Annotated in this window: 91 protein-coding genes, 2 tRNA genes and 1 pseudogene (2 of these 94 only partly in view); 67 read left to right on the plus strand and 27 right to left on the minus strand. The window is 55.9% G+C overall.

Going from position 1 to position 115,343, the window contains the following annotated elements:
• The 4 genes from THINI_RS18190 to THINI_RS23735 form a co-directional block, all read left to right on the plus strand.
• Positions 1-1,306 carry the 3' portion of an electron transfer flavoprotein-ubiquinone oxidoreductase gene (locus tag THINI_RS18190; RefSeq protein ID WP_002709992.1) on the plus strand. The gene continues 353 nt to the left of window position 1, outside the view, so only the last 1,306 of its 1,659 coding nucleotides appear in the window; its start codon lies off the left edge, out of view; it ends in the stop codon at positions 1,304-1,306.
• Between the two features lie 133 nt (positions 1,307-1,439).
• Complete coding sequence (bktB, locus tag THINI_RS18195) at positions 1,440-2,624, plus strand: beta-ketothiolase BktB (RefSeq protein WP_002709993.1); 1,185 nt, start codon at positions 1,440-1,442, stop codon at positions 2,622-2,624.
• A 25-nt stretch (positions 2,625-2,649) separates the two neighbouring features.
• Positions 2,650-4,776 carry a fatty acid oxidation complex subunit alpha FadB gene (gene fadB, locus THINI_RS18200; protein ID WP_002709994.1) on the plus strand — a complete coding sequence of 709 codons (2,127 nt, stop codon included), beginning with the start codon at positions 2,650-2,652 and terminating at the stop codon, positions 4,774-4,776.
• Between the two features lie 61 nt (positions 4,777-4,837).
• Complete coding sequence (locus tag THINI_RS23735) at positions 4,838-5,854, plus strand: AraC family transcriptional regulator (protein ID WP_002709995.1); 1,017 nt, start codon at positions 4,838-4,840, stop codon at positions 5,852-5,854.
• 49 nt (positions 5,855-5,903) lie between these two features.
• On the opposite strand, the gene THINI_RS18210 is transcribed toward THINI_RS23735, so the two are convergent.
• Positions 5,904-7,100 (minus strand): DcaP family trimeric outer membrane transporter, encoded by a 1,197-nt coding sequence (locus THINI_RS18210; protein WP_002709996.1) that lies wholly within the window; start codon positions 7,098-7,100, stop codon positions 5,904-5,906.
• Between the two features lie 325 nt (positions 7,101-7,425).
• On the opposite strand from THINI_RS18210, the gene THINI_RS18215 reads away from it, so the two are divergent.
• Together THINI_RS18215 and THINI_RS18220 are read left to right on the plus strand one after the other, a co-directional pair.
• Positions 7,426-9,072, plus strand: coding sequence for a long-chain-fatty-acid--CoA ligase (locus THINI_RS18215; RefSeq protein ID WP_002709997.1), 1,647 nt, complete (start codon positions 7,426-7,428; stop codon positions 9,070-9,072).
• Entirely contained in the window at positions 9,072-9,482 is a 411-nt protein-coding gene (locus THINI_RS18220; protein ID WP_002709998.1) for a MaoC family dehydratase, read from the plus strand. The genes THINI_RS18215 and THINI_RS18220 overlap by 1 nt, the downstream gene beginning before the upstream one ends.
• Before the next feature lie 70 nt (positions 9,483-9,552).
• On the opposite strand, the gene THINI_RS18225 is transcribed toward THINI_RS18220, so the two are convergent.
• The 3 genes from THINI_RS18225 to THINI_RS18235 form a co-directional block, all read right to left on the minus strand.
• On the minus strand, positions 9,553-11,355 hold the full coding sequence (locus tag THINI_RS18225; RefSeq protein ID WP_002709999.1) for a PHA/PHB synthase family protein: 1,803 nt from the start codon (positions 11,353-11,355) through the stop codon (positions 9,553-9,555).
• A 128-nt stretch (positions 11,356-11,483) separates the two neighbouring features.
• The gene (locus THINI_RS18230; RefSeq protein ID WP_002710000.1) at positions 11,484-11,858 is read right to left on the minus strand and encodes a PGPGW domain-containing protein; all 375 of its coding nucleotides are present in this window, start codon (positions 11,856-11,858) and stop codon (positions 11,484-11,486) included.
• A 110-nt stretch (positions 11,859-11,968) separates the two neighbouring features.
• On the minus strand, positions 11,969-13,165 hold the full coding sequence (locus tag THINI_RS18235; protein ID WP_002710001.1) for an ammonium transporter: 1,197 nt from the start codon (positions 13,163-13,165) through the stop codon (positions 11,969-11,971).
• Between the two features lie 299 nt (positions 13,166-13,464).
• On the opposite strand from THINI_RS18235, the gene THINI_RS18240 reads away from it, so the two are divergent.
• Positions 13,465-13,923, plus strand: a complete 459-nt coding sequence (locus THINI_RS18240; RefSeq protein WP_002710002.1) for a hypothetical protein — start codon at positions 13,465-13,467, stop codon at positions 13,921-13,923.
• Here the strand turns inward: THINI_RS18240 and THINI_RS18245 are convergent.
• Together THINI_RS18245 and THINI_RS18250 are read right to left on the minus strand one after the other, a co-directional pair.
• A complete protein-coding gene (locus tag THINI_RS18245; RefSeq protein ID WP_002710003.1) occupies positions 13,920-14,543 on the minus strand; it encodes a DUF302 domain-containing protein in 624 nt (207 codons plus the stop codon). The genes THINI_RS18240 and THINI_RS18245 overlap by 4 nt on opposite strands.
• Positions 14,544-14,631: 88 nt before the next feature.
• A complete protein-coding gene (locus THINI_RS18250) occupies positions 14,632-15,036 on the minus strand; it encodes an SCP2 sterol-binding domain-containing protein (RefSeq protein WP_002710004.1) in 405 nt (134 codons plus the stop codon).
• Between the two features lie 112 nt (positions 15,037-15,148).
• Here THINI_RS18250 and THINI_RS23740 point away from each other — a divergent pair, with 112 nt between their 5' ends.
• Together THINI_RS23740 and THINI_RS18260 are read left to right on the plus strand one after the other, a co-directional pair.
• On the plus strand, positions 15,149-16,192 hold the full coding sequence (locus THINI_RS23740; protein ID WP_002710005.1) for an efflux RND transporter periplasmic adaptor subunit: 1,044 nt from the start codon (positions 15,149-15,151) through the stop codon (positions 16,190-16,192).
• Positions 16,189-19,335: an efflux RND transporter permease subunit gene (locus THINI_RS18260; RefSeq protein WP_002710006.1), complete on the plus strand. Its 3,147-nt coding sequence runs from the start codon at positions 16,189-16,191 to the stop codon at positions 19,333-19,335. The genes THINI_RS23740 and THINI_RS18260 overlap by 4 nt, the downstream gene beginning before the upstream one ends.
• 100 nt (positions 19,336-19,435) lie before the next feature.
• Here THINI_RS18260 and THINI_RS18265 read toward each other — a convergent pair whose 3' ends face one another.
• The 5 genes from THINI_RS18265 to hrpB all read right to left on the minus strand — a co-directional run bounded on the left by THINI_RS18265 (position 19,436) and on the right by hrpB (position 24,761).
• Positions 19,436-19,993 carry a hypothetical protein gene (locus THINI_RS18265; RefSeq protein ID WP_002710007.1) on the minus strand — a complete coding sequence of 186 codons (558 nt, stop codon included), beginning with the start codon at positions 19,991-19,993 and terminating at the stop codon, positions 19,436-19,438.
• A gap of 166 nt (positions 19,994-20,159) precedes the next feature.
• Entirely contained in the window at positions 20,160-20,654 is a 495-nt protein-coding gene (gene tpx, locus THINI_RS18270; protein ID WP_002710008.1) for a thiol peroxidase, read from the minus strand.
• 60 nt (positions 20,655-20,714) lie between these two features.
• On the minus strand, positions 20,715-21,203 hold the full coding sequence (locus THINI_RS18275) for an FKBP-type peptidyl-prolyl cis-trans isomerase (protein ID WP_002710009.1): 489 nt from the start codon (positions 21,201-21,203) through the stop codon (positions 20,715-20,717).
• Complete coding sequence (lpxL, locus tag THINI_RS18280; protein ID WP_002710010.1) at positions 21,170-22,123, minus strand: LpxL/LpxP family Kdo(2)-lipid IV(A) lauroyl/palmitoleoyl acyltransferase; 954 nt, start codon at positions 22,121-22,123, stop codon at positions 21,170-21,172. Before lpxL ends, THINI_RS18275 begins: the two co-directional genes overlap by 34 nt.
• Before the next feature lie 49 nt (positions 22,124-22,172).
• The gene (gene hrpB, locus THINI_RS18285) at positions 22,173-24,761 is read right to left on the minus strand and encodes an ATP-dependent helicase HrpB (RefSeq protein WP_002710011.1); all 2,589 of its coding nucleotides are present in this window, start codon (positions 24,759-24,761) and stop codon (positions 22,173-22,175) included.
• 147 nt (positions 24,762-24,908) lie between these two features.
• Between hrpB and THINI_RS18290 the strand changes: the two genes are divergently transcribed.
• The 4 genes from THINI_RS18290 to soxA all read left to right on the plus strand — a co-directional run bounded on the left by THINI_RS18290 (position 24,909) and on the right by soxA (position 27,340).
• Entirely contained in the window at positions 24,909-25,325 is a 417-nt protein-coding gene (locus THINI_RS18290; protein ID WP_002710012.1) for a hypothetical protein, read from the plus strand.
• An 85-nt stretch (positions 25,326-25,410) separates the two neighbouring features.
• Complete coding sequence (locus THINI_RS18295) at positions 25,411-26,019, plus strand: 2OG-Fe(II) oxygenase family protein (protein ID WP_002710013.1); 609 nt, start codon at positions 25,411-25,413, stop codon at positions 26,017-26,019.
• A gap of 77 nt (positions 26,020-26,096) precedes the next feature.
• Positions 26,097-26,567, plus strand: coding sequence for a sulfur oxidation c-type cytochrome SoxX (soxX, locus tag THINI_RS18300; RefSeq protein ID WP_002710014.1), 471 nt, complete (start codon positions 26,097-26,099; stop codon positions 26,565-26,567).
• The gene (gene soxA, locus THINI_RS18305) at positions 26,564-27,340 is read left to right on the plus strand and encodes a sulfur oxidation c-type cytochrome SoxA (RefSeq protein ID WP_002710015.1); all 777 of its coding nucleotides are present in this window, start codon (positions 26,564-26,566) and stop codon (positions 27,338-27,340) included. Before soxX ends, soxA begins: the two co-directional genes overlap by 4 nt.
• Here soxA and THINI_RS18310 read toward each other — a convergent pair.
• Positions 27,337-27,654, minus strand: a complete 318-nt coding sequence (locus THINI_RS18310; protein WP_002710016.1) for a hypothetical protein — start codon at positions 27,652-27,654, stop codon at positions 27,337-27,339. The genes soxA and THINI_RS18310 overlap by 4 nt on opposite strands.
• A gap of 167 nt (positions 27,655-27,821) precedes the next feature.
• Between THINI_RS18310 and aceK the strand changes: the two genes are divergently transcribed.
• From aceK to THINI_RS18325, 3 genes are read left to right on the plus strand one after another with little or no spacing between them, the layout of a single operon-like run.
• Complete coding sequence (gene aceK / locus THINI_RS18315; RefSeq protein WP_002710017.1) at positions 27,822-29,570, plus strand: bifunctional isocitrate dehydrogenase kinase/phosphatase; 1,749 nt, start codon at positions 27,822-27,824, stop codon at positions 29,568-29,570.
• 26 nt (positions 29,571-29,596) lie between these two features.
• Positions 29,597-31,753, plus strand: a complete 2,157-nt coding sequence (gene recG / locus THINI_RS18320) for an ATP-dependent DNA helicase RecG (protein ID WP_002710018.1) — start codon at positions 29,597-29,599, stop codon at positions 31,751-31,753.
• Between the two features lie 50 nt (positions 31,754-31,803).
• Positions 31,804-32,427, plus strand: coding sequence for a Uma2 family endonuclease (locus THINI_RS18325; protein WP_002710019.1), 624 nt, complete (start codon positions 31,804-31,806; stop codon positions 32,425-32,427).
• 30 nt (positions 32,428-32,457) lie between these two features.
• Here THINI_RS18325 and sdhD read toward each other — a convergent pair whose 3' ends face one another.
• Both sdhD and THINI_RS25795 read right to left on the minus strand, forming a co-directional pair.
• Positions 32,458-32,835, minus strand: coding sequence for a succinate dehydrogenase, hydrophobic membrane anchor protein (gene sdhD / locus THINI_RS18330; RefSeq protein ID WP_002710020.1), 378 nt, complete (start codon positions 32,833-32,835; stop codon positions 32,458-32,460).
• 342 nt (positions 32,836-33,177) lie between these two features.
• On the minus strand, positions 33,178-33,627 hold the full coding sequence (locus THINI_RS25795) for a hypothetical protein (protein ID WP_002710021.1): 450 nt from the start codon (positions 33,625-33,627) through the stop codon (positions 33,178-33,180).
• 16 nt (positions 33,628-33,643) lie between these two features.
• On the opposite strand from THINI_RS25795, the gene THINI_RS25800 reads away from it, so the two are divergent.
• The 8 genes from THINI_RS25800 (at position 33,644) to THINI_RS18375 (ending at position 40,536) form a co-directional block, all read left to right on the plus strand.
• On the plus strand, positions 33,644-34,270 hold the full coding sequence (locus tag THINI_RS25800; RefSeq protein WP_050988086.1) for an SGNH/GDSL hydrolase family protein: 627 nt from the start codon (positions 33,644-33,646) through the stop codon (positions 34,268-34,270).
• A gap of 106 nt (positions 34,271-34,376) precedes the next feature.
• Positions 34,377-35,420 (plus strand): recombinase RecA, encoded by a 1,044-nt coding sequence (gene recA, locus THINI_RS18345; protein WP_002710023.1) that lies wholly within the window; start codon positions 34,377-34,379, stop codon positions 35,418-35,420.
• Positions 35,420-35,875, plus strand: a complete 456-nt coding sequence (locus tag THINI_RS18350; RefSeq protein ID WP_002710024.1) for a regulatory protein RecX — start codon at positions 35,420-35,422, stop codon at positions 35,873-35,875. The genes recA and THINI_RS18350 overlap by 1 nt, the downstream gene beginning before the upstream one ends.
• A gap of 18 nt (positions 35,876-35,893) precedes the next feature.
• The gene (gene alaS / locus THINI_RS18355) at positions 35,894-38,506 is read left to right on the plus strand and encodes an alanine--tRNA ligase (RefSeq protein ID WP_002710025.1); all 2,613 of its coding nucleotides are present in this window, start codon (positions 35,894-35,896) and stop codon (positions 38,504-38,506) included.
• Positions 38,507-38,529: 23 nt separating this feature from the next.
• Complete coding sequence (locus THINI_RS18360) at positions 38,530-39,762, plus strand: aspartate kinase (RefSeq protein ID WP_002710026.1); 1,233 nt, start codon at positions 38,530-38,532, stop codon at positions 39,760-39,762.
• A gap of 269 nt (positions 39,763-40,031) precedes the next feature.
• Positions 40,032-40,232, plus strand: coding sequence for a carbon storage regulator CsrA (csrA, locus tag THINI_RS18365; RefSeq protein ID WP_002710027.1), 201 nt, complete (start codon positions 40,032-40,034; stop codon positions 40,230-40,232).
• 57 nt (positions 40,233-40,289) lie between these two features.
• Positions 40,290-40,380: transfer RNA gene (locus tag THINI_RS18370), tRNA-Ser, on the plus strand.
• Positions 40,381-40,459: 79 nt separating this feature from the next.
• A tRNA-Arg gene (locus tag THINI_RS18375) sits at positions 40,460-40,536 on the plus strand.
• An 82-nt stretch (positions 40,537-40,618) separates the two neighbouring features.
• Here the strand turns inward: THINI_RS18375 and THINI_RS18380 are convergent.
• On the minus strand, positions 40,619-41,497 hold the full coding sequence (locus THINI_RS18380; protein WP_002710028.1) for a LysR family transcriptional regulator: 879 nt from the start codon (positions 41,495-41,497) through the stop codon (positions 40,619-40,621).
• Positions 41,498-41,908: 411 nt separating this feature from the next.
• On the opposite strand from THINI_RS18380, the gene THINI_RS18385 reads away from it, so the two are divergent.
• The gene (locus THINI_RS18385) at positions 41,909-45,307 is read left to right on the plus strand and encodes a choice-of-anchor A family protein (protein WP_245536703.1); all 3,399 of its coding nucleotides are present in this window, start codon (positions 41,909-41,911) and stop codon (positions 45,305-45,307) included.
• 13 nt (positions 45,308-45,320) lie between these two features.
• On the opposite strand, the gene THINI_RS18390 is transcribed toward THINI_RS18385, so the two are convergent.
• Together THINI_RS18390 and THINI_RS18395 are read right to left on the minus strand one after the other, a co-directional pair.
• Positions 45,321-46,922, minus strand: coding sequence for an AAA family ATPase (locus THINI_RS18390; protein WP_002710030.1), 1,602 nt, complete (start codon positions 46,920-46,922; stop codon positions 45,321-45,323).
• Between the two features lie 199 nt (positions 46,923-47,121).
• Entirely contained in the window at positions 47,122-48,165 is a 1,044-nt protein-coding gene (locus tag THINI_RS18395; RefSeq protein WP_081485941.1) for an IS701 family transposase, read from the minus strand.
• A gap of 86 nt (positions 48,166-48,251) precedes the next feature.
• Between THINI_RS18395 and THINI_RS18400 the strand changes: the two genes are divergently transcribed.
• Positions 48,252-50,924 carry an SdrD B-like domain-containing protein gene (locus THINI_RS18400; RefSeq protein ID WP_002710031.1) on the plus strand — a complete coding sequence of 891 codons (2,673 nt, stop codon included), beginning with the start codon at positions 48,252-48,254 and terminating at the stop codon, positions 50,922-50,924.
• A 13-nt stretch (positions 50,925-50,937) separates the two neighbouring features.
• Here the strand turns inward: THINI_RS18400 and THINI_RS18405 are convergent, their stop codons facing one another.
• Complete coding sequence (locus tag THINI_RS18405; RefSeq protein WP_002710032.1) at positions 50,938-52,539, minus strand: AAA family ATPase; 1,602 nt, start codon at positions 52,537-52,539, stop codon at positions 50,938-50,940.
• Between the two features lie 106 nt (positions 52,540-52,645).
• A complete protein-coding gene (locus THINI_RS18410) occupies positions 52,646-52,849 on the minus strand; it encodes a hypothetical protein (protein WP_040839594.1) in 204 nt (67 codons plus the stop codon).
• Positions 52,850-53,126: 277 nt separating this feature from the next.
• Here THINI_RS18410 and THINI_RS18415 point away from each other — a divergent pair, with 277 nt between their 5' ends.
• From THINI_RS18415 to dapD, 12 genes are all read left to right on the plus strand, one after another.
• Positions 53,127-55,631: an SdrD B-like domain-containing protein gene (locus THINI_RS18415; RefSeq protein ID WP_002710033.1), complete on the plus strand. Its 2,505-nt coding sequence runs from the start codon at positions 53,127-53,129 to the stop codon at positions 55,629-55,631.
• Between the two features lie 187 nt (positions 55,632-55,818).
• A complete protein-coding gene (gene leuC / locus THINI_RS18420) occupies positions 55,819-57,222 on the plus strand; it encodes a 3-isopropylmalate dehydratase large subunit (protein WP_002710034.1) in 1,404 nt (467 codons plus the stop codon).
• A 13-nt stretch (positions 57,223-57,235) separates the two neighbouring features.
• On the plus strand, positions 57,236-57,364 hold the full coding sequence (locus THINI_RS18425; protein ID WP_002710035.1) for an entericidin A/B family lipoprotein: 129 nt from the start codon (positions 57,236-57,238) through the stop codon (positions 57,362-57,364).
• A 5-nt stretch (positions 57,365-57,369) separates the two neighbouring features.
• Positions 57,370-58,005 carry a 3-isopropylmalate dehydratase small subunit gene (leuD, locus tag THINI_RS18430; RefSeq protein ID WP_002710036.1) on the plus strand — a complete coding sequence of 212 codons (636 nt, stop codon included), beginning with the start codon at positions 57,370-57,372 and terminating at the stop codon, positions 58,003-58,005.
• An 18-nt stretch (positions 58,006-58,023) separates the two neighbouring features.
• A complete protein-coding gene (leuB, locus tag THINI_RS18435) occupies positions 58,024-59,103 on the plus strand; it encodes a 3-isopropylmalate dehydrogenase (RefSeq protein ID WP_002710037.1) in 1,080 nt (359 codons plus the stop codon).
• 3 nt (positions 59,104-59,106) lie between these two features.
• Positions 59,107-60,129 (plus strand): aspartate-semialdehyde dehydrogenase, encoded by a 1,023-nt coding sequence (locus tag THINI_RS18440; RefSeq protein WP_002710038.1) that lies wholly within the window; start codon positions 59,107-59,109, stop codon positions 60,127-60,129.
• Between the two features lie 255 nt (positions 60,130-60,384).
• Positions 60,385-63,666, plus strand: a complete 3,282-nt coding sequence (locus tag THINI_RS18445) for a motility hub landmark protein FimV (protein WP_002710039.1) — start codon at positions 60,385-60,387, stop codon at positions 63,664-63,666.
• 110 nt (positions 63,667-63,776) lie between these two features.
• Positions 63,777-64,559: a tRNA pseudouridine(38-40) synthase TruA gene (truA, locus tag THINI_RS18450; RefSeq protein ID WP_002710040.1), complete on the plus strand. Its 783-nt coding sequence runs from the start codon at positions 63,777-63,779 to the stop codon at positions 64,557-64,559.
• 13 nt (positions 64,560-64,572) lie between these two features.
• On the plus strand, positions 64,573-66,033 hold the full coding sequence (locus tag THINI_RS18455; RefSeq protein WP_002710041.1) for an NAD-dependent succinate-semialdehyde dehydrogenase: 1,461 nt from the start codon (positions 64,573-64,575) through the stop codon (positions 66,031-66,033).
• Between the two features lie 97 nt (positions 66,034-66,130).
• The gene (locus THINI_RS18460; protein WP_002710042.1) at positions 66,131-66,439 is read left to right on the plus strand and encodes an RDD family protein; all 309 of its coding nucleotides are present in this window, start codon (positions 66,131-66,133) and stop codon (positions 66,437-66,439) included.
• A 147-nt stretch (positions 66,440-66,586) separates the two neighbouring features.
• Positions 66,587-67,780, plus strand: coding sequence for a succinyldiaminopimelate transaminase (gene dapC, locus THINI_RS18465; RefSeq protein ID WP_002710043.1), 1,194 nt, complete (start codon positions 66,587-66,589; stop codon positions 67,778-67,780).
• Positions 67,781-67,793: 13 nt separating this feature from the next.
• A complete protein-coding gene (gene dapD, locus THINI_RS18470) occupies positions 67,794-68,627 on the plus strand; it encodes a 2,3,4,5-tetrahydropyridine-2,6-dicarboxylate N-succinyltransferase (RefSeq protein WP_002710044.1) in 834 nt (277 codons plus the stop codon).
• Positions 68,628-68,726: 99 nt separating this feature from the next.
• Here the strand turns inward: dapD and THINI_RS18475 are convergent, their stop codons facing one another.
• Positions 68,727-68,975 carry a hypothetical protein gene (locus tag THINI_RS18475; RefSeq protein ID WP_002710045.1) on the minus strand — a complete coding sequence of 83 codons (249 nt, stop codon included), beginning with the start codon at positions 68,973-68,975 and terminating at the stop codon, positions 68,727-68,729.
• A gap of 85 nt (positions 68,976-69,060) precedes the next feature.
• Here THINI_RS18475 and THINI_RS18480 point away from each other — a divergent pair, with 85 nt between their 5' ends.
• Genes THINI_RS18480 through lolD form a run of 3 tightly spaced genes read left to right on the plus strand, consistent with a single transcriptional unit; the run spans position 69,061 to position 72,254 of the window.
• On the plus strand, positions 69,061-70,308 hold the full coding sequence (locus tag THINI_RS18480; protein ID WP_002710046.1) for a lipoprotein-releasing ABC transporter permease subunit: 1,248 nt from the start codon (positions 69,061-69,063) through the stop codon (positions 70,306-70,308).
• Entirely contained in the window at positions 70,301-71,566 is a 1,266-nt protein-coding gene (locus THINI_RS18485) for a lipoprotein-releasing ABC transporter permease subunit (protein ID WP_002710047.1), read from the plus strand. The genes THINI_RS18480 and THINI_RS18485 overlap by 8 nt, the downstream gene beginning before the upstream one ends.
• The gene (lolD, locus tag THINI_RS18490) at positions 71,559-72,254 is read left to right on the plus strand and encodes a lipoprotein-releasing ABC transporter ATP-binding protein LolD (protein ID WP_002710048.1); all 696 of its coding nucleotides are present in this window, start codon (positions 71,559-71,561) and stop codon (positions 72,252-72,254) included. The genes THINI_RS18485 and lolD overlap by 8 nt, the downstream gene beginning before the upstream one ends.
• 4 nt (positions 72,255-72,258) lie before the next feature.
• Here lolD and THINI_RS18495 read toward each other — a convergent pair whose 3' ends face one another.
• A complete protein-coding gene (locus THINI_RS18495; RefSeq protein ID WP_002710049.1) occupies positions 72,259-72,849 on the minus strand; it encodes a DUF2062 domain-containing protein in 591 nt (196 codons plus the stop codon).
• Positions 72,850-73,049: 200 nt separating this feature from the next.
• Between THINI_RS18495 and THINI_RS18500 the strand changes: the two genes are divergently transcribed.
• The 7 genes from THINI_RS18500 (at position 73,050) to THINI_RS18530 (ending at position 87,264) form a co-directional block, all read left to right on the plus strand.
• The gene (locus tag THINI_RS18500) at positions 73,050-73,454 is read left to right on the plus strand and encodes a hypothetical protein (protein ID WP_002710050.1); all 405 of its coding nucleotides are present in this window, start codon (positions 73,050-73,052) and stop codon (positions 73,452-73,454) included.
• Between the two features lie 30 nt (positions 73,455-73,484).
• The gene (locus THINI_RS23750) at positions 73,485-77,936 is read left to right on the plus strand and encodes a DUF1800 domain-containing protein (RefSeq protein WP_002710051.1); all 4,452 of its coding nucleotides are present in this window, start codon (positions 73,485-73,487) and stop codon (positions 77,934-77,936) included.
• A 14-nt stretch (positions 77,937-77,950) separates the two neighbouring features.
• Positions 77,951-79,183, plus strand: a complete 1,233-nt coding sequence (locus THINI_RS18510) for a DUF1501 domain-containing protein (RefSeq protein ID WP_002710052.1) — start codon at positions 77,951-77,953, stop codon at positions 79,181-79,183.
• A 28-nt stretch (positions 79,184-79,211) separates the two neighbouring features.
• Positions 79,212-81,533, plus strand: a complete 2,322-nt coding sequence (locus THINI_RS18515) for a DNA internalization-related competence protein ComEC/Rec2 (protein ID WP_002710053.1) — start codon at positions 79,212-79,214, stop codon at positions 81,531-81,533.
• Positions 81,534-81,644: 111 nt separating this feature from the next.
• The gene (locus tag THINI_RS18520) at positions 81,645-83,969 is read left to right on the plus strand and encodes a coiled-coil domain-containing protein (protein WP_002710054.1); all 2,325 of its coding nucleotides are present in this window, start codon (positions 81,645-81,647) and stop codon (positions 83,967-83,969) included.
• Between the two features lie 88 nt (positions 83,970-84,057).
• Complete coding sequence (locus THINI_RS18525; RefSeq protein WP_002710055.1) at positions 84,058-85,731, plus strand: thiamine pyrophosphate-binding protein; 1,674 nt, start codon at positions 84,058-84,060, stop codon at positions 85,729-85,731.
• Positions 85,732-85,740: 9 nt separating this feature from the next.
• The gene (locus THINI_RS18530; protein WP_002710056.1) at positions 85,741-87,264 is read left to right on the plus strand and encodes a hypothetical protein; all 1,524 of its coding nucleotides are present in this window, start codon (positions 85,741-85,743) and stop codon (positions 87,262-87,264) included.
• Here the strand turns inward: THINI_RS18530 and THINI_RS18535 are convergent.
• Entirely contained in the window at positions 87,249-87,986 is a 738-nt protein-coding gene (locus THINI_RS18535; RefSeq protein ID WP_002710057.1) for a sulfotransferase family protein, read from the minus strand. The two genes, THINI_RS18530 and THINI_RS18535, sit on opposite strands and share 16 nt — an antisense overlap.
• 71 nt (positions 87,987-88,057) lie before the next feature.
• Between THINI_RS18535 and THINI_RS18540 the strand changes: the two genes are divergently transcribed.
• The 10 genes and pseudogenes from THINI_RS18540 to THINI_RS18585 all read left to right on the plus strand — a co-directional run bounded on the left by THINI_RS18540 (position 88,058) and on the right by THINI_RS18585 (position 99,441).
• Positions 88,058-88,957: a DMT family transporter gene (locus tag THINI_RS18540; protein WP_002710058.1), complete on the plus strand. Its 900-nt coding sequence runs from the start codon at positions 88,058-88,060 to the stop codon at positions 88,955-88,957.
• 783 nt (positions 88,958-89,740) lie between these two features.
• Positions 89,741-89,836, plus strand: a pseudogene (locus THINI_RS26745) (SEC-C metal-binding domain-containing protein); the annotation flags it as partial.
• A gap of 41 nt (positions 89,837-89,877) precedes the next feature.
• On the plus strand, positions 89,878-90,114 hold the full coding sequence (locus THINI_RS18550) for a hypothetical protein (RefSeq protein WP_002710060.1): 237 nt from the start codon (positions 89,878-89,880) through the stop codon (positions 90,112-90,114).
• Complete coding sequence (locus THINI_RS18555) at positions 90,101-90,538, plus strand: PIN domain-containing protein (RefSeq protein WP_002710061.1); 438 nt, start codon at positions 90,101-90,103, stop codon at positions 90,536-90,538. The genes THINI_RS18550 and THINI_RS18555 overlap by 14 nt, the downstream gene beginning before the upstream one ends.
• A complete protein-coding gene (locus tag THINI_RS18560) occupies positions 90,535-91,365 on the plus strand; it encodes a hypothetical protein (protein ID WP_002710062.1) in 831 nt (276 codons plus the stop codon). The genes THINI_RS18555 and THINI_RS18560 overlap by 4 nt, the downstream gene beginning before the upstream one ends.
• Positions 91,365-92,933, plus strand: coding sequence for a site-specific DNA-methyltransferase (locus tag THINI_RS18565; protein ID WP_002710063.1), 1,569 nt, complete (start codon positions 91,365-91,367; stop codon positions 92,931-92,933). Before THINI_RS18560 ends, THINI_RS18565 begins: the two co-directional genes overlap by 1 nt.
• Before the next feature lie 31 nt (positions 92,934-92,964).
• Positions 92,965-93,255, plus strand: a complete 291-nt coding sequence (locus THINI_RS18570) for a nucleotidyltransferase family protein (RefSeq protein ID WP_002710064.1) — start codon at positions 92,965-92,967, stop codon at positions 93,253-93,255.
• Entirely contained in the window at positions 93,252-93,614 is a 363-nt protein-coding gene (locus THINI_RS18575; RefSeq protein WP_002710065.1) for a HepT-like ribonuclease domain-containing protein, read from the plus strand. The genes THINI_RS18570 and THINI_RS18575 overlap by 4 nt, the downstream gene beginning before the upstream one ends.
• Positions 93,614-96,208 carry a DEAD/DEAH box helicase gene (locus tag THINI_RS18580; protein ID WP_002710066.1) on the plus strand — a complete coding sequence of 865 codons (2,595 nt, stop codon included), beginning with the start codon at positions 93,614-93,616 and terminating at the stop codon, positions 96,206-96,208. The genes THINI_RS18575 and THINI_RS18580 overlap by 1 nt, the downstream gene beginning before the upstream one ends.
• 86 nt (positions 96,209-96,294) lie before the next feature.
• Positions 96,295-99,441, plus strand: a complete 3,147-nt coding sequence (locus tag THINI_RS18585; RefSeq protein WP_002710067.1) for an SdrD B-like domain-containing protein — start codon at positions 96,295-96,297, stop codon at positions 99,439-99,441.
• 4 nt (positions 99,442-99,445) lie between these two features.
• Here THINI_RS18585 and THINI_RS18590 read toward each other — a convergent pair whose 3' ends face one another.
• Positions 99,446-101,053 (minus strand): hypothetical protein, encoded by a 1,608-nt coding sequence (locus THINI_RS18590; RefSeq protein ID WP_002710068.1) that lies wholly within the window; start codon positions 101,051-101,053, stop codon positions 99,446-99,448.
• A gap of 205 nt (positions 101,054-101,258) precedes the next feature.
• On the opposite strand from THINI_RS18590, the gene THINI_RS23755 reads away from it, so the two are divergent.
• A complete protein-coding gene (locus THINI_RS23755) occupies positions 101,259-101,903 on the plus strand; it encodes a lytic transglycosylase domain-containing protein (protein WP_002710069.1) in 645 nt (214 codons plus the stop codon).
• A 107-nt stretch (positions 101,904-102,010) separates the two neighbouring features.
• Here the strand turns inward: THINI_RS23755 and THINI_RS18600 are convergent, their stop codons facing one another.
• The 3 genes from THINI_RS18600 to ppk1 form a co-directional block, all read right to left on the minus strand.
• Positions 102,011-103,765, minus strand: a complete 1,755-nt coding sequence (locus THINI_RS18600; RefSeq protein WP_002710070.1) for an AAA family ATPase — start codon at positions 103,763-103,765, stop codon at positions 102,011-102,013.
• Between the two features lie 431 nt (positions 103,766-104,196).
• Positions 104,197-105,291: an AAA family ATPase gene (locus THINI_RS18605; protein ID WP_002710071.1), complete on the minus strand. Its 1,095-nt coding sequence runs from the start codon at positions 105,289-105,291 to the stop codon at positions 104,197-104,199.
• A 133-nt stretch (positions 105,292-105,424) separates the two neighbouring features.
• On the minus strand, positions 105,425-107,533 hold the full coding sequence (gene ppk1, locus THINI_RS18610; protein ID WP_425358300.1) for a polyphosphate kinase 1: 2,109 nt from the start codon (positions 107,531-107,533) through the stop codon (positions 105,425-105,427).
• A gap of 281 nt (positions 107,534-107,814) precedes the next feature.
• Between ppk1 and THINI_RS18615 the strand changes: the two genes are divergently transcribed.
• The 8 genes from THINI_RS18615 to THINI_RS18650 all read left to right on the plus strand — a co-directional run bounded on the left by THINI_RS18615 (position 107,815) and on the right by THINI_RS18650 (position 114,721).
• Positions 107,815-108,507, plus strand: coding sequence for a MotA/TolQ/ExbB proton channel family protein (locus tag THINI_RS18615; protein ID WP_245536644.1), 693 nt, complete (start codon positions 107,815-107,817; stop codon positions 108,505-108,507).
• On the plus strand, positions 108,504-108,938 hold the full coding sequence (locus THINI_RS18620) for an ExbD/TolR family protein (protein WP_002710074.1): 435 nt from the start codon (positions 108,504-108,506) through the stop codon (positions 108,936-108,938). The genes THINI_RS18615 and THINI_RS18620 overlap by 4 nt, the downstream gene beginning before the upstream one ends.
• Position 108,939: 1 nt before the next feature.
• A complete protein-coding gene (gene msbA, locus THINI_RS18625; protein WP_002710075.1) occupies positions 108,940-110,700 on the plus strand; it encodes a lipid A export permease/ATP-binding protein MsbA in 1,761 nt (586 codons plus the stop codon).
• Positions 110,684-111,616, plus strand: a complete 933-nt coding sequence (gene lpxK / locus THINI_RS18630; protein WP_002710076.1) for a tetraacyldisaccharide 4'-kinase — start codon at positions 110,684-110,686, stop codon at positions 111,614-111,616. Before msbA ends, lpxK begins: the two co-directional genes overlap by 17 nt.
• The gene (locus tag THINI_RS18635; RefSeq protein WP_002710077.1) at positions 111,609-111,800 is read left to right on the plus strand and encodes a Trm112 family protein; all 192 of its coding nucleotides are present in this window, start codon (positions 111,609-111,611) and stop codon (positions 111,798-111,800) included. Before lpxK ends, THINI_RS18635 begins: the two co-directional genes overlap by 8 nt.
• Positions 111,797-112,540 (plus strand): 3-deoxy-manno-octulosonate cytidylyltransferase, encoded by a 744-nt coding sequence (gene kdsB, locus THINI_RS18640; RefSeq protein WP_002710078.1) that lies wholly within the window; start codon positions 111,797-111,799, stop codon positions 112,538-112,540. The genes THINI_RS18635 and kdsB overlap by 4 nt, the downstream gene beginning before the upstream one ends.
• Before the next feature lie 149 nt (positions 112,541-112,689).
• A complete protein-coding gene (locus tag THINI_RS18645; protein ID WP_002710079.1) occupies positions 112,690-113,982 on the plus strand; it encodes an OmpP1/FadL family transporter in 1,293 nt (430 codons plus the stop codon).
• A 304-nt stretch (positions 113,983-114,286) separates the two neighbouring features.
• Positions 114,287-114,721 (plus strand): hypothetical protein, encoded by a 435-nt coding sequence (locus tag THINI_RS18650; protein ID WP_002710080.1) that lies wholly within the window; start codon positions 114,287-114,289, stop codon positions 114,719-114,721.
• Between the two features lie 17 nt (positions 114,722-114,738).
• Here THINI_RS18650 and THINI_RS18655 read toward each other — a convergent pair whose 3' ends face one another.
• On the minus strand, positions 114,739-115,343 hold the 3' portion of the coding sequence (locus tag THINI_RS18655; protein WP_002710081.1) for an AfsR/SARP family transcriptional regulator. The gene runs 619 nt beyond the window's last position; only the last 605 of its 1,224 coding nucleotides appear in the window; its start codon lies beyond the right edge, outside the window — the gene reads right to left on this strand; it ends in the stop codon at positions 114,739-114,741.

A 115,343-nucleotide genomic window follows, 5' to 3' on the forward strand; every position in this document is an offset into this window, starting at 1 on the left:
TAGTCTCGGCAATGTGTGCCGCTGGTTGGCGGAGCAGGCCGAAAGCCTGGGCGTGGAAGTATTCCCCGGTTTTGCTGCCCACGAACTGCTGTTGAATGAGGATGGCAGCGTGGCGGGTGTCATTACGGGTGACATGGGCGTGGGTGCGGATGGCGAACCCAAGGACAATTTCACGCCCGGGATGGAATTGCAGGCCAAATACACCCTGTTTGCGGAAGGTTGCCGTGGGCATCTGGGCAAACAGTTGTATAGCCGCTTCAGGCTGGACGCAGACAGTGATGCGCAACATTACGGTATCGGCTTCAAAGAACTGTGGGACATTGACCCGGTGAAACACCAGCAAGGTCTGGTTGTGCACGGTTCGGGCTGGCCTTTGGGCGGCGGTACGAGCAGCGGTTTCTTCCTGTATCACACCGAAGGCCATCAGGCTGTGGTGGGTTTGATCGTCGACCTCAACTACAGCAACCCTTACCTTAGCCCGTATGATGAATTCCAGCGTATGAAGCACCACCCCTTGCTGGCGCGGTATCTGGGTGGCGGCAAGCGCGTGGCTTATGGTGCGCGCGCCATTGCCAAGGGTGGTTTTAACGCGCTGCCGAAAATGCACTTCCCCGGTGGTTTGCTGGTGGGGTGTGAGGCCGGTACGCTGAATTTCGCCAAAATCAAAGGCACGCATACTGCGATGAAAAGTGGCATGTTGGCGGCGGAAGAGGTTTTTGCTGCCCTGGCCGCTGGCGATACAGGTGGTAGGGATCTGACTGGTTACGCACAACGCTTCCAGGATTCCTGGGTTTACGACGAATTGTACAGTAGCCGTAATTTTGGCCCGGCACTCCACCGGTTTGGTGCATACCTGGGTGGTGCGTTCAACTTTCTGGACCAGAACCTTTTCAAGGGCAAGTTGCCGCTGACCTTGCGGGATAACCACCACGATTACGCGCAACTGCGTCAGGCCAGTGAGTTTGCCCCGATCACCTACCCGAAACCGGATGGCAAACTCAGCTTTGACAAGCTGACTTCGGTGTTCTTATCCAGTACCAACCACGAAGAAGACCAACCGTGCCATTTGCGCCTGCAAGACCCGGCCATTCCGTTAGGTAAAAACTGGCGGGAATACGCTGAACCCGCGCAACGTTATTGCCCTGCGGGTGTGTATGAAGTGGTGGTGGAGGATAACGGCCTGCGTTTCCAGATTAATGCGCAAAACTGCATACATTGCAAAACCTGCGATATTAAAGACCCCGCGCAAAACATTACGTGGGTAACACCGGAAGGTGGGGGTGGCCCGAATTACCCGAATATGTAAACGGCGTTTGAATAAAATCCCGAGCGCCGTTGTTACCTCGCAATGACGCTCTAAATTTCCTTGAAATTCAAAAACAAAAAAGCCTGCAAATCGCTGGGAGAGTATCCCTCGTTCTTTTAATTAGGAGTTGGCCATGAATAAACATGAAGTTGTTGTTGTTAGCAGCGTGCGTACTGCGATTGGTACTTATGGCGGTAGTTTAAAAAATCATCGTCCGGTGGATTTGGCGGGGCTGTTGGTCGCGGAAGCCATTCAGCGTGCTGGCGTGGATGTTAGCCTGTTTGGGCATAGTGTTTTCGGCAATGTCATTCACAGCGAGCCTGCGGACATGTACTTGTCACGGGTGGCAGCGATGCAGGGCGGTTTGCCGGAAACCGTACCTGCGCTGACCCTGAACCGTTTATGTGGCAGTGGTTTGCAAGCCGTGGTGACTGCCGCCCAGCAGATTGAGCTGGGTATTTGTGAAGCGGTGGTGGCGGGTGGGGCGGAATCCATGAGCCGGATACCTTTCCATTTGCCCACCGCCCGTTTTGGGCAACGCATGGGCGATGGCGTCATGGTTGACCCGATGGTTGGGGCGCTGAATTGCCCGTTCAACCATTACCACATGGGGGTGACGGCAGAAAATGTGGCGGAGCAATACGGCATTACCCGCGAGCAACAGGACGGGCTGGCTTTGGAAAGCCATCGTCGGGCGCAACAAGCCATTGAGGCCGGATATTTCACTAGCCAGATCCTGCCGATCGAAATCAAGGGGCGCAAAGGCACACAATTGTTCGCTACCGATGAGCATGTGCGCCTGGATTGCACCCTGAATGAATTGGAGGTGCTGAAACCGGTCTTCAAAAAAGGTGGCACGGTGACGGCGGGTAATGCCTCTGGCTTGAACGATGCCGCTGCGGCCATTGTGATGATGAGGCGTGAAAGCGCTGAAGCGCAAGGTTGCAAGGTGATGGCACGTTTGGTCGATTATTCCGTTGTTGGGGTCGACCCCAAAATCATGGGGATTGGGCCGGTTCCGGCGATCCGGCAAATTTTGGCACGTCAAGGTCTGGGGGTGAATGACATTGATGTGTACGAGGTGAATGAGGCGTTTGCCGCGCAAGCCCTGGCGGTGGCGCAACAACTGGAGCTGCCAACCGAGCGCCTGAATCCGAATGGTAGTGGTATTTCCCTGGGGCATCCGATTGGGGCAACCGGCGCATTGGTCACGGTGAAAGCCTTGCATGAACTGGAGCGTATCAACGGGTGTTACGCAATGGTTAGCCTGTGCATCGGTGGCGGACAAGGGATTGCTGCCTTGTTTGAACGCGTTTGATTCAACCATGACCGAGGACGACACGATGTTGTACACAGGAAAAACCTTGTCCTTGCAGGCTCTGGATCACGGGCAAATGGAGCTGGTGCTGGATGCGCAGGGCGCGGCGGTAAACGCATTGAATAGCGTCATGGTGACGGAGTTGCGTGCGGCTGTGCAGTTATTGGAACAGGTCGGTGGCGTGACAGGTTTGTTGGTGAGCAGTGCCAAACCTGCTTTTGTGGTCGGGGCGGATGTTACCGAATTTCAGGCATTCTTCGCCTTACCCGATGCTGGGCTGACCCAATGGTTACTGGATACGCAAGCAGTATTTAGCCAATTGGAAAGCCTGCCATTCCCCACGGTGGCGATGGTGAATGGCCTGGCATTAGGCGGTGGTTTTGAATTGGCCCTGGCTTGCGATTTACGTGTCTTGAATGCCAAAGGCAAAGTGGGTTTGCCTGAAGTGACCCTGGGTTTATGCCCTGGTTGGGGTGGCACGGTGCGTTTGAGCCGTTTGGCCGGGGTTGAAACCGCTTTGGCCTGGGCAGTCACGGGTAAACCGGCAGCCGCCGCGCAAGCCTTGGCGCAGGGCGCGGTGGATCGTGTTGCCGCCGAGGGGCAATTGCGCGAAACCGCGCTGGCCTTGCTGCAAGCGGCAAGCGCTGGAGACGTAGACTATCGGGCAAAACGCCAGCAAAAGCAGGCAAGCGTTACCATCACGGCAGATGCCTTAAGCGCAGCGCACGCCAGCCAGACCGCAAGGCTGGATAGGCACTATCCTGCACCTTGGCAGATTGCGGATATGTTATGCCAGCACGCGCACTTGCCATTTGCTGATGCTTTACGCGCGGAAGCTGAATGCTTCACCTTGCTGGCGCGTACCGATGCGGCGAGCAGCTTGCTGGGTTTGTTCTTCAATGATCAGGTGTTGAAGAAAAAAACCAGGGCATGGGGCAAGCAGGCAGCGCCTGTCAAGCAAAGCGCGGTTTTGGGTGCTGGTATCATGGGCGGTGGTGTGGCTTACCAGTCGGCACTATTTGGTATCCCGATGCTGATGAAGGACATTAACGGGGCGGCACTGGATTTGGGTTCAAAGACCATCCAGCAGTTACTGGATCGGCAGGTGCAGAAAGGTACGATGACAGCTGAAAAAAAAGCGGCTGTTCTGGCAGCAGTGAAACCGACGCTGGATTACAGCGATTTTGCTGCCGTGGATCTGGTCGTGGAAGCCGTGGTGGAAAACCCTGCCATCAAGCAAAGGGTGTTGCAGGAGATTGAAGGCTTGGTGGCGGAGGATGCAGTATTAACCTCCAATACCTCAACCATTTCAATTACGTCATTGGCGGAAGGGTTGGCGCGCCCAGCACAGTTTTGCGGGATGCACTTCTTTAACCCTGTACCACAAATGCCCTTGGTGGAAATCATCCGTGGCGCATTGAGCAGTGATGCCACGATTGCCCGTGCCGTTGCATATGCCGATGCCATAGGCAAAGCCCCGATAGTGGTCAATGACTGCCCCGGCTTTCTGGTTAACCGCATTCTGTTCCCGTACTTCAACGGCTTTAACCGTTTGTTGAAAGACGGGGTGGATTTTCAGCGCATTGATAAGGTCATGGAGGCATTCGGCTGGCCGATGGGGCCTGCCTATCTTGCTGATGTGGTGGGTCTGGATACGATGGTACACGCGGATGAAGTCATGCAGGCCGGTTTCCCCGAGCGTATGGGGCATGACGGCGAAACCGTCATTGAGGCACTGGTGAGCGCGGGGTGTCTGGGGCAGAAAAATGGCAAAGGTTTCTACGAATACGGCGTGGATGAGCGTGGCAAACGCTTTAAACGCCCGACAGCATTGGCGCAAACCCTGAATGCGGTGACAGATGCCCGTGTAACCAGTGATCAGGACATTATTGACCGGATGATGATCCCGCTGTGTACCGAGGCAGTGCGTTGTCTGGATGACGGCATTGTGGAAACAGCAGCAGAAGTCGACATGGGGCTGATTTTGGGCTTGGGTTTCCCGCGTTTCCGGGGTGGGGCCTTACGCTACCTGGATACACTAGGGTTGTCGGCATTTGCGGGGCGTGTGTCGGCTCATGCGGTGCACGGTGCTTTGTATACCCTCCCGGCAGGTGTGCAGGCCCGTTTGGCAAGCGCATCCAGTTTTTACTAGGTTTTTCATGAGTTAGGGCAATAGTTATCTATTGCCTTTTTTTAGTTGTTGAGGCATCGGTTTGGGTTTTATTGACAGTTTGTTTGATACGCTTCCTCGCCGTTTATCGGATGCCGATTTGCTGGTTAAAACGGCTGATCCCGATACACTTCAGGCAACCCTGAATACGGTGATGGAAAACCTTTCCATTCAGCTGAGTGCTGCTGCTTCTGGGGGCAGCTTTTGCGTGAGCCGGTTGCCCTTGAGCGCCGTGCAATTACTGTATATGAAATGTCCGGATGCCATCCGAGTAAAGTCAGCCATGCTCAAGTCTGTGTTGATGGTATTTCCTGTCAGTGGTGGCTTGACACAACGTCTGAATGGCGTGGATATAGCCGTGCGGCCAGGCAATGCATTGGTGGTGTCATCAGGTGACAGGCTGAATGCGCAATGGTTGGAGAAAACCGAAGCATTTGTGATCCATGTGCCGGATTTCACCTTGTTCCGTTATTGGGTGGATTATTGGGATGGCCATGTTATTTTTCCTGCCACATTCTCCCCGGTATTGTCGTATGCCAAGTCTTCAGGAAATAGTGTCAGTAAATTGCTTGCTGATATTATGATGGATGCGGGTGATGAGAATTCCTTGATCCGGCGGGGTGTGACGCTGGCGGCGGTGGAAAACCGTTTGATATTGACCTTGTTGCATGACTTGCTTGCGAGTTACCCTGAAAAAAAGGGTATAGGTGTTGATGGTTTTAAACCTGTCTATATCAAGCGGGTTTTGCAGTATATTGTGGAAAATGAGCGGGAAAATATCAGTATGGCAGATTTGGCCAGAGTTGCTGGGGTTAGCCCACGCACTTTACAATTGGGGTTTGACAGAATTTACGGCATTCCGCCCATGAGTTATGTGCGGCGGCATAAACTGGTCAAGGTCAGGCATGTTTTAAAAACACTGATGACAGATAATGTTGTTATCGGTGATATTGCCGCCAAATGGGGATTTTTGCACTCCAGTAATTTTGCCAGAAATTATAAAGAGCTGTTTGGCGAATCTCCCTCTGCGACAGTCAATAAACGTTTGATGGCACTTTGAACCACGAGAGCTGGGAGAAGAGCCATTACTGACCCCTCTCCCGGCAGGGTTAAAAATTGTATTTGGCAGAGAATTGCAGGCGATCCATATCGCCTTCGCTACCATTGCTTTTCTCCAGTTTGCCATGAATATATTCACCGCCTAATGTGACTTCCTTGGTTGGGTTGTACAGCAGGTTGGCGTGGATACTTTGCGACTTTTTGTTGAAAACACCGGCTGCGGCATCAGCATCCGCTTCGTAAATGGCATAGCCTAAGGTTGAGCTGGCTTTGGGTGTCCAGGCGTGCTTGTAACCAATGTGGGCGGCAGTCTGGTCGATGGTCTTGATTTTGCCGTTAGCGTCCAAATAACCATCACTATTGAGGGCAAGCCCCACATAACGCCCCAAACCCTTGCCTTGCGTGAGGCTGAAACGGACATCATCCTTTTCGCCGACATTGATTTTACCGGCAATATTGACGCCAGCTGCCGTCGTGCTGGAGTCAACCTTGGTGGTAGGGTCTTCGTATTTCAACTGGCGAGCCAGACCAGCGACCGAAACATTACCAAAATCACCTTTGTGGGTATATTTGACTGTCAGGTCAGGCAGGGAACTGTCATTAGTATCGACCCGCCCTGATGAGGTGTTGATGCGGGTTTCCGGGTTTTCCAGTGAGGCGGAAAAAGGGCCATTGGTATAACGTACCTGGGCTTGCCGGGTAGCGACTACCCCTTCAGCCAGCGTAAACAGGTCAAGCGTATCTGCCAGTGATGAGGTATTGAGGGCATTCGTCCAGGTTTGCCCTACTGTCCAGTTGTCATAGGAAATGGTGGCATGACGCAGGTCGACACCGCTACGGTTGGTGGTGACCTTGCCGTTGGAGGTGGGGCTGCCGGGGCCGAAGTCAACCTCGATCAGGCCGTTAATTTTTTTGCCGTTTTCCAGTTCAGTAGCCGTTTTAAGGTTGAAGCGGGTTTGTTTGGCATGGGCGTTGAATTTGGTGGACTCACTTGTGCTGGCTGCACCTGCGGCGGTTGTGGGAATGACCGATGGGATGTAAAAATCATCAATAGCTGTTGATACGGGTGTACCATCGTTGTAATTGGTAAACATGGCATCAAGTTTAACAAAACCACTAACGTCTACCGAGGTATTGCCAATCTTGGCATCTGCCGCTATGGCATTTGCGCTGAATGCGCCTAGCAAGATGATGATCCCGTTGCGTGTATGGCACAAATGGCCATGATTATTATGAGAATGACCCATGGAACTCCTCCTCCGAAAATAATATCGAATATCCGTCATTTACAGATGGTGTCTAACCAAGCAAAAACACTTGCTTAAGGTAATAAAAAATACATCAGTTGGTTTTTTACAACTGATGGTCTGAGGATAAAATATTTGAGTCAGATAGGGTTAGCATGGAAGCGAAGCCAGTAGCAAAAAAACGAAAATAAACAGAGCAGTTTGTTTTTGTGCTTGCGATACATTTCGATACATTTCAGCAATATTCATGAAATTCTTTTTTTTAAGAATGAATAGAAAAGTAATTGGAAAAAGTGTTTATAAATATGCTGGAAGGAGGATGTTGATGTTTGGTCAAATGATGACAATGCCGTTGTTGATCAGTTCCCTGATTAAACATGCTGAAATGTACCATGGTGAAACACCGATTGTTTCAGTGGAAACGACAGGTGGTTTAACACATACCCGTTGGGCTGAAGTTTCCCGACGTTCGCGCAAGCTGGCGAGTGCGCTGGATTATTTGGGCATTGCATCAAGTGAGTGCTGCGGAACCATTGCCTGGAATAACCATCGCCATCTGGAAATTTATTTTGGCGTCTCAGGGAGCGGACGGGTTTGCCATACGATCAATCCCCGTTTGTTTCCGGCACAGCTGGTCTACATCATTAATCATGCGCAGGATAAAGTCCTGTTTCTGGATAAAACCTTTTTGCCTGTCATTGCGCAATTGCGCGACAGACTCCTAACGGTTCAGCACTATGTGCTAATGAGTGCCAAGGATGAAGAGGCTGTCAGTTTGTTGCCTGGCTTGCTGTTTTATGAGGATTTGATTGAGCAAGGCAGTGAGGACTTTGCGTGGCCTGAACTGGATGAGCAGGAAGCTTCCAGCCTGTGTTATACCTCTGGCACGACGGGCGACCCCAAAGGAGTGTTGTATTCGCACCGCTCGACCCTGTTACATTCCTTTGCGATTGCCCTGCCTGACAGTATGGGGCTTTCTGCCCGCGAAACCATTTTGCCGGTTGTCCCCATGTTCCATGTCAATGCCTGGGGTGTGCCCTATGCTGCCGCCATGGTCGGTGCCAGTTTGGTCATGCCGGGGCCGGGGCTGGATGGCAACAGTTTGCTGACCTTGATTGATGGCCAGCAAGTGACCCTTGCCTTGGGCGTACCAACCATCTGGCAGGGTTTGTTACGGGCAATGGAACAGTCTGCTTCGCGCGTCCCCAGTTTGCGTCGGACTATCATTGGCGGGGCTGCTTGCCCACCGTCAATGATCAGTACATTCCGTGACTTATACCAGGTTGAAACCATTCATGCCTGGGGAATGACGGAGCTTAGCCCGGTGGGTACGGTGAATCATTTGCTGAAAAAGCATGAGCAGTTACCGGAAGACGAACAGCATAAGCTGAGGGTCAGCCAGGGACGCCCCTTGTTTGGAATTGCACTGCGCCTGACCGGGGACGACGGTGAGGTCTTGCTGCCTGATAGCGCTATGCAAGGCAACCTTCAGTGCCGTGGCCACTGGGTCGTGGATACCTATTTCAAATCCGGCGACTCAGCCTTGGAGGATGGCTGGTTTTCTACCGGGGACGTATCCACTCTGGATGAGGATGGCTATATGACCATCCGCGACCGTTCCAAGGACATTATCAAGTCTGGTGGTGAGTGGATAAGCACAGTAGAGCTGGAAAATATTGCGGTAGCGCACCCGGAAGTGCTTAGTGCAGCGGCGATTGCAGCCAAACACGAGAAATGGGATGAGCGCCCTTTATTGATTGTGGTTAAACGCGAGGGCAGCACACTATCGCCCGAGGCGCTATTGCATTTTTATGAGGATAAGGTTGCGAAATGGCAGATTCCGGATGACGTCGTTTTTGTGGAAGAGCTACCGTTGAATGCAACCGGTAAGTTATTAAAAAACAGGTTACGGGAAGCTTATGGTGACTACCTGATAAAAAAGGATAAGCCACAGAAATGGGGGAGCCAGTGATGAAAGCATTGAATGTCGGTGATATGGCATCCATCTCCCACGCCTTTAGCGAAGCTGATGTCAAATTGTACGCAGCGCTCTCGACCGATAATAATCCCGTGCACTTGGATGTTGAATTCGCGGCATCTACGCAATTTGGCCAGCGTATTGTGCACGGCATGTTGGTGGGTAGCCTTTTTTCAGCCCTGCTGGGGGAACATCTGCCGGGGAACGGCTCCATTTACATGACCCAAAATCTGCAATTCAAGGCTCCGGTGTACCTGGATATGGAGGTGATTGCCAAAGTGGAAATTACCGCCATCCGTGAAGGCAAGCCAATTGTTAACCTGAAAACGACCTGCGAAGACAGCACTGGCAAGCTGCTGGTGACGGGGGAGGCAGTCATGTACGTGCCTTGGCTGAAAGGCTGACCGACACCGCGCCGAAACGGGTAAAAACAGAGGGAGCTGGGCTGAATACCCGGCTCCCTTGTTTATTTCATCAGCCTGCTTTGACTTTCACATAAGTGCCGGGAGCCGGGCACATAGCTGGCAGTTTACCTGCGCCGGGTTCACGCGCTTCAGTTTGTTCGCCAGCATAAGCGGAAACCCACTTATCCCAGTCGTGCCACCAGGATTGCTTGCTGGGTGTTGCACTCTTGAGCCATTGATCAGGGTCAGTAGCCAGCGTGCCATTAGTCCAGTGACCATACTTGTCTTTCGCGGCAGGGTTCACAATCCCGGCGATATGGCCGGACTGGCCAAGCACGAAGCGTACCGGGCCGGAGAATAATTGCGCACCCTTGTAGGTGGTTTTCCACGGCGCAATGTGGTCATCCTGGGTGGAAACGAAATAGACCGGCGTTGTGACCTTGCTCAGGTCGATGGCTGCGCCGTTAACCGTGATGCCGCCGGGTTCCCTCAGGCGGTTGTTCAGGTACATATTGCGCAGGTAGAAGCTGTGCATGGCCGCTGGCATCCGGGTGCTGTCCGAGTTCCAGTACAGCAGGTCGAATGGGATCGGGTCTTTGCCGAGCAGGTAGAGGTTGACAAAGAATGACCAGATCAGGTCATTGGCGCGCAGCATGTTGAATGCAGCACCCATGTTCTTGCCTTCCAGATAACCGCCGTTTTTGTCCATGCGTTCTTCGATGGATGTCACCTGAGCGTCATCCAGGAATACGCCGATTTCACCCGGTTCGGAGAAGTCCAGCAGGGTGGTGAAGAAGGTGGCACTTTTCACGCGCCCATCACCTTTCGCCGCCAGCCAAGCCAGGGTGATGCCTGACAGTGTGCCGCCCAGACAGTAGCCGACCATGTTGACTTCACGCTCGCCGGTTGCCTGTTCAATCATGTCCATGGCTGTCAGCGTGCCTTTTTCAACGTATTCGTCGAAGGTCAGGTCACGTTGCTCGGAGCCAGGGTTAATCCAGGAGATCATGAATACGGTGTGACCCTGTTCCACGGCCCATTTGACGAAGGAATTCTGCTCGCGCAGGTCAAGGATGTAATACTTGTTGATCCACGGCGGTACGATCAGCAGAGGTGTTTTCCGTACCGTGCCTGTCGTTGGCGTGTACTGGATCAGTTCCATCAGTTCGTTGCGGAACACAACCTGCCCTGGCGTGGTGGCAATGTCGCGGCCCAGCTCAAACGCCTGCATGTCAGTCATGCGGATGCGTAATTCACCGTCCTGAAAGTCATTCAGCAGGTTTTCCATGCCTTTGACCAGATTGTCGCCGTTGGTATCGCGAATAGCCTGCCAGACCTGCGGGTTGGTGTGGGGGAAATTGTTGGGAGCCAGCGCATCCAGCAGGTTATTGAGGAAGAACTGCGCTTTTTTGCTTTCCTGCTCAGGCAGGCGGGTATCCAGTTCTGCCAATGCTTTCCAGTAACCGGCAAAATTCAGGTAGGTTTGCATCACCGCTTCGCTGAGAGGGCCTTCTTTCCATGCAGGGTCTTTGAAACGGCGATCCTTGTTGCTTTCATCATCACTGAGGGAAATGCCGGGGAAGCCCAGCAGGCGCATGTTCAGGCGTTGCCATAGGGAGAACTGTTTTTGCAGTAATTCCTGATTGTGTTGAATGATGCGCGCGGGATGATAAGCCAGATTGATAAACCAGTTCTTTAATGCATTAGGAAACGCCATATCACCGGCAGAGCTTGCCGGTCGGGTCTTGGCGGATGCCTGCGCCATGCGGGCATTGAATAGTTGCCACAGCATGAATGCTTTGGTCAGATTGGCCTGTAATTGCAGCGGTTGAAAACGCTGAGGTTCAGTCGTCGTTTTGATGGGGCTTCCCATAGTTGGTTTCCTTTATTCAGCAAGTAGTTGCCAGCAGATGGGAGAACCCATGCACACTCTGATAAGAACGGCCTATCATAAAGGCTTTTGTGCAATGCGCAAATCGTTTGTTGCCGAATTTCGGCATTCTAAGGTACTTCAATCAGGGGGTGGCGCTCTTTTCTGCGTATCCAGTTCAATGCCTTGAGCACACCCCGACGGGTGATGACCCATTTCTCGATTTCAAACTTGCCGGGGAAATTCATGATGCCTAACCCGACCATAATGGTGAGGATGCCTTGCCCCGGTAATACCAGCATGGCGATACCCGCAATCACTACCGGCAAGCCCAGCAAATTGCGCATGATAGTGTGCGGTTCCAACATGACATGCCACTTGTGCGGATCACGCGGGCGGGTGAAATAATCAGCCGGAATCCTGCCCACAAGCCACGGCAGCATCAGCAAGGAAAACACAAAAGTAACGGCGGAAATTACGCCCAGCCAGACGAAAAACGCTTCCAAAGAAAAACCCCGTGGGTATCAATCACGGGGTCGATTCTACGCCGGTAGGGTAAACGTTTGGAAGAAACCTTCCTGTTCCTCCCCTGATAAGGGGAGTTAGGAGGGGTTTCTTACGTATCCGGATTGGCCTTGATCTTGTGGATGGTCAGGTCAGCACCGTTGTATTCCTCTTCTTGGGTCAGGCGCAGCCCACCCATGGCCGCCTTAAGGATGCCGTAAACGAGGAAACCGCTGGCAGTAGCGATACCAACCCCAATCAACGTGCCAACCAACTGTGCACCGAAGCTGACGCCACCCATGCCGCCCAGGGATTCCAGGCCGAAGATACCGGCAGCGATGCCACCCCATGCGCCACACAGGCCATGCAATGGCCAGACGCCCAGCACATCGTCCACTTTCAGTTTGTTTTGGGTCAGGGTGAAAGCCCACACGAACAACGCGCCAGCGACTGCGCCGACGAACAGCGCACCCAGCGGATGCATCAGGTCAGAGCCAGCGCACACAGCCACCAGCCCGGCCAGCGGGCCGTTGTGGATGAAGCCAGGGTCATTTTTGCCCGCGAACAGGGCTGCCAGAATACCGCCTACCATCGCCATTAGCGAGTTAATGGCAACCAGACCGCTGATACCCTGAATGCTTTGCGCCGACATCACGTTAAACCCGAACCAGCCTACGGCCAGCACCCAAGCGCCCAGTGCCAGGAACGGGATGCTGGAAGGCGGATGCGCTGACATCGGCTGGCCATGCTTGTTGTAACGGCCATGACGATGACCCAACAGGATCACAGCGCCCAGCGCAATCCAGCCACCCATGGCGTGTACGACTACGGAACCGGCGAAGTCATGGAATTTCGCGCCGAATGTGGCTTCGATCCATGCTTGTACGCCGTACAGGTTGTTCCAGATCATGCCTTCGTAGAATGGGTAGATGAAAGCCACGATGATGAAGGTGGCCAGCAGTTGCGGGTAGAATTTCGCGCGCTCCGCAATCCCGCCGGAAATGATGGCCGGAATTGCCGCTGCGAAGGTCAGCAGGAAGAAGAACTTGACCAGATCGTAGCCGTTTTTCTCCGCTAGTACGCTGGCACTGTTAAAAAAACCGGTTTGGTAGGCGACCATGTAGCCAATGAAGAAATAAGCGATGGTTGAGACGGCAAAGTCGGTGATGATCTTGACCAGGGCGTTGACCTGGTTTTTGTGGCGCACCGTGCCGACTTCCAGAAATGCGAAGCCTGCGTGCATGGCCAGCACCATGACGGCTCCGATCAGGACAAACAGGGTATCCAAAGCGGGTACAAGTTGCTCCATTCCAGTAACCTCTAACATGCGAATAATGGAAAAGTGCACCATCATAACCACCTGATAATCAATGGCTAGCATTCTGCGCACAAAGTTGGGGACTTTCTTTGAAAAAATTGCTGTTTGAGTTTAATCAATCTAAAAATATCACTTTTTAAGTGCTTATAACATAATTAGCACCATATCTGTGCATTAAGCGCACTATGAGCGAGAGGCTGAGCAGATGTATAGGGTTTGCTCAATCAGTTCGTACTTTTCCAGTTTACGTATATGATTAGCGGGAAATGGAAGCTTTTCAAGAGTGTGTAATGGATACATTATTGCGGATTATCAGGCCACTTTGGTTCTCGTCGCCCGGCATCAGCCTGTTTATGGGGGGCGTGCTGTGGGTAGTTGCGTTGACCCAGGTTGTTTTTTATACCAATGAAGGGGTGGTAATGGGGTATTGGGTGCTGGCAACGGGTTGGCTGGGTTTTACGCTGTTTCAGTTTGCCTGGTACGCCAACTTGCTGGAGTTCCTGGGCGTGTTGCTGATGCAACGTTACCCTAACCGGGCGATGGCGCTGGTGGTGGCGGGGGTATTTCTGGCGGGACAGGCGTTCTGGTTTAACGAAATTCCCGATGAACACGCCAATATGCAGATTGTGCAATTGGGGGCGGGCTTCTGGTTGTGGTATGCCAGCATGGTGCTGATTACCCTGGGGGTGATTTTTGGCTCAGGCGAGGGGGAACTGGCCCCGCCGCCTGATTCCGTAGACAAATCTTAGAATTCGCCAGCTGCGCCACGCTTCATGATGTCGGTGATGATTTCCTGCACTTTGGTGGCTTCGGCGTGCAGGTCAGGTGGCAGGGTCTTGCCACCGTAGATCATCATGTCCATATTCAGGGCGATCAGCTTGTACTTGCCTTCCTTGTCCTGGATCATGGCGATACGGCAAGGCAGATAGGCGGAGAATGCGTCACTGAACTCCACCATTTTCATCGCGGTCTGCGGGTTACAGAACTGGAAGATTTTCAGGAAACGCTGGTCTTGCCCGGTTTCCAGCTTGACTTGCTCAGACAGCGGCAGCTCGCCCACCGCTTTGATGTTGTGCTCATTAGCGACGAATTTCATGGCTTCCTCGGCGTCTTCCGGGGAAACGCCGTCCGCCAGTGGGTAGACCACCACGGTGGCATCAGCGGAATTGCCGGTTTCCTTCAGCTTTTTCCACATATCCATGTAGACATCCTTGGCTTTGGGGTCGAGCTGGTCGAGCGCGGCCTTTTCAGCGCCGATGTCCATGTCGCCCATCTGGCTCATCATGGGGGCAAACTTGGTGTAGGCGAAAGCGCCACCGATAATGGCAATTAGGCCAATGATGGCAAGCAGGTTGCGGATCAGGTTCATGTAATTCTCCTCTCTAGCGCGTGCAAAAACAGAAAAAGCCACCTATTGATGGCTTTCTCCGTCAAATTATTCCATTTGTAACCGAATTTTATTGGGTGTCAATTTTGGCCATCAAAGCGAATGATTTGATGAAGGGGCCTGCCATGGCCGGGTTCTTGATCATGGCACCGTAGTCACCGGACAAGAATTTCAGTTTGCCAAACGTATAGGCAGTGCCGAGGCCGACCATGCCCAGTGGTTCTTGGGTCCATTTCATCCAGTCCTTGCGGGCTGCGCGCATGTCCCAGTCAGGTGTTTCGCCAGCGTAGTCGCCTGCGCGTACACATTCGCCGTTTTCCACGACAAATACGCCCAGTGGCTTGTCTTCACCCTTGATGCCGCAAGTGATGACGGAATTGAAGTTGATGGCGGCCAGCTTGTCCTTGACATCCGGGTCAGCGTTCCACAGATCCTTGAGTTCGTTCATCCAGTCAGCGGAAAAAAGTTGTGGCATGTTCCTCTCCTAATGCGTGTTTATGAAGTAACTGTTGTTGAATAGGCATTTTACAAAAGACTGTATATCCTGCATCCTTTCATTTCGCAACCTTTTACAAGCGATAATCTCAATGCTGCGAAAACTGTCATTTGTTGGCGTTGCTTCCTCCCTCGTGGCCGCGCTGCTTTCCTCACCGTGCGTGTCGGGGGGCGATGCTGCCACCGCCACACTCCAAGTCACCCTGCGTCCACTCGGGGAAATTCTCCAATCCTCTGAGCGTAGTGTAGCAGCAAGCCTGATCGGTTTGAACGATAGTACGCTAAGTGCGGAAATTTCCGCGAAAGTGACCCGGTTGCAGGCCGATACCGGTGATGCTGTCAAGGCTGGCCAGGTGCTGGCGGAGCTCGACTGCCGCGACTACAACTACGCCCTCAAGCAGGCGGAGGCAGGGGGGCAGGCAGCTGGCGCCCGCTACAATCTTGCCAATACCCAGTTTCAGCGCAACCAGAAGCTGCGCAAGAGCGGTGTAGTCCCGATGGAAACACTCGACAAGATTGCAGCCGATTACGACGCAGCCAAAGCCGATTTGGCGGTTGCCAATGCGCTGGTGGAAACGGCGCAACTGGCGGTTTCCCGTTGCCAGCTCAAGGCTCCGTTTGCCGGACAGATTACCCAGCGTCATTTGCAGCTTGGGCAACAGGCAGCGCCTGGCACGCCAGCCTTCCAGTTGTTGCAGGGCGACGCCTTGGAAGTCAGCGCCAACCTGTCGGTCAGTGAAGTTCAGGATCAGGCGCAAGGCTCGCAACTGCGTTTCGTGGCCGATGGCGTTTCCATCCCGCTACAAGTCCGCGCCGTGGTTGGGCAGATTGCGGGCAATACCCGCACTCAGGAAGTCCGCTACACCCCGCAGGACACGCATGAATTGCCGGTAGGGCGTGCGGGCCGCGTGGTTTGGCAGGGAAAATTGCCGGTGCTGCCCGCCAGTTGGATCGTGCGCCGCGAAGGTGGCCTCGGCGTGATGCTGGAGGAAAACGGGGTGGCGAAGTTCCATCCGTTGCCCGACGCCAAGGAAGGCCAACCAGTGTTGACCGACCTGCCACCGGAAACCCGGCTGATCGACCAGAACCGGTTGCGGGTGCGGGATGGCGAGCCTGTCGAAGTGGTGGCAAAGTGAGTTTGTATGCCCGCCTGCTGCAAAATCACGTCCTTGCCAACCTCACCTTCGTGCTGGTGCTGGTGATTGGCTTCCTGTCCTACAACCTGATGCCGCGCCAGCAAGACCCGACTATCAACTTCAACTGGATTTCCATCATCACCGCCCTGCCGGGGGCGAGCGCGGAGGATGTGGAAAAGCGCGTCACCGACCCGCTGGAAGACGCCATCCGCAGCATACAGGACATGAAATTTGTCTCCAGCAACAGCCGCGCCAACGTCTCCAGCCTGCTGGTGCGCTTCGAGGACATCGACGAGCGCACCTTCGACAAGCGCGTCGCCGACCTGCGCCGTGAAATCCAGAATGCGGAAGACCTGCTGCCTGCCGAGGCGCTGGATTCCGTCATTATCGAAATCACCACTGCCAACGCCTTCCCCGCCGCTATGATCGCGGTGCAAAGCATTGCCGATGACGAAAACCTGCGCGTACAGGCCAAAAACGTCGAAAAAGCTCTCGAACAGCTTAAGGGTGTGGATCGCGTCGATGCAGTAGCGCTGGACGACCCGGAATTGCAGGTGCGTTTCGACCCCGCCGTGCTCGAAGCCCTAGCCCTGTCGCCGGGGCAGTTGTCGGATACGGTGCACGCCTGGTTCCGCGACCTTTCCGCCGGTAGCGTGGACGTGGATCAGCAAAGCTGGCTGGTGCGCCTGACCGGCAAGACCAGCGACCCGCAGGCGTTGGGGGAATTGCCCGTACCCGGCTTGCAGGGCGAAGTGCCGCTCTCCCGCGTCGCCAGCATCGAACGCGCCCGTAAGGAAGCCACCCAGAAAGTGCGCCTCGACGGTGAGCCAACCGTGCTGTTCGCTGTCATGAAACAGGATAACACCAACATCCTCGACCTGCTGGGCACGCTCAAAAACTACATCGACGAGCGTAACCAGCAAGTCGGTGCGACCGGCGTGAAACTGGCGCTGGTGGACGACCAGACCATACCCACCCGTGAAGCCATCCGCATCATGGAAAGCAACGCAGCCATCGGCCTGCTGATGGTGCTGTTCGTCGCCTGGTTATTCCTCGGCACGCGCATTTCGCTGCTGACCGCCATCGGCATCCCTTTCATCCTCGCCGCCACCTTCTGGCTGCTCTCCGCGATGGGCGAAACCCTCAACGTCACCGTGCTGCTCGGCATCGTCATCGTGCTGGGGATGCTGGTGGATGACGCCGTGGTGGTGGTCGAATCCATCTACTACCGCCTGCAAAAGGGCATGGACGCGCTCACCGCCGCGCTGGAAACCATGCGCGAAGTCGCCCTGCCGGTAACAACGGCGGTGCTGACCACCATCGCCGCCTTCCTGCCGCTGATGCTGCTGCCGGGTATCCTCGGCGCGTTCATGAAAGTCATCCCGATGGTGGTGACGCTGGCGCTGGCGATCAGCCTGATCGAGGCGTTCTGGATGTTGCCCGCGCATGTGGCGGTTGCGGGCATCCGTTTCGACAAGCCTTCCCGCATCCAGCAAATCCGCAGCCGCGCTACCCACTGGATACAGATCAAATACTCGAAGCTGCTGGTCAAGGTGTTACGCTACCCGCGCACGGCGCTCAGCGGCATCGTCCTGATGTTTTTCCTCGCCATCGGTATCGTCACGGCGGGGCTGATCCCGATGAACTTCTTCGCCGCCGACAGCCTGCGCCTGTTCTACGTGAATGTGGAAATGCCCAGTTCCACCTCGCTTGACCAGACCATGCAAAAAACGCTGGAAGTCGAACGGCAGGTGAAAAAGCACTTGCAGCCGGATGACGCGCGTTCGGTGGTGGCCTATTCCGGCATGATGTTCACTGAAACCGAACCGCTGTATGGCTCGCGCTACGGGCAACTGGTGGTAAGCCTGAAACCGCTGTCGGAAGGTTCCCGCGAGGTCAAGTCCATCATCGAGGACATGCGCGCCGATGTGGTCGGTGTGCCGGGGGCGAGCAATATCGCGTTCCTGGAACTGGCAGGTGGGCCGCCAGCTGCCAAGCCCATCAGTGTGAAAGTGCGCGGCGACGATTACGCCGAAATTCAGGGTGCGGCTACTGCGTTGAAACAGATTCTTGGTTCCAATCCCGGCATCAGTGACATCACCGATGACGCCAGCCCCGGCCAGATGGAAATGACCCTGCGGCTGCGCCACGACAACATCCGCCGTGCCGGGGTGTCGGTAGAGGAAGTTTCCCGCACCCTGCGCCTGCTGGTGGATGGCGAAGTGGTCGCCGACATGCAGGATCAGGGCGAAAAGCTGGAAGTGCGCGTCAAGCGCCAGGACGGCGACCTGCGCAGCGTTGACCAGATGCTGGATTTCCGCCTGCCCGCACCGGATGGCGGCAGCATTCCGTTACGCGAACTGGTGGAGGAACAGAAAGCCGTATCGCTGGGTAACATCCGCCATTACAACTTCCGCCGCGCCATCACGCTGGAAGCTGATCTGGTCAAGCGTCCGGAGGAGCCGTTCTACGAATGCCGTTTGCAACCGGCGTTCAGCGGAGAAGCGCCAGATTACACGCAATGTGCGTTGGATACGGTGCAGGCCAACCAGCTGCTACTGGAAGGCTGGGAGCCATACAAGGCGCAATTTCCCAACATTGACCTCGATTTCACCGGGCAGCTGGATGATTTGCAGGAAAGCCTGGATTCGATCGGGGTGTTGTTCCTGTTTGGCGTTGGGCTGATGTATTTGATTCTGGGTACACAGTTCCGCAGTTACTGGCAGCCGTTGATGATCCTGTTCACCGTGCCGATGGCGTTTACCGGCGTGGTGTTTGGTTTGTTGGTGACGCAGAATCCGTTGAGCCTGTACACGCTTTACGGGGTGGTGGCGCTGGCGGGGATTGCGGTGAATGCGGCCATTGTGCTGATTTCTGCTGCCAACGACCGGCGGGAACAGGGGATGAGCATTTTGCACGCTACTGTGTATGCGGCGCGGCGGCGGGTGATTCCAATTCTGATCACCTCCCTGACTACGATTGCAGGCTTGTTCTCACTGGCAACCGGGTTGGGGGGCAAGTCGCTGATCTGGGGGCCGGTGGCGACGGCAATTGTGTGGGGGGTAGGGTTCTCGACCGTGCTGACGCTGTTTGCGATTCCGGTGCTGTACCGGATTTCCAGCCGCCAGCGCTCTGAGCCGTGATTGGGAAGAAACCCCTCCCGACCTTCCCTTATCAGGGGAGGAGTTGAACGTGCCACTTGGCTTCCTTCCCTGATAAGGGAAGGGTTGGGGGTGGGTTTCTTCAGCGGCAAGCCTGCTTGCGCAGGTTGGCGGCTTCCCTGAACAGCCTCACGGAAGTGTTACGGTTTCCGCGTTTGGAGGCGCTGACGGCCTGGCTTTCTGCGTTGGCAGCCAGCCCGTTCAACACCTGACAACTGGGCATTGTGCTTGGCTGGGGGGCAGGTGTTATGCGGACATTGGTGCGTACTTGCGGTGCAGGTGTCTGAGCAGGTTGGACGTTGGCGCGTACTTGTGGTGCGGGTCGGATGTTGGTACGGGGCGCAGGGGTGGGTGTGATGTTTGCCCGGGCAGTGGTTCGCGGCGTCGCCTGGGGGGCTGGTCTTGCAACAGTGCGCGGGGCAGCGACGGCATTGTCGCGCAGGGCAAGCTGCTGCTGTCGGCGTTGTTGGGCTACGCGCGGGCTAGGTGGTGGAATTGGTGGTGGGCGGGTTGCTACCCGTGTGATGGAGTTGCTGGTGTTGCCGTAGCAGTAAAAGGAGGATGTGCAATCGGCGGCGAAAACAGCGGCGCTGCCCGCGCCAGCCATCATGGCCGTTAACATCAGGGCTGTCAGTTTCATGCTTGTTTCCTGTTTTGCGCGCAAACGGGGGTTATTATGGAGTCTTGATGGATACTGACAGGAGTGTAGCAAAAAGATGACGGAATTGCCGTAAAATGCTTAAATTTTAATTGGTTATAAAAAAAGCCTGCATTATGCAGGCTTTTTTTATCCGTTATGGGTCAGCTCAGAGGGCTGCTAATGCTGCATCGTAGTTGGGTTCCTGTACGATTTCAGGAACCTGCTCGGTATAGGCGACCTTGCCATCCTTGACGATGACGACGGCGCGTGACATCAGGCCAGCCAGTGGGCCGGTGGCGATGGTGGCGCCATAGTTGTCGCCGAAATCGGTGCTGCGGAAAGTGGACAGGGACACCACATTTTCCAGACCTTCAGCGCCACAAAAACGGCCGTGGGCGAATGGCAGGTCGGCAGAAACGCACAGCACGGTAACGTCGGGGTTGCTGCTGGCAATTTCGTTGAACTTGCGGGTGGAAGCAGCGCAAACGCCAGTGTCAACGCTGGGGTAGATGTTCAGAACCACGGTTTTGCCCGCGAAATCCGCCATTGTCACATCAGACAGGTCGGTCTTGGTCAGGGTGAAGGCAGGTGCATCGCTGCCGACAGCCGGGAGGTTGCCGATGGTTTCGATAGGGTTGCCTTGCAGGGTAATGGTCGCCATAAAGTGAGTGCCTCCTTCAATGAATAAAAAACCGTCTTATAAAACCTTGGGTGTCATGCGTCAATGGTGGTGGCCGTGTGCGCCGTGGACGTGGCCGTGGTCGATTTCTTCCGCTGTTGCGGTGCGTACATCCAGTATGGTGAGGTCGAAAGTGAGCGCCACGCCAGCCAGCGGGTGGTTGGCGTCAATGGTAACGCTGTCGGCGTCGACGGCGGAAATGCGGATCACCTGATTACCCGCCGCAGTTTGTGCATGGAATTCTGCTCCGGCGAAAATCTGTTCCTCGGGAATGCCCTGGAACATGCTGCGTGGCACTTTTTGGGTCATGCGTTCGTCGTATTCGCCGTAGGCTTCCGCAGGCGGGATGGTGACTTTCATGCTGTCGTCGGCCTGTTTGCCGGTGAGGTGTTTTTCCAGCCCGGCAATAATGCCGTTGGCACCGTGCAAGTAAGCGAATGGTTGGGCGGCGTCGGCCTGATCCAGAACTTCACCCTGGTCGTTGGTGAGGGTATAGGTCATGGTGACCACGGTGTCTTGTGCGATTTGCATGGGTTTTCCTTGGGGTAGAGTGTGTATCGGTTGCCACCGGCGGGGTCGTCCTTGTAGCGGCGGTGTGTCCACAAATATTGGGCGGGGAACTCGCGCACCTGTTGCCCGATGATGTGGTTTATCCTTGTTGTGTCGTCCAGTATGGCTGCTGTGGGGAAATTTTCAAGTACTGGCAGGAAGCGCAGCAGATAACCGGTAGCGGTGCGCACCGTGAAGAACGGCACGACTTGCGCCTTGCCCAGCTTGCACAGGCGGCTGGTGGCGGTGTTGGTGGCGGCTTCCACGCCGAAAAACGGGGCGAATACGCTGTTCTTGTGGCCGAAATTCTGGTCTTGCGCATACCAGACCACATGCCCCTGTTGCAGGCTGCGGATCATGTCGCGGATGTTGTCACGCGGAATGGCCTTGCCGTAGCGTTTGGAACGCAGACGGGCGACGCGCCATTCGATCAGCGGGTTTTGGTGCGGGCGGTAGATGACGTGCAGCGGAATGTGTTGCGCCAGCAGGCGTCCGCCCAGTTCCAGGCTGGTGAAATGGGCACTGAGCAGCACCACGCCGCCTTGTTGCATGGCGGTTTGCAAGTGTTCCATGCCTTCGATGCGGGTCTGGCGGGCAAGGCTTTCATCGCTTCCCCACCAGCTCAGGGCGGTTTCCAGCAGGCCGCGCCCGAGGGAAATGAAGTGTTCGCGGTTGAGGTGGAAGCGTTCCTGTAGTGAAAGTTCGGGGAAGGCCAGTTCCAGATTGATGCAGCAAATCTGGCGGCGTTTGGGCAGCAGGTAGAACATCAGCAGGCCGAGTTGCTTGCCCAGCCACATTTGCGCGCGCCATGGTAGTTGCACCAGCAGCCAGAGCAAACCCAGCCCGAACCAGGTTGGCCAGTAGCGGGGGTGCAGGAATTGTTTGCCGGAAATTTTTGTCATGGGCGTAGCGTAGCAGATAAAGGCAAGGCGGATAAAAGCAAATGGGCGCTTAAAGCTGCTGCTTGGTTTTACGGGTGGCGACCGCTTGTAATGGATCATCCGGCCACGGGTGTTTGGGGTAACGGCCTTTCATGTCCTTTTTCACGTCATGGTAGGAAGTGCGCCAGAATCCGGCCAAATCCTGCGTGATCTGCAACGGCCTGCCTGCGGGGGAGAGCAAGTGCACGATCAGGGCAACCTTGCCGTTGGCAACGGTTGGCGTTTCCTGGCAACCAAACATTTCCTGCAATTTAACGGCCAGCACCGGTGGTGACTGGCTGTAGTCGATGACGATGGAGGAGCCGGAAGGGACGGCAAGACGTTTGGGAGCCAGTTGTTCAAGACGCTGCTGTTTATTCCACGGCAGCAGGGTGCTGAGGATGTTGGTTAAATCCAGCCGTTTGAAATCGGCCAGCGTGTTCACCTCATTCAAGTAAGGGGAGAGCCAGTCTTCCAGCGTCGCCAACAAGTGTTCGCGGCTGACATCCGGCCACGCTTGCCCAGGTTCCGCGCTGCGCAGCAGGTTGATCCTTGCGCACCATTGTTCGTGCTCTTTTTGCCACGACAGCAAATCTAGACCCTGTTTGCGGATGAAGCTGATCAGTGCGGTGCTTTTGGTGTCAGCAGGGATATTTTGCAAGGGCTTGCGTTGCAGCACCAATGCGCCGATTTTCTGTTGTTCTTCGGCGATGAAACGGCCTGCTTTCTGATCCCATTCCACCACGGTTTGGTTGTGAAGCTGATCGGCCAGGGTGCTGGCAAGCAGCTTTTCATCCAGCGCGGCGGCAGAGCGGATAGTGTCGCTGCTTTTGCCTGCCATGCTGCTGACTTCGGCAATGGCCAGCCAGTGCTGGTTGCCGAGGGCGTGTTTGTCGGGCAGGTTGGCGCTGCGTCCGTTGGCAAGCTGGTAGCCGCCGGAATGTCGGCGGCGGGCTATGCGGTCGGGGTAGGCGCAGGCCAGCAGGTAGCCGTTGATGGATGAAGAAACCCCTCCTAACCTCCCCTTATCAGGGGAGGGGCGTTCTTGCACAACAGTAGCAGATACGTCTTGTTCCTCCCCTGCCAAGGGGAGGTTAGGAGGGGTTTCTTTAAACTGCCTGGCAAGCTGGCGGGTGCGTTGCAGCCAGCCTTGTTGCTGGGCGGGGCAACGGGTGGTTCCGGCGAGGATTTCCAGCGGATGGCTGATGTCGGGGTTGTCTTGCGCGAACGGGTTGCGGTCGGAAAGCAAGGCGGCGAGGTTGGCGGCGGCTTGCAGGTGTCCGGCTTGCGTGCCGCAGATCAGCAGGTGGGCAAGGCGCGGGTGGACGGGCAGGGCGGACATGGCTTGCCCGTGCGCTGTCAGTACGATGGATTGGCCCTTGCGTCCGATGGCTCCCAGCGTTGCCAGCAAGTCCAGCGCCTGTTGCCAGGGGCCGGAGGGTGGCGTATCCAGCCAGCGCAGTTCCGCCGGGTCGTCCACGCCCCATTGCAACAGTTGCAGGGCAACCGGGGCGAGGTCGGCACGCAGGATTTCCGGGGTGTTGTGGGCGACGAGTTGTTCCTGCTGGCTTTCCGTCCACAGGCGATAACACCTGCCGGGGGCGAGGCGGCCTGCGCGTCCGGCGCGTTGGGTACTGGAGGCACGGGAAATGCGCGTGGTATGCAATCCGGTCATGCCGGTGCCGGGGTCGAAACGGGCTTCGCGCACCAGGCCGGAGTCGACAACCACATCCACGCCTTCGATGGTCAGGCTGGTTTCAGCGATGTTGGTGGCAAGTACGATTTTGCGCTGGCCTGCGGGTAAGGGGGCGATAGCCTGTTGCTGTTCGTCCAGCGTCAGGTTGCCGTATAGGGGGCGCAGGTGTACGTCGCGCCGTTTACGTTCCAGTAGCCATTCACCCAGCGCGCCGGTGGTGCGGTGGATTTCGCCCTGACCGGGCAGGAAAGCGAGGATGCTGCTGTCAGGGTTGTCGCTGATGGCTTGCCGCAGGGTGGCGACCATGCGCTCGACGATGCGTTCGTTGGGTTTGGCAGCTTGTCCGTAGAGGATGTCGACCGGGTAGGTGCGGCCTTCGCTGCGCACGACCGGCGCGTCATCCAGCAGGCTGGCGACGGCGGCGCTATCCAGCGTGGCGGACATGACCAGCAGTTTCAGTGGGTCGGCTTCATCACGGAACAGTTCGCGCCCTTTCAGGCACAGGCTGAGGGCGAGGTCGGAATCGAGGCTGCGTTCGTGGAATTCGTCGAAAATGACCAGCCCGATGCCTGCCAGAGACGGGTCTTGCTGTAACATCCGGGTGAGGATGCCTTCGGTAATGACTTCGACACGGGTATTCCGGCTGGTTTTGTTTTCCAGGCGCATCCGGTAGCCGACGGTCTGGCCTGCGTTTTCACCGAGCAGGTTGGCCATGCGGTGGGCGGCGCTTTTGGCGGCGATGCGGCGGGGTTCCAACATGAGGATTTTCTTGCCGGAAAGCCACGGTTCCTCAAGTAATGCCAGAGGAACGAGCGTTGTTTTACCGGCTCCCGGCGGGGCTTCCAGCACAACTTCGTGGCGCTTGCGCAGTGCCTGTTTGAGGTCGTCGAGGATGGCCACTACGGGTAGCTGGGTGGAGTCCAAAAGTCTTTTTCCTGTTTGAGTTCAACGAAGGTGGTTTCATCAGGGTTTCTTGAAGATGCCCCTGTCTTTGCCTATGGTCAAGGCGTTATCGAGCTGCCTGCACTCTGGTTGCAGGTATCCCCATAAGCTGAGTCAGGAGAATAATATATGTTTAATCCCATCGAAATTCCGTTCGGTTGTTCCATGCTGTTCAATGTCGTTGACCTAAAGGAAGGTGTTACGGTCGAGGATGTCGAGCTGCTGCTGGGCGAAATGTGCAACGTGGTCAAAAATAACTATGGCGATGATAACGGCGGGTTCATTGGCGGGCAGGTTTACCGCAATGCCGGTTTTGTATCTGAAGAGGGTTCGGTTGGCGCGGATGATAGCCACAAAAACAAGCGCGTGCAGCAGAACATGGGTGACATTGTGATCGTTACCTTCTGGAAGTCTTTCGAGCAGCATGAAAAATCCCATGCCGACAAACTGTTCAAGGAGAAATTTTCCAAGCTGGCCGAGTTCTGTGATGACACCTATGAAGTTGGCTATGAAATGCTCTGGCAGGGTGTGCCGGAAGACCATTGATACCTAACCCAAGGCTAATGGGTGAATGTACAACCTATTAGCCCTTGCTTATACTGACTGCTGCCCTTCACAACAGGTAAGCACTATGACTGATATATGCCCCCCCCTGCAAAGCATCCGTGAACTCGTGCCAAACTCGTTCATTTTTGAAAAGAAAGATGCCATTCCTGGTTTCCTGTGCGACAACATGGTGGAGCGCTTCGAGCAGAATATCGCAGACCAGTACGCAGGGCGGCTGGGGCAGGATACGGGGTTCAACCAAAGTGTGAAGAAAACCACCGACATCTTCGTCAGTGGCGATGACAAGCCACACTGGAAAGATGTGGACAATAACTTGCACCGTTCGCTGGCGCTGGCGTTGCGTGAATTCCGCGAAGCTTTCCCGTATTTCAATGGGCCGTTCAAGGATATGGGTTACAACCTGCAACGCTACCAGCCGGGTGAGTATTATCATTGGCACATCGACGGCGGCAGTCATCAGTTTGCCATGCGCCAGCTGGTGGCGTTGTGGTATCTGAACGATGTGCCGGTCGAGGCGGGCGGCACGACCGATTTCCTGTTCCAGAATATCAGTGTGCAGCCGGAAAAGGGTAAGTTGGTGTTGTTCCCGCCATTCTGGACGCATGAGCACCGCGCCGGTATCGTCAAATCAGGCGCGAAATACATCGCCACGACATGGGTGATTTTCGCCTGAATGCAAGAAATTGCGATATGTCAATTCTTTGTGACCTATATCAAGGCTTGTCCGGGTACTATACCTAGAATGGATGCATGAAAATTGTAAATACCCTGTTTTTACTCCTGTTTGTTTCCTTGTCGGCGTCGGCGGCTGAACCCGAAGGTGTGCCACCCCCGCCGGAACCGTACTGCCAATGGGAAATGGTCAATTACGCCATCCCTGAACCCTTGTGTGGGTTGCAGGGCGAAGCTGCTCGCGGTGAAAAAATCGTTTCTGATGCCGCGAAAGGGAACTGCCTGGCTTGCCATGAGTTGCCAATCCAAAGTGTCGAAGCCTACGGCACCATTGCGCCGCCGCTATCGGGCATTGCCAACCGGTTGGGGGAAGCGCAGTTGCGCCTGCGGGTGGTGGACTCACGCCATTTGAACCCTAACTCGATCATGCCCGGTTTCTACCGTGACCCCAGCCTGATTAACCGCCCCGGCAAGAGCTATGTGGGCAGGACGTTTCTGGCCGCGCAGGATGTCGAAGATGTCATTGCTTATCTGGTAACACTGAAATGATCCAATTGGCTATATCACGTTTATTGCTGGGCAGTTTGACATTACTGCTTGCCGGTACGGTCTGGGCGCTCGGCGAAGTGAAATCCGGCTACGACTATGTTAAGGACGAAACCCGCGCCATGCAGGATGACGACTTCGAAAACCCCGGTATGCTGGCTGTAGAGCAGGGTAGGGAGCTATTCAGCAAGATGCCGGATTCCGGTAAATCCTGCGCCAGTTGTCATGGTGAAGCAGGTGAAAAGCTGGATGTGAAAAGTCTGGCCCGTTACCCGATTTACGACAAGGAGCAGGGCGGCATCGTGCGGCTGGAAGACCGTATCCGCAACTGCCAGAAGGATCAGGCCAGCACTGAACCTGTGCCTTACTACGATCATGAGTTGCTGGCGTTGGAAACATTCGTGCGCAACCTTGCCCGGGGCGAACCGGTTAACGTGCAGACTGATGGGGAAATGGAGTCGCTACTGAAGAAAGGCGATGAGCTTTACCACATCCGTTTTGGCTTGATTGACATGTCCTGCGCACATTGCCACGACATGTATCCGGGGCAGTATATTCGCGGGCAGCGCATCAGTCAGGGACAGGGCAACGGTTTCCCGGCTTACCGTCTGGATACCGGCGAAATGGCCAACCTCGATTTACGCATCAAACAATGCCTGACCCTGATGCGCGCCGAGCCGTTTGCGCCCGACGCTGAAGAAAGCAAGCTGCTGGAAGCCTACATCATGTCCCGTTCCAACGGCCTCAAAATCGAAACCCCAGCCGTGAGATATTAAATCAGCTCATGCCCGGTCATATCCCCTTCGATATTCAGATGCACTTCACGTACATGTGGCATCCGCTTGAGTATGTAGGCCGCCATTAACGTACCGCTTTTCTGGTTGCCGTTGGAAAGGGCAGTGAGGATTTTATCCGCTACGATTTGGCAGCGCTGTTCCTGATCAGGATTGACCACCCATACCCGGCTCATCTGATACCCACGATCCAGATCCCGGTCAATTTGGGTAAAAAAGTCTTCGCCTTCGTCCAGCATGAATTGGGGTACTTCAATATCCCGTGTGGTGTCGTTAATTTGTATCCGTAATTGCATCAGTCGTTACCTATGGCCATTTGACTGGCAGGTTACCGGATTCAGGCACGTAACGGAACCATGGCGGATTACGCCGCTCCGCAGCACTATGCTTTTGTTGCAGTGCACATAAACATTCCTGTAATATTTTGAGTAATTTTCTTGGGTATGTTGGGATCCGTTTGGGCATGGCAGAGCAGACACTGCAAATCAATCCCCTTGCGCGTGGCATTGCCACCACTATCCTGCAAGGTTTCAATCGGCACTTTGAAATTTTCCAACGCATAACGGCGGGCGCGCGGCAGCGTTTCGAGGCGGCTGACTGGCGGGCAGTGCAACTGGCGTCGCGCGAACGCATCGTGCTGTACGACCGGCGGGTAGAGGAAACCATCGCGTTGGTGCGTGATTTGTATGAAATCCGCGCCATCGAGCCTGCCTTGTGGCGGGAGGTGAAATACTGCTACGTGCGCCTGTTGCTGGATCACCAGCAGCCGGAACTGGCGGAAACCTTTTATACCTCGGTGTTCTGCCGCCAGTTTCCGCGCCAGTATTACACCAATGCCTTCATTTTCATGCGTAGCTCGACCTCGACCGAATACATCGACTCGGAAGAAACCAGTTACGTGGCCTATTACCCCGGCAGCAGCAGCTTGCGCGAAGCCATCATCAGCATTCTGGAAAATGCGGGTTTTACCCTGCCGTTCGAGAATCTGGAACGCGACCTATGCAATATTTTCCGCGCCATCGTCAAGCACTATCCGGGGCGCAACAACCGCAAGGCACAGCTGAACTTCCAGCTTTCCGTCATCCGCCACGCCTTTTTCCGCAACAAGGCGGCGTATATCGTCGGGCGCATGATCAATGGGCGTGAGGAAACGGCCTTCGCGCTGCCGATCCTCAACAATGAGCAAGGCGGTCTGTATATCGACGCACTGGTGTGGGGGGAGCGGCAGCTGTCGGTGGTGTTCAGTTACTCGCAGGCGTATTTTATGATGGAACACCAGGTACCGTCGGCGGTGGTGTCGTTCCTGCAGAAGCTGCTGCCGCGCCGCAACCAATCGGAGTTGTATTCCGCGCTGGGTTTGCACAAGCAGGGTAAATCAGCGTTTTACCGTGATTTTCTGCATCATTTGAAACATTCTGGTGATGAATTCGTTATCGCGCCCGGTATCCGTGGGATGGTAATGATGGTTTTCACCCTGCCTTCCTACCCCTACGTGTTCAAGATCATCAAGGACAAATTTGCGCCACAGAAGGAATTTACCCGCCAGCAGGTGGAAGAAAAGTACCAGCTGGTCAAACGCCATGACCGGGTAGGGCGTATGGCCGACATGTTGGAATATTCCAACGTCGCCTTGCCGCTGGAGCGTTTTGATGCCAGTTTGCTGGAGGAATTGCAGGGAACCTGCGCCAGCAGCATCAGTTATGACGCTGATAATATCGTGTTCCGCCATGTTTATATGGAACGGCGCATGATCCCCCTCAATATCTTCATCGAAACGGCGGATGAGGAAAACCTGGAGCGGGTCATCGAAGACTACGGCACGGCCATCAAGCAACTGGCGGGTGCGAACATTTTCCCCGGCGACTTCCTCTACAAGAACTTCGGGGTCACGCAACTGGGGCGGGTAGTGTTCTACGACTATGACGAAATCACCTACATGACGGAGTGCAACTTCCGCCGGATTCCACCGCCGCGCTTTCCGGAAGACGAATTCAGTTCCGAGCCGTGGTATTCTGTCGAGCCAAACGATGTGTTCCCGGAAGAGTTCGGTACTTTCCTGTTGGCTACGCCCAAAATCCGCAAGATTTTCCTCAAACACCACAAGGATTTGCTGGACTTCCGCTACTGGAAAAGCAAGCAGGATGCAATCAAGGCCGGGCAGTACGAAGATGTGTTCCCTTATCCGCAGGAATTGCGGTTCCGGCGGTGTTGATGGGTTTCTTCTAGTACACTCTGGGCATGAGTGAAGCGAGCAGCCCTGATTTCCTGCAACAACCTGTTACCGCCCTGCGTGGTGTCGGCGATGCGCTGGCGGAAAAGCTGGCCCGGTTAGGTATCATGCGGGTTGAAGATCTGCTGTTCCATCTGCCGCTGCGTTATCAGGATCGTACTCGTATCTACCCCATCGCCGAACTCAAGGTCGGGCAGGAAGTGCTGGTGGAGGGCGAAATCGAATCCACTGAAGTCGTGCTCCGTGGCCGACGCATGATGTTGTGCCACATTAGCGATGGCACTGGCATCCTGACACTGCGCTTTTTCCATTTCACCACGGCACAGAAACAAAGCCTGCGGCAGGGCGTGCCGATCCGCTGTTTCGGTGAGGTGCGGCAAGCCGGTTTCAAGCTGGAAATGGCGCATCCGGAATACCGCCTGCTGAGCGCCACCCATCCTGAACCGATTGAAAATACGCTTACGCCTACCTACCCGGCGACAGAAGGTTTGCAGCAGCGCAGTTTGCGGCGGCTGATTGAGATTGCGTTGGAGCATGTGGACGAGCTGCCGGATTTGTTGCCCGAGAGGGTGGTTGAGCGGCATGGGTTTCCCCAGCTGGGCGAAGTTCTATCGTTATTGCATAAACCACAGGGGGGAACCCCCTCCCCAGCCCTCCCCTTATCAGGGGAGGGAGCAAGAGGCAGGGCACCGTCCGATTCCTCCCCTGATAAGGGGAGGTTAGGAAGGGTTTCTTCCCGGTTGGTTTTTGAGGAACTGCTTGCCCACCAGCTAGGCGTCCAGCAAGCCCGCCACGAACTCCAACAAGTACAAGCGCCCGCCATGCAGGACACCAACCGTTACTGGCAACAGCTGCTGCGCTCCCTGCCATTTGCCCCCACTGATGCGCAAAACCGCGTAATCGGCGAAATTACCCAAGATTTGCAGCAAGGCATCCCCATGAACCGGCTGGTGCAGGGTGATGTCGGCTCCGGTAAGACACTGGTGGCAGTAGCCGCTGCCCTGCACGCCATCGCCAACGGTTTTCAGGTCGCGCTGATGGCTCCCACCGAATTGTTGGCGGAACAACACTACCAGAACCTGACCCGATGGCTGGAACCGCTGGGGCTGGAAACCGTGTTCATTTCCGGCAACCAGACCCCGCGCCAGCGCCGCCGCAAGGTGGAAAACCTGCTGCTGGGCATCGGCCATATCGCGGTCGGCACGCACGCCCTGTTCCAGCGCACGGTCGAATTCCTGCAACTCGGCCTGATCATCATCGACGAGCAACACCGCTTCGGTGTGCATCAGCGCATGTCCCTGCGTGAAAAGGGCAAGCAGGGCGACAATTACCCGCACCAGTTGGTGATGACGGCGACGCCTATCCCGCGCACGTTGGCGATGACCGCTTACGGCGACCTGGATTATTCGGTGATCGACGAATTGCCGCCGGGGCGCACGCCTATTACCACAGTTGCCCTCAGTAACGAGCGTCGCGATGACGTGATCGGACGCATTGCCGCTGCCTGCTGCGAAGGCCGCCAAGCCTATTGGGTTTGTACCCTGATTGAAGAGTCCGAAGCCCTGCAATGTGAAACGGCGGAAGACACTGCCGCCTTACTGCGTGAACGCTTGCCGCATGTCGAAGTCGGGTTGGTGCATGGCCGCCTGCACGGTTCCGAAAAGGAAAGCATCATGCGCCAGTTCAAGCAGGGGGAAATCCAGCTATTGGTTGCCACCACCGTGATTGAAGTCGGGGTAGATGTGCCGAACGCCTCGTTGATGATCATCGAAAACGCTGAACGCTTCGGCTTGTCACAACTGCATCAGCTACGTGGGCGGGTAGGGCGTGGCAGCACCGCCAGCAGTTGCGTGCTGCTCTACCAGAACCCATTGGGCAAGACTGCCCGCAAGCGGCTGGATGCCATGCGCAACAGTACCGACGGTTTCGTGATCGCGGATATTGATCTGGAATTGCGCGGCCCCGGTGAAGTGCTGGGCACGCGCCAGACCGGTGATGTACGGCTGCGTATCGCCAGTTTGTTGCGGGATCAGCATCTGTTGCCAGCGGTACAGGTAGCTGCGCGGGAAATCGTGGCGAACTACCCGGAGCGGGTGAAGCTGCTGACCAAACGTTGGTTACAGCAGCCAGACGGGGATACGGCGACGCGCTTTTTCCAGAGTTGAACGCCGGTTATGCTATGCTTGATGCTAGCATTCGACGCGGAGAATAGCGTATGCCCCTTGCCTCTCAACTGGACACAAAACAGCGTTACACCTATCAGGATTACCTGCGTTGGCCTGATGAGGCGCGGTATGAATTGCTGGATGGTGAGGCGTTCATGATGTCTGCGCCCAGCACCCAGCACCAACGGGTGGTCCGTGAGCTTGTCCGTCAAATCGGCAACTTCCTGCTGGGCAAATCCTGTGAAGTTTTCCCCGCCCCGTTCGATGTGTGTCTCGCTCATGCCGATGTGGCGGATGACCAGATCAATAATGTAGTGCAGCCTGACATCAGCGTGATTTGTGATAGCCACAAGATCCACGACAAAGGCTGCAAGGGTGCGCCCGACTGGATCATTGAGGTACTATCCCCTTCTACGGCATCCCATGACTTGATCCGTAAATTACGCCAGTATGAACACCATGGGGTGCGTGAATATTGGGTGGTACATCCGGTCGACCGGGTAGTCATGATGTGGCAACTGGGTGGTGACGGGCGTTACGGCGCAGTGCTGATTGAGGAAACCCGGGGTGCGCAGGCTTCCGCCTTGTTTCCTGAATTGGTGTTGGAATGGGATGTGCTGTTCCCGCCTCCGGAAGTGAAAGAACCCCCGCCAGGGATTTACTATTCCCGCTAAACAACCAAAAAATACTGTGAGGTTTACCGGTTAACCGAAGAACAGTTTCAAGATGGAGATAATGCTCGACGCGCCCAGGAAAATGAGTGAAAAATTAACCATGGTTAACGCGGTGATTTTCAGCCACCCGGTATGGGTATAGTCTTCAAGGACGACCTGCAAGCCGAGGCTGGCATGATAAGCGGCGAAGAACACGAACAGGCTTAGTAAGACGCTGGTCAAGGGTTCGGTAAACCAGACAGCAACACTGGCATAGTCCTCCCCTGCCAGTGACGCAACGGAAAACACTACCCACAAGGTCAAAGGGATCAATGCCACAGCAGTCAACCGTTGTATCCACCAGTGGTGAAAGCCCGTTTTTACCGGCCCCAGGCCAGTAGCCTTTTTGTGCGGAGTCTCTAGCCGCATAGCAGAATCCTTTGAATAACAAGCCATAAACAACGGGGGATAGCGGAAGATGCCATAATTATTATCATCCTGCACCTTGCTTGAAGTGTTATTCCTTATGGGAGGGTTGAGGTTGATGTAGGGTAATGGCAATAGGCACGATAAAAAATGCTGACGTTAATCAGTTTAAATAAACGAATTTTAAATAATTTGGCTACACTAAGCGCATTATGAGTGTCATCAAGGAAATTTCTTCTTTATGGGTGAAAAAAATATTAACTATTTGCCAGGGCTAATATTAATTTTGCTTGTTTCTGGCTGTGGCAAAGAGGGTGCTGAAAATTCAACCGTATTGCGCGATGATTACGCTTCTGCCAGCGGCATGGCAGCTAATAGCAGCACACCAAGCAGTAGTCTGGTAGCCCCGCCTGTTGATAGTACGCAGGACAGCGCGTCAACCACGACGCCCGCCAGCAGCACTTCCAGCAGTAGTTCAAGCACGACGCCCGCCAGCAGCACCTCCAGCAGTAGTTCAAGCACGACGCCCGCCAGCAGCACTTCCAGCAGTAGTTCAAGCACGACGCCCGCCAGCAGCACTTCCAGCAGTAGTTCAAGCACGACGCCCGCCAGTAGCACCTCCAGCAGTAGCTCAAGCACGACGCCCGCCAGTAGCACCTCCAGCAGTAGTTCAAGCACGACGCCCGCCAGTAGCACCTCCAGCAGTAGCTCAACCACCGCGTCCACCAGTACTGCTACTGGCAGCAATACAACGGCTACGCCAGCCCCGGCGACACCCTCAACAACGGCCAGCAAGACATGGAATATCCTGTTGCTTGGTGATTCCATTACGCAAGGATACAAGGCAAAAGGCTACCGTTATGATTTATGGACAATGTTGCTTGATGATGGGTTAAAGTTTGATTTCCTGGGGAGTATGGATACACCAGATCAATACGCAGGTACTTACCCCAATTACAAGGGTAAAAGCTTTGACCAGGATCATGAGGGGCACTCGGGGTGGCACGCGGATAGTGTCCTGCAATATATGGGTCAGTGGTTGCCGCAGTATGCCAAGCCCGATATTGTCCTGCTACATCTTGGCACCAACGATGTGTTGCAGGGGAAAAACGACAAACTCGTGACTATCAGCGAACTCCGGCAAGTGATCGGGAAACTGAAAGCCAGAAACAGCAACGCCATTATTCTGGTTGCTGAAATCATCCCCAGCCTTGGTTTGTACTGGACTAACCCCTATATCAATGAAGATGTTGCCGGGTACAATGCCGAAATAGTCAAAATGGTCAACAGCATGGCCGACCCCAAGGTGGTGTTGGTGGACATGTTCACTGGCTTCGATCCTGACGTGTACCTGTTTGATGGCGTCCACCCCAATGCCACGGGGGAACACATGATGGCGCAACGTTGGCGTGATGCATTGTTTGCCGCCATCAAATAAGGCATGAAGTGGCGTCTGTCTGGTCGCGGCCCATTGGCGTCGTGTCAGCCATTATGGAATAATCGCGCTTTCACCACCTGAATACAGAATTAAAGGAGTTGTCCGCATGGACGAGAACAAGAAAAAAGCCCTTGCCGCCGCCTTAGGCCAGATCGAACGTCAGTTCGGCAAGGGTGCGGTCATGCGCATGGGTGATACCAATGCAATCCGTGATGTGGACGTGATTTCCACCGGCTCCCTGACGCTGGACATCGCGTTGGGTATTGGCGGTCTGCCGAAAGGCCGTGTGGTCGAGATTTACGGGCCGGAATCTTCCGGCAAGACCACGCTGACCCTGCAAGTGATTGCAGAATGCCAGAAGCAGGGGGGTACAGCGGCATTCGTCGACGCGGAACACGCGCTCGACCCGATTTACGCGCAAAAACTGGGCGTCAACGTCGACGACCTGCTGGTTTCCCAACCGGATACCGGCGAACAGGCGTTGGAAATTGCCGACATGCTGGTGCGTTCCGGCGCGGTTGATATCGTGGTCATCGACTCGGTAGCCGCACTGACGCCGAAGGCTGAAATCGAGGGTGACATGGGTGATTCCCACGTTGGTCTGCAAGCCCGTCTGATGTCACAAGCGCTGCGTAAACTGACCGGGAACATCAAGCGTTCCAACACGCTGGTGATTTTCATCAACCAGATTCGCATGAAAATCGGCGTTATGTTCGGCAACCCGGAAACTACCACCGGTGGTAATGCGCTGAAGTTCTATTCTTCGGTGCGTCTGGACATCCGCCGTATTGGTGCGATCAAAAAAGGCGACGAAATCACCGGTTCCGAAACCCGCGTCAAAGTCGTCAAGAACAAAATGGCACCGCCGTTCAAGCAGGCCGAATTTGAAATCCTCTATGGTGAAGGCATTTCCCGTGAAGGCGAGCTGATTGATCTCGGCGTCAAGCAGGAGCTGGTCGGCAAGGCTGGCGCATGGTACAGCTACAAGGGTGAAAAAATCGGCCAAGGCAAGGATAATGCCCGTACCTATTTGAAAGAGCATCCGGAAATCGCTGCCGAAATTGAGCAGGCTATCCGTGCCGAAGCACTGAGTATCAATATGTCCAGTAACGGCGCAGAAGATGCAGATGCCGGTGACGACGACGCCTGATGTATGAGGGGGCGCATGACTGCGAAGCCGCAGCCGTGCGCCTGCTGGCACAGCGCGAGCATTCCCGTCGGGAACTCGCGCAAAAGTTGCGCCAACGCTGCGAATGCGATACAGATAGCCTGAACCGGCTGCTGGAGCGTTTACAGGAGCTGGGTTATCTGGACGATACCCGTTACGCGGGCATGTTTGTCCGTTCATCCGTCACGCGGGGGCGGGGGCCGCAACGAATTGCCTATGAATTGCGGGATCGCGGCGTAGATGACATCATCGCCGCGCAGGCATTGGCGGAAGCCGATGTCGACTGGCAGGCGCTTGCCGCTGAACAGCGCGAAAAGAAGTTTGGCAGGGTTATCCCTGCGGATTACAAGGAACGCGCCCGGCAGTCACGATTTCTGGCCGGGCGCGGTTTTTATATGGATACGATCAAGGCCGTTTTCCAACGTCGCCCGGATTGAACGGGTGTGGGTAGAGTCATGACAACTGCTGAATTAAGACAACAATTTCTCGATTTCTTCGCCAGTAAAGGGCACGAAATCGTTCCTTCCAGCTCATTGGTGCCGGGTAATGACCCGACCCTGCTGTTTACCAATGCAGGGATGGTGCAGTTCAAGGATGTGTTCCTGGGTATGGACAAGCGCTCCTACAACCGCGCTACCAGTTCCCAGCGCTGTGTGCGGGCAGGGGGCAAGCATAATGACCTGGAAAACGTCGGCTACACTGCACGTCATCACACCTTCTTTGAAATGTTGGGTAACTTCAGTTTCGGTGATTATTTCAAGGAAGATGCGATCAAGTATGCGTGGGAATTCCTCACTGACGTGCTGAAACTGCCCAAAGGCAAGCTGTGGGTGACGGTCTACGCGGAAGATGACGAAGCTTATGGCATCTGGACGCAGAAAATGGGTATCCCGCTTGACCGTATTACCCGTATCGGCGACAACAAGGGTGCGCGTTTCGCTTCCGACAACTTCTGGCAAATGGGTGACACCGGCCCCTGTGGCCCGTGTACCGAGATTTTCTACGATCACGGTGAACACATTTGGGGTGGCCCGCCGGGTACGCCTGAAGAAGATGGCGACCGTTACATCGAAATCTGGAACCTCGTGTTCATGCAGTACGAGCGTACCAAAGATGGTGAAATGATCCCGCTACCCAAGCCTTCCGTTGATACCGGCATGGGCATGGAGCGTCTGGCGGCGGTTATGCAGGGTGTGCATAGCAACTACGAAATCGACCTGTTCCAGACGTTGCTGAAAAAAGCGGCGGAACTGGCTCCCAATGCTGACCCGGAAAACCCTTCGCTCAAGGTGGTTGCCGACCACATCCGTTCCTGCTCCTTCCTGATTGTGGATGGTGTGTTGCCGTCCAATGAAGGCCGTGGTTATGTGCTGCGCCGGATTATCCGCCGTGCTATCCGACACGGTTACAAGCTGGGCATGGCTTCTCCGTTCTTCCACAAGATGGTGCAACCGCTTGTGGCGGAAATGGGGCAGGCTTACCCTGAGCTGGCTGAGGCTCAGTCCCGCGTGGAAGAAGCGCTGGAAAAAGAAGAGCGCCGCTTTGCCGAAACGCTGGAGCAGGGCATGAAGATTCTGGAAGACGCCATCGGCAATATGTCCGGCGACACCATTGACGGTGAAACGGTCTTCAAGCTCTACGACACCTACGGCTTCCCGGTTGACCTGACCGGCGACATTGCCCGTGAGCGTAACCTCAAGCTGGACGAAGCTGGTTTTGAAGTCGCCATGAATGCGCAGCGTGAACGCGCCCGCGCGGCTGGCAAGTTCGGCACGGATTACGGCGAAAAGCTGGCTGTCAGCGGTGCAACCGAGTTCCACGGTTATGACATGCTGTCGGAAACTTCTACAGTGGTTTCCCTGTTCCGTAAAGGCGAAGCTGTCACTACCTTGCAAGCGGGTGATGAAGGTCAGGTTGTGCTGGATCATACTCCGTTCTATGCTGAATCCGGCGGTCAGGTAGGCGATGCCGGTGTGTTGTTCACCGACAAAGCTGTGTTCCGGGTCACTGATACCCGTAAACAAGGTTCCACCTTTGTCCACTTCGGCAAGCTGGAATCAGGCGAATTGTCCGCTGGCGCAGAGGTAACAGCGGAGGTTGATGCTGACCGTCGGCAGGCCATCATCCTTAACCATTCCGCTACCCATCTGATGCATGCGGCGCTGCGCCAGGTGCTGGGCACGCACGTTGAACAGAAAGGTTCACTGGTAACACCGGATCGCCTGCGTTTCGACTTCTCCCAACCCGAGCCGGTCACGGCTGAACAGATTGCCGAGGTGGAAGCCATCGTCAACCGCGAAATCCGCCAGAATGCGGCCACTTCCGCCCAGGTCATGTCGATGGATGATGCCAAGCAAGCTGGTGCAATGGCACTGTTCGGCGAGAAATATGGCGACGAAGTGCGTGTGCTGAAAATCGGTTTCTCCACCGAGCTGTGTGGTGGTTGCCACGTTGGGCGCAGTGGTGACATCGGTCTGTTCAAGATTGTCAGTGAAGGTGGTGTTGCTGCCGGTATCCGCCGTATCGAAGCGGTCACGGGGGCAAATGCCATGAGCTGGCTGAATGATGTCACCAGCCGACTGGACAGCATAGCCCGCCTGCTCAAATCCAACCCGACCGAAATCGGCGACAAGCTCGACGCCATGCTGCAAAAGAACCGTGCACTGGAAAAAGAGCTGGAGCAGCTCAAGGGTAAAATGGCATCCCAGGCAGGTTCCAGCCTTGCTGACCAGGCAGTGGAAGTCGGTGGCCTACGCGTGTTGGCGGCCAATCTGGAAGGCGCTGATCCCAAATCCCTCCGTGATACTGTTGACCAGCTCAAGAACAAATTGGGCAAGGCAGTAGTGATCCTGGCGGCAGTCACTGATGGCAAGGTCAGTCTGGTGGCAGGGGTCACCAAGGATGAAACCGCCAAGGTCAAGGCAGGTGAGCTGTTGAACTTCGTCGCCCAGCAAATCGGCGGCAAGGGCGGTGGCCGCCCCGACATGGCGCAAGGTGGTGGTACAGATGTAGCGGCGCTCCCGGCGGCACTGGCTTCAGTGCAGTTCTGGGTAGCCGAGAAACTTTAATTTCATAGGTAAGCAATTAAGCAATGGCACTGATCGTACAGAAATACGGCGGTACTTCCGTTGGCTCGCCCGAACGTATCGAGGCGGTGGCTGACCGGGTAATCCGCTGGAAACAACAGGGCAACGATGTCATCGTGGTGGTTTCCGCGATGTCGGGCGAAACCAACAAGCTGGTCGCGCTGATCAACGCAATCAACCCGCAGGGTTCTGAACGTGAGAAGGACGCGATCCTTTCCACTGGCGAACAGGTCACGATTGGCTTGTTGTGTCTGGCGCTGGAAAAGAAAGGTCAGCCCGCGCGTTCCTACACCGGCGCTCAGGTTCGCATCCTCACCGATGACGCCCATACCAAGGCGCGTATTCGCGATATTGGCGCTGAGCCTATCCGCGCTGATTTGGCAGCAGGTAAAGTCGTTGTCGTCGCTGGTTTCCAGGGCGTTGCCGACGATGGCAGTATCACCACGCTGGGTCGTGGCGGTTCCGACACCACCGGAGTGGCGCTGGCGGTCGCGCTGAAAGCCGACGAATGCCAGATTTACACCGACGTGGACGGCGTTTATACCACCGACCCGCGCATTGAACCCAAGGCTCGCCATATTCCTGCGCTGACGCTGGAAGAGATGCTGGAAATGGCCAGTCAGGGTTCCAAGGTACTGCAAATCCGCTCGGTGGAGTTTGCCTACAAATATGATATGCCTATCCGCGTGCTTTCCAGTTTTGACGAATTTGGGGAAGGCAAAAGCACGCTGGTCACTCGTGAGGAAGATGTAATGGAAGAAGTATCCGTCCGTGGTATTGCGTTCAACCGCGATGAAGCCCAATTGACCGTGACGGGCGTGCCTGACCGCCCTGGCGTTGCTTACCAGATTCTGGGGCCGATTTCCGACGCCAATATCGAAGTGGACATGATCGTGCAGAATATCGGCTCTGACGGCACGACGGATTTCACCTTTACCGTGCATAAGAATGATTACGCCAAGGCTCGCCAAATTCTCTGCAAAACGGGTGAGGCACTGGGGGCGAAGCAGTGTAGTGGTGATGAAAACATAGCTAAGGTGGCGATTGTCGGGGCGGGGATGCGTTCCCATGCCGGGGTTGCCAGCAAGATGTTCAAAACGTTGGCGGACGAAGGCATCAACATCCGCATGATTTCCACCTCTGAAATCAAGGTTGCCGTGGTGGTGGACGAGAAATATCTGGAATTGGCGGTGCGAGTCTTGCACGAGGCTTTCGGGTTGGAGCAGGCAGCGGATTAGTTTGCAGGTAAATTTTTTATCTGCCAGGGCCATTGCTACAGTTGCTGTGCAATGGCCTTTTTTTGTTCAGGCATTAAGCATTTAAGTGTATTAATGTTTGTTGTGTAAATAACACATTGGTAAAAACGCAACGTAGCATCTTGATAGTTAAGCTTAAGTTAAGTGCGTGTGTGGGATTGTTCAACATACCAACGGTTATCGCTGAGGGCTGATGGGTCGTCAGGGGGCTTTTTGGACATATAAATGCAGCAATATGGAGATTATGCGGTATGTTAATTCTGACGCGGAGGGTAGGAGAGACCCTCATGATTGGGGATAATATAAGCGTTACGGTATTAGGGGTTAAGGGTAACCAGGTGCGTCTGGGCATCAACGCGCCGAAAGATGTTGCCGTGCATCGCGAAGAAATTTTTGAGCGTATCCGGCACGAGCAACTCGACCCGGTTGCCATTGAAGAAAACGTGAATTAGGGCTTTACGTTCTCTTGTCTTGAAGGTATTCTTACCGCCTTCACTGAGTACCCAACTGGAGAGGTGGCCGAGAGGCCGAAGGCGCTCCCCTGCTAAGGGAGTATGGGCCAAAAGCCCATCGCGGGTTCGAATCCCGCCCTCTCCGCCATTTCAGTTTCAGGCTGGAAAGTTTGAGATTGTACTTGACCGGATTCGGTGAAATGCGCATAATGCGCCGCTCATTCAGCGCATCCGTAGCTCAGTTGGATAGAGTACCTGGCTACGAACCAGGTGGTCGGAGGTTCGAATCCTTCCGGATGCGCCATCTATATCAAAGGGTTGCTTACGGCAGCCCTTTTTTTGTTTGCTGATACCACTATCAGCTCAGGCATTCCTGTAAAACCCCATTAATCCAGATGATCTGCATAATATTCCAGAATACTCAGCAGGATTTTGGCTGCATTTGATAGCGTGCGTTTACGGTGGAATATGACCCCTAGATAACGTTGCAGGGTTAAGGGGGTCTGTACAGTCGCAAGCTTGTCATCCAGCATGGTATGCGGTAGCAGTGACCAGCCAAGACCAGCACTGACAAGCATTTTCAGCGTTTCGAGGTAATTGGTGTTGATGTAGACATCCAGTTGGCTATCGTAGGGAGCCAGTGCCTGCCGGATGAGCCGGTAAGTGTAGGTGTCTTTCCCAGGCATGACGCAGCGGTGTTTCACCAATTCCTCCAGACTGAGCGCAGACTGTTTGCTCAGATGATGATCGGGGTTGGCAACGATATGCATCCGGTCTGTCCAGATATGTTGTGCCTGTAACTGCTCCGGCAATTCGGTCGGCAGGGTGATCAGGGCGAGTTCCAGTTCACCCCGTTCCACCGCCAGGCAAGCCTGTTCGGAATCCACGAAATGCAAATCCAACCGTACTGATGGATGTTCCCGGTTGAAATGTGTCAGGGCAGGGGGCAGGCGGCGCAGCCCGATATGGTGGCTGGTTCCCATCACCAGAAAGCCTTGCAGATTGCCGGAAAGGTTGGAGGCAACGCGGCGGATGTCTTCCAGTTCGTTACGCAAAGCCTGTACCCGTGGCAGCAGGGCGTGCCCGGCTTCAGTCAGCGTAACCTTGCGGTTAATGCGGTTGAACAGCGGCGTACCCAGCTCGTTTTCCAGTTGATGGATGCGTTTGCTGATGGCGGGCTGGGTAATGAAAAGCGCCTCGGCAGCCAGTGAAAACGATTGGTGACGGGCGACTTCGATGAAGGCGTTGAGGTGATTGATGTCCATACAATGGATTCTATTCTGGAATCCATCCTGTGAGAATCATGAGTTATATTGATTTGTTTGTGGGTATGTTTTCGCCTGCATGTATACTTATTCAGCCATAAGACAGGTTAATTTATGCATTATCTGCCCATCAACAGGATAAAAAAGCGACAAGCAGAAATGTTTCGCCGGCTAATGCTCTTGGGCATTCAGGGCGCAGAATAATTTAACAATGGCTCTATATGCGTTCTGGGTCTTATGTGTTCCGATCGTGACTAATCGTGTCGTAAGCACTTGCTACTTAAGAAATAGTTTGCATGGTCTCAGGTTGGATTTTTCCCAGTACTCTGGAATCCATACAGAGCCTTGCTTAATTTGATAACAGTTATGGTCTGCTCAGTGATGAATACTGCGAAAATGAAAAAAACTTTGATGACGGCGATCTGTCTGGGCTTTGCCGTAGCTCAACCCGGTTTATTGTCAGCAGCATCATTGCCTACCGGTTTTGGTACCTGTGAAGGGCAATATTGCCCTGCTTCTTATCAGTCTCCACAAAACTGTGGCCTCAATGGTGCAGATTCAGGGTACAGCGTATTTGTTGGCGGAAACCTTACGAGCAATGCGGCAGAGCTTGAAGGTCTGGGGCTGATTGGAGGAAATCTGACACTAAATTCACAATACAATGTTGGTCAGGTAGGCGTTGGTAGTTGCACTACCGCGCCGTGGGGTGGTGACCAGCTCCAGGTAGGTGGAAGCATCAATGATGTTTCAAAAGTTCGGTTACCAAACACCGGCGGAGGATATCGGCAAAATGGCGCCGGAATCCCGAATTTTACTACCTATGTCAGTGAGGCAATCTCAGGGTTGACATCAATAAGCTCCTGCCTGGGTGGATTTGATGAAACAGCGGATAGCCAGGTTTACAGGGGAACCTTGCTGTCACAGTGGGGGCAGGTGACACTGGACTGTGATAGTGGAATAAAAACTAACGGTATGTGTCCTGCGGGTATATACCTGTTTGATCAAGCTACAGATATTGATGTCGGCTATATCTCTTCCCTGGATGCCTCAGTGTTTCCTTCCGATGGAAGTGCTACCTTGATCATCAATATGACAGGCGTCTCGGCTACAGTCAGGGTGCAATCTGCTAATTCCACCCCGACACATGTGATTTCCCGTTATCTGCTGTGGAATTTTCCCAATGCGACAACGGTGAATATTGAGGGCTCGTCACAGTTTGACGGGATGGTGCTGGCGCCTAAAGCCAATGTCACTGTTAATGCCTCAGGCATGAATGGGCGTTTTGTCGCGGGCGGTGATGTTGTACACAATCCAGGTGGTTCTGAATTCCATAATTATGATTTTATTGGCTCTATTCCTGACTCATGTCTTGCCCCCATGCCTGCGCCGCCATCTGTTGAAATCGGCAACCGGGTCTGGGCAGACCTGGATGCCGACGGCATTCAGGACGCTGGGGAGCCAGGCATAGACGGTGTAGACGTTACCCTGAGCTGTTCTGTTTATCCTTATTTGGATTCCACCACAACAACTTCCGGAGGTGGAGAATATTACTTCAGTAACGCTATGGGCGGCACGAATGTCCCGTCTATGGCCTTTGGCAAAGCCTGTACCGTGAGTATTGCAGATGGGCAGGCTGCCCTGACGGGTTATTCGCTGACGCAGCAAAATGCTGGTGGGGACAGCAGTAACGACCCGGCAACCGATTTACACGACTCGGATGCGGCGGAGAGCAACGGCAAAGCTAGCATCAGTTTCACGGTAGGGAATGCTGGCGAGGACAATCATGGTCTGGATTTTGGTTTTACCGGAGAGATCTGTAGCCTGAATCCCCCCACCATTGTGTCCAGTTGTAATGACAATGGCACCAGTTCTGACCCATCCGATGACACTTTCAGTTACACCATTAACCTGACCGGCTCCAATGCCGGGACAAGCTATAACATTGGTGGTGGTGATGTGCATTCAGGCGTCACATACGACATTGATCAGGGGCCATTTGGCAACTTCCCGATCAGTGGCGGTGATATTAGCCTGACGCTGACGGATTTCGATGAGGTCGCCTGTACGCTGGCGGACGTGGCGGTGGCAGCCCCGGCTACCTGCTCAGACCAGGCTCCGCCACGGACACCGTTGCCGTTGGTTTCCGCTTCCTGTAGCGCGACGGATTCTGACCTTTCCACTTCCTCCTATGTTTACGGGCATCAGATCGACGGGAGCCATAAAGACAAGGCCGCCCTGGTGTCCTTTGCCTACACCGATGTGAACGACCCGCTAACCCCCCTGGCAACCGCCGCGCAAATCGGCACAACCTGGGGGCTGGCGCATCATGAGTCCGGCAACACGCTGTACGCCGCCGCACTGATGAAGCGTCATGCCGGTTTCGGCCCGGGTGGCCCCGGCGCCATCTATCAGGTTCATGCCGGTACGGACGGGGAACTGGGGACAACGGATGATGCGTTGGGCACGTTGGTGACACTGAATGCCGGTACTGACCCACACCCGGCGACAGCGGCAGGGGATTGGTTCCACGACGCCGCCTCTTTCGATGCTGTCGGCAAGCTGGGGCTGGGGGATATTGACCTGGCGGCGGATGGCTCTGCCTTGTATGCCATCAACCTGTATGACCGCAAGCTTTACAGCATTCCGCTCAGCGGCGCTACCCCGCCGGTAGCCGGTTCCCCCACCAGCACCGCGTTGCCGGTGCCGGGAGACTGCCCGCTTGACCCGGCAACACCATCCGGGGAGATGAACCTGAATGTGCGGCCGTTTGCTGTCAAGGTCAACGGCGACCGCTTGTACGTCGGTATGACCTGTACCGCCCAGTCGACTGGCAATGCGGCGGATTTGCGTGCCTATGTGTATGAATACGATGGTACGGATTTCCTCCAGGTTTTGAATGTGCCACTGAATTACACCCGTGGCACGGATACCGGCATGAACCTGGATTGGCGGGCCTGGACGGATGATTTCACCCAGATCACCCCGTTGCCGGCTGATAATAGCTACCGGGTGAGGCCGCAGCCATGGTTGGCCGACCTTGAATTCGATGGCGGTGACCTGATCCTCGGTTTCCGCGACCGTACCGGCGACCAGTTGGGGCGCTTTGCCGGGTCAACGGACACCAATGACAACGGTACCTATACAGCGCTGGCCTTCGGTGACATCCTGCGTGCCTGTGGCAATCCGGACGGCTACTGGACGCTGGAGGCAAACGGCAGTTGCGGCTCTGCCAGCAGCAGCGGCGTCGGTAATGGCATCGGCCCGAATAACGGTGAGTTTTACGTCGGGGATCAGGGTATTCATATCAACAGTTCCTCCGGCGCCTTGGCTTTATTGGGCGGCTCAGGCGAAGTGGTCACAACGCAAATGGACGCGGCGCAGGCCGTGACCAGCGGCGTGCGTTGGCTTTCCAATAGTGACGGGCAGGCGCTGCGCGGCAAAACAGTTGCCCTTGGTGGCATCACCAATGAAGGTTTCGGCAAGGGTAATGGGCTTGGGGATCTGGAAATCCTGTGCGCCACACCGGTGCAGGTTGATATCGAATTAACCAAAACGGCTGATAAAACCAGTGTTAAACGTGGAGACACGGTGGTTTATACCCTGACTGCCAGCAACACCAGTACAACCAATGCCACAGGTGTCCAGGTGACGGATGTGCTGCCAGCAGGTGTAACGCTAACCTCCCCGCCAGAACAGGCGTCACAGGCATCGCAAGGCACGTACAACAGGACAACGGGTGTCTGGGACATTGGCAATCTGGATGCGGGGCAGCCGCCCGTGACGCTGACCATTACCGTGACAGTGGATTAAGCAAGTCAGCCCGTCAGGCTCCCCACACCCCAATCTGGCGCGTGCCGTACAGTTCGGCACGCTGCCAGATACGCGCATCCCAGGCCGTTTCCGGGCGGCGGTCGAAAATCAGCAGGTGCGCCTCATCCGCCCCGCACTGGTCGGCATAGCTGGCGGTCTGTTCCAAGCCTTCGGCCAGGGTGGTTTCCAGCGACTTGTGCAGGATTTTCAACTCCAGCACGATGCGCTGCACCTCGCCGTAAAAGCCCTGTTCCTCATCCAGCGGCCATTCGATGTACAGGTCGGTGCGTTTCCTGCCCAGGCCGTATTCGCGGTTGATGCGCCCGCCGCCGTTGATGATGCGCTGTAAAAACGCTTGCAGCAGCAATTGCGGCCCGGCCTCCTTGTAGTCAAAACGCTCAATCCAGGCATCGGCGTTCTCGCGGAAAAACTGCTGGAAGGCGGCCAGCAGTTTGGGCATGTCGAGGCGGCGTTGCGGGGTCAGGTACCAAGCCTGCTGGTGGGCAATGGTGACTTGCCGCGTCCAGGTGAGTTCACGTGGGATCACCTCCTGGTAGATGCGGTTGGCAATGCGCAATTGCGGGCGGGTTTCGATCAGGCCCAGGTCAACAGCGTATTGCATGTCGTCGGGGGAAATCGTATCCGTGCCGCTCATGCTGCCTGCCAGCAACTGGCTGATGACCGCGTGTACACGCGGCTCGCGCAGCTTGTCGGTCAACTGGTCAAGGTGGGTGGCGCGGGACTGGATCAGGCGTTCGCGGGCGGCGCGGTAGCGTTCCAGCGTGAGGGGGGTGCTGCGGTCGCGGGCGGCCTTGTCTTTCCAGGTCAGCTCATGCCCCAGGGCATTGACCAGCCAGGGTTGCCCACAGGTGTCTTCCCACAGTTCAGGAAAGATGGCGCTATCGAAGCGTTGTCCGGTGTCTGCCGTGTGTTGGGCATACAAGGTGTTGACTTCATCCCGGCTGAAACTGCCGATGCGTAACGACTCGCTCTTGACGTTGAAAGCGCTGCCGCCGGTAATGATCTCATGGTGCGAGGTGTGGATGCGGTAATCGCGCACATCGCGCACCCCGCACAGGATGGCGCTGTGTACGAATGGCACGCCGGGGCGGCCAATGTAGCCTTCGCGCAACTGGCGCAGCAGGGAAATCAGCGTGTCACCGACCAGGGCATCGACTTCATCAACCATCAGTACAATGGGCTTGTCGTTTTCCCTTGCCCAGCGGCTGAGGAGTTCGCGCAGGGTGGCGTGTTCGCCCATTATTGGCCACAGTTCATGATGCCAGTGGCGTAAACGTGAATCCTGCAAACGTGCTTCTGCGCCATAGATCAGGCTGCCCAGGATGGCCTTCATCCCGGCGGCGACATCGTTGCGTGCCGCTTGCGCGGATTCGACATTGATGTAGAGTGCAGTGTACTCACCCGCCTGGTTGAGCGCGTCCATCATCGCCAGCAACAGGCTGGTCTTGCCGGTCTGGCGCGGGGCGTGCAGGACGAAGAACTTTTCATCATCAATCAGGCGCTGGATTTCAGCCCAGTCTACCCGGCTTGTTGGGTCAATAAAATAGTGTTTGTCGGGTCTGACAGGGCCTGCGGTGTTGAAATGTCGGGGCATGGGCTATCCAGGGAAGAAAGGCATTCCCCCATTATAGCAGCAAGGGCGCTGTCACTGGCGCTTCATGATGTGGTTCAGCCATAAGCAAGGCTGATTGAGTCATTATCCGCACATTATCGGCTAAAAAACGATGGCCGGTAGTGATTTTGTGACGAATGCTGTTAGGCGTTCAGGGCGTAGAATAATTAAAGGTTAGGACTTACGCATTGACGGCGGCCTGAAATTGTGGGTTGAGGTGCTGCTTGCCTTGCATGAAGCGGCTGACAAAAGCAGCCACAGCATCCGTGTACAAGTCGCGTTGCCATTGGTAGGCGTTGCTGATGATGTCAACAAACTGCATCTGTTGCAGGTGGACATAGCTGCACAAGGCGGCAAAGATATGGTTACGTATCGGGACGTTGCCGCGTACCTGGAATTTCTCGATATGGCAGACCTGCTTGATCATGCGGTGGTATTGCTCAATCTGCCAATGCTGGTCATGCAGGGTCTGGAAATCCGCTTGCTGGAAGGTGTCATAGGCGTCAGCATTCGGGAGGAAAACCACGTAATGGCGCAGTTGGTCTTTTAACTGCGTCCGAAACAGCTTTACCTCGCCAAATTCGCGTAACCAGACCCTCAGCCCGTCAGCAGGGATGTCCAGTTTCTGTACCTGCACCCATGACCCCTTTTCGGTGGATACCCGGCGGTTGCTTTCCACAGCGAACAGGAACCCCATGCGGTGGTTTCTTACCGTTTTGAGGTTGCCCACACAGGAATACCAGCTATCCCCGGTCATGAAGGCGGGTTGCAGCCCCCATGCCAACACGTCCTCCAGCATGTCGAGGAAATAATCATTCTTGGTCTTGCCCTCTGCCTTGTCATACACCCGGTAGTTGACCGGCAGGCTGCGCCCTTGCGGGTCACTGTAATACAACGTGATCAGGTTCAGCCCCTTGACCACCCGGTGGTGCTTGCCTGACCAGAAGTGTCCAACCAGCTCCATATGCTGGCTGTAGGGTTTGTCCAGCGTGCTGTCATCCACATTCAATGTCCCGCCCACCAGGTTCAGCAGCCGCGATGCTTCGTTGAACAGGTCTTTTGGCTCATAGGCTTCCCGCAACAGGAAGCGGTTTACACTGTCATGCGAGATGCCCATCACTTCCGACAGGCGGGTGCAGGTGCTTGATTTCGGTTCACTCATCAGAAACCCCATGTACATTGGCAGGGTGCAATTGGCTGTCGGTGGGCGTTTGGGCCTTCTTATCATTGGCTTTTATGTCGCGTGAAAAACTTATTCCTGACACAGACAGGGCTGCTTCGTCAATGCGTAAGTCCTAAAGGTGATCAATCATGGGGAAGGCAGATCAGGTAATCCGTGGGGGTAGGGGACTGACTTTACCCAGCGTCGGGAATAGTCGGCGTGGGGTTAACGCCAATAGGGCGTACCGGAAACCTGTGCTGGCTCTCATGTTATTGTGGGTGCTGCTGTTGACAGGAGGGGAGGCACTGGCCTTCACGCTGAGTGGGCCGATTACGGGCCGGGTCTACCAGGACTTCGATAGCGACGGCACCATCGATACCAGCGGCACGGTGCAGGATGTTGGCGTCGCCAATGTACAAGTCTCGATCTACGACTCCACTGGGGCGTTGCGCGAGACGACGACTACCGATGCGAACGGAGACTACACCTTTACGGTAGCTTCGTTGGATGGCGTGCAGGGGCCTTATCGTGTGGAGTTCACCAACCTGCCCAGCGGCTACGAACCCAGCCGAGTGGCCAGCGGCACACAGAACGGTACGAGCGTACAGTTTATCAATGCGGACACCGCCGCTGCCCGCACGGTCAACTTCGCTGTGTTGGAGCCTTGTGACTATTGCCAAGCCAACCCCTTGTTGACAACCACAGGTCAACGCAACGGCTCCGGGTTCGGGCTAAACCAGACGAGCGTGATGTCCTTTCAATACAACGCAACAGGCGCCGTGGCAGGTGTGGCTGCCATCAGTGACACCGGGAGCGTGTGGGGGGTGGCGTATGACCGTGACAACAAACTCCTCTTTACTTCTGCCCTGGCAAAACGACACGCTGGTTTTGGTCCGCAAGGCAGTGGCGGCATCTACGTCATGGATATGAGTCTTGCCACCCCTGCCATTGTGGGGAGTTTTACGATCAGTGGTGTGAGCGGCATTTCGACAGGCGCTATTTCCCGCTCACGGGTTACTGGGGCGATTTCAGCAGGTGCTGCCGGTGATAATCAATTGTCGGATGTCTCGACTAACCCGAACCGCGATCTGGATGCCTTTGCCAAGGTGGGTCTGACCAGTTTGGGTGATATTGATGTGGATGAGAACGGCAATTTGTGGGTCGTCAACATCAACTCAGGGGCCCAGTCGTTGGTCAAGTTAGATTTGTCGGGCTACACACCGGTGATGAATGGGGCACCCCCTTCACTTACAAATTATCCGTTGTCGTCACTCAGTGGATTACCCGCTTGTTCAGGTGGCTCCTTCCGCCCATGGGCACTGGCTTTTCAGCAAGGAAAGGGTTATTTGGGTGGTGTGTGCGATGCCATGACTTCGCAAAATGCGGCGAACCTGCGGGCGTATGTGTTGCAGTTTGACCCAGCCGCCGCTACGCCGGGTTTTAGCACTGTTATTTCCTTCCCGCTCAACTTTACTCGTGAAAATGTGGGAGGGAACCGTGTCGGTAAATGGCGACCGTGGGTCACCGGTTGGTCGAATGTGACTACGGCAGCAACGGCAGAGGGAACCAAAGTCCGTCAAGGTACTTTCTACGCCTATGCTCAACCGATCTTGAGTGACATCGTGTTTACAGACAACGGCTCCATGGTGCTGGGATTTATCGACCGCATGGGGCATCAATTGGGAGCGGTGAATTATGTACCCGTTTCCGGCTCGACGACAACCATTGATGTCACCGCTGGTGGCGATATCGTGCAGGTTTGTAATGTCAATGGCTCATGGGTGCTGGAAGGGTCGGCAGCCAGTTGTCGGCATAACGATCCTGCGTTGGGCAGTGGCACCATTGGTTCCCTGGATACAGACGGCCCATCGAATGTTGGCGAGTATTATTTTCAGGAATCCTATGACGGCAATCATGAAGAACTAGCAAACGGCGGGCTGGTGATTCTTCCCGGTACAAACGAAGTGGTAGCGACCTTGTATGATCCTGAACCGCCAAACGCTGGTGTCACCAACGTGAATATCCAGGGCGCACGCTGGTTCAATACGACCAGCGGTGCGATGGCGCGGTATAATCAACTGGTTGGTGGAGTGGCTACCGCAAACTTTGGTAAGGCACATGGTTTGGGTGATCTGGAATTATTGTGCGACCCTGCCCCCATCGAAATCGGCAACCGTGTGTGGGAAGACACCGATGGCGACGGCATCCAGGATGCAGGCGAAGCGGGCATTGACGGTGTTGACGTTACCCTGACCTGCGGTAGCGATGATGCCACGGCGACCACGGCCAATGGTGGCCAGTACCTGTTTTCCAGTACCAGCAATGCTGCTTTCCTGTCTTCCGGCAAGACCTGCACGGTTGTGGTTACCAACGGGCAGCCCGAACTGACTGGCCTGGAGGTCACTGCCCAGAATGCTGACGGGGCGACGGATAACAACGCTACGACGGACTTGCGTGACTCTGACGCTAGCGCCGCCGGGCAGATTGTTGTGACCGTCGGGGAGCCGGGTGAGAATAACCATACGCTGGATTTTGGCTACCGGGAAGCGGCAGTTGACATCGAACTGGGCAAGGTCGCCGACAAAGCCAATGCCCGCCGTGGCGACACGGTGGTTTATACCCTGACGGCCAGCAATACCAGTACAACAAATGCCACCGGTGTACAGGTGACGGATGTGCTGCCCGCCGGGGTAACGCTGGCAACCGGGACGCCGCCGGTAGCATCGCAAGGCACGTACAACACGACAACGGGTGTCTGGGACATTGGCAACCTGGGGGCAGGGCAGGACGAGACGCTGACCATTACCGTGACAGTGGATTAAGCAAGCCAGCCCGTCAGGCTCCCCACACCCCGATCTGGCGCGTGCCGTACAGTTCGGCACGCTGCCAGATACGCGCATCCCAGGCCGTTTCCGGGCGGCGGTCGAAAATCAGCAGGTGCGCCTCATCCGCCCCGCACTGGTCGGCGTAGCTGGCGGTCTGTCCCAGCCCTTCGGCCAGGGTGGTTTCCAGCGATTTGTGCAGGATTTTCAGCTCCAGCACGATGCGCTGCACTTCGCCGTAAAAGCCCTGTTCCTCATCCACCGGCCATTCGATGTACAGGTCGGTGCGTTTCCTGCCCAGGCCGTATTCGCGGTTGATGCGCCCGCCGCCGTTGATGATGCGCTGTAAAAACGCTTGCAGCAGCAATTGCGGCCCGGCCTCCTTGTAGTCAAAGCGCTCAATCCAGGCATCGGCGTTCTCGCGGAAAAACTGCTGGAAGGCGGCCAGCAGTTTGGGCATGTCGAGGCGGCGTTGCGGGGTCAGGTACCAAGCCTGCTGGTGGGCAATGGTGACTTGCCGAGTCCAGGTGAGTTCACGTGGGATCACCTCCTGGTAGATGCGGTTGGCAATGCGTAATTGCGGGCGGGTTTCGATCAGGCCAAGGTCAACAGCGTATTGCATGTCGTCGGGGGAAATCGTATCCGTGTCGCTCATGCTGCCTGCCAGCAAGCGGCTGATGACCGCGTGTACACGCGGCTCGCGCAGCTTGTCGGTCAACTGGTCAAGGTGGGTGGCACGGGACTGGATCAGGCGTTCGCGGGCGGCGCGGTAGCGTTCCAGCGTAATGGGGGTGGAACGGTCGCGGGCAGCCCTGTCCTCCCAGACCAACTCATTACCCAGGGCATTGACCAGCCACGGTTGCCCACGGGTGTCTTCCCACAATTCGGGGAAAATGTCAGGGGCAAAGACCTGTCCGGTTTCCGCCGTATGTTGTTGGTACAGGGTTTCGACCTCAGTGTGGGTAAAATTGCCGATAACCAGGGATTTGCTCTTGACGTTGAAAGCGCTGCCGCCGGTAATGATCTCATGGTGCGAGGTGTGGATGCGGTAATCACGCACATCGCGCACCCCGCACAGGATGGCGCTGTGTACGAATGGCACGCCGGGGCGGCCAATATAGCCTTCGCGCAACTGGCGCAGCAGGGAAATCAGCGTGTCACCCACCAGGGCATCCACTTCATCAACCATCAGTACAATGGGCTTGCCGTTTTCTGCTGCCCAGCGGCTGAGCAAGGCTTTAAGCGCGCCTTGCGTGCCGTGCAATTGCCACAATTCATCGTGCCACGCTAACAAGCGCGGGTCGCCCAAACGGGCTTTGGTGTCGCTGGCAAGCGTCGCCACGATACTTTTCATCCCGGCGGCAACGTCATTCCGGGCGGCTTGCGCGGATTCGACATTGATGTAGAGGGCGGTGTATTCACCCGCCTGGTTGAGCGTGTCCATCATCGCCAGCAGCAGGCTGGTCTTGCCGGTCTGGCGCGGGGCGTGCAGGACGAAGAACTTCTTGGCGGCAATCAGTTGGTGTATTTCTTCCCAGTCGACACGGGTCATGGGGTCAATGCAGTAATGGTCTTCGGGGTGGACAGGGCCTGCGGTGTTGAAATGTCGGGGCATGGGTGGGGTGCTCCATGAATTTGGATGGCTGGGCTATTGTAGCAGAAGGGGCAAGCGGCGGGCACTTTGGTTTGTGGAGGTAACGGATAAGCCACCCAGCCCCTGCTTATGCCCCCCACACCCCAATCTGGCGTGCCCCAAACGCTTCCACCCGCTGCCAAATCCGCGCATCCCAGGCCGTTTCCGGGCGGCGGTTGAAAATCAGCAGGTGTGCCTCATCCACCGGCCATTCGATGTACGGGTCGGTGCGTTTCCTGCCCAGGCCGTATTCGCGGTTGATGCGCCCGCCGCCGTTGATGATGCGTTGCAACTGACTTGCTGCGTCCAGATGAGTTCACATCGGCTTCGGCATGAACCGGGTCTGCGGTGTTGAAATGTCGGGGCATGGGCTATCCAGGGAAAAAAGGCATTCCTCCATTATAGCAGCAAGGGGGCTGTCACCGGCGCTTCATGATGTTATTCAGCCATAAGCAAGACTGATTAAGGCATGATCCGCACATTATTGGCTAAAAAACGATGGTCGGTAGTGATTTTGTGACGAATGCTGTTAGGCGTTCAGGGCGTAGAATAATTAAAGGTGATCAATCATGGGGAAGGCAGATCAGGTAATCCACGGGGGCGGCGGGGCTAACGCCAACGTGCCGTACTTGCTACAGGCATTAACTGCCATGTTGCTGTGGGTGCTGCTGTTATGGGCAGGGGGCGTTCAGGCCGCACCTTTCACACCGAGCGGGCCGATTGCGGGGCGGGTCTACCAGGACTTTGACAGCGACGGCACCATTGATACCAGCGGTACGGTGATCGACGTTGGCGTCGCCAATGTGCAAGTCTCGATCTACGACTCCACTGGGGCGTTGCGCGAGACGACGACTACCGATGCGAACGGAGACTACACCTTTACGGTAGCTTCGTTGGATGGGGTACAGGGGCCTTATCGTGTGGAGTTCAGTAGCTTGCCCAGTGGTTACGGATCCGGCCAAAACGGGACGCAGAGCGGTACGAGCGTACAGTTTATCAATGCTGACACCGCCGCTGCCCGCACAGCCAATTTGGCCCTGTTGGTGCCTTGTGAATACTGCCAGGCCAATCCAACCATGGCAGTGGTATACCAAGCCGACAGCACCTCAGACTCGGCGCTGAAAACGGTCAATACCCAGTTGTTGTTTGATCCCACCTATTTCACCTACGACACAACGAACAGAGTGCCCACCGACCAAGTGGCGACTTTTGCAGAACTAGGCTCGTTGTTTGGGTTGGCGTACCGAAATCAAAGCGGTGATCTGTTTGCCGGTGCGTTTGCCAAGCGTAACGGCATCGGCTTTGGCGCGGGGGGGGCCGATGCCGTCTATCGTATTCCCGTCAATGGCGGCACACCGCAACTCTTCTTTAATCTTGCCAACCTAACCGGCGGGGCGAGTGCTGGTTCTTCCGCTGCAATTGATAGTGATTCAGAGGCGCAGTCGCAGGTTGGTTTCAGCGGCTTAGGCGACCTTGAATTGTCGCTGGATCAACAGACGCTCTATCTGGTCAATCTGGCCAACCGGAATCTTTATGCAGTCCCCTTGAATACGGCGACCACCCCGATTACCCATACTGGCAGCACCACTGGGTATGCCATTCCCGTCCCCGCAACCTGTACAGGGGGAAGCGGTGCGCAGGGCTTGTCCGCCCTGGGGCTGGGGGTGCATCCGCGGACGGGCAAAGTCTATGTTGGCTTGACTTGTACGGGGTATACGGCTGCGACATACAGCAATTCTGCCTTGCGCGCCTATGTCTACGAGTTTGACCCTGCGGCCTCCGCTTTTAACACGACCCCCGTCATTGACCAGCCATTGACCTATGCGCGTGACACTAGTGAAAGGAATCAGACCTGGAACAATTGGAGCACCGTAATCTCACCACTTAATTTCAGCACGTTCAAACATCCCTGGCTCTCCGATATCGAATTCGTCGGCGCAGATATGGTGCTGGGCTTCCGTGCTCGCTCAGGTGACATGATTGAGGATTCGTCAGGCACCCAAGGTGGCGAGACCTTATATGCGTGCGCCAATGGCAGTGGCGGCTGGACTGTAGAAGCCAGCGGTGGCTGTGAAGGGCGTAGCTCGGTAGTCGGAGCTACGAACCTGAGAGGCAATGCCCCGAATCTGCAAGGGCCGGGAACGCCGCAGGGCGAATGGTATTGGGACGATGATGGTCGCGAAGGTGAGGCAGCAAACGGTGCGCTGGCGCAGCTTCCCGGCGGCCCGCTCTTCTCAACGCAGATCGATGGTCTTGGCCGCAATTATCGAATGGGTTTTTACGCCTTCAACAACGTCACCGGACAGGTGATTGGCGGGGCCAATACTACCTATCTTGGCGCGAATTTTGGAAAGGCCAATAACTTTGGCGATATTGAATTGCTCTGCGACCCCGCCCCCATCGAGATCGGCAACCGAGTGTGGGACGACACCGATGGCGACGGCATCCAGGATGCAGGCGAAGCGGGTATTGACGGTGTTGACGTTACCCTGACCTGCGGTAGCGATGTTGCCACGGCGGCCACGGCCAATGGTGGCCAGTACCTGTTTTCCAGTGCCAGCAATGCTGCTTTCCTGTCTTCCGGCAAGACCTGCACGGTTGTGGTTGCCAGCAGCGGGCAGCCCGAACTGGATGGCCTGGAGGTCACTGCCCAGAATGCTGACGGGGCGACGGATAACAACGCTACGACGGATTTGCGTGACTCTGACGCTAGCGCCGCCGGGCAGATTGTCGTGGCCGTCGGGGGGGCGGGTGAGAATAACCATACGCTGGATTTTGGCTACCGGGAGCAAGCAGTGGCAGTTGACATTGAACTGGGCAAGGTCGCGGATAAAGCCAATGCCCGCCGTGGCGACACGGTGGTTTATACCCTGACTGCCAGCAACACCAGTACAACAAATGCCACCGGTGTACAGGTGACGGATGTGCTGCCAGCAGGTGTAACGCTGGCAACCGGGACGCCGCCGGTAGCCTCGCAAGGCACGTACAACACGGCAACGGGTGTCTGGGACATTGGCAATCTGGATGCGGGGCAGCCGCCCGTGACGCTGACCATTACCGTGACAGTGGATTAAGGGATGCGCATGAAATAACCTCCCGAAGAGGGCGTATGCAATACGCCCCTACGAAGATCACCCCCTGTAGATACTCATAAGCATGGATTCTTTGCCGGAATCCATAATATGAAAATTATGAATTTTATTTATCTCTGAGCAGGTGTTACTCTCCTCCAATCCATTAGATTTTCCGAGGAGTTTGTTTGTGACCGGCAAAACGCTCTACGACAAGGTTTGGGACGCTCACGTGGTTCGCCAGGAAGCCGACGGAACCTGTCTGCTCTACATCGACCGCCATCTGGTGCATGAAGTCACCTCCCCGCAGGCATTTGAAGGTTTGCGGATCGCTGGCCGCCAGCCATGGCGTATCAGTTCCATGGTAGCCGTGCCTGACCATAACGTGCCGACCACGGGGTTGGAACACGGCATTACCGACCCGGTTTCCCGCACCCAGGTGGAAACGTTGGATGAAAACTGCAAAACCTTCGGTATCACCGAATTCCGTCTCGGCGACATCCGCCAGGGCATCGTGCACGTCATCGGGCCGGAGCAGGGTGCAACCCTGCCGGGCATGACGGTGGTTTGCGGTGACTCGCATACGTCCACCCACGGCGCATTCGGCGCACTCGCACACGGCATCGGCACCTCCGAAGTCGAACACGTCATGGCCACCCAGTGCCTGATCCAGAAAAAAATGAAAAACATGCTGGTGAGCGTGGATGGCAAGGTTGGCTCCGGTGTGACTGCCAAGGACATCGTGCTCGCCATCATCGGTGAAATCGGCACTGCCGGCGGCACCGGTTACGCCATCGAATTCGGCGGCGAAGCCATCCGCGACCTTTCTATCGAAGGCCGCATGACGGTCTGCAACATGGCGATCGAAGGCGGCGCGCGCGCCGGTATGGTGGCGGTGGATGACACTACCATCGAATACGTCAAAGGCCGCCCCTATGCGCCGAAAGCCGCAGACTGGGACAAGGCCGTTGCCGCATGGCGCGATTTGCATTCCGACGACGATGCCGTGTTTGACCGGGTAGTGCGTATCGACGCCGCCAGCATCAAGCCGCAAGTCACCTGGGGCACGTCGCCGGAAATGGTCATTCCGGTGGATGGCAAAATGCCCGACCCGGAGCAGGAAAGCGATAGCGTCAAGGCCAATGGCATCCGCGCCGCGCTCAAATACATGGGGCTGGAAGCCAATACCCCGATCAGCGAGGTGCAGATCGACAAGGTATTCATCGGTTCCTGCACCAACTCGCGGATTGAAGACTTGCGCGCTGCTGCCGAAGTTGCTAAAGGCCGCAAGGTTGCTGCCAACGTCAAACTGGCGATGGTGGTGCCGGGTTCCGGTCTGGTCAAACAGCAGGCGGAGCAGGAAGGTCTGGATAAAATCTTTGTCGAAGCCGGGTTTGAATGGCGTGCGCCGGGTTGTTCCATGTGTCTGGCGATGAATGCTGACCGGCTGGAGCCGGGTGAGCGTTGCGCCTCCACCTCCAACCGTAACTTCGAAGGCCGGCAAGGGCAGGGTGGGCGCACCCATCTGGTTAGCCCGGCAATGGCTGCCGCTGCGGCAGTGACCGGCCATTTCGTTGATGTTCGTACCCTGTAGAGGAGATTACCCCATGCAAAAGTTACTGACTGTTGTTTCCCTGCTGGCTGTTTTGCTGGTTGCCGGTTGCAGTACCGTTGAAGGTATCGGCAAGGATCTCAAATCACTGGGCGGTTCGATCGAGAAAGAAGCGGGCAAGTAATCATCATGGAAAAATTTACTGTACATACGGGTTTGGTGGTGCCGCTTGACCGTTCCAACGTCGATACGGATGCGATTATCCCCAAGCAATACCTGAAATCCATCCAGCGCACCGGTTTTGGGCCAACTCTGTTTGATGACTGGCGTTATAACGAGCCGGGTGAACCGGGCATGGATCACAGCAAACGTGCTGTTAATCATGAGTTCGTGCTGAATTTTCCGCGTTATGTTGGTGTCTCCGTACTATTGGCGCGAGAAAACTTCGGTTGCGGTTCCTCGCGTGAACACGCAGTGTGGGCGCTGACGGATTACGGTATCCGCACTGTCATTGCCCCCAGCTACGCGGATATTTTCTTTAATAACAGCTTTAAAAATGGTTTGCTGCCGATTACGCTGTCTGCCGAAAGCGTTGATCAATTGTTCCGTGAGACGGAAGCACAGGAAGGTTACCAGCTCACCATTGATCTGGAGCAGCAGCAAGTGATCACGCCAACGGGTGACACTTTCGCTTTCAGCATCGACGAGTTCCGCCGTTATTGCCTGTTGAACGGGCTGGATGATATTGGCCTGACGCTGCAACACGCAGACGACATCAAGGCTTACGAAGCGCGCCGCCAACAGGAAGCGCCCTGGTTGTTTTAGTTTTGGGGTTTGAGATACATGACACATAAAATTCTGGTATTGCCCGGCGACGGTATCGGGCCTGAAATCGTGGCGGAAGCCATCAAGGTTTTGAATGTTTTCACCGCTGAAGGTAGCCTGTCGGTGGAAATGGAATACGCCAACATCGGCGGTGCTGGTTATGATGCCGAAGGCAGCCCGTACCCGGCTTCCACGCAAACGCTGGCAAAAGCAGCTGACGCTATTCTGTTAGGTGCGGTTGGCGGCCCACAATACGACAATCTGGATCGCCCGTTGCGCCCTGAGCGTGGTTTGCTGGCGATCCGTTCCGATCTGGAACTGTTTGCCAACCTGCGCCCTGCCATCCTGTACGAAGCGCTGGCCAGCGCTTCCACCCTAAAGCCGGAAGTGGTTGCCAACCTCGACCTGATGATCGTGCGCGAACTGACCGGTGGTATCTATTTCGGCAAGCCGCGCGGCATTGACGTGATGGAAAACGGTGAACGCAAGGGCTACAACACCCTCGTTTACAGCGAACCCGAAATCGACCGCATTGCCCGCGTCGCGTTTGAAACTGCGATGAAGCGCAACAAGCGCCTGTGTTCCGTCGATAAGGCCAACGTGCTGGAAGTGTCTGAATTGTGGCGTGAAGTGGTCGAGCGGGTCGGCAAGGAATACCCGGCAGTCGAACTCAGCCATATGTACGTCGACAACGCGGCGATGCAACTGGTGCGCTCACCCAAGCAGTTCGATGTCATGGTGACCACCAATATGTTCGGCGACATCCTGTCTGATGCGGCGGCGATGCTGACCGGTTCCATTGGTATGTTGCCTTCCGCTTCCCTGAATGCTTCTGCTTGTGGCTTATATGAACCGATCCACGGTTCAGCGCCGGATATCGCAGGGCAGGGCGCGGCCAATCCGCTGGCAACCATCCTGTCAGTCGCCATGCTGTTGCGCTACAGCCTGAACAAAGGTGAGTTGGCCGAGCGCATTGAAGTGGCAGTGAAAAAGGTGCTGGCGGAAGGCATCCGTACCGGCGATATTTACACAGAAGGCTGCCGCAAGGTAGGTACGGCGGAAATGGGTGATGCCGTAGTTGCTGCCCTGCAAGGTTGATGCATGACGCAAAAAATGGACATTGCTGTCGTTGGTGCGACTAGTCTGGTCGGGGAGGCCATGCTGGATTTGCTGGCTTCCCGTAAGTTCCCGGTTGGGGATGTGTATGCGCTGGAAGCAGAAACCGATGGCGAACAGGAAGTGGATTTTGGTGGTAAAACACTGGATGTAGAACCGTTGGCCGGTTTCGATTTTTCCGGCGTACAGCTTGCCCTGTTTGCCGCCGGTGAAGATGTGGCAGCGGTTTATGCGCCACTGGCAGCAGAAGCTGGCTGTATCGTGATTGATGATAGCGCCTGTTTCCGCTTTGAAGATGACGTACCACTGGTGGTGGCAGAGGTTAATCCGCAAGCCATTGCCGACTACGCGCAGCGGCGCATTATCGCCAACCCCGGCAGCGGTGTCAGCCAGATGCTGGCAGCCTTGAAGCCCTTGCACGATGCGGCAGGCATTACCCGCATCAACGTTGTCACCTATCAGGCAGTTTCCGGTTCAGGGCGTGCCGGGGTGGATGAACTGGCACGCCAGACCGCACAACTGCTGAATGCCCGGCCAATCGAGCCGCTTGTTTACCCGAAACAGATCGCATTCAATGTGTTGCCACAAATTGGCAAATTTATGGAAAATAGTTATACATGGGAAGAGATGAAGCTGGTGCAGGAAACCCGCAAGATTCTCGACTTGCCTACGTTGGCGGTTAATCCCACCGCTGTGCGTGTCCCGGTATTTTTTGGACATTGCGAGGCCATCCACATCGAAACGCAACGCAAGCTCTCGGCAGAGGAAGCAGCTGACCTCCTGAGCAGTGCCCCTGGCGTGGAAATTCTGGATGAACGGCAGGATGGGGGATACCCGACCCCCGTAACTGAAGCTGTCAACGCTGAAACGGTGTTTGTCAGCCGTATCCGTGAGGACATTTCCCATCCATCTGGCCTGAATTTATGGACGGTGGCTGATAATGTGCGCAAATGCGCGGCTTTAAACAGCATCCAGATTGCGGAAATTTTACTGCGGGATTACCTGTAGTCTCAGGTTAAGCGGGAATTAATTCATCATTACCCACAATATGCGGCGGATATGGCAGAATTTTTGCCAAACTATACAAAAGCTTGTCTCGGGGCGACATTGCTTAAGATAATGTACTAATATATAGTTCCAGCGTTAAGAAACAATAACGAGAATCGCTATTCATCAAGAATAACAAGGGCCTAATAAGAGTTGTATAGGTGATGAATCAGGGATACTACAATCGTACATATAAAGAATCGAAGGGGAATTGCTGTGAATAAACAAGCCTTGAGCTTAGCTATATTCATCGCCGGAGCGTATCCTGCGGTCTCCAGCGCCTTGGGGCTTGGGGATATTGAGTCCAACTCTCATCTAAACCAGCCACTGCGCGCCACCATCGACCTGTTGTCCGCTGCCCCTGCGGATGCCAGCCAGATCCGGGTACGTCTTGCGCCTCCTGATGTCTTCAACCGGGTAGGTGTCGCTCGCCCTGAATTCCTCAGTAATCTGCATTTTACACCGACCATCCAGGGTGGGAAGCCGGTTATCCTGGTGACTTCCGATTCGCCTATTCAGGAACCGTTCGTCAACTTCCTGCTGGAAGTCAGTTGGCCGCAGGGACAGTTGCTTAAAGAATATACGGTCATGCTGGATCCACCAGTGCTGATGCAGCCAGGCAATACGGTTGCCGGAGAAGCGTCAGTGCGTGCCGAACCCAGAGCGACCGGTAATGTCCGCCGCCCTTCGGGCAGGCAGATGGCTGCCGCCCCGGCCTCTCAACCGGCGGCCAATGCCAACCGCAACCGCACTTACCGCGTTAAATCGGGTGACACCTTGTTTGGTGTCGCATCCCGCTTGCGGCAACCCGGCGTCAACAATGACCAGATGATGATGGCCTTGTTCCGGGCTAACCCAAATGCCTTTATCGACAAAAATATCAATAACCTGCGTGCAGGCGCCACGTTGAAAGCACCACCAGCGGGTGATGTGGGCGTTGTCTCCAGGGCAGAAGCACGCCGTCAGATACGTGAGCAGAACGCCGAGTGGCGTGAATTCCGCAAGGCGTTGGCAGGTAATACTGTTCCGCAGCAGTCCAGTGGCACTAAAGCTGCCACCAAACCGGCGACACCAGCGGCCAAGCCGCAGACTCAAACGGCCAGTAGCGCCCAGGACAAGGCGCGGCTTGAAGTGCTGGGTGCGCAAAGTGGTGGTTCAGCCAAGGATGCTGCGGTTGCCGCCAGCAGCGCCAAGCTGGCTGAAATCGAAAAGCAGCTTGCGTTGGCGAATGAGTCGTTGGCTGCGCGCCAGAAAGAGAACACTGAACTCAAGTCTCGGGTGACTGACCTTGAGTCCATGCTTGGCAAGAAAAACCGCTTGTTGGAATTGCGTGATAACCAGCTGGCCGAATTACAGAAGCAACTGGCTGCCACTGGTATCAAGACACCCGATCTGGCTGGTGAGCCTACGGGTCAGGGTGCAGGTGCAGGTGGGCAACAGACCGCCGTTGGTCAAATGCCTGTTGGCGCGGGGCAGCCCGCCGCCACGCAAACGCCGGATCAGGGCAAAGACATTCAGACCCATATGGCGAATGTCGCTGGCCAAAACAATGACGCCGTATTGCGCGGTGAGCAACCCGCTTCCACGCCTGTACGCAAACCACCTGCTGCGGCAGTTGGGGAGGCTCCGGATGCTGGCAGCCCAGCACAAAGCAATGCTGCTACCCAGCCTGTACCGGTGACACCGCCTGTCCAGCCAGTCAATGAACCGGTTCCAGCCAGCAGCTCCCTGATACCTTTGAAACCACCGGTTGCGCCCACCCCTCCCAAGCCAGCAGTCGTGCCGGTAACGCCAGTAAACCCGGTTGATCAGAAACCGGCTCCGGTGTTCGCGGATCAGACGCAAGAGGGCAATGACCTGCTGGGTCTGCTGACTTCGCCGCTGGCACTGAAGATCGGCGCGGGTTCCCTGGCTTTGCTGCTGCTGTTGTGGTTGCTGGGTCGCCGCCGCAAGCCGGAAAGTGCTGTTTCCAACAAGTCGGACGAACGTTTTGCCAATCTGGATGACGATCTGGAAATGACCGCTGACGAAAGGGAATCCATGGATCTGGACTCCCTGGAAAGCGAACTGAGCAAGGCGGAAAATCGTGGTGGTTCACATGCCCATGGCGTTGCCGATCATGACCCGTTCGGTCTTGGTGACGATGATGACCATGTTTGGGGCACTGATGACCGCCAGCCAGCAGCCACGCCTGCCCATATCGCTTCCACGCATGAGCCTGAAGGCGAAGATGACTTATTGACCGAGGCCAACGTCTACATTGCCTATGGCCTGTATCAGCAAGCGGAAAGTGAGCTGAAAAAGGGCATTGAACGTGACCCTGACAAGCTGGAATACCGTCACAAGTTGCTGGAATGTTACTTCGCTGCCAATAACCGTGAGGCATTCGACCAGCAGGCGCAGCAGTTTGTCAGCATGAAAGGCCCCAACAAGGAAGCCTTGTGGAAGTCCATCGCTGAATGGGGCCGCAAGATCAGCCCGGATAACAAACTGTATCTGGGTGATGGTTCCAGCGGCGGGTTCAGTTCTGTGGCGGCTACGGTTGCTACTGCGCTTGGCGGCGCGGCAGCAGCAGGGGCGGCTACAGTGGCAGCAGCGGATGATGATGCTACCACTCAGGTGGCACGGCAGATGCCGGCTGAGGCAGAGCCTGCTGACCCGTACCATTATGACAGCCATGTCGATACTCCGGCAGATGATGATTTCGGTGACCTGGAGCTGGGTGAGCTGGATTTCGACGATATAGACCTCGACAAGCTATTGCAGGAAGGTGAAGAAAATGATGCCGAACGCGCGGAAGCGTTTAGGCAGCCTACCGCCATGCCGGAATTGCCAGACCTGGATATGGGGCTGGAACTGGATGGCCAGCAGAAGCTGCGACAGGGCGTAGCTGCGCAGGATGCTGGTAGCAGCGAGCCAATGGCGTCCCTGGAAGAAGAAACTTTCGAGTTGGAAGATCTGGATGATGACCTCGATCTGGATTTCGACCTCGATTTGCCGGAGGAGCCTTCCATGCCAGTGGCGAGGGTGGGAGCGCCCAAAGCTGACAATGCCCCTGTTTCCGCAGAAGATGACCTGCCCGATTTCGATTTTGATGACGAACATGACCGCAAGGTGGAAGAGGGTTCCGCGCCCGCTGCCATGGAAGCGCCCGCAATGGCAGCCGCCAGCACCAGCAATGCCACGCACCTGAACTTGCATCTGGACAACAACACCGGCATCAACCGCATCCTGCCGAAGGATACCTTCTACGCGCCGATCAGCGAAGAAGACAAGGACTGGCTGGGCGACATTGATGACGCGCTGTCTTTCCTCGACTTCCCTGATGAGGAAATTGACCTGCACGAAGCGCACATCAGCACCAAGCTGGATCTGGCGCGCGCCTATCTGGATATGGGCGACATCGAAGGTGCGCGCAGCACGTTGGAGGAAGTCATGGTCGAAGGCAATGACGACCAGCGTCGTGAAGCCGAAGTCCTGTTGCACCAGACCGGTTGATGAATTGGCGTATTCCCGCTATAAAAGCCGGTTAATCCGGTCTTTCTTATGTTGACGCGAAGGCTGGTTTAACCAGCCTTTTGCGTTTTTACTGCTTTGGACACAACTGAATGAAATTTGCAGCCTGTATCGAATACGATGGCAGCCCCTTTTACGGTTGGCAACGTCTGAGTCACGCGCCCACGGTGCAGGAACATGTCGAACAGGCGCTTTCCCAAGTTGCGGCGGAACCCATCCAGGTCGTGTGCGCCGGACGTACCGATACCGGTGTCCACGGGCTTGGGCAAATTATCCATTTTGAAACCAGCGCAGAGCGCCTGCAACGCGGCTGGTTATTCGGCAGCAACGCCCATTTGCCGGATGGCATTGCCATGCGTTGGATACAGCCCGTGGTGGAAGATTTTCATGCGCGTTTTTCCGCCTATTCACGCCGTTACCGCTATATCATCCTTAACCGGCAGGCACGCCCAGCGCTGTTGCATAAGCGCGTACATTGGCAGCATGGCGAGCTGGATGCCGCCGCCATGCATCAGGCCGCGCAGGTGCTGGTTGGTGAGCAGGATTTTTCCAGTTTCCGGGCGGCAGGTTGCCAGGCGCGTCATGCTATCCGTGAAATTACTGAAATCCAGGTCAGCCGCGAGCAGGATTTCATCCACGTCGATATTGCTGCCAATGCCTTTCTCCACCATATGGTGCGCAATATCGTCGGTTCATTGCTGAAAGTGGGGGCGGGGGAGCGTCCGCTGGAATGGATTGCCGAGTTGCTGGCGCTGCGCGACCGTACCCAGGCGGGCATGACAGCCCCGGCAGCGGGGTTGTATTTCGTGCATGTTGCCTACCCGGCGGTATTCGGTTTACCTTCCACCTATACCTTGCCCCGTTTTGTCATTTGACTGGAGAACCGCCATGCTGACCTTACAAGCCCCTTACCTGTTGCGTCCTGCTTGTTACGTTGATGGGCGCTGGATCGCGGCGGAAAGCGGTAAAGCCCTGGAAGTGCGCAATCCCGCTACAGGCGCAGTGCTGGCTGCCGTGCCGGATTGCGGTGCAGCTGAAACCCGGCAGGCTATTGCCGCTGCTGAGGCCGCATTGCCTGCATGGCGGGCGAAAACGGCTGCGGAACGTGGCAGCATCCTGCGCCGCTGGGCGGAATTGCTACGCGAACATCAGCAAGACCTCGCTGTGCTCATGACTTCGGAGCAGGGCAAGCCGCTGGCGGAAGCGCGCGGCGAAATCAACTATGCCGCCGCCTTCTTCGACTGGTTTGCCGAAGAAGGCAAGCGGGCGTATGGCGATGTCATTCCCTCCCCGCAGGCGGATAAGCGGCTACTGGTGATCAAACAGCCTATTGGCGTGTGCGCGGCAATCACGCCGTGGAATTTCCCCGCAGCCATGATTACCCGCAAACTGGGGCCAGCCATGGCGGCAGGTTGCACGTTGGTGCTCAAACCGGCGGAACAGACGCCGCTGACGGCGCTGGCGCTGGCGGAATTGGGAGAACGCGCCGGTGTCCCCGCAGGTGTTTTCAACGTTGTTACCGGCGACCCGGTGGCTATCGGTGGTGAGCTGACTGCCAGCCCGGTGGTGCGCAAGCTGTCATTCACCGGCTCGACTGAAGTAGGCAAGTTGCTGATGCGCCAATGCGCCGCAACCTTGAAAAAACTGTCGCTGGAACTGGGTGGCAATGCGCCCTTCATTGTGTTTGATGATGCCGACCTTGATGAGGCGGTGGAAGGCGCGCTGGCCTCCAAATACCGTAATTCAGGCCAGACCTGCGTGTGCGCCAACCGTTTCTTGGTGCAGGCAGGCGTGTATGACGCTTTTGCGCGCAAGTTGGCAGAGAAGGTTGCCAGTTTGCGGGTAGGCAATGGGCTGGATGCCGATGTTAATCAGGGGCCACTGATCGACGAAGCTGCCGTATGCAAGGTCGAGGAACTGGTGGCGGATGCGCTATCAGGTGGTGCAAAAGCCATCGGTGGCGGTGGGCGGCACGAACTGGGTGGCACCTTTTACAAGCCTACTGTCCTGACAGACGTATTACCCTCCATGCGGGTAGCCAGGGAGGAAATCTTTGGCCCGGTTGCGCCGCTGTTCCGCTTCCAGGATGAAGCCGAAGCTGTCCAGATGGCGAATGATACCGAATACGGTCTGGCTGCTTACTTCTACGCCCGTGACATCGGGCGGGTATGGCGGGTGGCTGAGGCGCTGGAATACGGTATGGTCGGCATCAACACCGGCATGGTGTCAACGGAAGTGGCTCCGTTTGGCGGGGTGAAAAGCTCCGGCCTGGGGCGGGAAGGTTCCCGTTACGGTCTGGATGAATACATGGAACTGAAGTACCTGAGTATGGGGGGCATTAATGGGTGAATGGGTGAAGCTCTTTTTTGTTTCGGCAGAATCGGGATTGCTTGACTATACTAGGTGGTGAGTGTGTGTGACATTATCGTGACAAGGAGTGTCATGTATGAAAGCCAATGCCCCGTTTTCAACCCCCGTCAACAAGGGATATTTCCTGAATTACATAGCCAGCCATCGACATGGCAACCCGGGTATGCGTCTGCTGGCGCTGGCGTTTGATCTGGTGCTGGTCGTTCTGCTGGTGACACTCGCGGTGCTGTGCGTATTTGGGCAGACGTGGTTGTTGTACCACGCCGTTTATACCGATGCGGCGTTCTATGTGTTGATGGCCAGTATTCCCACTCTGTATTTCGCTGGTTTCCAAGGCATATGGGGGGCAACCCCCGGCAAAATGCTGCTGTTGCCTTGGCTGTAATGCCTGGAATTTTGCCCCTGCCTTGGTGCTGTTTACCTGATGATTGATAGGTGGTTGCCTTGTCCGGTTGCAGGCTGTTCCTAACCCTGCAACGGTTTTCCGCTATACTAGCGCATTTCCTGTTTGTGACCGGAACGAGCTGCACCCATGAATCCTGATCTTGCCCGCCTGCAACCCTATCCGTTTGAAAGAATCCGCTCCCTGCTGGAGGGCGTATCCCCGGCTGGCGTACCCGCCGTTTCCCTGGCAATGGGCGAGCCGAAACACCCGACGCCGGATTTCATCCATCAGGCTATCAGCAACAATCTGGGCGGGTTGGCGAATTACCCGCTAACCAAGGGTATGCCTGCCTTGCGGGAATCGATTGCTGGCTGGCTGACCCGCCGCTTTCAGTTGCCGGAGGATGCGCTGGATGCAGGGCAACACGTGATTCCCGTCAACGGTACCCGCGAAGCCCTGTTCGCTTTTGCGCAAACCGTTGTGCAACGCAAGCCGGACGCAGCCATCGTCATGCCCAACCCCTTCTACCAGATTTACGAAGGGGCGGCGCTGCTGGCGGGTGCGCAACCGGTTTTCCTGCATTGCACGCAAGATAACGGTTTTATCCCGGATTTTGCCGCAGTTCCGGCGGAAGTCTGGAGGCGCTGCCAGTTGCTCTACATTTGCAGCCCCGGCAACCCGACCGGGGCCGTGATGCCGCTGGAGACGCTCAAGCAGGTGCTGGAACTGGCGGAACAGCACGATTTCATCGTCGCCTCCGACGAATGCTATTCCGAACTGTATTTCGACGAAGACCAGCCACCGCCGGGCTTGCTGCAAGCCGCCGCCCAAATGGGGAATACGGCTTGGAAACGCTGTGTGGTATTCCATAGCCTTTCCAAACGCTCGAATGCGCCGGGGATGCGCTCCGGTTTCGTGGCGGGGGATGCGGAGGTGTTGAAACAGTTCCTGTTGTTCCGCACCTACCACGGCTGCGCCATGCCGCTACCGTTCCAGCTTGCCAGCATCGCGGCCTGGAATGACGAAACGCATGTGCAGGAAAACCGCAGGCTGTACCGGCAGAAATTTGCTGCCGTTATGGATATACTCGCACCGGTACTGGATGTGCAGATGCCACAAGCCAGCTTCTACCTGTGGCCAAAGACACCGGTAGATGACGAAACCTTTACCCGAGAACTGTTTGCCCAGGCGCACGTCAATGTCGTGCCCGGCAGCTATTTGTCGCGGGAAGCCGAGGGGCTGAACCCGGGTGCAAACCGCGTGCGGCTGGCGCTGGTCGCCCCACTGGAAGATTGTATTGAAGCGGCGGGACGTATCCGGCGCGTAACCGAAACCCTTTGAATTGGAGACGAACATGTCAGAAGTTGCAGAACTGCAAGCTATCATCGAAGAGGCGTTTGAGCGCCGCGCCGACATTAACCCACGTAACGCTGACGCCAGCACCCGTGATGCCGTCAATACCGCGCTGGCGCTGCTGAATGCCGGCAAGCTGCGCATCGCGACCCAGCATGGCGTGGGCAATTGGGAAGTGAACCAGTGGCTGAAAAAAGCGGTATTGCTGTCGTTCCGCCTGAATGACAACGAAGTGATGGATGGCGGTTGCACCCAGTACTACGACAAGGTTAAATCCCGGTTTGCGGGTCTGAGTGCGGATGATTTCGCTGCCGGTGGCGTGCGGGTGGTGCCTAACGCGGTGGCGCGTCATGGTTCCTATGTTGCGCCGGGCTGCGTGCTGATGCCTTCCTACGTCAATATTGGCGCGTATGTGGATAGCGGCACAATGGTGGATACTTGGGCGACGGTTGGTTCCTGTGCGCAAATCGGCAAGAATGTGCACTTGTCCGGCGGGGTTGGTATCGGTGGCGTGCTGGAGCCGCTGCAAGCTGGCCCGACCATTATTGAGGACAACTGCTTCATCGGTGCACGTTCCGAAGTGGTGGAGGGCGTGATCGTCGAGGAAGGTTCCGTCATTTCCATGGGTGTTTACATCGGCCAGAGTACCCGCATCTATGACCGTGAAACGGGTGAAGTCATGTACGGGCGCGTGCCGGCGGGTTCTGTGGTGGTATCCGGCAACCTGCCTTCCAAGGATGGCAAATACAGCCTGTACTGCGCGGTCATCGTGAAAAAGGTCGATGCAAAAACCCGTGGCAAGGTCGGTATCAACGAACTGCTGCGCGACATCTGAATACCTGTTTCCCCATGGGGAATGAAACCTCTTCCCCCACATTCCGGCGGGGGAGAGGCGTCCTGATCCTGGACAGTACGGGTTTCGTCCTGAATCCCGTTAGTGCACTACCGTGTGCAAAACTGTTTTACGCTCGAAATAAACTGAAAACCCGCCATAATTCCACACGGTGATGCGTGGCCATTGCCGTTTGACCGGCCCGGCGGATTTGCGCACGGAATAGGGTGCACCATATTGCGCCTTGACGGCTTTCATGCTCATGCCGCGTGTGGGGTAGTCGGCGAAGGCTGAAGTGGCTAAAAATGGCACGGAAAGCAGCAGGATGCTAAACCATTTGGGCAGACGCATGTCTTATCTCCCGATACTTTGACAATTGACGACACTCAACAGTTAATGCTGTGTTTTTACGGTCAGCACGGTACAATCGCCAGCCATGTTTACACCACTCGAATTATTCATCGGTCAGCGTTACACGCATTCACGGCGGCGTAACCGTTTCATCTCGTTCATCTCGTTCGCTTCGATGCTCGGCATCCTGTTGGGGGTCATGGTGCTGATCACCGTGCTGTCGATTATGAACGGGTTTGAAAAGGAACTCAGGGACAAGATACTGGGTGTGGTTTCGCATGTCACGGTTTCGGGGACAAATGGCCAATTGGCTGATTGGGTGGCCAAAATCGACGGATTAAAGGCGCAAAAACATGTGATTGGTGCAGCCCCCTATGTGCAAAAACAGGTGATGCTGACCAATGGTAACCTGATGCGTGGGGTAGTGCTGCAAGGCATTGACCCGGCTTTGCAGGGGCAGGTCAGCGACGTAAATTTCAAGATGCTGGAAGGCAGCTTCGACCAGCTCAAGCCACGCGAATACGGCATTGTGTTGGGGGTGGAAGTGGCCGCTAACCTGGGGGTGATGCCCGGTGACAAGGTGACGGTGATCGTGCCGCAGGTACAGGTGACGCCTGCTGGCATCCTGCCGCGCCTGAAACGTTTCACCGTGGTCGGCATCTATCAGATTGGGCATCCGGAATACGACGGCATGACGGGGTTCATTGAACTTAGCGATTCCGAGCGTTTGTTCCGGCTGGGTGAGGATGTTGGCGGCATTCGTTTGAAACTGGATGACATGTTCGCGGCGCAAGCCGTCGGGCATGATTTGCAGGCGCGGTTGGGCAACCAGTTTGAGGTGACGGACTGGAGTGAGGAACACGGCAACTTTTTCCGCGCCGTCAAAACCGAGCGCATTGCCATGACCCTAATCCTGTTTTTGGTGGTGTGTGTGGCGCTGTTCAACCTGGTTGCATCGCTGATGATGACGGTGAATGACAAGGAGTCGGATATTGCCATCCTGCGTACCTTTGGCATGGATGGCGGGCGTATCATGCGGATTTTCATGATCCAGGGCAGCATTATTGGTGTGTTCGGTACGCTGGTTGGAGTTGGCCTGGGGGCGTGGCTGTCGCTGAATATTGATGTGGTGATTCCGGCGATTGAGAAGACGTTTGGGTTCCAGATTTTCTCGTCTGACGTGTTCTACATCAGTCAAATTCCGTCGGATCTGCGCTGGGACAATGTGTTGTGGATTGGCATTGCGTCGCTGGTGGCGTCAGTGCTGGCGACGGTCTACCCGGCATGGCGCGCATCCAAGGTCCAGCCTGCGGAGTCACTGCGTTATGAGTAAGCTGTTCCAGCCGCTGGAGCTGTTTGTCGGCATGCGCTATACCCGTTCGCGGCGGCAGAAGCATTTCATTTCCTTCATTTCGCTGGCCTCCATGGTCGGCATTGCCATTGGCGTGCTGGTGCTGATCACGGTGCTGTCGGTGATGAACGGTTTCGAGCAGACCATGCGTGAGCGCATTATGGGGATGCTGTCGCACATTACCGTGTCCCAGACTGACCTGATGGTGCCGGACTGGCAGAAGGTGCAGAAGGATTTGCTGGATTACCCGCATGTGAAAGCGGTTTCGCCATTCATCGAAAAGGCAGCCATGCTGAGTGAAGGCGAAGAAGCGCGTGGAGCAATGTTGCAAGGCGTTTCGCCGGAACTGGAAAGCCAGGTTAGCACAGTATTCAAGCATGTTGTCGAAGGTGATATGACCAAGTTGACGCCGGGCAGTTTCAACATTGCGGTTGGCGCTACCATGGCGAAGGATCTCAAGGTCAAGGTGGGTGATGCCCTGACCCTGGTCAGCCCTAGTGAAAGTGCGCTGGAGTCTGGTGAATTGCCTGCTTTGCAACGCTTCACCATTGCCGCGATTTTCCGCGTCGACATGCAGCAGTATGACAGCAGTTTTGCCTACATCAACCTGGAAGACGCCGCCAACACCTTCGAGATGGGCAGTAATATCACTGGTTTGCGCCTGATGCTGGATGATTTGTATCTGGCTCCCAAGGTGGGTCAGGAAATCCTGGGGCGGATGGGGCAATACTGGCCGGATATGTGGGTCAATGACTGGACTAACTTGAACAAAAACCAGTTCAAGGCAATCCAGGCGCAGAAATCCGTCATGTTTATCATCCTGCTGCTGATCGTGGCGGTGGCGGCCTTCAACCTGGTGTCTACGCTGGTAATGGTGGTGACGGACAAGGAGGGCGACATTGCCATTCTGCGTACCCTGGGGCTGTCATCCGGGCGGGTGATGAAGATTTTCATGGTGCAGGGAACCCTGATCGGGGTATTTGGCACCATCATCGGGGTGGTGCTGGGCGTGCTGCTGGCGTCCAATCTGGATGTGATCGTGCCAGTGCTGGAACGCCTGTTCGACACCCATTTTATCAATTCCGACGTTTATTTCATTAGTGAGCTGGAATCAGAAGTTAATCCGGGTGATGTGCTCGTGATTGTGTTCAGTTCACTGCTGATGTCGATACTGGCGACGCTTTACCCTGCCTGGCGCGCGTCCAAAGTCCAGCCTGCGGAGGCGCTGCGTTATGAGTAATCCCCAGAACAACAATGTGATCATTGCCTGCCAGCAACTGGGCAAGCGTTTCAAGGAAGGGCGGCTGGATGTAGAGGTGCTGCGCGGCGTTGACCTACAGGTACATGCAGGCGAAAAGGTCGCCATCCTCGGTAGTTCCGGCAGTGGTAAGAGTACCTTGCTGCACCTGATGGGGGGGCTGGATTTGCCCTCCACGGGGCATGTGGAGGTGCTGGGCAAGCGCATGGATCAGTTGTCGGATACCGCACGCGGCGTGCTGCGCAATGAATCCATGGGTTTCGTGTACCAGTTCCATCACCTGCTGCCGGAATTCAGTGCGCTGGAAAATGTCGCAATGCCCTTGCTGATCCGGGGCATGAAAGTGGCCGAAGCCAGCGCCCAGGCCGCCGACATGCTGGAAAAGGTAGGGCTGAAGGAACGTCTTGACCACAAGCCTGCGCAATTGTCCGGTGGTGAACGCCAGCGTGCCGCCATTGCCCGCGCGCTGGTCACGCGCCCCAAAGCCGTGCTGGCGGATGAGCCAACCGGCAATCTGGACCAGGGCACCGCCGAGCACGTCTTCAACCTGATGCAGGGGTTGAATGAATCCTTGCAGACCGCTTTCGTGGTCGTGACCCACGACCTGCAACTGGCAGCGAAAATGGATACAGTTTACCGGTTGGCGGATGGTGTGCTGGGACTTGCCTAAAGGTTTATTCTTCAGGTTGGTCAGGGTCGTAGGGGGCTTTGGTCTGTTGCTTTGGCTGCGTTGTTTTGTGCTGGCGTGCTTGCAAACGGCGTTCGCGGCGGTTTTTCCAGTGTTGCAACACATGCATTCGCCACAGCAGGTGGATGCCATAGTAGCCTGCAATCGAGGAAATGATTGCCATCAGGAAAATGCCCAGCAGAAAGGGCTTCCAGATCAATACCAGGCCATTCATTAGCCAGTCCAGGCTGGCGTGGAAATTGAAATCGTTGGGTGGTTTTCCAACAATGGCTGCCCCCAACTCATAGGCAAAATAAAGCATGGGCGGCATGGTGATCGGGTTGGTGATGAACACGAGCACCACTGACAAGGGCAGGTTCGCCCGGAACACAACCGCCAGCAAAGCAGCCAGCAACGACTGGAACGGGATCGGCAACCACATGCAAAACAGGCCAATCGCAAATGCCGCCGACACGCTACGTCGGTTCAGATGCCACAAACAGGGCATGTCCAACGTATCCCCAAGGAATTGAAGATGCTTATGCTGCTTGAGTTTGCCGGGATCTGGAGCCCATTTGCGGAAAAATTTCCTTGGCATGAATGCGGGTCAGTAATGCTCGAAAACGTTGCATTATCCACGGTTTTTGTGAAATGCGCATCTTTTCAGTGAGTGTTTTTTGCCGTTGGAGGGAATCATAAAATTTGATGGATAGCGGCTACACCTATTCACATTCATCATTAACCCTGCTTTAATAAGATAAATCTATTTCAAATATAAACGGGCAGGGAACTCAAGCCATGACGGCTAACAAACGCCATCCATTATTGCCACTACTGTCGGTGGTATCCGTTAGCCTTGGGTTGCTGTTGGCCAGTTGCAATTCCGGCACAGTGGAGTGCCCACAGGTTCCTGAAATGGTGCAAACGGATGAGGCCACCAGCCGTCTTCAGCAGCAATTGCAACAGCAGCAGCTTGAACTGGACAAGTTGCAGGCTGCACTCAATGTCTCCGCCCAGCAATTGCAGCAAGCCCAGCAACAGTTGGCTGAAAAAAGCCAGCAAGTCGATGCGCTGACACAGGATAAACAAGCCGGGCAGGTTGCCGCCCAAAACACGGCCATTACCTCGCTGGAACAGCAACTGGCGCAACAGCAGCAGGAAATCGAACGTTTGCAGGCGGAATTAGACAACAAACCCCAATAAAAACCCCATAACAAACACGAGGGCATCCTTATGCCAAGATTGCCGCAACTCCCCATCCATAAAGTGCTGACGCGCTTCCTGTTGCTGCTAGTGTGCCTGTTACCGCTGCTGGTGCAAGCTGCCGTAACGCCAGCCCCACCCAACCTGATGGTGTTGGCGGTGGATGGGACAAAGGCGGATACGCCACTTGCCAGCTACGACGTGCATGTGCGCGAAGTCATGGCCGATGGTAGCACCGTCTGGCGTACCAAAGCCAAAACGGATGCCGATGGTCAGGTAAGTTTCGCCCTGGATGGCCTGGGGGCTGGTAAACGTTATGTACTGAATGCCAAAAGCACCCGTACCGCCCAAACCAAACAAAGCGCAATTATTGAACAAACGGGTGAGTTTACCTTCCGGGTCGGCAGCCCATTGTTAAATGCCTCGCTGGTGGATGCCGTGAGTGGTGAGCCGTTGGCGGGGGTTAGCGTGACAGCCTACCGCCAAGAGGCAGACAAATCTGTCTGGTCAGGCCAGACCACTACCGATACTGCCGGGTTGGCCGTATTTGAGATCGAAGCCTTGAGCCAGGGCGTGCCAGTCAGTTTGAAAGCCAAGGTTTTCAATGGCTTTACCGCCACCCAGACTTATGCCAAACCGGGGGATGTAATCTTTGCCCTTGGTGATACGGTTGTCACTGTGCTGGATGGTGTCAAGGCAGAACGTCCACCATTGGCCCATTATCCGCTGCAAGTGCGCGAACTGCGGGTGGATGGCAAAACCAACTGGTTTGCTGGCGTCACTACCGATGCTGTTGGGCAATTGCGCCTGAATCTGCCCGCTGACCGGCAGTTTCGCCTGGAAGGCAAAAGTACTTTCAACAACAGTAACAAAGTCAGCCAGCCCTTGCAGGCAGGGGCGCAAAATACCTTCCAGCTGGGCACGCCGTTGTTGCAGGTCAGCCTGAAAGATGCCGTATCGGGTATGTTACTCCCCAATACCATGGTCACGGCTTACCGCATCAAGGCAGATGGCACATCGGCATGGCGCACGCAAACCAGCACCGATGCGTCGGGGGTAGCCCGTTTTGATTTGCCGGAGTTGCTGGAAGGCGAACAGGCGCAATTGTTTGCCTCGCCCTATAACGTCTACCGTGCCGCCAGCCCGGTCTTCAGCCAGCCGGGCAATGTTGATTTCCCGGTGGGGGATGTGCGGGTCATGGTGATGGACAATACGCAAACACCGGCAGCCCCGCTTGCCAATCAGAGTGTTACCATTGTCGAAAAAATGGCGGATGGCAAGGAAGTATGGCGCAGCGGAACAACCACGGATGCAGATGGCCGCTTACGCCTGACCTTGTTTACGCAAGGCGCAGGTCGTGAGTACTTGTTGAAAACCAAAAGCCCGTTCAACCAGGCATGGAAAACCAGCCAAAGCATCAAGCAGGCTGGTGATTATACGTTTGCCGTTGGCAGCCAGCCGCTACCGGTAACGCTCAAGGATGTCAGCACCGGAAAAGCGTTGGCAGGCATTCAGGTGACTGCCTATCAGGTACTGGCGGATGGCAAGCTGCAATGGAAAACCCGTCAAACGACGGATGCCAACGGCAAAACCAGCTTCGACCTGCCGGAACTATCCAATGGTGGGGTCATCCGTTTGCAAGCGACTGTCTTCAACAATTTTGGCGCATGGAGCCAGGACATCACTTCGCCCGCTGCGTTTGAATTTGGCATTGGCAGCCTTCAGGTGACCGTGCGTGATGGCACGCAGGCGGAAGGGGCATTGCTGCCTAATCTGGACGTGCATATCCGTGAGAATCTGGCCGATGGCACAACCGTCTGGTTCAACAAGGCCGTCACCGATACCGATGGTAAGCTCAAGATCGACTTGCCGGGGCTGGACAGCGGGCGCACTTTCTTCCTGCAAGCCATGCACCCGGTCACCAAGCGCTACAAGAGCAGCCAGACCATCAGCACGGTTGGGGAACACACCTTCATGGTTGGCACGCGCCTGCTGACGGTCAATTTGCGCAATGCCGTCAGCCAGACGCCGCTGGCGGACAAGGATGTGACCCTGCACGAAGTGAAAGTGGTGGAAGGCAGCAGCTGGCCGTATGTCTGGACAACCTCCGCCAAAACGGATGCCAACGGGGTGGCGATACTTGACAGCGACAAGCTTTCCCAGCCCGGCTTGAGCTTCGCGGTGAGTGTGACCCCGTATAATGCCGGGCGGGTGATCAGCGCACATTTTCTTGCGCAAACTTATAGCTTGGATTTCCCGGTCGGGGCTATCCCCGTTACCTTGCTCGACAAGGATAACGGCAACGCAGTGATGCCGGACAAGCGCATTGATGCCTATGAAATCATGGCCGACGGCAAGCTGCAATGGCGCAAGAATGGCGTCACGGATGCCGCAGGGCAGGTCATTTTCGACCTTGAAACCCTGCGTAATGGCACACGCCACGTGTTCAAGGCCAGCAACCCGTTCGCCAACAACAAATACCCTTACAGCCAGATCATCACCGCAGAAGGCGCACTGGCTTTTGCCATCAGCCGCAGCGATGATGGTAAGCTCGATCTGAAACCACCGCTGGTTGAAATCCTCGCCCCCAGCAAAAACCATGTGGGCGATTTCGGCTTCGAACTCAGTGGCAAGGCCAGTGACGACAAGGCGCTGGAACGGGTTGAGGTCAAACTGGTGAGCGGCTCCCTGAGCAATACCCGCGCTGCCACACTGGACAAAACCACCGGCAACTGGAAACTGGCCGTGGGGGCAGCCGACCTGCAATCCGGGCAAGCGCTGGCCGTTACTGCCACGGCGCTGGACACCACCGGCAACGCCAGCAGTACGACCCGTCACTATCAGGTACTGGCCGACAGTGTTGCACCCAGCATCACTGTCACTTCCCACACTGACAATGAAAGCGTGCTGAAAACCGGTTTCCTGTTGCAAGGCACGGTCACGGACGACACCAGTGTCAGTAGCTTGCAAGTGACGGTCACAGATGCTTCCGGCACAGTGCTGGTCGCGCCTAAAGCCCTGAATCCGACCCCGGCAGGCGACTGGGCGTATGCGCTGGCCAACGGTATCCTCAGTCAGGATAGCCAGATCAGCGTCAGCCTGACGGCGACGGATGCTACCGGCAAGCACGGCACTTTCACCTTGGCATTGAATGTGGTGGGTAGCCACGAAGAAAGCCGCCAGTTGCTCAGCCGCACCACGTTCGGCATTACCGATGCGTTGTTGCAGGAAATCAGCCGCGACGGTGCGGCAACTTTCCTTGAACAGCAGTTGAACCCGGCTGGTATTGACGACAGCTTGTTCCAGAGCCGTTTGAGCACCACCAACCCGGTGACGCTGGTGGAGTTCCAGAGTTACACCTTGCAGCATATGATTGGCAGCCGTCGCCAATTGCAGGAAGTGATGGCCTGGTTCTGGGATAACCATTTCAACACTGATTTCCGCAAGACCGGCAACAAGTTGCTGTATGAGCTGGCGGAAAACGACGCCTTCCGTGCCAATGCCCTGGGCAATTTCCGTAGCCTGCTGGATGCCAGCGCCAAAAGCCCGGCGATGCTGTATTACCTCGACAGCGTGAAAAACGTGCGCGAGGATTCCAACGAAAACTACGCCCGCGAGTTGCTGGAGCTGCATACCGTCGGCGTGGATGGCGGTTACACCCAGAAGGAAGTCGAAGTGCTGGCGGAAGTGTTCACCGGCTGGCAGGTGCAGAATGACCGCTTCTTCTTCAATGCCGCGCAACACAACAGCAGCAACAAGGTGTTCTGGGGCAACAACATCCCGGCTGGTGGGGTGGATGAGGGCGAACGGGTATTGGACATCTTGGCGCGCCACCCATCCACTGCCCATTACATCTGTTCCAAACTGGTGACGCAGTTTGTCAGCGACCAGCTGGTCAACAGCCTGCAAGAGCGTTGTACCGAAACCTTCCTGGCGCAGGCCGCCGCCCCTGACCAGATTGCGCAGGTGCTGCGGGTGATCCTGACTTCGCCGGAGTTTTACGCCACAGCCAATATCAACAGCAAGGTCAAGACCCCGCTGGAATTCGTGGTGGCCAGCGCCCGTGCGGTGGATGCCCAGGGTACGTATGCCGACCTGCCCGCCGTTCTCAAGCGCATGGGGATGGATTTGTTCCAGTGCCCGGTGCCGACCGGTTACTCCGACACCGGTGATGACTGGGTAAGCCCGGTGGCGTTGCAGGAGCGGGTGCGCTTCGTCAACCTGCTGGCCAATGCCCGCACTGGTGTAAGCTACGTGGATACCAACCTGTTCAAGGCCAAAGGTTCGGTGACGGCGGAAAGCATTGCCAGCGACCTGCTTAACTGGACGATTGGTGGCTACTACGCCGAGCTGGAATGGCAGACCGCGCTGGAGGTGCTGAATGCTGAAGGGTCGTTTGACCCCAATGCCAGCAATGCCGATGCCCGTATCCGCGAAACCATCGGTACAGTCCTCAGTTACCCGGAATTCAACTACCAATAAGGCGGGGGAACGCTATGCAACGTCGTGATTTTCTCAAATACATGCTGGCTTCCAGTATGGGTGGGGCGTGGTTAGCCAACGGGCTGCCCGGTATCCGGGAAGCACAGGCAGCGGCTGCCCCCAAGAGCCTGATTGTGATTTTCCAGCGCGGTGGCTGTGACGGGCTGAATGTGGTCGTGCCGTATGGCGAGGATGCCTATTACCGCCTACGCCCGACCATCGCCATTGCCAAGGCGGGGCAAGCCAACGGTGCGCTGGATTTGAACGGCTTTTTTGGTTTGCATCCGGCGATGGCGGCACTGCACAAGCTTTACCAGCAGGGGGCGGTGGCGGTGTTCCCGGCAGTGCATTACCCCAATGCCAGCATGTCGCATTTCGACAGCGAGCTGTACATTGAAAGTGGCGTAGTCAACAAGAACAGCAACGGCTGGCTGAACCGCCATCTGGAGACTTCCAGCCATAGCAGCGGGATGCGCGGGGTCAGCTTCGGCACGGACATCGCCTATGCGCTGCGTGGCAATGTGCCGGTGTCAGCGTTCAGCGATCTGGCGGCCTTTGACCTGGATATGGAAACCCTTGCCGAGCGGCGCATGACCGACCGCTTGCAGACGATTTATGCCGCAAACCCACATTTGGGCGGCAGCAACGGCGTGCGTATCCAGAATGCAGGGCGTACCCTGTTTGCCGATCTGGGGTTGGTGCAGCAACTGGATGTGAAAGGCTATCAGCCTGCCAATGGCGCGGTTTACCCGGCCAATAACTTTGGCAAGCAACTACAGCAGGCGGCGCAACTGATCAAGTCCGGGGTGGGGCTGGAAGTTGCCAACATCAACCTGGGCGGTTGGGATACGCATGGTGACCAGGGCAATCATGTCGGCTATCAGGCGAATATGCTGAAAACCTTTGCTGACGGCATTGCTGCCCTGTATGCCGACTTGGGTAGCCAGATGCAGGATGTGATGATCCTGACCATGACCGAATTCGGGCGCACGGTGGACGAAAACGGCAGCAAAGGCACTGACCACGGTAATGCCTCCAGCTGGTTTGCGTTGGGCGGTGGGGTCAAGGGCGGCATTTATGGGCAATGGCCGGGGCTGGAAACGGCACAGTTGTACAAGGGGCGCTATCTGGCGCATTCGGTCGATTTCCGCGACATTTTCGGCGACATTGCCAGCAAGCACCTGCACAGCAGCAGTCTGGCCAGTTTGTTGCCGGGGTATAGCCCGGTTGCGCAAGGTTTCCTTTGAGCCTGCCCGGGTTGTTTGTTGACAGGCGATGCGCAGCTTTGCGGTAAGTTTTTTGGTCGGCACGCTGGTGCTGTGGGTGTTGCCGCGTCTGCCGGAAATGCGTGTGTTGTTTTGGGGTATGGTTGCCATGGCATTGGGTATGTTGGCAAGCATGGCTGTTTTCCGCCTGCCGTTGTGCTTGCGGTTGCCTGCCACCTTGGTGTCTGCCCTGTTGCTAGGCGCTTGCTATACCATCTGGACGGCCAGCGGGGTCAAGGCCGACTGGCTGCCGCAGGCATGGGAAGGGCAGGATGTGCTGTTGACCGGCACGGTGGCGGACGTGCCGGAACGCCGTGCTGATGGTTTACGTTTCCTGCTGGATGTGGAACAGGCCGACCGGGGCGACTATCACGGGCGTTTGCGGCTGGCGTGGTATGAGGATGCGTTGCCCGACATCCGCGCCGGTGACCGTTGGCAATTGCTGGTGCGCGGCAAACGCCCCAACGGCTTCATGAACCCCGGCAGTTTTGATTACGAACAGTGGCTGTTTAGCCAGCGGATTGGTGGCAGCGGTTATGTGCGCAAGTCAGGGCAAAACCAGCGGGTCAGCCATGGCTTGGCATTTTCCCCCAATGCCATCCGCCAGCGGGTACAGGAACGTATCCAGACAGCTCTGGGGGATTCGCCGGAAACAGGTCTGGTGCAGGGCTTGGCGGTTGCTTACCGCAGCACTATTTCCCCGCAGCAGTGGGAAACCTTGCGCAAGACCGGAACCAGCCATTTGCTGGCGATTTCCGGGTTGCACATTGGCATGGTGGCGGGCTTCGGTTTCTTGCCGGTGATGTTGGTGTGGCGCTTGTTTCCCACTCTGTATACGCGGATGCCGGTGAGGGTCGCGGGAGGCATTGTGGGTGGCGTGTTTGCCTGTGCTTATGCCTTGCTGGCGGGTTTCACCATTCCTACCCAGCGGGCGCTGGTGATGGTGTTGGTCTTGATGCTGGGGTTGCTGTGGCGGCGGCAGATACCGTTCAGCATTACGTTAGCGCTGGCCTTGTTGTTGGTGGTGCTGATTGACCCGCTGGCGAGTTTGTCTGCCGGTTTCTGGCTGTCGTTTGGCGCGGTCAGTTTGCTGGCATGGCTGGGGATGCGCCGCCATCGTCAGGGGAAAATGGCTTTCCTGTGGGTGCAACTGGCCTTGTCGTTGGGGATGTTGCCACTGACAGCCGGTTTTTTCGGCAGCGTATCGCTGGTTTCGCCCTTGGCCAATCTGTTGGCTATTCCTTACGTTACGGTATTGGTGGTTCCCCTGATTCTGCTGGGGGTGCTGTTGACGGGTATATTGCCGGGGGTGGCGGCATGGGTTTGGCAGGCTGCGGCCTTGTTGCTGCAAGGTTTGATGATGGGGCTGGATTGGCTGGCGACGTTTTCCCTGTCGTCCCTATACCTACCGTTGGTTCCCTTGCCGTGGTTGCTGCTGGCACTGGCGGGTTTCACGTTGTTGTGGCTGCCGCGCGGGATGCCGGGGCGTTGGCTGGGCATGGCGCTGATGCTGCCGCTGGCCTTGTTCCAGCCGGAAAAGCCGGAGCCGGGTGCATTCCGCCTCAGCGTGCTGGATGTGGGGCAAGGGTTGGCAAGCGTGGTGCAAACCGCCAACCATACCCTGGTGTTTGATACCGGCCCGCGGGTTTCTGACAGTTTTGATAGTGGCGAACTGGTTGTGTTGCCCTGGCTGTATGGGCAAGGTGTTAGGCAACTGGATACCTTGGTGGTTTCCCATGCTGACAATGATCACAGCGGTGGGGCAAAAGCCATCCTGGCGGCGATGCCAGTCGCCAAGGTGCTGGTGAATGCGGCGGATGTACTTACTGATCATCAAACGAATTTATGTTTATCCGGCCAGTCGTGGCATTGGGATGGGGTGGAATTCACCATGGTACACCCCAGCGGGAATTTCCCTGAGCAAAAAGAAAACAACCGTTCCTGCGTATTAAAAATAGCAAATCAGTATCATAGCGTATTATTGGCGGCGGATATTGAGCGCCCTGCAGAACAGTGGCTGGTGAAACAAGATGCGGATTTGCGCGCCGATGTGCTGTTGCTTCCCCATCATGGCAGCAAGACATCTTCCAGCCCTGCCTTCATCAAGACAGTGTCGCCACAGCTTGGCATTGTAACCAGCGGTTACCTGAACCGTTTCCATCACCCGCATCCCAGCGTTGTCCGGCGCTATGAGGCTTATGACGTTAAATTGCTGGATACCGTGGAAAGTGGAGAATTGCGGCTGGATTTTCCTGTCACCGATGCACCTTGGCGTTTGCGGGAATGGCGTAAGGCGCAGTTGCATGTCTGGAACCGTAGCTTGGAAAAGTAACGTGGCAAAACATTAATATTTATGCAAGAATCCGCTTAGTCCCCATCATCTTTTATTGCGGTCAGGGTTGTTTCATCCGTTTGCGCAGGTTGTAGTGTTCAGGAAGTCATCATGAAGCTGGAAGAAAAGGATCTCGATATTTTCAACAAACTGGATTCCAACGTCTATTTAACCCTGAATGACAAACAGGCATTGCGTGCCAGCGTTGAAGACCTTGCCCGGCGCTTGCGGGAACGCGAGCAGCGTTTGCAGGATTTCAACGGCCTGTTGCTGGAAAAGGATGGCCATATCCGGGTGCGTGACGCCCGCATCGACGAACGCGACAAGCGCATGGAAGCACTCGCCAAAGCCCTGGTTGAAAAGGAAAAGCTGCTGAACCAGCAAAACCAGTTGCTGGGTGACAAGGATAAATCCCTGCGCGCCCGTGATGACAATCTGATGGCGCGTGACCAGGCCGTGCAGCAGCGCGACACAATGCTGGAAGACCGTGAAGCCCGTCTGAAAAGCATTGAGCAAAGCCTCGCCCACTACGAAAAACTGTTGCAGGAAAAGGAACTGCAAATCCAGATGCGCGACCGCAGCCTGGAAGACAAAGACCGTTCCCTGCTGCGCATCGACCAGGCTATCCAGAGCAAGGACAAGCTGTTGCAAAGCCGCGATGACAGCATCCTCAAGAAAGACCAGCAACTGCTGGATCGTGAAGCCCTGTTGCAGGAGCGTACCCGCCAGACACTGGAACAGGAAAAAATGCTCAAGGAACGCGACAAGCACCTGAGCGAGCGTGACAACCACTTATCAGAACGCGACCGTCAGCTGGCTGCCCGCGACAGCCACATTGACCTCGCCAACCAGAACTTGCAAGCGCGTGACCGCACCGTTGCCGAGCGCGACCAGCAAATCCAGGCACGTGAATTGTTGCTGAAGGAAAAAGCCAGCCTGTTGCAGGAGCGTGACCAACGTATCGGTTTCCAGCAACAGCAAATCGAAAAGCGTGACAATACCCTGGGTTTGCGTGACCGCGAGCTGGGTGAGCGTGACCGCATTATTGCCGAGCGTGACAATGAACTGCGTTTGCGTGAAGAATCCATCCGCAGCCGTGACCAGCAGGGGCTGGATTTCCTGCAAACCATCCGTGATCTGGAAAGCCAGTTGCAGGAACGTGATTCCCAACTTAACGAGCGTGACCGGCAACTGGCGATGCGTGACGAGCGTATCAACAAGGCGGACGAGGATTTACGCGACCGCGATACCCGTCTGTCTAGCCGCGACCGTACCGTTGAGGAACGCGACGTACAGATTTCCGAACGTGACAAGCGGGTCAAGGAACGCGACATTTCCCTGCGTGAGCGCGATACCCGCATCAGTGGGCAGGATTTGCAACTGCGCGAACGCGACAAGCAGGTGCAACTGCGCGATTCCCAGTTGCAAAGCCGCGATATCACCATTGGTGAGCGTGACCACAGCATCAAGGAGCGCGATGCCCATGTCGCGCAACTGAATACGCAGATGCAGGAGCGTGATGAAACCATCCATTCGCGCGATTCGTTGCTGACGGAACGCAATGCGGCCATCATGCAACGGGATGATACTGTCCGTGAGCGTGATTTCCAGTTGACTGAGCGTGACCAGACCATCCAGCAGCGCGATACCTCCCTGAATGAGCGTGACCAGCAAATCCAGACCCTGGGTGAATACCTCAACGAGCGGGAAAGCAGCCTACAGGCACGTGACAATGAAATTGCCACCCGCGACGAGCAAATCCGCAACCTGCAACTGGATGTTAACCTGCGTGACCAGAGTATTGCCGAGCGCGATGTGCAGTTGCAAATCCGTGACCAGACCGTACAGGATCGGGATGAGTTCCTGTCAGCGCGCGAAGAAACCATTGCCGAGCGTGATGCTACCATTGCCGAACGCGACGCCCAGTTGGAACAGCGCGACCTGCACATCCAGAAAAAGGAAGAAGCGCTACAGGTACGCGATGGTCAGCTTGGCATCCGTGACGCCGAGATTGCCAACCGCGATGCCAGCCTGCAATTGCGCGATACCAGCATTGCCGAACGCGACAACCAGCTCAAGGCGCGTGATACCCAGCTCCATAACCGTGACGCGAGCTTGTACGAACGCGACCAGACCATTGTTGCCAAGGAAGCTCACATCCGCCGCCGTGACGAACGCCTTCAGGAACTGACCCTGCGTGTCCAGCACCTGGAGAACACCTTGAAAGAGCATGTCCAGCAGTTGCAGAACCGTGACGAGGCGCTGCACCAGCGTGACCTGATCATTGCCCAGCGTGACCGCCAGATCGACAAGCTCGATAAAAGCGTGGTCAAGTACAGCGCGGGCGTGCAAAGTTTTTTCATCAAGGGGGCGGTGACGGGCTTGGTTGCGGCTTTCGTGTTTGTATTGGGGTTGCGCCTACTGGCGATTATGTAAAATCCCGGCTAGGGTTCCATTCACTCCCCCATGCCGTTATCCTTCAGGGATTTTCTGCCTGAAAGGCGTAACTTGCCCTAGCACACCCATGCAAATCCAAGTCAGTGAACTCATCGTCAAATTTCTGCAAAAGCTCGGCGTCGACACCATTTTTGGTATGCCCGGTGCGCACATCCTGCCGGTCTATGACGAACTGTACGATTCCGGCATCAAAACCGTGCTGGTCAAGCACGAGCAGGGCGCGGCCTTCATGGCGGGCGGCTATGCCCGCGTCAGCGGGCGCATCGGCGCGTGTATCACCACTGCTGGGCCGGGGGCAAGCAACCTGATTACCGGCATCGCCAACGCCTACGCCGACAAGCTGCCGATGATCGTGATTACCGGCGAAGCACCGACCCACATCTTCGGGCGCGGCGGCTTGCAGGAAAGCTCGGGGGAGGGCGGCAGCATCGACCAGACCGCGCTGTTTTCCGGTGTTACCCGCTACCACAAGCTGATCGAACGCACCGACTACATCACCAATGTGCTGAGTCAGGCAGCGCGCCAGCTGGTGGCGGATGTTCCGGGGCCGGTGGTGCTGAGCATTCCGGTCAATGTGCAGAAAGAACTGGTGGATGCATCGATCCTGGAAAACCTGCCGACCCTAAAGCCGTTGCCCAAGCTGCAAATTGCGCCGCCGGTGCTGGAACAGTGCGCTGACATGATCCGCAAGGCGCGTTGCCCGGTCATTCTGGCGGGGTATGGTTGCCTGCAATCCGTCCGCGCGCGTCTCGAATTGCGCAAGTTCAGTGAGCACCTGAACATTCCGGTCGCCACCAGCCTGAAAGGCAAGGGCGCAATCGACGAACGTTCCGCACTGTCGCTGGGCAGCCTGGGCGTCACCTCCAGCGGCCACGCCATGCACTATTTCATGCAGGAAGCCGACCTCATCATCCTGCTGGGCGCGGGTTTCAACGAGCGCACCAGCTATGTGTGGAAAGCCGACCTGACCCAGGAGCGCAAGATCATCCAGGTCGACCGCAACGTGGCGCAACTGGAAAAGGTGGTGAAGGCTGACCTTGCCATCCAGTCCGACCTCGGCGATTTCCTGCACGCCCTCAACACCTGTTGTGTACCGCAGGGGATCGAACCGAAGTCGTGCCCCGATCTGGCCGCTTTCAAGCAAAAGGTTGACCAGCAGGCAGCCCAAAGCGGGCAGGTCATTTTCAACCAGAAATTCGACTTGGTGAAAAGCCTGTTCGCGCGGCTGGAACCGCATTTTGCGGAAGGCATCGTGCTGGTCGATGACAACATCATCTACGCGCAGAACTTTTACCGGGTGAAGGATGGCGACCTGTTCGTGCCCAACACCGGTGTATCGTCGTTGGGGCACGCGATTCCGGCAGCCATCGGGGCGAGATTCGTGCTCGACAAGCCGATGTTTGCCATTCTTGGTGATGGTGGTTTCCAGATGTGTTGCATGGAAATCATGACCGCTGTTAACTACAACATCCCGTTGAATATCGTGTTGTTCAACAATCAAACGTTGGGGCTGATCCGCAAGAATCAGCATCAGCAGTATGAACAACGCTTCCTCGATTGTGATTTCCAGAATCCGGATTATGCCTTGCTGGCGCAGTCGTTCGGGATCAACCATTTCCATGTTGGAAATAATGCTGATCTCCAGCGGGTGTTTGATACGGCTGATTTCCATCACGCCATCAACCTGATCGAGCTGATGGTCGACCGCGAAGCTTACCCGAATTACTCCTCCCGTCGCTAAGGGTTGCCCATGTCGGAATTTACAGAACCCACTGACCTTTTCCGCTTCATTATCAGTATCCCGGTGGCTGACCGCCCGCCACATTTGCGCCGCTGTCTGGAAAGCATCCATCAGCAAATTGAAGCCTATGGTTATGCGGGTGGCCTAACGGTGGTGGTGGCCGAAGATAGCCGCGACCCTCACTGTATTGGGCAACACAAGGCAACAGTCGCGGAGTATTGCGGCAAGGGCATGGATGTCATCCATTTCGGCTTGCCGGAACAGTATCAGGTGTTGCAAAGCGTTCCCGCCGAACAGCGCCAGCATCTAGGCAGGCTGTTGACGACGCAACCGGCGGAGCGCTTTTACCGGAAGGGGCAGGCGGCCAACCGCAACCTCAGCTACCTGAAAATGCTGGAGATGACCAAAAACCGGGAAGGCACGCTGTATTATCTGGTGGATAGCGACCAGCTTTTCCTGCCAGAAATCGACTATTTCAACCACATCAACCAGATTTTCCAGACGACGGATACGCTAATGTTGACCGGCAAATTGGTGGGGGATCCGCCAGTGTCGCCTGCGGTAATGGCAGCCAATTTTCTGGGTGATGTGGGCGCTTTTTTGCATGAAATCGGTGGGTATGCGCCGTTGAGTGAATGCAGTTTTCACCGTGGTGATACGCCGTTGCCGGGTGATGCTGCTTATCATGATATGGCGAAAATGTTCGGCTTCGAGCAGCAGGTAGACTATTTCGATTACCGTTGCCCGTTGACAGGGGTGCATAATCACGCGGATTGTCTGGATACGTTTGCGGAGCGTTTGCAGGCGTTCTTTTTCGGTGAACACCTGACCCGTAAGACGGCGTATCAGGACGACGGTAAGCCAACCGTGCTTTCCCCGGCGCGGACAATTTACCCCGGTAATTACATCGTCAATTTCGATGGGTTGAAATACATTATCCCGTTTGGGCATTTGCGGCTGCGTATGTCCGGCCCGACGGCGGGGCGGCTGATTCAGGCCGAAATCGGTGCGCGTTTCGCTGCGGCGAATATGCCGATGCTGCATCGGCGTACTACCGAAGATGCCAAGGACGATTTCCGCCCCGGCGTGGAACAGCAGCTGGGTGCGGCTATCGACATTGCCGACGAATTCGAGCGCCAGTTTTTCGGCGATCTGATGCTGTTTTCGGTGGTGGAATGGCTCAAGCATTACACCCTCGACCAGTTGACGGATGCCGCCTTGCTGCAACAGGTGGTAGGCAAGGTGGAACGCGACATGTTGGCTCTATATCAGGCCAAGCATGAAGCGGTGAATGCCCATGCGCCCGAGTTGGAACAGTGGGTGCAGCGGGAACAGCATTGGTGGCACGGTAAGCCAGCCATGCGTGACGTGTTGGCATTCCTGCGCAATATCGAATGGAATTTCAGTGATGGGTCGCAGGCATGGCAGCAAATCCAGTCGGCAACGCATCGGGCAGGGCGCAAGGCGCAGATTATCGATGCGCTGCTGCATTACCGGCAGGAACGGGATGCCTGGGATCAGTTGTTTGCGTAGGTGGCAGCTCTCGCGTTCCGTATCAGTTGCTCACGACATTCCTGATACGCCTGTTCTGCCTGCTGCAACAAACTGTCTTCCAGCGTGACGCCGGAAAAATCTTCGACGGCATTTTTGATGATAGTGCCGCTATTGATGGCTTCTGATGTGTCGCCTGCACCAGCTACACCGGTTTTGGCAAAGCGCTGGTATTGCTCTGACAGTGGCGTATCCAGTTGCAACCAGTCTGCCAGGCTTTGCAGCAAGCCAGCTGTATCCGTACACACCAGCTCAGTGTCGAAATAGTAATAGCGTTGTGGGTGCTGGCGGGCAAATTCAATGAGTTTTTCCATCCGCCCGACATAATATCCGGTAGCTTCTACGGGGTAAGAATAGGGGGCGTCAGTATTCTTTTCCCGGAACAGCTTGAGGATGCTCTTGATGGTTTCCTCCGGTTTGCGCAGGGCCAGCAGCACACAGGCGTTTTCCAGCCCCGGCAGTGCCAGGTCAGGCTCGTAGCCGTTGTGCAGCAGTTTATCAAACAGGAAACGGCTGCCGGGTTTGAAACGGTCGTGCTGCGCGTAGCGTTGTTCCTGCCGTGCCAGGGATTTCGCCGTGTTATAGCTGATGTGTATTTCGTAATAGCCATTGATCTGCGGATGCGAGCCGAGGATGTGGCCGATCAGGCTGGAGTAGGCGCGCATGTGGCTGAGCAGGAAAATTCTTTGGTAGGGCTGTGGCATGTTCTGGTTCCCGCTGTGCGAATGTTGCGTTGCATGATAGTCTGCTGTCCCGACCCTGTAAAACCTGTGTTATGACCACTACTTTTCTTGACCGTTTTTCCCCCTACCTGTTGCTGGTGCTGACCGTGTTGTTCTGGTCGGGCAATTTCAATCTGGCGCGGGCGGTACATGCGGATATTCCGCCACTGGCGCTGTCATTTTGGCGCTGGGCGACGGCGGGGCTGATCCTGTTGCCGTTTGCGGGGCAACCGATGCGGCAGGCGTTGCCGTTGTTGCGGGCGCATTGGCGGCTGGTGGGGGCGTTGGCCTTGCTGGGCGTGGCCGGTTTCAACAGTCTGGTGTATGAGGGCTTGCAGACCACGACGGCGACCAATGGGGTACTGATCCAGACCATTACGCCGGTGTTGACCGTGTTGTTGGCGAGTGCATTGCTACGTGAGCACAGCAGTTTGCGGCAATGGCTGGGGGTGGGGTTGTCGTTGCTGGGGGTGTTGGTCATCATTTCCCATGCGGATGTGGGAATCCTGCAGCGGATGGATTTTACTTCCGGCGACCTGTGGATGCTGGCGGCGGCGCTGGATTGGGCGTTTTACACCGTGTTGTTGCGCAAGTTGCCGGAGGGGTTGAAAGGCTTGCCGATCCTCGGTTTTACCGTGCTGCTGGGTGCGTTGGCTATCCTGCCGTTGTATGTGCATGAAAGCCTGACTTTCCACATCATGCCGGTAACGTTGGTCAGCATGGGGAGCGTGCTGTATGTGGCGGTGTTCCCGTCGTTGCTGTCGTATCTGTTCTGGAACCATGCGACCCAGCAGCTGGGTGCGGGGCGTACCGGGCAGTTCAGCTACCTGTTGCCGGTGTTCGGAATTTTACTGGCAGTGGCGTTTCTGGGGGAACGCTTGCACCTGTTCCATGTGGCGGGGATGGCGCTGGTGGCCGTCGGGTTGCTGTTGACCAACTGGCAGCGCAAGTGAGGGCGCGATTCGGGCGCTGTTTTGCTATGCTCGACAGTAACGAAAGGAGTGATTATGGATAAGCAAACCATTATTAATATTTTGACCCCATTGGGTGAGCCGCAGGATAGCCGCCGGTGGGGCAATTATCTGGCACATGGTTTTTCAGCTGACGATGCGCCTACGTTGGTAGAACTGATTGAGGATGACAGCTTCGTCGAAAGCGACGGGGATGAGATCTGGGTTCCCCTTCATGCGTGGCGGGCGCTGAGCCAGTTGATGCCAGCGGGTCTGGAGGAATTGCTGAAGGTGTTGGTCGTTCTGACCACCGATGACTGGGCAATGGATGAAATCCCTATCGTGCTGGCGGCTGCCGGGAAAGCGGGTATCGAACCCTTGGCGGCATTTGTGCTGGATGACGAACATGACGAGCTTGCCCGCATGATTGCCGTGGAAGGGCTGGGTGAAATGGGCAAGCAGCCTGCTTTACGGGAGCGGGCAGTAGCGCAGCTGGCGCATTGCATGAAAACCCTGAGTGAGGGAAATGCTGCTATACGCGGCATGACTATCGCCCAGTTGATCAGCCTGAAGGCGGCAGAAACGGTAGATGCCATTCGTGAGGTTTACGCTGCCGGGGATGTAGATTGGAGTATCTGCGGTGATATGGAGGATGTGGAACTGGGGCTGGGTTTACGCAGCCAGCGGGATACACCGCGCCCCAATTACCATGCCGATATGTTTCCAGACGGATTTCTGGATGGTTTCATGGATGACGATGATGATCTGGAGGATGATGAACCTGCTATCCCACAGGTTATCCGCACTGAACCCAAAGTCGGGCGCAATGACCCTTGCCCATGTGGTAGCGGCAAGAAGTACAAGAAATGTTGTATGCCCTGATTTCGTGTACACTGGTTTCGTGTTTTTGAGGAAGGCATGACATGCGTAACATTACCCTGAGTGCTGATGACGACCTGATCGAACGGGCGCGTGAAAAGGCACGGCAGCAAAAAACCACCCTGAATAATGAATTCCGCAAATGGTTGAGCCAGTACACCAGTAACCGTTCCGAGGCACAGCGCCGAGTGCAGGCGTATCGTGAGCTGATGCAGGAATTGTCCGGGGTATCCAGCGGTGGCCGGAAGTTCAGCCGGGATGAAATGAATGAGCGGCGCTGAGTTTTTTCTGGATACCAACACGCTGATTTATACCTTCGACAAGACAGCCCCTGAAAAACAGGTGAAAGCGGTGCAGTTACTGGAGCTGGCTTTGTCAGGCAAGGGGTGTATCAGCTTTCAGGTGATTCAGGAGTTTCTGAATCTGGCATTGCGTAAGTTTGATCCACCGATGACCGAAGTGCAGGCGAAACGCTATTTGCAGACTACGTTGGAGCCTTTATGCAGGGTGTTTGCTGATGTGGCGTTGTATGAGCAGGCATTGACAGTACGGGAGCGCTGGCGTTTCAGTTTTTATGATTCGCTGATTGTGGCGGCGGCGCTGGAGGCGGGTTGCAGCATTTTGTACAGCGAAGATCTGCAACATGGTCAGAAGATTGAAAATCTGACGGTGATTAATCCGTTCATGGAAGGAATCCAGTCATGAAACTATCCAAGGAAGACGCTGACCTGTTTTTCAGGCTGATGTGGGAGTTGCAGTTTTTTGTCAAGGAACAACTGGGGATGTTGCCCGAAGTCCGCGATACGGCCAGTTACAAGGAAGGTTGCAGCTTTGAGGAAAAGGCGCAGGTCAGGGATGCCCTGTATGATAACCCGCAATTTATCAGGAAGTTTACGCAGGAAAATCCGTCAGGGTTGAGTGCCGAAGAGCTTGCTATTGTCTCGGGCTGGCAGCGTTTTTTGCGGGGCAGTTTTTTCATTGAGCGTCTTTTGAAAAAATACGCGGTGTTCATTCCGATGGAGGGCGGTGACAATCAGGTGTATGGCGTGGTGGGGCTGTATCAGGAACTGGATGAAATTGTCCACCCTTCGCAATTGCCGACAGCGGTACAGGCCGTGTTGCTGCCGTTCAAGGGAAAAATCATCTACGACGGCATGTTCCGGGGTTATAACGTCTATTTTGGCGGAAACTACACTGCCGATCTCAAGGAACGTTATCTGGTTGCCAAGCAGAATAACCGCATCGTGGAAAGTCTGGATGCTAAACCTGCCAGAAAGCCTGCCAAGCCGAAAGTCCTGCATGACTGGCAGCCACAAATCCGTTCCCTACAGGAGCAGGCGAAGGATTTGAAAGCGGGTAATGCCTACCCGGCCTTGTATGCGCCGACCTTCGCGCTGGTGAAAGCCAGTCTGGATTTTGCGGAAGGCGCGACAGACGCCAAACCCGATCTGGATGCGCTCTACAAGTTGCTGAACAAGGTGGATAGGGAAATGCGCAAGGCATTCAAGGTCTTGTATCGGGAAGAGAGTTAATGCCCCTGCTTGACTGGCTGAACAAGCCCGAATCCCTCCGCACGGCTGCCCGCGTGCCGTACCGCCTACTCGAAGGAGTGCCTGAACTCGGCTATGGCGAGACGCCCAACCACAACCTGCTGATTCAGGGCGACAACCTGGAGGCGCTCAAAGCCTTGTTGCCCTTGTATGCGGGGCGGGTGAAATGCATCTACATCGACCCGCCGTACAACACGCGCTCCGCGTTTGAGCATTACGACGACAACCTCGAACACAGCCAATGGCTGTCGATGATGTACCCGCGCCTTGAACTCCTGCGCGAACTGCTCGCCGAAGACGGCAGCCTGTGGGTGTCCATCGACGACAACGAAGGCCACTACCTCAAAGTCATGCTCGACGAAATCTTTGGAAGGCGAAATTTCATTCTCGATATTGCGTGGCAAAAGCGTGATGGCGCACCCAATGACCGGACAATTGCCTCAATTCATGAGCATATTCTGGTTTGGGGTAAATCCATTTTGCAGGGTAAAAACAACGAAAAGACAGCGGCGGAAATTAACTTCAACCTGATGCCGAGAACAGACAAAGCGGATTCCCAGTATCGTGTGTTTGATGAACCCAATGGCCCAGACCCTAACGGCCCATTCCGCAAGATTGATACAACTGCCAATGGAAAGGGAGGGCGTATGGTCGATAGTTTGGTGTATCCGATTAAAAACCCTTACACAGGTGAAGAGGTTTGGCCGCGTAAAGGCACTTGCTGGCGACACAAGAGAGAAGAAATGGAGCGGTTGCAGCAAGAAGGGCGTTTGTACTGGGGAGTAAAAGGTACTGCGACTACCCCGATGAGGAAGTTGTATGTCTCTGAAGCAAAACAGGGCATGACGACACCCTCCATGTGGTCTGGTTTGGCTTTGAATCAACACGCTTCCAGAGAAATCGAGCTGCTATTCGGTGAAAAGGCTTCGTTTGAAACACCCAAACCGGAAGGCTTGATTGAGCGGATTTTGCATATTGCGACGAATTCGGGGGATTGGGTGCTGGATTCGTTTCTGGGGTCGGGGACGACCGCAGCGGTGGCGCACAAGATGGGGCGGCACTACATCGGCGTGGAAATGGGCGACCATGCCGTGACCCATTGCCAGCCGCGCCTGCAAAAAGTGGTGGACGGCGAACAGGGCGGCATTTCCAAAGCCGTCAACTGGCAGGGCGGCGGCGGCTTCACCTTCTGCCGCCTCGGCGCAACCGTCTTCGACGCATTTGGCATGATAGACAAAGCCATCTGCTTCCCCACGCTCGCGGCCTACCTCTGGTATCTGGAAACCCGCACCCCGTGGATCGCCCCGCAATCGCTTTCCCCGCTGCTCGGCATCCACGACGGCACGGCCTATTACCTGCTGTACAACGGCATCCTCGGCGACCGCCGCCCGCAAGGCGGCAACGTCCTCACCCAGAACGTGCTGGACGGATTACCGAAGCATGAAGGCAAGCGCGTTGTTTACGGCGAAACCAGCCGCTTCGGCGCCGGAAGGCTGGCGGCGGAAGGGATCGTATTCAAGCAGATACCGTATGATGTGCGGGTGGGGTGATCTGGTACAATCTGATAGATGAGGTTTTCATATGACGCTATTAGATACATTGAAAGAACACAGCGGACGTATCCGCGCAATGGTCGAATCTCACCGCGCTTGCAATCCGCGTGTGTTTGGTTCAGTACTGCATGGGGAAGAGACGGATGCCAGCGACATCGACATTCTGGTGGAGCCTTTGCCCACCATGTCATTGTTTGACCTTGGTGCAATCCAATACGAGCTTTCCGAATTGCTGGGCAAACGGGTGGATGTACTAACGCCAGAGGCGCTGCCTGACAAATTCCGCCAGCAGGTCATGCAGGAAGCTGCTGCCTTATGAGTCTTAACGAACTGCGCCTGATTGATTACCTCGAACACATCGCCGAAGCGTCCTGCAATATCGGCGAATATCTCGCGGATATGGATTACCCCGCCTTCCTGACACATAAAATGGCGCGGGATGCCGTAATCCGCAATTTCGAGATCATTGGCGAAGCAGCTAAAAACATCTTTCAGCGTTTCCCCGAAGTGACCGAACAACATAGCGAAATTCCGTGGCGAGCTTTGTACGGTATGCGAAATGCTCTTAGTCATGGTTATTTCAAGGTTGATCTGGAACGGGTTTGGCAAACGGCAGAACGTGACCTTCCAGCTTTGCACGCCCAAATTTCACAATTGCTGGCAGAGCTACAAGCCTGATGTTCGAGCTGAAAAACTACCAGAAAGAAACGCTGCAAACCCTGCGCGAGTTCCTCGAAGAAGCCCGCCTGATGCCGGTGGAAGAAGCGTTCACCCGCGCTCAGCAACGCCAGAACCGCCCGCCGCTGCCCTACCTGCACCACGCTTTCGGGCAGGTTCCGTATGTGTGTTTGCGCCTGCCCACCGGGGGCGGCAAAACCGTGCTGGCGTCCTACACCGTTGGCGTGGCGAAACGCGCCTATCTGGAGCAGGATTTCCCCATCGTATTGTGGCTGGTTCCCACCAACACGATCCGCGAACAAACGCTGGAAGCCTTGCAGAAACCCGGACACCCCTACCGCACCGCGCTGGAAGATGAATTCGGCGTCGACCGCCTGCTGGTGCTGGACATCGGCGACGTCACCCGCATCCGCAAGCAGGACATCGGCGCGAAAGCCATCGTGGTGGTTGGCACGCTTGCCACCCTGCGCGTCGAAGACACCAGCGGGCGCAAGGTCTACGCCTATCACGAGGATTTCGAGCCGCATTTTGCCGGTGTTAATCCGCACGACGAACGCCTGGAAAAAGTCACCGAAGCCGACCTCAAGCCCAACGGCCTGACCGCCGCCACGCTGGACAAGATCAAGTATTCCTTCGCCAACCTGCTGGCGCTCAAACAGCCGCTGGTGATCATGGACGAGGCGCATAATGCCCGCACCAAACTGACCTTCGACACGCTTAAACGCATTCACCCCGCCTGTGTGGTCGAATTCACTGCCACGCCGGATACCAGCCACGACTCTGCTTCCAACGTACTGCACCACGTTTCCGCCTCGCAATTGAAAGCCGCCAACATGATCAAGCTGCCGATCATGCTCAGCGAACACAACGAGTGGGAAGGCGCAGTGCGTGATGCCGTGTTGACCCGCAAACAACTGGCGCAGGAGGCGGTGAAATCCGGCGATTCCATCCGCCCGCTGGTGTTGTTTCAGGCCGAAAACAAAAGCGGCGAAGTCACCCATGAAGTGCTGAAAAACTTCCTGACCGAACAGCTAGGGGTGGAGCCGCAGCAAATCGCCGTCGTCACCGGCAGCCAGCGCGAACTCGATGGTATCAACCTGTTCGACCCTGCCTGCCCGATTGAATACATCATCACCGTGGAGGCATTGAAAGAGGGTTGGGATTGCTCCTTCGCCTACGTGTTCTGCTCAGTTAAGGACGTGAAGTCCGCCAAGGATGCCGAACAATTGCTGGGGCGCGTGTTGCGGATGCCGTATGCGCAACGCCGCAGCAACGAAGCGCTCAACCGCGCCTACGCGCATCTGGTTTCCCCCAATTTCGCCAAAGCTGCCGCCATGCTGACCGACAAGATGGTGCAGGGCATGGGGTTCGACCCGCTGGAAATTCCGCAACATTTGCAGCATGGCAGCCAATACAGTCTGTTTGATGGTAATCCTGAACAGCCTAAACCCGCAGTAGCGGAGGAACGCAGTGAATTCACCCTCAGCAACGGCGAAACCTTTGCTGCTTGTGGCCTGATCGATGAATCCACCGAAAAGCTGATCCTGCAAGGCTTCAGCGGCAAGCAAAAAACCGAAGTCCAGCAACAGGTGCAACAGCACAACCTGCGGGCGAAAGCGCGGCTTGCGCCTGCCGAACGAGGGGAAATCTTCGCTTCTTTGCCCCTGCTGTGCGTGCGCGAAGAAAACCAGCTTCACCTGCTGGAGCCGGAATCCTTCCTCTACACTAGGGGCGTCTGGTCACTGCTGGATTTCCCGCTGGAACTACCGCAGTTTGAGATTCGTGAATCCGGGCGCACGTTCGAGGTATTTCTGCAAGGCGGGCACGTCAGCTACAAGCTGGCTGAACGCGATGAAACGCCCAACCTCAACCTGATCGAACTCGACATCAACCAAACTGTGCTGGTGCGCTGGCTTGACCGCGAAGTACGGCAGGCGGATGTCAGCCCCACCGAGATGATCCGCTGGCTGGTGCAACTGGTCGGGCATCTGACGGCTGAGCGTGGCTTTTCCCTCACCGCGCTGGTGCGCAGCAAGTTCCTGCTGGCACGCGCCATCAAAGACCGTATCGCCTTCTGCCGTAACAAAGCGGCGGAGCAAGGTTTCCGGCACTGGCTGTTTGAGGATGCCAGCCTGTTGGGCGTGTCTGAAACGTACCGCTACGCATTCAAGCCCGGCCTGTATCCGGCGCGGATACCGTATTACCGGGGCAAATATACGTTCAGCAAACATTACTACCCGGTGATCGAAGACCTGAGCGCCAGCGGTGAGGAGTTTTCTTGCGCGCAAGCACTGGATCAGCACCCCAGGGTCAAACACTGGGTACGTAATCTGGTCAACCGGGAATCAGCATCATTCCGGCTGCCTGTGGCGCATGGCTATTTTTACCCTGATTTCATCGCCGAATTGCGGGATGGGCGCACTCTGGTAGTGGAATACAAAGGCGCACATCTGGAAACCGCTGATGATGCCCGTGAAAAAGCCGCAGTTGGGCAGATTTGGGCGGCCAAGAGTCACAACCTGTTCCTGCTGGCGCTGGCGCAAGACCCACACGGCAGGGATGTTTACCAGCAACTGGATAATCTGCTGAATTAATGGTCTTTAAATTTACTTATGGATAACTGGCAGAATGGGGCGTAATCAGGTATTCTTGCCGTGAAATAAAATTCACTGGGTTTGCCATGTATAACCATAATAACAACCGTCTGGCGACGCTTGCCTTGTCCTTGTACCTGTTTGTCTGTCTTACTGTATTCACGGCTCCGGCCTACGCCTCTGATGCGGGTTTGCTGGTAGTGAAACAGGTCAGCAACACCCAACCGCTGGCTGGTGAAACTTTTACCTACACTATCCGTTACCGCTGCGCGGCCATTAATGATCTGTACTGCGCGGCTCCCACTATTAGCGACACGATTCCCTCGCCGCTGAAAATCGCCAGCTATACGCCAGTGGGTGGTAATGTCGCTGCGGCCAGCGTCAGTGGCAAAACCCTCACATGGACGCTGGCAACCCCGGCAGATAACCTGCCACCGGGAGCGCCAGCAGGGTCATTGGCAGCAGGTTCGACTGGCATCCTCAAGGTGCAGGTCAAATTTCCGGTTTGTGGCAGCGCTTCCCCGCCTGCTGTCGTCAGCAATCAGGCCAGCGCCAGCAGTGGTGGACAAACCAGTCAGGCAGCTGCGCCGGATGTAACGGTTCCTGCCGGGATAGACGCCGCTTGCCCACCATCACCACCTCCACCGATAGGCACATTCAGCAAAACCGGCAGCGCTGATTTCATCCAGCCCGGCGGCATGGAACGCTGGAGCGTCAAACTGCCCGATAGTGCTACGGCTTACACGGTGACGGAACAGGTTCCCGCCGGGATGCAAGTGCAGCTGGCAACGGCCAGCAATACCCCCAAGGTTATGGCTTACCCGGCCGTTGATTGCGCGGATGATGGCGTGGATAATTTTCATGCACTGAATCAGCCCCTGCACGATTGGGTGCAGTCCGAACATGATGCCGGGCGCGGCAGTAACCTGCTGGATGCCAGTGGCAACCCGACCGGATGCGTGGCAACTGTATTGTCTACTGGGCTGCTGGTCAGCAGTGCCAAACGTTTGCGTTGGGAAGTGCCTGCCGGTAGCGGTGCGCAATCCCTGGATCTGCGTTTTGTGCTGGATGGCGCTTACGTGGGCGAGGGCGTGCGCAACTGCGCGGAATCTTCCTTGCACGGTATCGCGTGCGCCCCTGATGTGCCGGTGCTGGAGCTGGGGCAACCCATCCTGAGCGTCAGCAAAACCACGCCCACGGGCGGGGTGGTGTCGCCTGATGGTTCCACCGTGGTTTATTCCGTCGTTGGCTGGAAACCGGTGGTAGCACCCGCCCCGGCCAGCCATGACCATGTATACCGGGCATCAGCGGCGGTGGATGAGTTATCCGGTACAGGAAGCGGTTTTCTTATCATGGAAGATGTGCTGCCAGCGGAACTGGATTACCTGACCGGGCAGGGTGGGAACTGGTGGCGGGTTTCCGTGCCGACCAACAAGGCTTCCAGCGACCAGGCGGCGTGCGCCAACCCGCATTTTAGCCGCAACCTGCAAACCGATGGGCGGGTGAAATTGCGTTGGGAGTTCAACGGTTGCCAATTACCTGCCGGAAATGCCGACCCGGCGCTGGCGGTGTATTTCTCAACCCGTATCCGCACTGGCATCGCAGCGGGTACAAGCATCAGCAATTCCGCCTGGCTGTCGGCGGGCGACCATCCTCTGGTACATTGCGCCAATGGGGCAGATGCAGGCAAGAGTTGGCAGCCGCTGTGCCGCTCTTCCAATACCACCTTCAAAGTGCCGGAGCTGACCAATCTGGATAGCGTGAAATGGGTCAAAGGCGCACTGGATGCTGCGTACCAGCGCCCTCCCGGCATTGGGCAGACCACACTGGATGGGCAAGGCAGTTACCGGCTAGAAATTCGTAATACGGGCAATGTCACCCACACCGAACTGGAGGTGGAAGATGTCTTGCCTGTACCGGGCGATACCGGTTTGGTGACAGGAGCAGCGCGCGGTTCGCAATGGAGTGCGGTGCTGGCCGGGGAGCCGGTGTTGCAGCGGGTAACGGCGGATGGCAACGTGACCGCCGTGCCGGGCAGCGAAATTACAGCCGGTTTGCCTGCGCTGGTGGGTGACCCCAGCCACCTGCATCTGACCTGGGTTCCGGCAGGTGGGCTGAAACCGGGGGAGGCCCTGCGCATCGAAGTCCCGGTACGCCAGCAGGCTGGGGATGCCGCGTCCGGCAACGTGGCATGGAACAGTTTCGCCTACACCGCCGAGTATTTCGACACCACTACCAACACCACGGAAACCCTGCTCACGACGGAGCCACCCAAGGTGGGGCTGGCGCGGCTGGATGCAATGGTGTTCGCAGGCGTGGGGGATTATGTCTGGTTTGACAGCAACGGCAATGGCCAGCCGGACACGGGCGAACCAGTGGTTGCCAACGCCAGCATCCGCCTGTACGACGGTGCAACCCTGGTGGCGGAAACCGTGACGGACGCCAGCGGGCGCTATGCGTTCCAGGGGCTGGTTCCCGGCCATGCATATAGCTTGCAGGCGGAAAAGGATGGGGAGTTTCCGCTGCTGACCATGCCCGTAACCACTGGCGTCGCGGGCAGTTTCAAGGATGATGCTGACATTGCTTTCAGCTTGCCCGCCGCGCTGGGTGGCCGGGTCTGGTTTGACGGCAATGGCGATGGGGCGCGGGATGGGGATGAAACAGCAGTGGTTGATATTGGGGTAGAACTGCGCGATGCCAGCGGGAACAGTATTGCCACCAGCCGCACGGATGCCGGGGGCGCTTACTGGTTTGATGACCTGCCGCCGGGGGATTATGTGCTGGTGTTCAGCGGGTTGCCAGCGGGGTATGAGTTTACCAAGCTGCGCGCCAGTGGCGATTCGCAAACGGATAGTGATGCAGATGGTGGTGGCCAGACCGGGGTGATCCATCTGCTGGCAGGCGAGCGTTTGCAGGGCTGGGATGCTGGCCTTGTGCTGGCGGGCGCGGAAAGCGGTTTTTCCTGGGGTGAGGAGGTCGACCTGACGCTGACCAAGGTGCTGGACAAGCCCGAAGTCAAGCGTGGGGAATTGCTGACCTACACCCTGACGGTGCGCAATACCGGGCCGGGGGATGCTTCCAGCGTGCGGGTGCATGACCTGTTGCCGCCTGGGTTGCTTTTCCATCATGCCAGCCCGTTAGGCGTGTATGACCCGGCCAGCGGCGAATGGTCGGTGGGTTCGGTGGCAGCGGGTGATGTGGTAAGCTTGCAGATTACGGCGCAGGTGAAATAGGGCGCTAATGGGCAAAGCGCAACAACGCCCGGAACTTGGGCGCTTCCCCTGATGGTTGGTTGATGTATTCCTTGACCCCCCAACTGCCATACGCCTGATAGGTGCGCGGGGCTGAAAATGCCACGAACAGGCTGTTGCCGGTGATTTTTTGCCAGCCTTCCAGAAACTCCACGTACAGCGCTTCCATCGGTTGTGCCCGGTTTGCGCCGATGTATTGTGGGTTGGGGAAATCGCGGGTGGAACGGGTTTTGCGGTCGACCAAATGCTGCCCGCCTTCGTAAGCAATCAATTTGACGCCGTATTGTTTGGCAATATCCGCATGTTTCTGCACCCTGTCGAGCACGTTGGCGATGGAATAGGCATTGCGGTCATCCTTGAGCAGGCGGAACACGTCCTCAGTGTTGCGCACCTCGCCTTGCTGCTTTTCATGCACGTAGAAATAGGGTGCAATCGCCAGCGCGTCGGTTTGCTCATAAGCCTTGTTGTAGCTGAGCAGGGTTTCGCTCAGTTTGGGGTAGGCAGCCCAACTGCCCAATACCCGCACCAGCCGCTTGGAGCCAGCGAATGCCTGTTGCCAGATACGGAATATTTCCAGCGAGCGTTTGACGTAATATTTGCTGCTGGCCTGCATCGGGTCGGTATCCAGTTTCTGTTGCAGCCCTATCTGGCGGGTGTATTGCGCTTGTGTGAAAGCCGGGTTCCAGGCTTCGTTGGTGTATTCGACGTAGGCTTTCAGGTGGGGGCGCAGGTTCTGGCGCACGTAGTCGGCATATTGCTTCACCAGATTGTTGTCGGCAGCATGGGGGATGTTGAACCAGGCGTCAGCATTCAGCTGGTTGACGAGCTTGACCATGACTTCCAGCGGTGCGCCCCGGCGGCCTTCCTTACCCGCCCAGGTGGCCTGTGACAGGCGCGGCATCTGTTCCCACGTACTCAGCGCGTTGCGGGTAATGCCGGACATGTTCATGAAACGGATGGTCTTGAACGGGCGCATGAATTCCAGGTAGTCGGGGTTGAACAGGATACTTTCATGGTAGGTTGCAAAGTCCCGGTAATCGCCATCGCACTGGCTGGCGCTGTTGACCCGATGGAACGGGTTGCTGGCGCAGATGCCGCCCGGCAGCAGTACGCGGATGTTGCGCAGGTAGTTTTCCGGGCTGGATTTGCTGATGGTCAGCGTGACCTTGAAATACTGGTCGCTTCCGGCCAGGATACGGATAATGTCTTTGCCGGGGGTGCGGCTCACAAGCTGGGCGTCGTCGCCGTACTGGATTTCGCCCTCGCCATCGTACAGCACGGTGTAGTTGCCTTCCGGCAGCGTGCCAGCCGGTAGCCAGTGCAGTAAGTTGGTTCCCGCCTGCCCGCCGTTGAGGTTTTGTGGCCAGCCATCGGCATCGTACTGGATATTGCCGCGTGTCAGTTTGCTGTCGGCTTCGTCAAAAGGCAGCGCCATTTTGAATAGATTGACGAAGGGGACACTGGAGTCTACCTGCATGACTTCGTTGGTGTTCATGCCCACTGGCAGGCGGGCGGCCAATGCGCTGGATGTGGTAGATATGAGACACAAAATGCAGAAAACCGCATGACAGGAAAATTTTTTTATTAATGCCATGATAAATTCCATGGGGAGAAAGCTAGTGGGTAAACTATAGCAGGATACGTGACTGCCATCACTTCTTCCGCTGCACATTCCTGAATAGAATGCGCTTGGCCAAGCGTCGATGGAACTTTTTGCTGCTGCTTGCCCCTAAGCGAAGGGACTTGAAATATCAGAATTTTCTAATATACTGGATGTCAGTTTAATTTGGGGAAAACACATGATTCGCTTGAAGCGTATTATTTTCATCATTCTGTGTGGATTTGCAGCGGCAAAGCCTGCTTTAGCGGCTGGGGATGGCTGTAGTTTGGCCGGTACGGTCAACAAAAGGGCGGAGGCGCACCAGGATTCCATCCAGAAATATGCTGACAAGTACGGCATCAGTTCCGATATGGTCAAGGCAGTGATTGCGATCGAGTCTTGCTACAACGCCCAGGCAGTTTCACCCAAGGGCGCGCAGGGGTTGATGCAGTTGATTCCGGCGACGGCAGAGCGTTTCGGCGTGGCGGATTCTTTCGACAGCAATCAGAATATCCATGGCGGAACCCGCTACCTGAGCTGGCTGATGAAACGCTATGATGGCGACCTGTACAAGGCGATTGCCGCTTATAATGCTGGGGAGGGCGCGGTCGACAAGTACAAGGGCATTCCCCCGTATTCCGAAACCCAGCATTACGTGCGCCGGGTGCTGACCGTTTATAACCGTCTCAGCGGTCAGGCCGTGGCATTGCCGGTAGTCACGGCGTCTGTTGGGGGTGGGAAAACGTCAGTAAAACCAGAACAGAAAGCGTTGCCGGTTGGTAAGCCGGGTCGTGCTGGCTGGCAGGTCAACAAGATGAAAGCGCCGCACCTTTATAAGCATTGAGGGGAAACTTCAGCCCTTATGCCTGCGGTTCCTGCCAGTCAAAACCGACAATATTACGGCTTGCCTTGCTGAATTCCATGCCAATCAGGAAAACGCGGTTTTCGCCATCAGCGCAACCTCACCGCCTCGACGCTTTCCCCATCCGTCACCACCACCCACGCAGCCAGGTCGCGCAGGGCGGCCACATCGGGCAATTGCAAATAGCCCTCCACCTGCGCGATGCCTTCCTGTTTTTTTGCCTCCCAACCGTTGGCGGCATCGGCCTTTTTCCCTTTCTTGCAATACTTCAGTTCGATCAGATGCTGGAAGGGAATTTTCAGCGGGTTGCGCTCCAGCAGCAGGATGTCAGGGTACTTGTGCCCCATCTTGCGCTCGCTGTGGATGAAATAGATCTGCGTCTGGTAAATCAGGGTGAGCAGGATTACCTTGAGGTGTTTCTCATCCATCTTCAGCGCATCGCGATTGGAAAGCAGTTGCATGACCCGCTCCAGTTCCGCCAGCAAAAGCTGCATGTCGGCATTCAGCGCCAGTTGTTCCACCGCCAGCCGTAACTCGTGGTTGGGTATGCTGATCTGGTTGCGCCGCTCCAGCTCCACCTTGAAATAATGGAAGTAAAACTCGCGGATGGCGTAGTTGGGGATCACGAAAATCTCACCGGACAAGGTTTTACGGCTCAGGGTAATAAAGCCCATATAGGCCAGCAGGCTGATGAAATCATCGCTGTCAAAGCCCTTGTCAAACTCAAACTTGCGCCGTTGCGCCGCCTGAACTTCCCCGTTATTGATCAGCTCGTCCAGTACCGCGAAATTGTCGTTGCGGTTACCGATAGTGAACATGCCCATGATTTTGCCGTAGTCAGAGGCGATGTTCTCATCAAGCATGGGTTCGGGGTATTCGCAGCGCTTACGGTCAAAGCTGTCGACGAAATACAGCAGCATGTTAGCGTTGTACACGCTGTTATCCGCCTTCAGGTTGAAGCGGTAGCCATTGTACCAGTCACGGGTATCCGCCAGCAGCTCTTCTATGGATAACTGACAATGGTCAGCCAACGGTTGCAGCAGGCTGGTGACTTCCGCCTCGGTAAAGCCGATGGCCTCGTTGAAATCCTCGTGCAATGACAGGTTCTTACCAATATTGAACCCGCTGGTCATGCTGTCGAGCATGACCGGGGTCACGCCTGTGACAAACAGCCGATCAAGCACGCCACGCTGGGTCGCGGTTTTCAGGACTTCGTAGAAGCTGCGAACAAAGCCACCTTTGCCCATGATCTGCTGGAACAGTTTCACATCATCAGCGAGGATGCTGTTGGCAAAGTGGTCATATTCGTCGATCAGCAACAGGATTTTCTGCCCTTTCAGCTCCAGCCATTCAATGAACTGCTGCATTTTGTCCGCCGGGGAAACCTTTTCCCACAGGGCCGTTTGGTAATGATCCGGATAGCGGTAGCGGTGCAGGAAAGTCCGCAGGTGCATCTCCACCTTGCTGGTAAAGCGTTGCAACACGGTATCGTGCCCGCCGTCGGTGTCGATCCCGCTGAAGTCCATGAACAATACCTGATAGCTGTTGCGCAACGGGGTGGGGTGCTGCCCGACATACAGCTTGCCGAACAGGGCATCAAATTCCGCGCGGTATTGCACATCGTAATAATGTTCCAGCATCGACAGGAACAGACTCTTGCCGAAACGGCGCGGGCGCAGCAGGAACAGGTGGCTACCCGCCGCCTCCAGCCTGGGGATGTAGCCGGTCTTGTCGAGGTAGACAAAACCCTCAGTGATCACTTTTTTGAAATTGCTTTCGCCGTAGGGCATTTTGGGGAACATGGCCGTATCCGTTTCACGGTTCTTGCTATAAGTGGCGGGCATGATGACCTCCGCAGTTGGGGTATGGCAGGCATTTTATCATGTTGAGGGGGCGGGGCGGGTAGCTGCGTTTTACCTATTGTAACCGCACTACCTCCACGCATTCCCCATCAGTGACCAGCACCCACGCTGCCAAATCCTGCAGTGCCGCCACCTCCGGTAACTGCAAATGGCCCGCCACTTGTTCAGTGCCTTCCTGCTTTTTCGCTTCCCAGCCCTTGCCGACGTCTGTTTTGTTACTTTTCTTGCACTACTTCAGCTCAATGGCATCGCCCTGAAGATGGCGATGCGGGGTCACTACCCTGGCCTGCGCTTCAAACAAGGCTTGGGGCACTTGCTGAGCGTATTTGAAAAACGGCGGCTTGCAGGGCAGTACCCGACCGAAAAGCGCGGGGATTATGCCTGGGCAGTTGTGAGGAAAGCCGGTTCGTTGCTCAGGCGCTGCGCAAATCCCCGGCGGCTGGCGCTGGAGCTGCGGCGGGTGCTGGCCTGGGTGCGTGCCTTCCTTCCAGTGCCTTGGCTGCGTATTGTTTGTCCTGCAACTGCCGCAGGGCGCCTTCCTCGCCGTCGATCACCTTGAACTCGAAGATGTACACCTGTTTTTGCCCACTAGGCAGCTTGAAACGCAGGGTCAGGTCAATCCGCCCCCGGCTGCTGGCGTCTTCGGCAATAGCGTCAATGCCCAGCGAACACAAATAGGCATACATCACCGCTGCGTAATACCCCTCGTATTCCGCAATCGGGTTTTTGCGGTAATTGCCGTTGGCAATGCTGGCAAACAAGGCCGTGAAACGCTGTTGCAAGGCGGCAAAGTCATTTTTCATGAATGCCTGATACACTGAATGGCGTTCCTGTATCTGGTCGGTCAGGTAGTATTCCAGCAGGTACTCATTCAGGCTGTAACGCACTTCCTTGTTGGGGTAGCCTAGGTGATAAAGCGGCGCGCCCCCAAACAGTGACTCTTCCTTACGGATGGTATGCTCATCACTATCCTTGATCACGGAATAGAAGTTACGCAGGCCATTGCGCATTTCCGCCGCGATTTCCGGCTCGGTAATGTTGTCGAGGATGGGCTTGTCGTATTCGTCGATCAGGATAACCGCGCCCTGGCCATGCTGGATCTTGGCCTGACGGATCAGTTCAGCGAAACAACTGGAAACATCTTCCCTGTCTTCGCCCGCCAATTGCAGGTGTTCCTGGTTTTCCTTGAGGATGTGGCGGATGCGCCGATCCAATTCCGCGCGGTTGCGTAATACACCCGTCCCAAAACTGATGTGGATCACCGGGTATTTGACCGACCAATCCCAATGGGGATGGATATGCAAACCCCGGAACAGCGCCTCATGGCCGGAGAAAACTTCCGCCAGGGTATTGATCAACAGCGATTTGCCGAAACGGCGCGGGCGCGACAGGAAATAGTATTTCCCACTGCCCGTCAGTTTGAGGACGTGGGCGGTTTTGTCCACATAGGCGTAACCGCCTTCCAGGATGTCTCTCAGGGTGCTGATGCCAATGGGCAGTTTTTTCATGGATGGTGTTCTGCTGCGTATCATACCCCTATGATAGCGTCCCCCCCCAGGATATGCCGTAACAGCGTGGCTGGGGAGCGTTTTTATCCTTTGCCAACAACTGGCCAGACAGGAGCTTTTCGCGCGTCCTGGCTCACCCCTTGCCCAACAGGTTCAGTAAACTGGCTTGCGCACTGACAGGCATTGTTCCTTCCCCGGGCTGTTGGCGCAGGTAAGCGCCATCCGCCTGCAACGCCCATGCTTGGGAATTGTCTTGCAGATGTAACTCAAAAGCTTCGTGGATAATGCGGTTGCGCAGTGCTTTATCAAGAATCGGGAAGGCTACTTCCACCCGGCGGAAGAAATTGCGTGGCATCCAGTCGGCGCTGGAGCAGTACAGTTCTTCCTGCCCGTCATTGAGGAAATAGAACACGCGCGGGTGTTCCAGAAACCGCCCCATCACCGAGCGCACGTGGATGTTATCGGAAACGCCGGGGATGCCGGGGCGCAGGCAGCACACGCCACGCACCACCAGCTCCACCCTCACCCCTGCCTGCGATGCCTGGTACAGGGCGCGGATCACCTGTGGTTCAATCAGGGCATTCATGCGTGCGCGGATCAGGGCAATTTTACCGGCAAGGGCAAATTCCGTTTCCCGCTGGATCTTGCCCATGATGGCCTGATGCAGGGTGAAAGGTGATTCCAGCAGGTGTTTCAGGTCACGTACCCGCCCCAGGCCGGTCAGCATGTGAAAGACCTTGTGCACGTCTTCGGTAATGTCCGGCTGGCAGGTGAGCAGACCAAAATCGGTGTAAATCCGCGCCGTGCCAGCATGGTAATTGCCGGTGCCAAGGTGGACGTAACGGCGCAGGCATTCGCGTTCACGGCGTACCACCAGGCAGAGTTTGGCGTGGGTTTTGTAGCCAACCACACCATAGACCACATGCGCGCCCGCGTCCTGTAACTGGTTGGCGAGGCTGATGTTGGCTTCTTCGTCAAAGCGTGCGCGCAGTTCCACCACCACGGTAACTTCCTTGCCCGCACGGGCAGCGCGTACCAGCTGCTTGACCAGTTCGGATTGTTTGCCGGTGCGGTACAGGGTCATCTTGATGGCCAGCACGTCCGGGTCGTTGGCCGCCTGGCCGATAAAGTCCATGACGGTCTGGAAACTTTGATACGGGTGGTGCAGCAACACATCCTCGTAGCGGATGCGTTCAAACAGGTCGGGATGGTGTTCCATAACCGATGGGGCCGGGCGGAAGGGCGGAAAACGCAGATCCGGGCGGTCAACCAGGTCGGCAATCGCCATCAGGCGGTTGAGGTTGACCGGGCCGTTGACGTTGTACAAATCTTGCTCGCACAGATCAAACTGTTCCATCAGGTAGTCGATGCCTTCCTGTGGGCAATGGTCGGAAATTTCCAGCCGCACTACTGCGCCGTAATTGCGTTGTGGCAATTCGCCCTGCATGGCCTGCAACAGGTCTTCCACCTCCTCCTCATCCACATACATGTTGCTGTTGCGGGTCAGGCGGAACTGGTAACAGCCTTGCACTTCCATGCCGGGGAACAGCCGGTCGATGAAGGCGTGCAGGATGGATGACAGGAACACGAAGCTGTTCGCGCTCGCTGCCATGTTTTCGGGCAGGCGGATAATGCGTGGCAAGGTGCGTGGTGCCTGCACAATGGCAGTATCAATTTCGCGCCCAAAGGCATCAGTGCCACGCAAGCCGACAATGAAATTCAGGCTCTTGTTGATGACGTTGGGAAAGGGGTGGGCAGGGTCTAGCCCCAACGGGCTGAGCAGCGGCATCAGCTCGCGGTCGAAGAAATCGGACAGCCATTCCCGTTGCCGTTCATCCCAGTGGTTACGGCGCACGAAGTGAATGTGTTCCTTGCGCAGCGCCGGGATCAGGATTTCATTAAGCACCTGGTATTGTTGTTCCACCAAGGCGTGGGCGGTGGTGCTGATCTGGCGTAAGGCTTCGGTGGGCGTTAGCCCGTCGGCAACGACCGAGGCAATATCCAGTTGCAGCTGTTGCTTGAGGCTGGCAACCCGGACTTCAAAAAATTCGTCCATATTGGCACTGGAGATACACAGGAAACGCAGCCGTTCCAGCAGCGGGACATCCGGGTCTTGCGCCAACTCCAGCACGCGCTGGTTAAAAGCCAGCAGGCTGAGTTCGCGGTTGATGTAATATTCCGGGCTATCCAACCTGTGTGTCGTGTTTTCCGTCATAGCGGCATCCTGTTCCTGATTTTGTATTATTCCTTGCTGGTGGTGAACATAACCGCATTGTGTTTCAACTTGATTACACCCCGTGCAGATGTAATCATCCTCATCCAGTAACCACAGGTGGCGGAATGGCGGGAAATACGGACATGCGTGGTCGTTTGCTGTAATTCTCATCATCATTATTATATTTTGTTATGGTTTTATTCATTTATTCGTTGGTTTAAACAGTTTATCATACCAGCCTGTGGGCTATAGCATATAAAAATGAGGCATGACTAGATATGTTTGAATTGATACAGTCGGGCGGGATCATGATGTTTCCCATCATTCTCAGCTCTATCTTGGCGGTTGCCATCATCATCGAGCGTTTTCTCGCCTTGCAGGTGCGCAAGGTGGTACCGCAGGATGATGTCGAGCGCGCCCGCAAGCTGGCCAGCAGCACCAAACTGGCGGATGCCCAAGTCGATGAACTGCGCAACAGTTCCCTGTTGGGGCGGGTACTGGCGACAGGGCTGGAAAGCCGTGAGCTGCCACGCCACATTATGAAGGAAAATGTTGAGGAAGCCGGTCGGCACGTGGTGCAGGAGCTGGAACGTTACCTGCCAGCTTTGGGGACGATTGTCACCATTTCGCCGATGATGGGTCTGCTTGGCACGGTGTTGGGCATGATCGGGGTTTTCAGCGCCATCAATACCGCTGGTGTGGGTAACCCACAGCAGATGGCGGGGGGGATTTCCGAAGCCCTGATTACAACGGTGGCGGGTTTGCTGGTTGCCATTATCACCCTGGTGTTTGAGCGTTACTTCAAATCCAAGGTGGACAGCTATGTGGCGACCATGGAACGTGAAGCCATGCGCCTGATCGAAATTGCCAATTCCAGCCGCAAGGTGTTGCCTGCTGCTGCCGGGGCACGTCCTGCTGGTGCGGCAGCCAGACCTGCGGCTGGTACTCAACCCCAGCGCCCGGGAGCGCTTGCGCCTGAGCGTGGGGGGCGGGTAGCATGAAATTCCGTACCCGCGAGCGCTACGAAAGCAAGGTTGACCTGACCTCGCTGATCGATGTGGTGTTCATGCTGCTGATCTTTTTCATGGTGACGACTACGTTCGACAAGAACGCCCAGATCAAGATTGAGTTGCCGACTGCCAGCAATACGGCGGCGGCTAGCAACGAAGACAAGCTGGAATTGCTGATTGACGGGCAGGGTCGTTATTATGTCAATGGGCGTGAAGTGCTGAACAACCAGCCGGAGACGCTGTTCCAGGCTATGAGCCAGACGCTGGAGTCGATGGGGAACAATACCCCGCCATTGGTGATTTCAGCGGATGCCAGCGTCAACTACCAGTCTGTGGTGACGGCTATGGATATTGCCGGACGCCTCGGCCTGACCAACTTCTCGATCGCAACTTCGCAATCGGAACGCAAAGCACAGGAATAGGATGACCACACTGCACACGGATGGCTTGCAGGTATACAAGCGGCTGATTGGCTACGCGCTGCGCCAGAAACACTATTTGTTGCTGGCGCTGTTGGGTCTGCTGATTAGCGCAGCCACGCAGCCGTTGTTTGCGTGGAGTCTGGAGCCATTGCTGGACAAGGCCATCAAGCAACGCGATCCGCTCACCATCCAGTGGTTGCCGCTGGGTATCCTGGGTATCTTCCTGTTACGTGGTGCGTCCATGTTCCTGTCGGGCTACTATGTCGGGCTGGTTGGGCGCGTGGTGGTGAAAACCCTGCGTGCGGAAGTGTTTGGCCATTTGCTGCGGATGCCAGTGCGGTTTTTCGAGAATTCATCCTCCGGCAAGCTGCTTTCCTATGTCAGTTACCACATTGAGCAGGTGGCGAATACCAGTATCCGGGGTGTCACGGCGCTGATTCAGGATTCCGCCACCATTGTTGGCTTGCTGGGTTTGATGTTCTGGCATAGCTGGCAGTTGACGCTCGGTGTGCTGATTATCGTGCCGTTGATCGCCGGGGTGATTGCGTGGGTGACGCGCCGCCTGCGCCGCTTGAGCCACGAGGTGCAGGATTCGGTCGGGGATGTTACCCAGATTGCCAATGAAATGATCCGCGGTTACAAGGTGGTGCGGATTTTCAACGGCGAACAGTACGAGGCGCGCCGTTTCAGCGTGGCCAACGGGCAAAACATCGAGTTGCAGATGAAACGCATGGTGCTGGAACTGCTGAGTACGCCGGTGGTGCAGTTTATGGTAGCGGTGGCGCTGGCGGCGATTGTGTTCGTGGCGACCCGCGACGCGATGCTGGATGTGCTGACACCCGGCGTGTTCATGTCCTTTATTATGGCGATGATCCTGCTGCTGACGCCGATCCGCAACCTCACCCAGTTGAATGCGCAACTGCAAACCGCGATTGCAGCAGGTGAGGGCATTTTCGAGCTGCTCGACAGCCAAACGGAACAGGATCACGGCACGCAAACCCTGGCGGATTGCCGGGGGGCGGTGGCTTTCCGTGACGTTTCGTTTGTCTACCCCGGAACTGACAAGCAGGTGCTGCGCCACATCAATCTGGAGGTCAGCCCCGGCGAGAAAATTGCGCTGGTTGGCAAGTCGGGTAGCGGCAAGACGACACTGGTCAATCTGTTGCCGCGTTTCCATGATGTGCAACTGGGTGAAATCCTGCTGGATGATGTGCCATTACAGGACATCCGCCTGCACAACCTGCGTAGCCAGATAGCGTATGTCGGGCAGGAAATCGTGCTGTTCAACGACACGGTGCGTAACAACATTGCTTACGGCGAGATGCGCAAACTGACGGATGCGCAAGTGAGGGGGGCTGCGGAAGCTGCCCATGCCCTCGAATTCATTGACAAGCTGCCGCAAGGCTTTGATACCCTGATCGGCGATAACGGCGTGATGCTGTCGGGTGGGCAACGCCAGCGCCTGTCGATTGCGCGTGCCATCCTGTCGAATGCGCCCATCCTGATCCTGGATGAAGCCACTTCCGCGCTGGATACCGAATCCGAGCGCCATATCCAGGCTGCGTTGGATCGGTTGTTGGAAAACCGTACCACCTTCATCATTGCCCATCGTCTCTCCACCATTGAAAACGCTGACCGGATTCTGGTCATGCAGGATGGCACAATCGTCGAATCCGGCAAGCACGCTGAGCTGCTGGCGCTGAATGGCTACTACGCAAGGCTGCATTCGATGCAGTTCCACGAAGATGCGGCCAGCCCTTGAACGCTGGTTGCTGAATGTCTGGTACGGCGATGGCTGGCTGGGCAAATACCTGCTGTTGCCGCTGACGGGAGTCTTTTGTTTGCTGGCGGCAGTGCGGCGCTGGCGGCATAAGCGCGGGCAGGTAACACACGCCGTTCCCGTTATTGTGGTTGGCAATATTTCAGTCGGTGGGACGGGCAAGACGCCGCTGGTGATTTGGCTGGTGGAACGGCTACGGGAACAAGGGTTCAGGCCGGGGGTGGTGAGCCGGGGATATAAAAGCAGGCCAGGTGAAATGGGCGACGAACCATTACTGATCATCCAGCGCACCCAAGTCCCTCTCACTGTTGATAAAGACCGCAATCAGGCGATCAGTGCCCTGCTACAGCAATACGCTTGCAACATTATCATTGCTGATGATGGCTTGCAGCATTACCGCATGGGACGTGATCTGGAAATCTGCGTGGTGGATGGAGAACGTCGCTTTGGCAATGGTTTCTGCTTGCCTGCCGGGCCATTACGGGAACCCGTTTCGCGCCTCAACAGCTGCGATTTCGTGGTCACCAATGGCGAAAACATGCATATGTGCGGTGATTCGCTGGTGAATCTGGTGGCGGCAACCCACAAACAGCTCGATGAACTGGCGGGGCAAACCGTCCATGTCATCACTGGCATCGGCAATCCGCAACGCTTCATCCACACGCTGGAACAGGCCGGTTTACGGGTATTGCCACACATTTACCCTGACCATCATGCCTTTACTGGCACAGAATTGCAGTTTGACGATGGCTTTCCTGTCCTCATGACCGAGAAAGATGCGGTAAAATGCCGTCAGTTTGCCGCGCAAAACGTCTGGTATCTGCCGGTGGAAGCCGTACTGGATGCCAGTATTGCCGATGCTTTGCTTAAACGCTTACAAGGATTCCGTCATGGATAAGAAATTACTGGAAATTCTGGCCTGCCCCGTCACCAAAGGCCCGCTGATTTACGACAAGGACAAGCAGGAACTGGTCTCGAAATCCGCACGATTGGCTTACCCCATCCGTGATGGCATCCCGGTGATGCTGGAAGAGGAGGCCCGCACCCTGACCCAGGAAGAAGTGGAGAGACTGCACGAATGAATACGGTTGTGGTGATTCCGGCTCGCTATGCGTCTTCCCGGTTGCCGGGCAAGCCCTTGCGCGTGCTGGCGGGCAAGACGTTGATCCAGCATGTGCATGAACGGGCGCTGGCTGCCGGTTTTGCCAATGTGCTGGTGGCTACCGATGATGAACGCATCCATGCTGTGTGCGAGGGGTTTGGCGCGAAGGTCGTCATGACTGCCAGCACCCATGAAACCGGCAGTGACCGCTTGGCCGAGGTGGCACAGCAGCAGGGTTGGGCAGATGACACCATTGTCGTCAACCTGCAAGGTGATGAGCCGTTAACACCTGTGGTAAATCTGCATCAGTTGGTGCGCAATCTGGAACAGCGTCCACAAGACAGTATTGCAACCCTGGCCACGCCGATTACGGAGGAAAGCGATTTTGCCAATCCGAATATCGTCAAGGTGGTCAGGGATGAGCAGGGCATGGCGCTGTATTTCAGCCGTGCGCCGATCCCGTTTCAGCGTGAGGGCGGAATGCCGGTGGGGGAGTACGCTTTGCGCCACATCGGCATGTACGCCTACCGGGCAGGTTTTCTAAAGGCGTTCGCCGTTATGCCACCCTCCTTGCCGGAGCAGCTGGAAAAGCTGGAACAGTTACGGGCGCTTGCCAACGGTTACCGTATTCATGTTGATATTGCGGCGGAAATTCCTGCTGTCGGCGTTGACACAGAAGAAGATGCGGTCAGGATTGCAGCACTTTTGCAACAGGGGTGAATAAATCGGTTTACAATCTATATCGGAATATTCTAATAAACCATTGTTCTGCTTAATAATAAGCATTTGACAGCTCAATACTCCTCTGTCACTATTTCGCAACAAAGTATTGAGAATTCGCAAAATATATAATGGAGGAGTGATTAATCATGTTCAGAAAGACTATCCTGGCATCGTCGGTTTTGTTGGCAATTGCCGCACAGCCCGCGCTTGCAACCAACGGTATGGCTCCAACTGGTTTAGGCCAGACCCATAAGGCCATGGGGGGCGCTGCCGCAGGTTATGCTGCCAACACCATGAGCATGGCGACCAACCCTGCATCTGCCTCCTTCGTCGAGGATGGTTATGATGTTGCTTTGGAGGTGTTCAAGCCCAATCGCACCGCTACCCTGAAAGCACCATTTTCTCCTACAGGTTCTGCCCAGGTTGCTGATGGTAACGGCGATGAAATGTTCCTGATTCCAGAAGCGGGTTACAAGCGGGATATGAAGGGTGGCCTGTCTGTCGGTATTACTGCTTATGGCAATGGCGGGATGAACACTGCCTATGATAATGGCGTCCCGTTTGGGCCAGGTTCTTTTGGCGGTTTGCCGGGTACACCGACAGGGATAGACCTTAAGCAGTTGTTTATTGCTCCTACGGCCAGTTACAGGATTAATGATAATGTGGCGGTTGGTGCTTCTGCCAATCTGGTTTACCAGCGGTTTGAAGCGGATGGTTTGGGCGCGTTTGGCCCTAATCCCCAGACCGGCAGCCCTGGCTTCAGTAGTGACCCGACCAGCCTGTTTGATAATGGCGGGGATAGTTCAACAGGGGTTGGTGCAACCGTCGGTATCCATGGCAAGGTAACCGACAAGTTGTCTGCGGGTCTTGCTTACCGATCCAAAGTTAGCATGAGCAAGTTTGAAAAGTACAAGGGTCTGTTCCCTGATGAGGGCGGTTTTGATGTTCCAGCCGCAACCACGGTCGGTATCGCTTATAAAGCCACTCCACAGACGACTATTGCGGCAGATGTTGAGCAAATTGAATACTCAAAAGCGCAGATGGGTAATTCCTCCCATATCCTGCTGCCATTCGGTTCCCCGGGGGGGCCAGGCTTTGGTTGGGATGACCAGACCGTTTACAAGCTGGGTGTCAAGCATCAGATGAACGATGGCCTTGCCTTGATGGCTGGTTATAACTATGGAAAAAACCCGATTTCTGCGGATGAAACCACGGTTAACGTATTAGCCCCGGGGATTACCGAGAAACATGTTTCCCTTGGTTTTGAGAAAAATCTGACGCCGAAGTCCAAACTGGTTGGCTCTTACATCCATGCCTTCAAGAAAACATTAGAGGGCGATTTGAATGCGCCAGTGTTGGGAGGCCAAGTTCCTGCGGGTGCGTATGATCTGGAAATGGATCAGGATGCCATTGGCCTTGGTTATAGTGTCGAGTTCTGATCAGCGTATTGGCTAATTAAAAAAGTGGGGAAATATTCCCCGCTTTTTGTTATAAATATGGGTTGGTTCCCCTATCGTATTGCCATTTCTGGCTGTATTTGCCTTAAAAATCCTGCAAGATCTTTTATTTTTTTTCTGTCCCTGTTAATCTAGCGCTATTACCTGCTGGAGTTAGTGTGTGCATCCAGCTGTGCGCGGCCTCTTTCCATAAAACCTTTCCTAATAATCTAAAACGCCGCGTTCAGTAAAGCAGGTTTTATAAACTCCCATAATTCTTTTCAAGTCTGGTCAGTTGAGGATGTAAATGAGTAAAAAGCCTTCGTCAGGAAGTTTTGATATTTTCCTGGGTATGGAGTATGTCGGAGGAAGAAGCAGTCTTTGTCTATCGTTTGGTGCCGGCCTGTTCAGGAAGCTGGGTTGGTCGTCTGGGGATTGGCTGGAGTTTGACACCAGTGAGCCAGGCAAAATCGCTTTCAAGCAGATTGAAGAGCCAGCAGAAACCGTATTCAATGCCAGGAAAATAAAGCTGCAATCCGGATTTTACAAAATCTGTTTTTATTCGGCTTTGTTCAAATGCCCTAAATCGGTAGAGCTGTCCAAGGAAAAAGCCTCTTTCAATGTTGATACTTGGACATTGACGCTGGAGATTCCTGAAGAATATCGGGTATCGCAGGAAGTTTTAAATCAGCCGCGTGCTTTAAGCGTGGATGATATTGCTTCAGCTTTCAGCAAGTTGTAAATCTGGGTATATTCGCCTTACAGGTCGATGGTTGTCAGGGGTGCACCCCGCATTGCGCCCCGCCATGCAGGGTCGAGTGGCTCCCCTTCCAGGCGAGAAGTCATGATCAATAGGGTGCTGCTGTTGCCGGTGGTGGAGATCAGATGGGCCAGTGATTTCAGGGTATCTGCTCCTGCCAGATGAATGTGTTCCACTATCAGCAAACAAAATGTGCCTGTTTTGGGCCAGCCAACCGGGGCAATGCCATGATCTGCGCCAGATGACGTAATTTTATGACGCTGGCAATTGAAGCCGCGCTTTTGGGCTGTAGCGAGGATTTTTTCCAGTAGGTCGTTTTTTTCGTGGGTATTGCCACCACGGATCAGGAAACTGTGCCCCAAGTGGTGACAAATAACGCCTTCCAGGGCGGTTTGCGCCAAGCACAAGATGCGTTTGCTATTGTCAGGTTTTTCACCTGATGGGCTGTGTATGCATTGCTGCGTTGGGTTGGTTACGCTGGTAATGGCTAGATTGTGTTGTGCTGTATCCAGTTGTGCGAGCAAGGCTTCTGTTTCCGGCGAAGGGGATACGCCCAGCTCCTGTTCCAGCACGGTTTGGCAACGTTGATACCAAAGCAAGGCTG

Source organism: Thiothrix nivea DSM 5205 (assembly GCF_000260135.1).
Classification (GTDB): Bacteria; Pseudomonadota; Gammaproteobacteria; order Thiotrichales; family Thiotrichaceae; genus Thiothrix; species Thiothrix nivea.

Excerpts from the sequence above, each read along its gene's own strand:
- bktB (WP_002709993.1), top strand. The coding sequence starts at position 1,440 with ATGAATAAACATGAAGTTGTTGTTGTTAGCAGCGTGCGTACTGCGATT.
- fadB (WP_002709994.1), top strand. The coding sequence starts at position 2,650 with ATGTTGTACACAGGAAAAACCTTGTCCTTGCAGGCTCTGGATCACGGG.
- THINI_RS18210 (WP_002709996.1), bottom strand. The coding sequence starts at position 7,100 with ATGGGTCATTCTCATAATAATCATGGCCATTTGTGCCATACACGCAAC.
- THINI_RS18215 (WP_002709997.1), top strand. The coding sequence starts at position 7,426 with ATGTTTGGTCAAATGATGACAATGCCGTTGTTGATCAGTTCCCTGATT.
- THINI_RS18220 (WP_002709998.1), top strand. The coding sequence starts at position 9,072 with ATGAAAGCATTGAATGTCGGTGATATGGCATCCATCTCCCACGCCTTT.
- THINI_RS18225 (WP_002709999.1), bottom strand. The coding sequence starts at position 11,355 with ATGGGAAGCCCCATCAAAACGACGACTGAACCTCAGCGTTTTCAACCG.
- THINI_RS18235 (WP_002710001.1), bottom strand. The coding sequence starts at position 13,165 with ATGGAGCAACTTGTACCCGCTTTGGATACCCTGTTTGTCCTGATCGGA.
- THINI_RS18240 (WP_002710002.1), top strand. The coding sequence starts at position 13,465 with ATGGATACATTATTGCGGATTATCAGGCCACTTTGGTTCTCGTCGCCC.
- THINI_RS18245 (WP_002710003.1), bottom strand. The coding sequence starts at position 14,543 with ATGAACCTGATCCGCAACCTGCTTGCCATCATTGGCCTAATTGCCATT.
- THINI_RS18250 (WP_002710004.1), bottom strand. The coding sequence starts at position 15,036 with ATGCCACAACTTTTTTCCGCTGACTGGATGAACGAACTCAAGGATCTG.
- THINI_RS23740 (WP_002710005.1), top strand. The coding sequence starts at position 15,149 with ATGCTGCGAAAACTGTCATTTGTTGGCGTTGCTTCCTCCCTCGTGGCC.
- THINI_RS18265 (WP_002710007.1), bottom strand. The coding sequence starts at position 19,993 with ATGAAACTGACAGCCCTGATGTTAACGGCCATGATGGCTGGCGCGGGC.
- tpx (WP_002710008.1), bottom strand. The coding sequence starts at position 20,654 with ATGGCGACCATTACCCTGCAAGGCAACCCTATCGAAACCATCGGCAAC.
- THINI_RS18275 (WP_002710009.1), bottom strand. The coding sequence starts at position 21,203 with ATGCAAATCGCACAAGACACCGTGGTCACCATGACCTATACCCTCACC.
- lpxL (WP_002710010.1), bottom strand. The coding sequence starts at position 22,123 with ATGACAAAAATTTCCGGCAAACAATTCCTGCACCCCCGCTACTGGCCA.
- THINI_RS18290 (WP_002710012.1), top strand. The coding sequence starts at position 24,909 with ATGTTTAATCCCATCGAAATTCCGTTCGGTTGTTCCATGCTGTTCAAT.
- THINI_RS18295 (WP_002710013.1), top strand. The coding sequence starts at position 25,411 with ATGACTGATATATGCCCCCCCCTGCAAAGCATCCGTGAACTCGTGCCA.
- soxX (WP_002710014.1), top strand. The coding sequence starts at position 26,097 with ATGAAAATTGTAAATACCCTGTTTTTACTCCTGTTTGTTTCCTTGTCG.
- soxA (WP_002710015.1), top strand. The coding sequence starts at position 26,564 with ATGATCCAATTGGCTATATCACGTTTATTGCTGGGCAGTTTGACATTA.
- THINI_RS18310 (WP_002710016.1), bottom strand. The coding sequence starts at position 27,654 with ATGCAATTACGGATACAAATTAACGACACCACACGGGATATTGAAGTA.
- aceK (WP_002710017.1), top strand. The coding sequence starts at position 27,822 with ATGGCAGAGCAGACACTGCAAATCAATCCCCTTGCGCGTGGCATTGCC.
- recG (WP_002710018.1), top strand. The coding sequence starts at position 29,597 with ATGAGTGAAGCGAGCAGCCCTGATTTCCTGCAACAACCTGTTACCGCC.
- THINI_RS18325 (WP_002710019.1), top strand. The coding sequence starts at position 31,804 with ATGCCCCTTGCCTCTCAACTGGACACAAAACAGCGTTACACCTATCAG.
- sdhD (WP_002710020.1), bottom strand. The coding sequence starts at position 32,835 with ATGCGGCTAGAGACTCCGCACAAAAAGGCTACTGGCCTGGGGCCGGTA.
- recA (WP_002710023.1), top strand. The coding sequence starts at position 34,377 with ATGGACGAGAACAAGAAAAAAGCCCTTGCCGCCGCCTTAGGCCAGATC.
- THINI_RS18350 (WP_002710024.1), top strand. The coding sequence starts at position 35,420 with ATGTATGAGGGGGCGCATGACTGCGAAGCCGCAGCCGTGCGCCTGCTG.
- alaS (WP_002710025.1), top strand. The coding sequence starts at position 35,894 with ATGACAACTGCTGAATTAAGACAACAATTTCTCGATTTCTTCGCCAGT.
- THINI_RS18360 (WP_002710026.1), top strand. The coding sequence starts at position 38,530 with ATGGCACTGATCGTACAGAAATACGGCGGTACTTCCGTTGGCTCGCCC.
- csrA (WP_002710027.1), top strand. The coding sequence starts at position 40,032 with ATGTTAATTCTGACGCGGAGGGTAGGAGAGACCCTCATGATTGGGGAT.
- THINI_RS18380 (WP_002710028.1), bottom strand. The coding sequence starts at position 41,497 with ATGGACATCAATCACCTCAACGCCTTCATCGAAGTCGCCCGTCACCAA.
- THINI_RS18385 (WP_245536703.1), top strand. The coding sequence starts at position 41,909 with ATGACGGCGATCTGTCTGGGCTTTGCCGTAGCTCAACCCGGTTTATTG.
- THINI_RS18390 (WP_002710030.1), bottom strand. The coding sequence starts at position 46,922 with ATGCCCCGACATTTCAACACCGCAGGCCCTGTCAGACCCGACAAACAC.
- THINI_RS18400 (WP_002710031.1), top strand. The coding sequence starts at position 48,252 with ATGGGGAAGGCAGATCAGGTAATCCGTGGGGGTAGGGGACTGACTTTA.
- THINI_RS18405 (WP_002710032.1), bottom strand. The coding sequence starts at position 52,539 with ATGCCCCGACATTTCAACACCGCAGGCCCTGTCCACCCCGAAGACCAT.
- THINI_RS18415 (WP_002710033.1), top strand. The coding sequence starts at position 53,127 with ATGGGGAAGGCAGATCAGGTAATCCACGGGGGCGGCGGGGCTAACGCC.
- THINI_RS18425 (WP_002710035.1), top strand. The coding sequence starts at position 57,236 with ATGCAAAAGTTACTGACTGTTGTTTCCCTGCTGGCTGTTTTGCTGGTT.
- leuD (WP_002710036.1), top strand. The coding sequence starts at position 57,370 with ATGGAAAAATTTACTGTACATACGGGTTTGGTGGTGCCGCTTGACCGT.
- leuB (WP_002710037.1), top strand. The coding sequence starts at position 58,024 with ATGACACATAAAATTCTGGTATTGCCCGGCGACGGTATCGGGCCTGAA.
- THINI_RS18440 (WP_002710038.1), top strand. The coding sequence starts at position 59,107 with ATGACGCAAAAAATGGACATTGCTGTCGTTGGTGCGACTAGTCTGGTC.
- truA (WP_002710040.1), top strand. The coding sequence starts at position 63,777 with ATGAAATTTGCAGCCTGTATCGAATACGATGGCAGCCCCTTTTACGGT.
- THINI_RS18455 (WP_002710041.1), top strand. The coding sequence starts at position 64,573 with ATGCTGACCTTACAAGCCCCTTACCTGTTGCGTCCTGCTTGTTACGTT.
- THINI_RS18460 (WP_002710042.1), top strand. The coding sequence starts at position 66,131 with ATGAAAGCCAATGCCCCGTTTTCAACCCCCGTCAACAAGGGATATTTC.
- dapC (WP_002710043.1), top strand. The coding sequence starts at position 66,587 with ATGAATCCTGATCTTGCCCGCCTGCAACCCTATCCGTTTGAAAGAATC.
- dapD (WP_002710044.1), top strand. The coding sequence starts at position 67,794 with ATGTCAGAAGTTGCAGAACTGCAAGCTATCATCGAAGAGGCGTTTGAG.
- THINI_RS18475 (WP_002710045.1), bottom strand. The coding sequence starts at position 68,975 with ATGCGTCTGCCCAAATGGTTTAGCATCCTGCTGCTTTCCGTGCCATTT.
- THINI_RS18480 (WP_002710046.1), top strand. The coding sequence starts at position 69,061 with ATGTTTACACCACTCGAATTATTCATCGGTCAGCGTTACACGCATTCA.
- THINI_RS18485 (WP_002710047.1), top strand. The coding sequence starts at position 70,301 with ATGAGTAAGCTGTTCCAGCCGCTGGAGCTGTTTGTCGGCATGCGCTAT.
- lolD (WP_002710048.1), top strand. The coding sequence starts at position 71,559 with ATGAGTAATCCCCAGAACAACAATGTGATCATTGCCTGCCAGCAACTG.
- THINI_RS18495 (WP_002710049.1), bottom strand. The coding sequence starts at position 72,849 with ATGCCAAGGAAATTTTTCCGCAAATGGGCTCCAGATCCCGGCAAACTC.
- THINI_RS18500 (WP_002710050.1), top strand. The coding sequence starts at position 73,050 with ATGACGGCTAACAAACGCCATCCATTATTGCCACTACTGTCGGTGGTA.
- THINI_RS23750 (WP_002710051.1), top strand. The coding sequence starts at position 73,485 with ATGCCAAGATTGCCGCAACTCCCCATCCATAAAGTGCTGACGCGCTTC.
- THINI_RS18510 (WP_002710052.1), top strand. The coding sequence starts at position 77,951 with ATGCAACGTCGTGATTTTCTCAAATACATGCTGGCTTCCAGTATGGGT.
- THINI_RS18515 (WP_002710053.1), top strand. The coding sequence starts at position 79,212 with ATGCGCAGCTTTGCGGTAAGTTTTTTGGTCGGCACGCTGGTGCTGTGG.
- THINI_RS18520 (WP_002710054.1), top strand. The coding sequence starts at position 81,645 with ATGAAGCTGGAAGAAAAGGATCTCGATATTTTCAACAAACTGGATTCC.
- THINI_RS18525 (WP_002710055.1), top strand. The coding sequence starts at position 84,058 with ATGCAAATCCAAGTCAGTGAACTCATCGTCAAATTTCTGCAAAAGCTC.
- THINI_RS18530 (WP_002710056.1), top strand. The coding sequence starts at position 85,741 with ATGTCGGAATTTACAGAACCCACTGACCTTTTCCGCTTCATTATCAGT.
- THINI_RS18535 (WP_002710057.1), bottom strand. The coding sequence starts at position 87,986 with ATGCCACAGCCCTACCAAAGAATTTTCCTGCTCAGCCACATGCGCGCC.
- THINI_RS18540 (WP_002710058.1), top strand. The coding sequence starts at position 88,058 with ATGACCACTACTTTTCTTGACCGTTTTTCCCCCTACCTGTTGCTGGTG.
- THINI_RS18550 (WP_002710060.1), top strand. The coding sequence starts at position 89,878 with ATGCGTAACATTACCCTGAGTGCTGATGACGACCTGATCGAACGGGCG.
- THINI_RS18555 (WP_002710061.1), top strand. The coding sequence starts at position 90,101 with ATGAGCGGCGCTGAGTTTTTTCTGGATACCAACACGCTGATTTATACC.
- THINI_RS18560 (WP_002710062.1), top strand. The coding sequence starts at position 90,535 with ATGAAACTATCCAAGGAAGACGCTGACCTGTTTTTCAGGCTGATGTGG.
- THINI_RS18565 (WP_002710063.1), top strand. The coding sequence starts at position 91,365 with ATGCCCCTGCTTGACTGGCTGAACAAGCCCGAATCCCTCCGCACGGCT.
- THINI_RS18570 (WP_002710064.1), top strand. The coding sequence starts at position 92,965 with ATGACGCTATTAGATACATTGAAAGAACACAGCGGACGTATCCGCGCA.
- THINI_RS18575 (WP_002710065.1), top strand. The coding sequence starts at position 93,252 with ATGAGTCTTAACGAACTGCGCCTGATTGATTACCTCGAACACATCGCC.
- THINI_RS18580 (WP_002710066.1), top strand. The coding sequence starts at position 93,614 with ATGTTCGAGCTGAAAAACTACCAGAAAGAAACGCTGCAAACCCTGCGC.
- THINI_RS18585 (WP_002710067.1), top strand. The coding sequence starts at position 96,295 with ATGTATAACCATAATAACAACCGTCTGGCGACGCTTGCCTTGTCCTTG.
- THINI_RS18590 (WP_002710068.1), bottom strand. The coding sequence starts at position 101,053 with ATGGCATTAATAAAAAAATTTTCCTGTCATGCGGTTTTCTGCATTTTG.
- THINI_RS23755 (WP_002710069.1), top strand. The coding sequence starts at position 101,259 with ATGATTCGCTTGAAGCGTATTATTTTCATCATTCTGTGTGGATTTGCA.
- THINI_RS18600 (WP_002710070.1), bottom strand. The coding sequence starts at position 103,765 with ATGCCCGCCACTTATAGCAAGAACCGTGAAACGGATACGGCCATGTTC.
- THINI_RS18605 (WP_002710071.1), bottom strand. The coding sequence starts at position 105,291 with ATGAAAAAACTGCCCATTGGCATCAGCACCCTGAGAGACATCCTGGAA.
- THINI_RS18615 (WP_245536644.1), top strand. The coding sequence starts at position 107,815 with ATGATGTTTCCCATCATTCTCAGCTCTATCTTGGCGGTTGCCATCATC.
- THINI_RS18620 (WP_002710074.1), top strand. The coding sequence starts at position 108,504 with ATGAAATTCCGTACCCGCGAGCGCTACGAAAGCAAGGTTGACCTGACC.
- msbA (WP_002710075.1), top strand. The coding sequence starts at position 108,940 with ATGACCACACTGCACACGGATGGCTTGCAGGTATACAAGCGGCTGATT.
- lpxK (WP_002710076.1), top strand. The coding sequence starts at position 110,684 with ATGCGGCCAGCCCTTGAACGCTGGTTGCTGAATGTCTGGTACGGCGAT.
- THINI_RS18635 (WP_002710077.1), top strand. The coding sequence starts at position 111,609 with ATGGATAAGAAATTACTGGAAATTCTGGCCTGCCCCGTCACCAAAGGC.
- kdsB (WP_002710078.1), top strand. The coding sequence starts at position 111,797 with ATGAATACGGTTGTGGTGATTCCGGCTCGCTATGCGTCTTCCCGGTTG.
- THINI_RS18645 (WP_002710079.1), top strand. The coding sequence starts at position 112,690 with ATGTTCAGAAAGACTATCCTGGCATCGTCGGTTTTGTTGGCAATTGCC.
- THINI_RS18650 (WP_002710080.1), top strand. The coding sequence starts at position 114,287 with ATGAGTAAAAAGCCTTCGTCAGGAAGTTTTGATATTTTCCTGGGTATG.